Below are 115,343 nucleotides of genomic sequence, written 5' to 3'. Positions count from 1 at the left end.
ATTACGTGGCGACTGCTTTTCTAAGCCAGTATTAAAACTAGCAGCAAAACTACCTTTAGGCTGATTAAAATACTTAGAGTGACCAAGGTAGACGTGTAAGCCAGGTTCACTAACTAAAGTTTTTGGCTTGTCAGTAAATTCAGCTTTTACCAGCGCAAAATTCTCTGGCATTAAGGTATTTGGTGTTGGTAACGAAAGAGCAACATCTTCACTGGCTTTTTGCCATTGCTGATTTAACTGTGCTGTGATTTTAGATGTTGAATATTTGCCAACAAAAAAGTCCATACCTGTGTCGGTAGGCTGATCTTTATCAATGTAAAAGATGCGCGCATTGTCTAGGGTAAGTTGCGCCAGCACATCTTTAATCGCCTGACTATTAAAGCGTTGATATTCATAATCACTACTTAATACATAATTTGCAGGTAATTTTTGCAAGTCCGCAGCAATTTGCATCGCATAAGAGTAATCATCAATTTTTTCTTTAAATTGGAATGAATTGCTTAGCGATTGCTTAATTTCTTTAAAGTACTTAGTGTCTATGCCTTGTTGCTTGATTAAATCTAGGTATTTAAATACTGTGCCAACGATTAAGTCTCGTTGCTTTAAACCAGTTTCTGTTAGCTCGATATAGATAGTGAAGCTACCGGCATTACCATACTCACTTGGATTTGCACTTGCCCATAGGTTTTCTGATAAGCCCATTTCGCGTAGTGTTGATGCGAGAGTACCTGGCATTTCGCTGCCAAGTAAGTATTTTAGATAAACATTGGGTTTTACCGCAAAAGCATCACTGTTATCGTCAATAATAAACTTAACTTGCAGCTGCTTCATGTCAGTTTGTGGCTGATAATGAATTATTTGTTGTAGTTGCTCTGGTTCGGCAACGACTTGAGCAATTTGCGGCTGAGCGGTATGTTTATTGGTTATTTTGCCAAAATGCTTCTTGGCGAGCTCTGCCATCTCTGCAAGAGGTAGGTTGCTGATCATTGCCGCTTTCATCAAGTTTGATGAATAGTATTTATTGTAGAAGCTTACTAATTGCGCTTGTAATTTATCATCACCTTTATCTGCTAAAGATTCGAGATTGCCCCAGTTAAATTGTGATATAGGGTGATCTGGGTGTAAGGTGTAACCATCAAGTTGTCCCATAATAACCCAGTCATTTGGACCTTTTTGTGTCCACTCAGAATGCACGGCATTGCGCTCTTTATCGGCATATTGTTCATCCAACAAGGCTTCATAAAAGAAGCGGCTAAAGCGTGCTAAAGCTTCGTCATAAGCTTCATTATTTACCGAGACCATATAATTAGTATGATCTAATTCAGTATATGCGTTTTCAGTGCCGCCATTGTGGGCAATAAATTCGTTGTATTCATTTACGTCTGGGTAAGTTTTAGTACCTAGAAATAACATGTGCTCTAAGTAATGAGCAAGACCACCAAAGTTTTCAGGCTCTTGTAGTGAACCCGCAGCAACGCTAAGTGCTGCAGCTGATTTTTCAATACTAGGATCGGAAACTAATAATACTTCTAATTCATTATCTAGCTTGAGTGATTGATATTGTCTGTTATCTTTAGTGCTTTTAATGATACTTAATTGCACTGCCGGTGCGGTGGACTGCTTAGATGTTAACTGTAGCTCGGCTGGGGTCTTTGCGTTTTGCTGACAGGCTGACAACAAAACAACTAACAGGGAAATATGCCAATATTTCACGCTTACTCTCCAAAGATAATAAATAAGGTATTATTGTATATTATCTTCTATGTTAATAAGATGTAAATCTGTTAGTTGTAAATAATTCTTTCGGTCAGCGAACTATTGGTATTCTTTGCTAATTCTCTGCCAAATATCATTGGCTTCCTTATGCATGCCATCATTTGCTAGTGCAATGGCTAGGGCCTGTAAATCAATTTTGTCATACTGCTTGCCGTCTAGTTTAAGCAAGCTGCCAAACGCTCTTTCTGCCATTGACCATTGCTCGGAATTAACAGCTAAGTGACCAAGACAGCTTAACCATTTAGCGCTATGCATATTGTTATGCAATTGCTTTTGTACCAAAGCAATCAGCTCATCTGCTTGTTTAATCGGTAATGAGCGAATACTTTGTAAAAATTCAGTGCTAGGTGACTTTTTCAATATGGGTATCAAGAGCGCTGATAATGGCGCTAGGATATTGTGCTGCGCTAAAACTTGAATGTAGGCTAGTCTTACCTTTTCTCTGTGCTTAATTTTACGTGCGAGGCTTTGCCAGTAGGCTTCTAGCTCTTGTGGCGCTTTATTTTGTGCTATATCGGCAAATACGCCATAGAAAGCCTGACTTTCCCAGTGTTGAATTTTTTCATCACTGATAGTTTTATCTTTGCGGGCAAAGGCAATGTTTTCGATAGCGGTTTGAAAACGCTCTTCAATAATACACAGCTCTATTTCTAAAGCGAGTAAGCGGTTGTCATGACCAATTTGTTTATGGTGATCGTCGATCAAAACTCTGGCTTGCTGGTAGGCTTGCTCTTCTTTTTGATTCATTAACAGCTTCACTTTAATGATCACACTTTCTAAATCTAAGCCTTTGACTTTAGTGGTTTCTTTTTCAAGTAAGCTCAGATAATGATTGGTGTTATCTTTTAAGTTAAGCTTGGCAGAGGCTGAGGCTGCCATTAAATAAGCACTTTGTTTACGCTTTGATGGAATAGCGCTTTTGGCAAATAACTGCTCGGCTTTGTCATAATCTTCTAACATATACGCCGCTAAGGCGCGATTGAAATTGGCAATACCACGACGTCTGCTGGCAAACGCTATGGTGTTCCAGGCTGAAAAGCTGAACTTGAAGCCTGTTTTGATTAGCGCACGCAGCATTAAAATAGCAATACATGCTGTAGTGAACCAAAATATAGCGGCATACACTGATAATTCGTAAATGTAACCCCAAATAGAAATTAATATATAACCTTTATCTTCCGATAATAGTGGGCCAATGGCTAAAGAGGCTAGTAGAATTAGAATGATAATGAGTAAACGAATCATAATTGTCCCTCTGTCACTCCAACATCTTCTGACGGCTCAGTAGCGTCTATAGGTGCCTCACTACTTTCCTGGATAAGAGATTTTATAGCGGTTAAAGATGGTAAGTCACTTGGATAGTTATAATTAATTAAGTACGTTTTTAACTTTTCAATACTTTGATAAAACTCGGTATTACGAGGTGATTGCATATCAAAATAATCGCTAGTCCACTTTTGAACATCAGATAAGGCTTGCTGATAAACTTCGGTATTACCTTCTCTAACAGCCCATATCGCTAGTTGTACTTTCAAACTGAGGTTATGTTTAAGGTTTTGCTGTTGTTTAGGTGATATTAGAGGTTCTACGCTGCCTTCTCTAGGTCTAATCCTTATAAAATCATCAAGAAAGTTTTGCCATGATTTACTTAAATTAGACTTCCAATCACTTATATCGCTGCTTAGTTCTAACTCTTTTACATTCGTAGACAAGTTTCCTAAGTCATCGCCAATCAATGGCAAAGTACTAATTTGTTTGTCTAGCGCCATTAACGATAAAACTGCTTCTTGGCTTTGCAGTGTTGGCATTAGCTCAAGTGCTTTGATGTCTTCATGAATAGTCGCTCTAACGGGTAAATATTTAGGCTCAGACAATTCTGCCAAGCGACTATCAGCATCTTTTAATAAGCCAATGGCAGCTTTGGTGTCTTTTTCCTGCCACATGGTACGCGCGGCAACTCTGATGAGATATTCAGCTTCATGTACTAACCAATCACTTGGTTGGCGCTGAGTTATGCGTGTTTCTAATTGCGCGACTTGCTGGCTAAGTTGAGCAATTTTATCTTCACTGGCGCTATTTATTTGCTGGCTTACTTGCTGGAGTTCAGCAGCAAAAGCTTGCTGTTGCTGACGTAATTCTTGTTTAAACTCAGTAATAAGTTGCTGTTTGGTTTGTGCGCGACTTTTTTCGATAGCGGCGTTATTTTGTTGCTTAATATTATCAATTAATGCGGCATTTTGCTTTTGTTGTTCAAGGTAATGAAAACCACTAGCTAGCACACTGATACAGGCAATCGCTATGGCGGTAATTGCTAACTTATTGCTAGGTTTTGCTGCTGATGCTGCTGAGGTTGCCGATTTGTTATTGCGAGCTTGTTTTGTTGTCACAGTGCTCGATGCCTTTTTATCGGCGGTGCTGTTGTTATTGTCAGCTTTCTCGCTCTGCTTGGCTTTGCTTGTTTCTTGCGTGCTATCTTTGCTATCGTTGGCTTTAGCAGCAGTAGCAGAGGTTTCCTGCTTATTTTTTGAAGATGAAGCTTTTTCTGGGGAAGATTTATCAGACATAGTATTTTTTGACATTGCGTTGTTCCATTACTATAGCAAGTATTATAGCTGTCGCAGTTGCTGACAAATTAGCGTATCGCTTGCACCTTGCATATTGATAACTTTAGTTAAGCCGAGTTTTTTTGCATTATCAGCAATACGCTCACTGGCGACCAGCCAAATGCAATCGGTTAACCAGTATTGTTCGTTTTGCTGTGACTCACCACTGGTTTTATTGACATTAATTAGCGCTACTAGTTTGTTTAATATAGCGTTACTGGTAACGACAATACAGTTTATTTGTTGTTGTTGCCATTGCTGGGCAATATTTTTTGCAAATGTTCGCCATACACGCTGATAACTTTCGATATAGCTAAGGTTAGCACCGCGTGCTTTAAGGGTGTCGGCGATTAACTCTCTGCCACCATCACCGCGAAAGATAACAATATTTTTGCCTTTAACATCGGCTAATGTTTCAAGAGCCAATAAGCCTTCGCTATTTTCCAGTGTTGGTGAGCTAGCATGGCTTAAGCCTAAGTTATGCAAGGCGTTTTTAGTGGCATTACCAACCGCTAATATCGTTTTATCATTTTGCTGCGCTAAAGAATATTGTTTATTGGCAAATGCTACTGCAGGCACGCTGACAAAAATAAGGATATCGGCATGTTCAACAGCCGCTTCTATTGTTTGTTGGTCGGTATATGCTTGGTAGTCAAATAAAGGTTGGCCGATAGCGTGAATGTTTTGCGTTGCCAGAAGTTCGACTAAGGCCTGAGATTTATGCTCAGGCCTAGTGATTAGTACATTCAGTGTTTGCTGACGACAAGGTGGGGTATTCATTAATCGTTGTTTGAGTCGCTATAAACTTGCGCTAAGATTTTATCAGCACCTCGGCTTAGTAGTTCTTGCGCTAATTGGTTACCTAACGCTTCACCTTCGGCGATAGGGCCGGTAATTTCACTTTCGATTAACTCGCTGCCATCTACTGCGCCAACTAAGCCGCGTAAGTATACTTGGCTGTTGTCTTCGTTAATGATGGCATAGCTACCAATAGGTACCTGACAACCACCTTCAAGGGCTTTGTTCATAGCACGCTCAGCTAATACGCGAGCACGTGTTGTGGCACATTCAAGTGGTGCTAATAATGATTTGATGTTGTCATCGTCTGTACGACATTCAATACCAACAGCGCCTTGACCATTTGCAGGTAGCATTTCTTCTGGCTCAATGAATTGTGCGATGCGCTCGCTCATTTCTAAGCGAATTAAACCCGCAGACGCTAAGATGATGGCATCGTATTCGCCATCGTCTAATTTTCTTAAACGGGTATTAACGTTACCGCGTAAATCACGAATATCAAGATCAGGACGCTTTGCTTTTAATTGACACTGACGGCGTAAACTTGAGGTACCAACAATGGCGCCTTCAGGTAAATCTGCTAGTGCTTTGTAGGTATTAGAAACAAAGGCATCACGTGGGTCTTCACGTGGACAAATTACTTCTAAACCTAAACCTTCAGGAAAATCTACAGGTACATCTTTCATTGAATGCACAGCAATATCAGCGCGATTTTCTAACATGGCTACTTCTAGCTCTTTAACGAATAAACCTTTACCGCCAACTTTAGCTAATGGTGTATCGAGAATGACATCACCCTTAGTAGTCATAGGTACAAGTTCTACCGTGATGTCATCATGAAAATGTTCAAGTTGTGCTTTAACATATTCAGCTTGCCATAAGGCTAAAGCACTTTTGCGCGTTGCAATGCGTACGGTTTTGTTAGTCATTTACGGATCCAGTTTTCTTAAAAAGGTTACTCGGCACTTAGTGTTATCTCAGCTTCAGCTTGTGTACTGACGGCTTGCGATAAAAACTGCCAAAATTCATCACCAGCACGTTTATCTTTCCAGCAGTCATTTTCATAGATGAAATGATGACCGTTGAATTTAGTTGCTACCCATACTTCATGTAGTGGTGCTTGTTTATTGATAATTATTTTGCTGGCATTTTTAAAGGTAAGTGTTAATAAGCCACCTACGCCTTCGTAATCTATATCGACACCACAGTCTTCAATCGCCTCTTCTACAGCAAGTAGTAGTTCATCTGCGATCAAGTTATATTGGCTATCGTTCATTTGTCTTCCTCTAGGCATGCTCAAAAGTTGTGAGCAGATAATATCTTGCAAGTTGATTCACTTGCTTAGCTAGATGTGAGTATAATAGCAATACAGCAAAATAAATATAGACTCTAAGCGTTTAAGTTAAGCTAAAAAGCTTGATTTAAACGACTTTCATGGCAAAAACACGAATCATGCAAAAATCAACAGCACAGTTTTTTTCTTTTCCGGTAGTTTTACTTTGTTTAGTAGCTAGCCTTTGCATATCGGCTTGTGGTGCGAAAGGGCCTTTATACCAAACGCCTGAGCCAGCTGCAGAGCCGGTGCAAGAGTCTGAGCCTGCTAACGATGATAAAGCTAATCAGGCTGACAGCGTCAGTAAACCATAAGAAGCGCAATTAAATGTTAGTAAATTTTTCAAAAATGCATGGTTTAGGTAACGATTTTCTCGTCTTAGATAATGTTACTCAAAATGTATATTTATCTAATGAGCAAATTGCCAAACTTGCCGATAGAAATTTTGGTGTTGGCTTTGATCAGCTACTGGTAGTTGAACCGCCTTATGACCCCGATTTAGATTTTCATTATCGTATATTCAATGCCGACGGCAGCGAGGTAGGGCAATGTGGTAATGGTGCGCGTTGTTTTGCACGCTTTGTACGCATGAAAGGTTTATGTAACAAAAGTAAAATTAAGGTTTCAACTAGCACAGGTAAAATGACACTATTTGTTGAGCGTGATGGCAATATTTCCGTGTCTATGCCGGTGCCACAGTTTGAACCAGCAAAAATTCCTTTTACCGCACAAAAGCAAGAAGGTACCTATATATTACGTGCTGAATCTGAAACTGTGTTATGTGGTGTCGTGTCTTTAGGTAACCCGCATTGCGTAGTGACCGTAGATGATGTTGAAAACACCGATGTTGCTGGCTTAGGTAAAGAGTTATCTGAGCATGAGCGCTTTCCAAAGCAAGCAAATGTTGGCTTTATGGAAGTGGTTGCGCCTAATCAAGTGAAATTAAGAGTGTATGAACGTGGCGCAGCAGAAACGCTAGCTTGTGGCAGTGGTGCTTGTGCCGCTGTGGTTATTGGCCAAATGCAGAAGAAGCTAGCGAAACAAGTTACCGTAGAGTTACCGGGCGGTAAGTTACGTATTTTTTGGAAAGGACCGGGTCACCCTGTGAAAATGTCAGGGCCAGCAGCACACGTTTTTGATGGTCAGCTATCGGTATAATGAAAAAACAATCACGCAAAAATAAAGCGAAAACAGAATTAAACAGTATGAATGAAGTACAAGAAAGCATTAACAGTGACGAGATCCCATTAACCGATGAGTTAGTGTTGACTTATTTACAAGATAACCCAGAGTTTTTTAATCGTAATCCAGAATTAGTCACTAGCTTAAGATTAAATGATATTCAACGCGGCACTGTGTCTTTAGTAGAAAGACAGCAACAGCAATTAAGACAAAAAGTACATAACTTGGAAGATGAAATTACCCAGTTAATGTCAGTGGCTAATCACAATGAAGAGCTATTTATTTTATACAGTGACTTGTATTTGCGTTTAATTGACAGCCAATCAGCAGAAGAAATTTTAGATTGCTTACATCAAGCAACCACCGAGTTGTTGTCTCTCTCTGCTTTTAAATTATGGTTAAACCCGAGTGCAGTTAGCAGCGATGCCATTAAACATGATTGTATTTCAGCGAATGATTGTGCTGGCGTAATGCAAAACCGTTTAACTAATGAAGATTATTACTTTGGTCGCATCCAAGCGACCGAGCAAGATTTAATTTTTTCTAATCAATGCTCAGGCTCTGTTGTCTTAATTAAACTTGAGCACAATCAGCAAGACTTAGGCTTTTTAGCGATTAGCTCTAAAGATGCTCAACACTTTGACCCACGTATGGATACCTTGTTACTTAGTCAGTTTAAACGGCTAGTAGCTAAGTTATTGCATCAACATATTTGTTAGCTTAAACAGGCAAGCGTGTGAAATTTTATCGTCGTTTATCGCCAATAAAGGCGATCAGTTTTGATCTGGATGATACCTTGTATAGCAATGGACCTGTGATGGCGGCTATCGAGCAAAAGATGATAGCCTATTTTGCAAAGCTGCTACCTGAGTATAGCCAAGTATTTGATGCGGCATTTTGGTTTGCTTTTAAAAAGCAGGCGATAAAGCAGCAAAGTGATTTAGCGCATGATGTTGTTATAGTGCGCTATGAAAGTTATCGCTTAGGTTTGTTAGCGTTAGGGAAAAGTGATGTTTTTGCCAAGGCACAAGCTAAGGCGGCGCTTGATTATTTTATTGAATTACGTAGTGATTTTTCTTTGCCAGAACAAAGCATGCAATTACTGGAGTGCTTAAGCAAACGTTATCCACTCGCGGCGATTAGTAATGGTAATGTTGATACCAATACCTTAGGTATTGCTAAGTATTTTCAACAGATTTATCACGCTGGTTACCAACAACGTCAAGGTGTTGAGGTAGTTGAATCGAGCTTACTAAAGCATAAACCTGCACAAGATATGTTTGCTGTGGTTTGTCAAAACTTAGCTATTGCCCCCCATGAACTATTGCATGTCGGTGATTGTGGTAATGCTGATATTTTTGGTGCCTTAAGTGCTGGTTGCCAAACCGCTTATCTGCCTCAGTATGGTGTTGGTAAGGCACTAAAACAATTGCCTCATATTGAACTTGCCTGCCTGTCCGACTTGACCCGCCTTGTTTAACACGCCCTTATTTTACTCCGTAAATAATACTGTATATAATGCCAGTCTTGTGGCTGGCTAGCAGCATGGCTTAACTCTAACTTGTATTGCTCAATTAAGTAGCATAACTAATGCATAATTAAGGTGTACTCTCTTATGGATGTTTCCGAACTACTTGACTCTCTTAACGATAAGCAGCGTGAGGCGGTTGCAGCACCTAAGCAAAATATGTTGGTGTTGGCTGGTGCAGGCTCAGGTAAAACGCGGGTTTTGGTACATCGTATTGCCTGGCTGATGCAAGTTGAAGGTATTTCTTCACATAGTATTTTAGCGGTGACTTTTACGAATAAAGCGGCAGCTGAAATGCGTGCTAGGGTTGAGCAAACCGTAGGTGGTAATACCCATGGCATGTGGATAGGTACTTTCCATGGTTTAGCACATCGCTTATTGCGCATGCACTTTCAAGAAGCTAACTTACCGCAAAGCTTTCAGGTACTTGATAGTGACGACCAATTACGTTTAATCAAACGCATTATTCGTTCATTAGAGCTAGATGAAAAGAAATGGCCTGCTAAGCAGTTTGTTTGGTATATCAATGGTAAGAAAGATGAAGGCTTAAGGCCGCAGCATATTGATGCTCAATTTGACCCAAGTGAAGCTGTGTTTGTGAAGGTCTATAAAGCCTATCAGGAAACCTGTGATAGAGCGGGTTTGGTTGATTTTGCTGAGCTTTTACTTCGAGCACACGAGCTGTGGTTGAATAATCCTGAACTGTTAAGCCATTATCAACAGCGTTTTAGCCAAATTCTGGTGGATGAATTTCAAGATACCAATGCTATTCAATACGCTTGGTTAACCATGCTAGGTAAAGCGCGCAGTAATGTCATGATTGTCGGTGATGATGATCAATCAATTTATGGCTGGCGTGGGGCAAAAATAGAGAATATTGAACGCTTTACTCGCGAATATGATGATGCGCAAACGATACGCTTAGAGCAAAATTATCGCTCGACTGCCAATATCTTGAATGCAGCCAATAAACTGATCAGTAATAACAATAATCGCTTGGGTAAAGAGTTATGGACGCAAGATGATGCCGGCGAGAAAATTGCTATTTATACTGCTTTTAATGAAATCGATGAAGCGCGTTTTATTAGTGGTCGTATTAAACAATGGCGTGATGAAGGCAAAAAGCTTGATGAAGTAGCGATATTATATCGCTCAAATGCGCAATCACGCTTGCTAGAGGAAGCTTTGTTGCAAGGGCAGTTGCCGTATCGTATTTATGGTGGTCAGCGCTTCTTCGAGCGACAAGAAATTAAAGATGCTTTAGCCTATATGCGCCTAATTAATAATCGTGATGATGATGCCGCTTTTGAACGTATTATTAACACACCAACCCGTGGTATAGGTAACCAAACCGTAGCCTTAGTGCGAGATGCTGCCCGTAGCGGTGAAACTACCCTTTGGCAGGCATGTAAGCAGATGCTGCACAGCCAGCAACTAAAAGGGCGTAGCGCTAAAACCATAAGCGCATTTATTGAATTAATTGAGCAACTTGAGGATGACTCAACTAACTTAGATTTAGACCAACAAGCTAATTTTATTATTCAGCATTCTGGCCTTAAAGCTATGTATCAAGCAGAAAAGGGTGAGCGAGCCGCACAGCGTATTGAAAACTTAAATGAATTAGTGACCGCTTGCCAAACGTTTGAAAGTGATCCTGAGTTGGTTGAAGAACAAACCCCGCTAACGGCATTTTTAACTCATGCTGCCTTGGAGTCTGGCGAGTCTCAAGCGGATGAATATGAGCCAGCGGTGCAGTTAATGACAATGCATTCAGCTAAAGGTTTAGAATTCCCGCTAGTGTTTATTGCTGGTCTTGAAGAGGGCATGTTTCCATCACAGCAATCGGTTGAAGAAATTGGCCGTTTAGAAGAAGAAAGACGTTTGTGTTATGTCGGCATGACAAGGGCCATGCATAAACTATACTTATGTCATGCAGAAAGTCGCCGCCTATACGGACAAGAGAAGTTTCATAAGGCGAGTCGCTTTTTACGCGAGTTACCTGATGATTGCGTCGAAGAGATTCGCATGCAAAGTCAGGTCGCTAAACCCGCCACTAAAGGTAGGTTCTCATCAACAATAACCATGGAAACATTCGCAAATACAGGATTTAGCTTGGGGCAACAGGTAATGCATGCTAAGTTTGGTGAAGGTGTTGTACTAAACTATGAAGGTAGTGGTGCACAAAGCCGTATCCAAGTAAATTTTGCTGATGTTGGCACTAAGTGGTTAGTGGTTGAGTATGCAAATTTACAAGCAATTTAGCAGTTAACAGTAGGGTAGAAATATGACTAGGCGTTTATTGGTAGTTGAAGATAGTAAACCGATAGCTACGGTGATTAAGCAAATTGCGCAATCACTTAAGTATGAAGTGGTTATAGCGACTAGTTTGGCTCAGGTAGAAGAACTTCTTTCGGTTGATACCGATTTCTTCGCGGCAACTATCGATTTTGCTCTACCTGACGCTCATGATGGTGAAGCCATTGCCTGTGTGCTTTCCCATGGTATTCCAGGCGTGGTGATGACAGGTAAAATGGATGAAGATACCCGTCAAAAAATCTTAGCGCAGCCGGTTATTGATTATATTCCAAAAGAAAACAGCCAAGCTTTTTTATATTTAAAGCGCATTTTGCATTGGCAGATTACCAATAGTGATAATGCAATTTTAGTGGTCGATGATTCATCGTCAGCGCGTAATCATGTGGTTGAATTGCTTAAGCGTCGCAATTTTAGTGTCTTTACCGCCAACAATGGTGTACAAGCGCTCGAAAAGCTAGCGCAGCATAAAAACATTAAAATGGTGATTACCGATTTAGAAATGCCAGAAATGGATGGTATTGAGCTGACCAATGAAATCCGCAAAAAATATTCTCGTGAACAATTAGCAGTGATTGGTATTTCTGGAGCTTCTAATGGTATTCATTCGGCGCGCTTTATTAAGAATGGTGCCGATGACTTCTTGCGTAAGCCATTCTGTCCAGAAGAATTCTATTGTCGTATTACCCAGAATATCGAGAGTTTAAATAATATTGCTAAAATTCAACATGCGGCGAATACTGACTATTTAACCGACTTAGCGAATAGGCGGGCATTTTTCCGTAGCGCTGAACAGCGTATTAATGAGTATATTAATAAGAAAGTACCTTATTGCTTAGCCATGTTAGATATCGACTTTTTTAAGAAGATTAATGATCAATATGGTCATGATGCCGGTGATCAGGTGTTGAAAGTACTCGCGCTTTATATGCGTAAGCATTTTGGCTCAGGGTTAACTGCGCGCTTAGGCGGTGAGGAATTTGCTGTTTTACTACATGGTATAGATACCGATAACTTGTATAACCGATTAGATGATTTTAGACGTGAAATAGCGGTAGCTAATATCCCTATTGGTGAGCACCATTTATCAACGAGTGTTAGTTTAGGTGTAGTATTTAGCAGTGATGAGCCATTATCAAAGCAAATGAGTGAAGCCGATCATGCTTTGTATTTAGCGAAAGAAAATGGCCGTAATCAAATTATGATTGCTGGCGGTGAAGAACACTAGTTTACACCTTTCAGGTAAGAATATGATAAAGCGCAGCCGTTATGGTTTGCGCTTTATTTGTTTTAGCGAGTCTAAACTATAAATACATAGTGCTGACCAAATAAAAATAAAGGTGGTTAACTCAGCCATTTTTAAGGTTTCTTGATAGTAAAAGGTCGCTAACAAAAACATAATACTTGGCCCTAAATATTGGAAAAACCCTAAAGTAGTGAGCGTTAAGCGTTTGGCTGCTGCGGTAAAACAAAGTAACGGCGCAGTAGTAACAATACCCGCCATGATTAAGGTGAAATTAAGCGTGCTACTGTTATTTAGCAAGTTACTTGTGCTGCTTTCAACAAATAAAAACCAGTAGGTTAAGGCGATTGGCAACATTAATAAAGATTCAATCAAAAGCCCAATAAATGAATCCACTTGTAATTTCTTTCTCAGTAAACCGTAAATACCAAAGCTACCAGCAAGTGCTAAAGAAATGAGTGGTAAAGAGCCGATGGTGATCAGCTGCACTAAAACGCCAATAACCGCTAAGGCAACCGCTATGGCTTGATTTCTCTTAAGCTTTTCCTGAAAAAATATCATGCCTAAGGCAACGTTAAATAAAGGGTTAATGTAATAACCTAAACTAGCATCTAATAGATGATCATTATTAACTGCCCAGATAAATAAGAACCAATTTACTGCGAGAAAGCTTGCTGATAAACCTAAATTCAACATGACTTTAGGCTGCTTACATAAGGCAATAAATTGCGACCACTTTTTCATGACGATAACTAAGATCAGTAGAAACACACAGGACCAAATAACTCTGTGCATTAAAATTTCACCTGCGGCAATTTCTGTCAGCAACTTAAAGTAAATCGGTGCAAAGCCCCACAATAAATAAGCGCCTAAGGCATTAAATACGCCTGAGTGAGAGCTGGTACTATCCTTAGCTAAGTTTGTTGCTTGGCTTTGCTTGGCTGTTGAGGTCATGAAATGGTGTGAATATGAAAGCATTTGATTGTGCTAATGATAGCATGACAAATTTGTCCCGCGTTAAGAATTGCTTGTTATTGACTAAAACGAAGCGATTGCTGCTGTAAAGAAATATTGCGCTTAAATGTAAGTGATACGCTCCCAGTCATGAATTTCTAGCAGTTATTTTTACTGACTTCTACGTTACTTTGAAGTGAAATAGCTAGCTATTCCTAATTCAAAAAGCCTTGAATTCAGGAAAAAATATCTGGCTAGAAATCAAAAATATATAACTTGTTTATTTGGTGAGAGTTGGCACTATTTCTTATGCAAACCTGATGTTAAGTACTATGATAGTGTTGACTATGCTGTTTGCATTGTCGCAATAACTGATTAAATGCCGGCAAATCTCTATCTAAAGAAGAGGCTGGTAGATACAAATGAAAGCCAAAAGCATCATGGAGATTTTTACTGTGATGGAGAAAAGCCGCGATTGGCCCTTTGATTAATTCTCCAGAAGCTAATTGGTATGGCTCAAAACAAATGATGCCACGTTCAAAAGGAATAAGCTGATAACGAACAGCAAAACTGATTAAAGGCTTTTGCTCATGAATCAATTTATTGGCTAAGCGTGGTGATATTTGCTTGGCTAACATGTCAATATCAAGCAACTTTATACCAATATAGGCAAGCTCTACTTGTTCTAAGCCAATGGTTTCTTTAACTAAATCAAAGCGCTGTATTTGCTGCCAGCTAATTTGCCATTGGCCATTTCTATGTTGATAACTGAGGTAGTCTGGGCTGAGTAAAATACTAAAGGCAGGCTCTGATAATTTCGCCAAGCCAGTGATAGCAAACACCAGAGCGGTTAAGTAGCTAAACATAAGTACTAGCTTGTGTTCTTGCCAAAATAGCTGACTGAGTAACAGTGTTATACCTGCTATTAAGGCAGCTACAACCATAAGAAAACGACCATGTTTATTGGTGTGTGCTTTAATACGTATTACAGGGTTTTGCTGTGTCATCTTGCTATAGCTTTTTCGGGGAGGATACTGAACTACAACTGACTAAAGCTGAGGCTATATTGAATAAGATAAATGTTGGTTTGCTCGCTAAATAGTCTCCTTAACAAGCAAACCATAACAACTTAGTTAATCAGCATCAACGCTTGTTATATTTAAACAACAAATTTAGAGGTGGCTTGTCCTATTTGTAAAGCATTACCATCTAACTGCTGGGCAACTTCACCTATCTCTTCTACAGCCGTGGTAGTAGAAGCAAAGCTGCTATACATATCTTCGATATTATTGACAACGGTTTCTGCTACGCTAGATTGCTCCTCAGTTGCAGTGGCAATTTGCGTATTCATAGAGCTGATATGGCCTATTTGCTCTTTGATGTTGCTTAATGAAGTATCGACATTTCTAGAGATTTCCTCATTACTACTGGCTTTTGTGCTAGCAAGCTCCATTGAGTTTACCGATTGGTTTGCTGCGGAAATCAGTTTATCTAGTAGTTCACGAATTTCCGTAGTTGAAAGGGCTGTTCTTGAAGCCAAACTACGTACTTCATCAGCAACTACGGCAAAGCCCCGGCCTTGTTCGCCAGCTCTAGCAGCTTCAATCGCCGCATTAAGTGCCAGTAAATTAGTTTGCTCGGCAATGCCATTAATGACATCAAGGATCTGATTCATATTTTGTGAATCTGTCGCTAGCTGATTGATAACAGCTGAAGCATTATTAATTTCTTCTGATAACTCTCCTGATATATCTAAAGAGCGTTGTACGTTTTTCATACCTTGATTTACTTCATCTTCACCTTGCCCAGCAGCGGATGCTGCTTCAGCGGCAGATTTGGCAATATCGGTTACACTGTGTTGCATTTCAATCATAGATTGCTTAGTTACTTCAGCAATTTCAGTTTGATTTTTAACATTGTTATCCACTTCACTTACTTTAAGTGATAATTGCTCAGCACTTTGTGTTAGTGGTGTGACAACGTCAACAACCTCTTTTACTATGCCGCGTAGTAGTTGTGTAAACTTATTAAAGTGTTGTACTACTGAGCCAAGTTCATCTTGACTGACGACATCGATTTGCTTGGTTAAATCGCCTTCTCCTTCTGCTAGAACGCGAAGTGATGAAGCAAGCGAAACCACAGATTTATTAATAGATTTAGCTATTATTATGCTAAGTAGCGTCATAAAGGCTAATAAGATAATGCCTACGGTAATACTTAAGGTTTGTGAGTCATTAGAGTTTTCAACTGTTTGTTCAACTAGGCTGTTAAAGAAAGCGGCAGCCGTTTCTTTGTCTTTAGTTAGCTGTTTTTGCACATTGCTAAAAATATCTGTTTTGCTTTGAATATTTGCTTGGGCTGATTGAAAGTCTAAGGTTTCATTGATAAAACCTTGGGAGATAGCTTTAGCTAAGTCATTATACTCATTCGCTAACGTTTTTAATTCACGGGTATTGGTAAAGTCACTTTTAAGATTGTTTATTTTATCTAAGTTTGTTGACAGTGCGCTAAAAAGCGCAGCGGCATCTGCGATTAAGTCTTCATCAGCAAATGAGACACTTTGGGTATAACTTTCATCAATACGTTGCCAAGTGGTGACATTTTCACTGGTTAAGTTAACTAAGTGAATTGCCGTATCTTGCATTGATTTAAGCAAGGTTTGGTTTTTGGAAATAGCAGAGATGTTAATGGATAAATTTATAATAAAGCTAAGCAGGGCAATAGCTAAGATGGTGTATATCTTGTACAGGATTTTTAACTTTCTAAAAAATTGCATTTTCAAGCCTTACCGTTTACTTTTTGATTTAAGAAAAGTGCAGTCCTTTGCAGGTGTCTGAAATGCTCACTCCCAAGCATTTACAAGTGCTCAACTAAAAAGTCGCAATAACTTTTACATCGCCAGTTACCTTATCGCTATTGATAAAGCCAATGGCATTGCTGTTGCTTTTTACGGTGCTTATCATTTCGCTATCACTGATGCTTTTAGGTGGTGTGCCTTTGCCAGTAAAAGCAAGTTTTGCCCAATAGGATTTGTATTGGCTGTTAGATTTACTTAAGGCGTTAAGTCGAAATACTTGTGTGTCATTGCTTCCGTCAGCAAGGCTAAACACTTCAACTTTATTGCCATCAGCAAACGATTTGCTTTTACCTAGAAAGATCTTCTTAATTTGACCTGCGCTAATATCATTATTATTAGCACTATTAACGATAACAGAAACTTCGGCAGTAGAAATAAAGCTAACGAGAGAAAATGTTATTGTTATAACGTATTTAAATAGTTTCATCACAATTATTCCTTAAAAAATTAAATCAACGCCGAAAGTTAACGACTCACTATCACCAGCTACTGCTAACCAGTAAGAGTTATCTTCTACTTTGTCATATTGCACCTTAAAAGCTGCTGAAGAGTGGAAGTCCCATCTTAAACCAACAGATTGTGTGTTGTGGTTTTCACCGTCTTCACCTTCTTGTTCAAACTCTGAGTAAGCAACAAAAGGGGTGAATTCTTGAATGCGATAACCAACAGTGATCATGCGCGAATCAAATTTTAAGGTTCTCTCAAATGAATATTCATCAATGGCTAAATGGCTTAACTCAGTTAATACGAATAAGTTTTCGAAGTCAAAGTTAAATGCCGCGCCATAGAAGGTACCGTCACGGTAATCATCTTCACCCCAGTATTTACGCTCGCCATCTACGTAACGCTCGTTGGTATATTGCATAGCGGTGAAGCGTGCTTCAAACCAGTCTTTACTGATATTAACAACACCACCTAGAATATCTTTCCAGATTTCTCGTGTTTCAACGCCACCAGAAAAGTAGTCGCCTAATAGCTTGTTGTCTTTGTCGTCTTCTTTACCGCCATATAAGTTAGCTGCTAAAGACCAGTCGCCAATGTCTGTGCTGTATAGTACATTCATGCCGGTGTAGTTAAAAATTTGCCAAGTATAGTTATCTGCTGAAGGGCGCATCCATACATAGGCATAGCCAACATCATAAAAGTCAGAATAGTAAAATAGTGGTAAACGTTTTTTACCTGCTTGTAATGTCCAGTTTTCATTAAGCTCATAAGAAATATAGGCCCATTCAAACTCTGGTTTCCACTCTTCAGTACCGCGCGCTACGATTTGTGCGGTAGCTGATAATCCATCCATTAGGTCTGCATCAAACTGTATGCCAAAAAGGCTTTCTGGTTCAAAGTCCCACTCTTCATTGTAAGCTGAGACATTAGGGTAATCGGCTAAAAATGTTGGCTCAATACCATAGTGCTCAACACCTGTACCGCTAAGCACCTTGCCAACATTAATACTAGAAAAGCCCGATATATTAACTTCTGCTAAGCTACAAGTGCTAATAAGGCAAAGCGATGCAAGACTTGTTTTTGCTAAGTTGGTTAGTTTCATTATGTTACTCTCATATAGATGGCATATTTCATGCCAAGGTTAAAAACCAATACTGCTTTACATTCGAAAATAAAGCGGCGCATATTGTATACGAAAAGGTTATAAAGTGTAGTTATTCTGTATTAAATGTAGTTTAAATATTTGTTAAATCAACAAAGTTCTGACACAAATCAAATAGGTGTTATCAGGATGATTCTTGAAGGTTAAGAATAGGTAGCAATTTTGTGTTCAAATGTAACTAAAATAAACTGTTTAAAAATCAATCAGTTTAAACAGGCTGTTAATGAGTTTTTTGACAGTAGAAAATAAAAACTTTTAGATGGAATTTTTTGTTATTACCCCACCATATAGGTGCCTGTGCCAAAGGCGATATGTTCGCCTTCCTCATTGTGTAACTCCATACGGGCAACCGCGACTTTGCTGCCACTACGTATAATATGCGCGGTGGCAATAAAGTGTTCACCGCGACCGGGTCTGAGATAATCGGTGCGCAAGTCAATGGTACTGAGCTTGCCTAAGCTTGAGGCGATTGTTTGTGGCGTGATTTCATCAAGCTGCTCTATGATATTGGCAGCCGCTACTGTGCCTCCTGCTAAATCCAGTGCCGATGCGGTTACGCCACCATGTAGTATTTTATGAATAGGGTTACCAATTAATTTATCTTGCCAAGCAAAACGTATTTCAGATGATTGTGCATCAAAGCGGGTTAGCTTGAAGCCAAGCAATTGATTAAAGGGCATATTGTTATTCCAAAAATCAATGATCTGTTGGTGCACTTGGTCTTGTTGCATAGGCTTACTCTATCTGGTCAGATGTGTTGTTGATTCAGACTAGCATGAATTTATCGCAAGACAAGCATTTTAATACTGGCTGTATACCTTAAGGCTGAGGTAAAATGACAGTAACCATGTCTGAAAACCAATGATCTCTTTTGACTAATCCCGTAATCACTGAAAATAATAGCGCTGATACGCAAGCGCAGCTATTAGAAACACTTAAACATCACTTTGGTTATCAGAGCTTTCGTACTGGGCAATTTGAGATCATCTCGCAACTTTTACAAGGGCGTGACTCGTTAGTTTTAATGCCAACCGGTGGTGGTAAATCATTATGCTACCAATTGCCTGCTGTGTTATTGCCTGGGGTTACTGTGGTGGTATCGCCGTTAATTGCCTTGATGAAAGATCAGGTAGACGGGTTAACACGACAAGCTATTCCAGCGGCATTTATTAATTCGACTCTAGAGCAGTCTGAAATTACTGATATTTTTTCCCGTATGGCTAAGGGTGAAATTAAACTACTTTATGTAGCGCCTGAGCGGCTAACGAATTATTACTTTTTGCAAAATCTGTCTGAGTTACCTTTAAGCTTATTTGCCATTGATGAAGCGCATTGTATTTCGCAGTGGGGACATGACTTTAGGCCCGCCTATACTAAGCTTGCCTGCTTAAAAGAGCATTTTCCTTATGTGCCAGTTATGGCATTAACAGCAACAGCTGATGTGACCACGCGCAAAGATATTTTAAATCAATTAGCCTTGCGTGACCCTTATATTCATTTAGACAGTTTTGATCGCGCTAATATACGTTTTACCTTGGCACAAAAATACCATGGTGAAAAGCAGCTGCTTGGCTATATTGGTAAACATAAAGAAGACAGTGGCATTATTTATTGCAATAGCCGCTGGCAAGTAGAGAAGTTAGCCAAGTTTCTAGCAAGTAGTGGCGTTAACTGTGCTGCTTATCATGCTGGATTAGAAAACGATATACGCAGTTTAGTGCAAGAAGGTTTTACCAAAGATAATATTCAAGTGGTGGTGGCGACCGTTGCTTTTGGTTTAGGAATAAATAAGCCCAATGTCCGCTATGTTATTCATTATGAGCCGCCAAGAACGCTGGAGTCTTACTATCAGGAGATAGGCCGAGCAGGGCGTGATGGCTTACCCGCAGAAGCGTTGTTTTTGGTGGATGATAAAGATATAGAACGTATTAAAAAACGGATAGCAGATGGTGATAACCCGCAACGGGTCAATGTAGAACTACAGCGCTTTGCTGCCATGAGCGCTTTTGTTGACGCACAAACTTGTCGTCGTCAGGTAGTACTTAACTATTTTGCCGAATTTACTAAAAAAGGCTGTGGTAACTGTGATATTTGTTTAGATCCACCAAGTCAGTTTGATGCGACAGTAGAGGCGCAAAAAGTGTTATCTTGTGTTTATCGTATTAATCAGCAAGGTGATATTAATCATGTAATTGCGGTATTACGCGGTGAAGAAACGGCAAAAGTTAAGCAACTCGATCATCATAATGTTTCTACTTTTGGCTTAGGTAAGGGAAAAACTCCCGGTTATTGGTATGCCATTATTGGTCAGCTGATACATTTAGGTTATTTGCAGCAAGATATAGAGCAGCAGTCGAGTTTGTGTTTAACAGAAGCGTCGCGTGCAGTGTTAAAAGCGACTGAGCCATTAATGCTGGCGAGTCCTCGCTTACAAAAAGCCAGTTATTGGCAGCAAAAAGCACCACAAAAAGGCTATGATCGTACGTTATTTGTCAAACTAAGAGAGCTTAGAAAAACCATTGCCGATGCTGAAGACATTGCACCCTTTATTGTCTTTAATGACGCCACCTTATCTGAATTGGCTCGAGTAAAACCACAGACTGAAGCGCAGATGCTCAGAGTAAGCGGTATTGGTGATATTAAATTAGCCCGTTATGGTCAGCCATTTTTATCTTTGATTAAAGAACATCAATAAATAGTGTTCAATCGCAGACAGTCTGTACTTAACCCCTTGTGCTTAGCTTGCTTGTTTAGCTATGGTTATGCCTCGATACAAACCAATGAGGTTAATAGTGAAGCGGTGGAATATCTGATAAAACTTGCTGACGATAATATGTATAAAGACAAAATAGCGAAAAAGCAGCTTAATCGTTAAGCTGCTTGAGACTTGGCTAGTAATTCTTAATTGTTATTTCGTTATTTTACTGTCTGCTTGCGCAATCATATCTTTTACAAAATCTATCACAGTATAACTCACGTCGTCTTGTTGGCTGAGAATAGCTAAGGCTTTTTCAAAGCTAGTTTTGGCAAGACTAAACTGCTGGGTACGCATATAAGCAAAAGCTAAACTTTGATGGGCATAAGCCGTGTTAGGGTATTGCTCAATAAAATAGTTAAGAGTTACAAATGCTTGGTCATTTCTGTTGTGATCTAATTGTACATTAGCCAACTCTGACAATACGGAAGTGGGTATTTTTATATTGTAGTTATATCGTGTCGACAGTGTTTGATAGTAGTTAATTACGTCATCAAGCTCACCCAATTGGCCGACGGCTTGAATATCTTGATAGTAAAAATCAGCAAATAATTTACTTAGTCCTTGGTAGATCGAAGGATAAATAGTGCTTTGATGATCTTCCTCAGCAAAGTGCAGATACTGCCAGTTCAATTGTTTAGAGTGAGTGCTAGCTAGGTTAGCGGCAATTCGTTGACTATGCGCGTAAAACTTGTTGCCTTCATCGGCTATGCTTAAGTATAAATTTACCGCTGGCGAAGATTTAATTGCTTGAGTAAAAAGGCTATCTATCTGCTGATCTCCCCACCAAGGCGCAGGACTAATGGCAAGGTAGTTGGTAAATAGTTTAGGCTGCTTTAATAGGGTATCTAAGACAAAAACCCCGCCATTAGAATGACCAATAAGGGTTTTATTCGGTTGTGTTGCATAGTGCTTATCAATATACGGGAAAAGTTCTTGTTGTAAGAATTGACGGAATTTATTCGTGCCACCAAAGCGAGGGAACTTTTTCTGAATCCATTCCTGTTGCGGGCTTAAGGGTTTATCATCGATAGGCGGTAAAAAGTCTCGTACCCGTATGCTGGTTTTTATTGCTACGACAATGGCGTCTGGAATTTTCTTGGTGGCAGTTAGTGCGTTTACTATACCTAGCGTAGAGATAAAGTAATATTCACCGTCTAAAACATAGATGACTGGATAGCTATTTTGTGCAGAATAATCTTCAGGTGTGTAAATAAATAATTCTCTAGCTTCATTTAATACCTTTGATTGCAAGGTGATTTTATCTCCGACAATATAGTGCTCTTTCGTGTTTGCACTGGCAAATTGGCAATGAACTAACAGCATTATCAGTATTAATTTTAGGATTTGAATCAACATTTAACTTCCTTCAATTTGTTGGTTTAAGTGTGCTAGGATAATGAAAACCTGCCTTTGAAAACACTGAATTAGGCTGATTTTTCACTGACTTTTGCCTGATAAACGCATTTTCTGTATGAAAAAAAGACAATATCGTCTTGAAGACTATTCTATTGATATTACCCGCAATCAAATTTGTAAAGCGGGAAGCTGTATTGCTTTGCCTCCTAAAGCCATAGCGGTATTAGAAATACTAATAAAGCACCAAGGGGAAGTTGTTAGCTTTGACAATTTAATGCAAGCGGTGTGGCCTGATACTATAGTGACAGCTAATACTTTGCAGCGTTGTATTTTGCAATTGCGAAAAGCATTTGCCGACGATAGCAAGCAGCAACGAGTCATTAAAACTCATGCTAAGCAAGGCTATAGTTTAGAGCCAGCTTGTTGTGAAGTGGACTCTACTAAGAGTAAGCGCTTTATTAGCACCAAAAAAACTGTGTTCCTATCGCTCGCTTTTATTCTGTTTGCTGTCGGGCTGATCTTGTTAGCTACGTGGCAAGATGGCAATGAGCAACAAACGGATAAGTTAGTCTTTTCAACCGTGAGTGCTATTACTAGTAGCGATGCCAATGAAGCTTATGGCCGTTATTCTCCAGATGGAAATTTTGTCGCCTTCTTACGTAATATTGATGCCTGCTACAGTGAATTGTGGGCAAAAGATTTGGCTCAGCAAAAAGAGTTTAAATTGCTTGAGAAAAGTGGCGTATATGGCCAACCTAGTTGGTCGCCAGACGGTAGTAAACTGGTATTTACTGAGCGAAATGCTTGTCCAGAGAAAGAGCAAGCATCCCATCATTGCTGGTCGATTAACAGTGTAGAATTTAAAGGCGCTTTAGCTCAGCCACAGCAGACAACGCAGCTACTGGATTGTAATGATCGATATAGCGAGGCGCCGCAGTGGTTGTCTGACAGTGTTATTAGCTTTTTGCGCGCTGATGTTGATGACAATATGATCTTGTACACTTATGAGCTTGATAATGATGACTTGCAAAGGCTTTATCAAGCTAACCAAGATTATATTTATAGCTATGCTTATTCTACTGAACGTGAGCAGTTTGCCTTATTAACGATATCAGCAACGAATCGTCACAGTATTAAGCTGCTTAGTAAGCAAGGGCAAGTGCTATCTTCTTACGCGATTAACTTGCCGACAGGCGCGACTATTTATAAAAAATTGCCGATAGCATTTCATGCTTCTGGGGATTTTTTCGTGACTATTATTAACCAAAGGTTATTTCAACTATGGCCTGATGGCCGATTGCAGGCCATTACAGTTGCGCAGCGTCATGGTTTAGATCAACCAAGCTTTCACCCTTTTCAGCAAAAGATGCTTGCTACTGAAGTGATGGCAGATACAGATATTGGTTTAGTGCGCTTAACTGAACAAGCGCAGCAGGAATTGCCCATGTCAATCAGCAAGCAAGAGGTTATTGCTCGCTCAAATGTAAGTGATGAGATGGCCAGCTTCCAAGGCAATGCCAATATGATTGCTTTTAGTTCCAAACGCTCGGGTATACGCCAGTTATGGCGAATGGCTGATGGAGAAGTAACTCAACTGAGTCAATTTGAGCATGGTGTACAAACTAAAGCTGTTGTTTGGTCTCCCTCAGGGGCTAAGTTGGCCGCAATAGCGGATAATCAAGTCCAGCTTATTTCACTAGATAAGCAAGTAGAATCGATCGCAACAGAGTATTTAGTGACCGATATATTGCAGTGGCCAAGCAAGGATAAGCTATTGGTTAAGGCGATAGTACAAGGGGAAGAAACGCTTATGCTGTTAGATTTGCGTAGCTTAACTTTGCAAAAACACGATGTAGATTCGGTTGTGTGGGCAAATATATTGCCAGATGGCGATTTAGTCTATTTAGCTGCTAATGACAAAGTCTGGTTAGTAGGGCGAGATTCGCGCCAATTAACAAAATTGGCAGAGCAGCTAGAGCGGCCAATCATGACCAGACAAGATAATATGCTTTACGGTATCAATAAACAGCAGCAGCTGTGGCGATACGATCTAAAAAATCATCAATTTACTGTGTTAGCTCAACTTGCCAGCAATGCCAGATATGTTAGCTCAGTACAAGGGGATAAGGTGCTTATTACTTATATGAATCGCTTTAGTAAGGAGTTGGTCGAGTTATATTAATTTTGTTTAAGCCAGGCTAGTGCATCGTTTTTATCAGTGAATACTTCTATATCTAGCTCTGCTGAACTTGGAATAGTGGCGGCAAAGTCTGCGCTTAATTTTGCTAAGCTATTAGGCGCGAAAACGGCAATTTTGTTAATTGTTTCTAGTTGACCAAATAAAATCAGTGCGTCTAACTGAGTGGAATAAGAGTTCTTTTTATTGATGAGCAATGAAAATGATTGCGGGAATATCTCTGTCAACGCTTGATGAATTTCCCTTACCATGTCGATATCAATATCTACCCCTTGATCAACAATAATTTCGCCAAGTGTAGTCGTTAGCGCTTTTATTTGTGCGAATGAAACTCGATGAGTAGTCATATTAGTGAGGGGCTAGAGTTAAAGCGGTTAGATGCGCGCTAGGTTTCATGGTATCGAATAGTCCTTTTCTTGTTAGCTTACCTCGAGTATAGACAAAAACTAATGCTAAGATAAGGAATTATAAACAAAAAAAACCGATTAACAGGGCAAACAGTTAATCGGTTATAAAAAGCAAAACATTAAATTAGAGTTGTTAGCTAAGTAACTTTATTTACCTTATTCCCTCTGCGGACGGGAACAAAGCAAATAAAATTAACTTTAATTACTCTTTATCTGCAGATTCAGCTTGCTCAGCAGCTTTATCTTGCGCTTGTTCTTGCTCTTTTTTCTCTTCGTGGCCTTCACCGCCACAACCACCACAACATCCCATAATTGACTCCTGTTAGGTATAAGCTAGTTGGTATGTTGTTATAGTACCTGACTAATTTAGTCAGGTACTTGATCAAGATCAGCATTTTTTCTTTTAGCTGATCTCTTTGTGGTTACGCTTATTTTGGCAGGGAGGTAAAGCCCATGTTAAATAAGGTAAAGGCGTAAATATCAGCGTATTGTTCAATGGTTTTAGATACTGGTGTACCAGCACCGTGGCCAGCATTGGTTTCAATACGGATTAAAGTAGGCGCGTTGCCTGCTTGTTTCGCTTGTAGTTCAGCGGCGAATTTAAATGAATGCGCTGGTACAACGCGATCATCGTGATCACCTGTAGTTACCATAGTTGCAGGGTAGCTAACGCCCGCTTTTACATTATGTACAGGAGAATAACCTTTAAGGTAGTTAAACATTTCTTCACTTTGTTCAGCAGTACCATAGTCGTACGCCCAACCTGCACCTGCAGTAAAGGTGTGATAGCGTAGCATATCTAATACACCCACCGCTGGTAAGGCTACTTGTACTAAGTCAGGACGTTGTGTCATCACTGCGCCAACTAATAAGCCACCATTTGAGCCACCGTTAATGGCTAAGTAATCACTTGAAGTATAGTTTTGCTCGATTAAGTATTCACCTGCGGCAATAAAGTCATCAAAAACATTTTGCTTTTGTAGCTGAGTACCCGCTTTGTGCCATTCTTTACCGTATTCACCACCGCCACGTAAGTTAGCAACCGCGTAGATACCACCTTGCTCTAACCATACTGCGCGAGTAACGCTAAATCTTGGTGTTAAGCTAATGTTGAAGCCACCGTAACCATATAAAATGGTTGGGTTTTTGCCGTTAAGTTTTAAGCCCTCTTTATGGGTAATGATCATAGGTACCTTAGTACCATCTTTTGAGGTGTAGAAAACTTGCTTAGATTCAAAGGCATTACTATCGAATTTAGCGCCAGATTTGCTATAAACTTCACTCTTACCGTTTTTGGTATCGAAGCTGTAAATAGTACCTGGCGTTTTATAGTTACTGAATGAGTAATATAAGGTTTTGTCGTCTTGTTTACCTTCTAATGAGCTGGCACTACCAACACCAGGTAATTCAATTTCACGTACTTTATTACCTTGATAGTCGTACTGATAGGTTTTTGAAATAGCATCAACCATGTACTCAGTAAAGAAGTAACCACCACCAACAGAAGCCGTTAGTACATGCTCTGTTTCAGGGATAAAGTCTTGCCAGTTTTTTGCCGCAGGAGCTGAGGCATCAACAGTAACAATTTTCTTATTTGGTGCATTTAAGTTAGTAACTAAAAACAGTTTGCTACCTTTGTTTTCTAGTACATAAGTATCGGCATCGAAGTTATCAGTAATAGTAACTAACGGGCTGTTTGGCTTAGTTAAGTCTTTCAGGTATAAATCGTTGCCAGAAGTTGACACCGCGCCTGAAATTAATAAGTAGCGATCATCATGGGTCACTGTACCACCAACATAGCGACGTTTTTCTTCAGCTGTAGCACCAAAAATCACTTGGTCATCTTTTTGCGCTTGGCCTAGCTTATGGTAGTAAAGTTTGTGTTGATCTGTTTTCGCAGATAATTCACTACCTTTTGGCTTGTCATAGCTAGAGTAGTAAAAACCGTCGTTGCCATACCAAGAAATACCTGAGAATTTAACGTCTACTAATGGTGTTTCAAGCTGCTTTTTAGTTTCAACATCAATAATAATAATTTTACGCCAATCACTACCGCCTTCTGAAATTGAGTAGGCAGCAATAGAGCCGTCTTTAGAAAAACTTAATTGACCAAGTGATGTGGTACCATCTTCGCTGAAGGTATTAGGATCTAAGAAAACTTCTGCTTCGCCACCATCTTTTTGGCGATAAACAACGTATTGGTTTTGTAAACCATCATTTTTATAGAAATATGTATATTTACCTTCTTTAAAAGGTGAACCTACTTTTTCATAGTTCCATAATTCACCTAAGCGTTCTTTAAGCTGCTCACGGTATGGAATTTGTGCTAAATAATCGAAGGTCACTTTATTTTGTGTTTTTACCCAAGCACCTGTTTCTGCACTGCGATCATCTTCTAACCAGCGGTACGGGTCAGCAACTTCAGTACCAAAGTAAGTGTCGGTAACCTTACCTTTGGCAGTAGTTGGGTAGCTAATGTTGATATTTTGCTTAGCTGTAGAAAGCGCACTGTTTGCTGATTCTGTGCTGTTGCCGGTACAGCCAGCCAATATGCTAGTAACAAGCACACTGGTTAATAATATGGCATTTCTCTTCATGACAGTTCTCGTTTTTTAGATTGATATTAAAGAAAATTGCGATGTTAAAATTCACAATTATTTAACATAACGAGCCGCAGTGTAGCAGAATAGGGAAGGTGCTGACTATCACCGACACTAAATTGCTTTACTGTCGGCGGAATTTTTTTGTTACAGCATTTTTCTGATGTGATGAGCTAAACCGCTATCTGTTTTCCAGGCGATTAAAGTCTAATAAGCCTGCTGATTCCGGCTGGTTTTGTTGGTACCAAGCGTGCAGTTTATCGGCAAATTGCCAAAAGTTGTTACTGGTTCGACGAATAGCGAATTTATCTTTTACTTGTCGATAGTCTTGTTCTGTCTCTATATGTCGTAATTGTGTGACAAAATCGGCAAGTTGAGTTTCCTCTACATGGAAGAAAGCATTAGGGTAGGTACCAATAATACCACGCACCACGCTTAGGTTATCTTCGCTTGGAACGCGACGATCATCTTCTGAGAAAAGATGAGCAACATTGGTGTGCGCTGAGTTATTGATCAGGCTATAAACAAATTCGCCATGCTCACCTGAAACCATGACATAACTTACTTGTGGCAACAGGCTGACCGATAAACCGGGCATTTTTTTCAATGACATCATTTTATAATCATTGATGGTGCTTGCGCGGTTTTCTATATTACCCGCGTTGATATTAAAATCATTTACCTGTTGGTTATTGGTGTACTGGCTAATCTTATTGAGCAGTTCTTGCTTATGATCTTTGCTACTGTAACGAATATTACTCTCTGGTAATTGATAGAAATCATCAGAGAAAATGTAGTTTTTAATATCATCACTGGTATCTCTATACCAATGTTCATGCACTTTACGGCGTTCACTAGCTGGCAGTAGCGCGATAAAAGCACTTTCTGCCTCCATGCGTAAAAAGTCCATATACAAGCGGGTTTTTAATTGGTGGCCAACATTGCCGTAAACGTCAAAACCTGCCACTAATAAGTAATGAATACGCTCTAGTAGTGGATAACTGATTAGCCAAGCGGTTTTCGGCGTTTCACCAATAAAGCCTTGTACAACGGAGGCGCTATCAAAGTGTCTAAAGACAGTTAAGGTGGCATTAGGGTTATTATCGCCATCCCACAGCAGACTGAGATCGAGATCGCGCTGTTTCAGCTTAATTTTTTCAATATATGCTAATTTTTTATTTATATATTCCGCTTGGCGCTTAGCATATTGGCGCCAGTACAGTAATGATATGGTTTTATCACTGGTTGCTGCTGGCAGTTGCAGAAGGTCACTATTTTCAACGATAAAGTCATCGGTATGATAAGTTTCTATCGCTTGTGGGTCTTGGAACATTACCCAGAAGTGATCGTCAATAACATTCAGCGCTACTTGACCACGACAAACAGGCCCTTTAATAAAGTTCATGATGGAAAATTGTGCATGATCGAGTAAGAACTTATAGCGTGATTTTGCAGGAATAGCTTGAAAGGTCTTAAATGGGTTTGACGAAGTGAGCAATTGGTAATCAGGTAAGCTATCCACTTGATAATCAGGGGTAATAAAGAGTTCAGTCAGTCGCTTATACTTTGCCTGACCAAAAGGATAGGGCATATGTCGTTTAGCTATAATGGTATCTTGGTGCTTTATCAAACGATAAAACACTTGGGTGTTGCCGTTAACAAATGGTGAATCAAACGGCCTTCTGGTACTAATAATGTCAATGGCTTGCCCTGGCGGCGTAGTTGAGCGCACTAACTTAAAATAACTAGGTTTTTTAGCCTGTTGCTGTTCATCAAAATACAAATTGGCTAAATATAAGTGTTCGTATAAATAGCGGGCAACCAGTTGTTCTTTTTGGCTACTGCCATTTAAAAACTGTTCCCACTGAGCAATGAGAGTTTGCTCTTTCTTGGTGGTTGCTGGTGCATCAGCCATTATCGCGCCATCAGCAAGCCAAGTGCTTAGGGTGTTGTGTTCTTGCTCGGTCAGGCCAGGTAAACCATAAGGCATGCCAGCTAACGGTGTTTTTGCTTTATACTGCTCAAACTCTTCAATGGTAGGGCATTGTTGGTCTCTATCGAGCGCTAAGTCAAAGCTATCATCAAGTAAGGCATCTTGAGGTAAAGGGTGTTGCTTTTTCAGTTGCAACATTTGATAAAAGACACTGGCTTGGCTATTCGCTTGCTTAGTTTGCGTACGTTCATTTAATACAGGGAAGTAACCTTGCTGACGAAACTCTTGTAGTTTGCTTGCAGTTAACTTGGTAATAGTGCTTAGACTTTCTGTGTTATTAGCAGTAAGTAAGCGTTCACCATTATAAACAATGGCCTTATTGGCACCACGTTCAATGCCAGTGCTATTTTCCATTTTAAGCTGGCAAGGGGCATCATAGCAGCCATGACAAACAACACAGCGATTCTCAATAATGGGTCTCACTACCTTGCTATAATGAGCGCTCTTTTCTGGCGTAATGGCTTGGGTATTGATGCGGTTAGCTGCATCTGCGCTACCGAATTGCTTGTCGTATTCCATGACACCTAAAGTGGCACAGCCAGATAAAACCATGAATAAAAATAGGTAGCGAAAAAAGCGCATAGTTAGCCTTGTTCAGCATCACTTTTTATCTAAAGCGAGCCAATAATTTAAAAGATAAGGCAATTTTAGTTAGCTAGGCTAGGCCTGTAAACATTGGATTTTCTTTATCTAGTTACTTTTACCCTAACTCCTGTGCTGAAAATGTGAGCTATACTTGAGGTTCAACATCGAATGAATACATGAATAAATGTATTTTTGATAAGGATGATAAAATGAATATTCAATTGATTTTACTACTATCCTTGTTCTCTGTTCATCTTGTTGTTAACGCAGAATCAAGTGAAACTAAAATACAGCGTGCCATGGCCGCTGCCCCTAGCTCGATTAGCCAACATGCCACTATCATAGATAGTGACGGCACTATGCTTAAAAAAGGCTCTAATGGTTGGACATGCATGCCCGATACCATGCCTGGCGATAAAGCGCCAATGTGCAATGATGCCGTTTGGATGAAAATGATGAAAGCCGTTGCCAATAAAGCTGATTTTACCGCAACAAGTATTGGCATTTCCTACATGCTTAAAGGAGATATTGGCTCAGGTGTCAGTAACTCAACACCCTATCATCCCGATCACAAAAATGCAGATGATTACACTGAAACCGGGCCTCATATGATGATTATTGTCCCTAAGGCTATGTTAGAAGGGCTTAGTCGCGATCCAAAATCAGGTGGCCCTTATGTGATGTGGGGTGATACACCATACGCCCATATTATGGTGCCAGTTAAATAGCCTGCTAGTTATGTCTATGGCACTACCAGAGCAGGAGGAATTATGGTGAAAGTAGCCATTATTCAAGAGTCACCTTGCGTACTTGATAAGCAAAAAACCATAGCGAAAGCCGTTGAGATAATTGCACAGCTTGCTAAGCAAGGAGCTCAGCTTATTGTTTTTCCTGAAGCGTATATTCCAGGTTATCCTGCGTGGATATGGCGACTGAGGCCGGGGGGCGATTGGGGTACTTGCGAAGCGCTGCATAAGCGATTACTTAGTAATGCTGTCGATCTGTCTTCCGATGATATTGCGCCTTTATTGCAAGCGGCAAAAGACAATAATATTACTTTAGTGTGCGGCATCAATGAGCGCGATGGCGAGCATAGCCGTGCGACCTTGTTTAATACGGTTATCACTATTAATCATCAAGGGCAGCTGGTCAATCATCATCGTAAGTTAATGCCAACCAATCCAGAGCGTATGGTGTGGGGGCTAGGCGATGCACATGGTTTGAATGTTATCGATACGCAGGTAGGTCGAATTGGTCAGCTAATTTGCTGGGAAAACTATATGCCACTGGCACGCTATGCTCTGTATGCTCAAGGGATTGAAATATATATAGCGCCTACTTATGACAGTGGTGATGACTGGTTAGCAAGCATGAAACATATCGCCCGAGAAGGAAAGTGTTGGCTATTAAATTGTGGTGTCGCTCTGCAGCGGCAAGATTTGCCCAGCGACCTTCCTGAGCTAGAGAACTTATACCCTGCAGATGAAGACTGGATTAACCCAGGCGATTCAGCCGTTATTTCTCCGCAAGGTGAAGTGGTTGCCGGGCCAATGAACAAGTGCAAAGGGCACTTACTTGTTGATATTGATGTTGAGTTATCGTCGACATCAAAGCGTGCTTTAGATATTACCGGGCATTATGCTAGACCTGATGTCTTTACTCTGACTGTTGATAGGACTAGATTAGCGCCGATTAACTTTATTGATAAATCAGATTAACCTTGCTCGTTTTCTGCAAGGTTAATCGTTGCTATTATGCCAAGTGAATAGTTGTTGTGGTATGAGTAACGAGTTGATTTAAGCGTAGCGATTTCTAAGCTCAGGTACATCACTGTGATATTGAACAAATTCCACTTCATAGCCATCTGGGTCAATAAAGTAAGCGTTTTCACGGTAGTCATCTTCAGCGCCGTCTTTATCAATGTCAAAGCCGGCAGCTGCTAAGCGCTTAATGACACCTTTAATATCTGAAGTGACAAAGGCAAAGTGTGATAAACCAATTTGATGACCGGTTAAATCGCGGTTTTGACCTTCGCCATTATCATTTAAGGATAAATATTGGTAATCATCGCCAAAGTGAACCCAGTTACGCTTCTTTCCGTACCATTGGCCTTCATCACCGCCACGTACATGCCAATGAGGAAAAGCTGCTCGATAGAAGGCTAAGCTTTTTTCTATGTCGCTTACCACTAAATTTAAATGTTCTAATGTGATCATAATACTCTCCTAAGAGTTGTGAATACTGTCTAATTGCTGTGCTGATAAGTTTTATTGACACGCCATGGTGGATTCAGTCGATTATCTCCTGCCCAGTAAAGTTTTAATTTATTACCGCTGGGATCTGTTGTGATTGCTTCTCGCCATAAATAGCGCTGCTCTGTTGGCAGTTGTTGAAAGTCAATTCCTCTGCTTTGGCATTGTGCGACCCAGTTATCTAAATCTTGATGCTCAAAATATAGGATGGCGCCATTGCTAAATGGCTCTTTTTCCAAACTTAATGAGAAGCTTGCTTCGCCATCTGGGCAGATAAACCTGGCATAATGTGGCGTATCAACAATTTGAGTAAAGCCAAGCGCTAGGTAAAAGTTGTTAGCCGCTTGCATATCGCTTACTGGTAAGGTGATTTGATTCATGTTCATCGTTTTTCTCCTTTACATACCGTATTGATAGCTTTCTTCGTTAGGGAAAGGGTTGTTTGCCAATGCTATTCGCAAGCTTTTTAACGATTCTGCATAGTGGGTTAAGGTGTGCATGCTATAGGCAATCCTGTCTCGAATTTGACTATCACGATGACTTAAGGCACTGCCACCTTGAGTAAAATCATTTAAAATCTCGGTGACGTTACGAATGATCAAATGATCTGGAATAGCGACTAATTTATTATTTTTAAAGGCATTCATGCGCAGTTCTGCGATAGGGTAAGCGCCGCTAATACTATCAACCACTGAAATAAGAAGTGCAGGCTTATGGGCACAGTGTTGTGCTTCGCACATCATAAGAAAGTTTTTTAGTCGTGGTGAAGCAATGCCACTCCATTCTGGGGTAATTAATACTAAGGCATCAGCAGCGTTAACTTGTGCTTGCAAGCCACTCCAGTCACTTGCTGGCATTGCTTTACTTGCATCCTCGCCATCCCATAACGGTATGTTTAATTGGCACAGCTCTATTAGGTTGATTTTGTCAAAGCTATGAGTGGTTTCTGCAAGGTATCTGGCTACTTTTGCGCTTTGTGATGGTGAACGCTGGCTAGCACTGATGATTAATAAATTCATGTTTTCCCCTTTGCCAAAGACTAGATAACTTTACTTATATAAAGTTTTTTGTTTATTAATTGTTAAGTAAAGTAAAATGTTTATTTAATAAAGTCAAGCAATAAAATAAATAAAAAAGTTTACTTAATTACAGGATGGGTAATAATGGTGAGTAAAGTTAAAGAGATATTTGCTTCTTCTTTGAATTTAGCTGTTAGTTGTAGGTATTAGTTACGATGAAAACTCACAATAAAATTTTGCATATGCTCAAGAGCCAGGGCGCGTTAACGGCGAAAACCCTTGCTAATGAATTACAGCTCACTACTATGGCGGTGCGCCAACATATGCAGGCATTGGAACAAAGTGGTGATGTTGATTTTAAGGATGAAAAAGCACCACGTGGTAGGCCAACACGCTATTGGTCGCTAACTGAGCAAAGCAATGAGCTTTTTGATGATAGACATGATGAACTTACCGTACAGCTATTAGACTCAGTTATCGCTATTTTTGGCGATGATGGTCTGGAAAAACTGATCTCTCACCGTGAATCGACAGCACTGGTTAATTACCGTTTGGCATTAGCCGACAAGTATTCTGTTGAAGAAAAGTTAACTGCTTTAGCTAAGGTGCGTAGTGATGAAGGCTATATGGCAACAGTAGAGCAAGACGGTGATATTTATTGGTTATTAGAAAACCATTGCCCTATTTGTGCGGCAGCAAGTAAATGCCAGAATTTCTGTCGTTCAGAATTACAGATATTCCAAACGCTGTTGCAAGAAGTTGCAACTATCTCGAGAGAAGAGCATATCGTTGAAGGTTCAAGGCGCTGTGCTTATAAGGTAACACCACTGAAATAATGCAGAACGCCAGTTATATATACATATTTAACATAATGTATATACAACTAGCTGTTAGTCCATGTTTTTATTGGGTTTGCTACGCGCTTTTTCTATGGTAGTGGCGTAAGCTATGCTCTTTTTGTCGACCTTGGCTAAAGGCAGTAACACGTTTTAAGTAACCAATGACCCGAGTACCGTGATCTATGTTGTCACTACCACATGCCGGGCAGTGATGTAGTGTGCGCTTATCAATTTTTTCACACTCATTACAGATGGTAATTTTCACGTTGATGCAAAAGTAATTACAACCAGTTGCTGCGGCAACATTAAAGAGTTTTACATAAGCGTCGGCCGACAGTGCTTCATCTAAATTTAAATGTAATGCTGAGCCGCCATCAAGGTATTGAGTAATTTCTTTGCCATGTAAAACAAACTTATCTAAATGATTGGTTTCTTCGTCTTCTACTAAGTAGAAGTATGAGTTGTAACAATCGCGATTGACCTGATAGCCATCTTTACTATCCCATTTGGCATTTTTAACCCCTAGGTTTTCAGCCGGCACAAATTCAGTATTAAACATGTAACCATAGGCTTTTTTGGCATCTTGGTTTGCTTGGTAGATTACCTGCAAACGCTCGCTAACAAAGTCTTTATATGCCTGGTTATTACCGACAGTAATATTGCTAAACTCTGCCGCCTCAGCCATGCCATTGATACCAATAGTAAGGAATTGTTTATCTAAGCTGATAAAGCCAGCATCGTATACCGATAGTGCGCCTTGCGCCTTATATTCTTCCATTAACTTACGATAGGCCACTTGGTATTTTTGAATTTTTTCGATTTCTGTTTTTAGATCTCGACCATCTTGCACTAAGCGGTTCATATTTAAGGTAATAACATTGATAGAGCCTGTCGCTACACCACCAGCGCCTAAGGTATAGGAGAAGGTGTTATCGGAAATTTCATTACGCAGGCGACAGCAAGACGCAAGAGAATCAGCGCTATCAGATAAATAGATAAAGAATGAATTACCTTGGGCTTTTTCTTTGGCAAGCTGCATGGCGAATTGCTGATCTTTACACTGACCATTTTCTGTTAGCATGGCAGCGGTAACAACAGGGAAGGTAAGAACTGATTTTTCTCTTTCTTTATTTAACCAAGTTAAAAAGAATTGCTGTAATTGATCTACGGTTTGCCAGTTAGGTTTTGAAAAGTCTGGAAAAACAAAGTCACCAAACATAGAAGCAAAGTAGTGCTGATCAAACAGGGAAATATTCCAAAACACACTTTGATAACCACGTGCAGCGGCAGGCTGATTGATGGCATACACCACATGTTGTAGGTGATTTTCAATCTCAAATTTATGGGTTGTTAGATAATCTTCGCCATATTCTAGACGAGCAAAGTAATCAAAATAAGTTAAAAATTCAACCGTTGCTACCGCACCAGCAAATTGCGCTGAAATAGCAAAAATTAGGTTAACAAATGAGCCACAAAATGATTCTAAGTGCTTAGGCGCTTTAGATTCACCGCCTAGTTTAGTTAAGCCATCAAGTAGAAATGGATACATGCTAATTGAGGTGCAATACGGCTTTAAGCTGGTTTCATCATGCACGTAGATTTCATGATCTTCTATTTGACGTAAGTATTCTTTAGCCAAGTCAGCATCAAAGGTTTCGGCAATTTTATCATGGACTAAGGTGCGATTAATTTGCACGAAGCAATCTTTTAATAGCTCAGCTTCAAGGGTGGCAATATTTTTATGGCTAACATTAGCATTGGCATCCATTTTCGAGCCATCGGCGGCATTTTTGGCTGCAAAGTAATGTTTAATAAAATCTTTTTTATCATTTAATTGTTCTTGATTAAGCCGCAACATTGTCTGCTCCTTGGTTTGAGGTAAAGTTAACTGAGTCTTTAATAAATAAATGATTAAGTTTTTCGCCGGTGTTCATATCACGAAAAACTTGGTTTGAGTTTGGGCTTTCTAAGCCGCCTAATTCTGCTTGCCAAGCACCTGTTTTTAAAAAATCTAAATGTTGGCTGATGTTGATATCTATATGTTTTTCGCCAGAATAAAGGCAGGTTTTTAAACCGACGTTTTTGGCGATAAGTAGTTTTTCGATCAGGGCATTGGCTTGCCATTCACCGCCAAAAAAGACTACACAGCTAATTAAGCCCTTGTATTTTTTTAGCCAGCTTAGGTAGTTTTCTTTAGTTAACGGCATGCCATAATTTTCATTCCATAATTCTGTGCTATGACAGCCTTTGCAACCAACCTTGCAGCCGGTAATGCTAAAGCATAGGCTGATCTCATTGGGTACTTCTTGAAAAACTATGCTGGGTGCTATGCAATTAAAGTCCATTTTAAGACCTATATATAGATATTATTATTTTGTTAAACACAATATATAGTAATTGTTAGAGTCAAATAGTTGATCTTGATCACATTTTTTAGTGAAAATTAAAAACTGAGCACAATATATAGTGTATTTATGAATAACCATATACAAGATATGGTTTTGTTGCTGATTGTTTAAACTAGAGCTGGTTGAAGAATAACAAGCCCGTAAAAACAGAAATGAGATGCGTTAGATTTTTAGCCTGGTAGGAGTGGCTTAGTAATAGTGGTGCTGATAGCAAAAAAGCTATCAGCACACTAGGTCGTGCTAGCTAGTTCGCTTGCGTTATGGTTAATGCTGCATTGGCTGTCATGCCTTGATAAGTTGCAGAAATGGTCACTAAACCAGATTTGTATGTGCTAGCAACGCCGTTGCTACTAATGGTGGCTAAATTAGTTTCACTACTTTGCCAACTCGCATAACGGTTAAGCTCCCTTGAGCTGTTATCAGAATATAAGCCATAAAGTTGATATGTTTGCTGAGCGCCTGCGGCTACTGTGCTGTTGGCAGGAGTTAATGACAAACCGATAAGCGTTGCTTGCGTAACCGTTAGCTCAGTTTGTGCCGATAGTCCGTCAAAATCAGCGCTAATAATAGTTTCTCCAGCAGTGATTGTTGAGCTAAAGCCAGCCGAAATACCTTGTGGTGTAATCACTGCTATATCGGTATTGCTGCTATGCCAAGTGGCTAATTGGCTAACATCGGCACTAGTTTCATCTGAATAAGTGGCGATAGCACTAAATTGCTCTTGGCTAGCGAATGGTATGCTTGGATTTACAGGGGTAATTTGTAAACTTTCAGCAATGGCTTCTGTTACTGTTAAGGTTTCTGTTGCGGTTTTATCTAAGTAGTGCGCAGTGATTTCGGTAACACCTGGAGTAAATGTTTGAGCAACGCCCGATAGCGCGCCAGTAAACTGGATATTAGCCACTTCTGGCGCTGAGCTAGACCAAGCGGCAAGCTCGGTAATATCATAATGTGATGCATCAGAATAAATGGCATGAGCTTGATAAGCTACTTGAGTGCCCGCAGGCGTTATCCTATTTACAGGGCTAACTTGAATGTCAACTAAGGTCGCTGAGGTAACTTCAACTTGGGTAAAACCCGTAAGTTCATTAAATTCTGCGGTAATTTGTGTTGTACCGACCTCAACAGCTGTGGCATAGCCAGCTTGAGCGCCTGTTTCGACAATAGTGACAATAGCTTGATCATCAACAGACCATGTGGCTTGTTTTGAAATATCTTCAACATGACCGTCAGTAAAATAAGCCTGTGCGCTGAAATAAGCCGTGCTGTTTAAAGGCAATTTAGCATTGACTGGGCTAATAACAATTTCACTGAGCACACTGTCAATCACAGTAATATTAGCAGCAGCGGTGAATTCATTGTCTTGATAATTAAAGTTGGCTTTTAATTGGGCGCTGCCTGCTGATTTAGCCGTAATACTTGCGATATCAGATAAGCTGGCAATGTTTTGGTCATCAACTTGCCAAGTCACTTGGGTGGTGACATCGATGGTTTGCTTATTGGCAAGTAATAAGGAAGCAGTAAATTGTTGCTCTGTGCCGATTGGCATGGTTTTATCGTGTGGAATAATGATCAGCTGTTCAACAGACTCGTCCATTACATAGAGTTTTGCTGTTGCGGTAAATTCAAATAAATTTGCGCTGATTGTTGCAGTACCAGCACTGTTGCCTGTGGCTAAGCCTTGACTGTTATTATCGTTAGATATGCTAGCGATAGCTTGATCAGAGACTTGCCAGCTCACCTGCTCAGTGACATCGTCTTGACTACCGTCATCATAATAGGCTGTTGCAGTAAACTGCTGCGACATACCCACTAAAGTGTTTTGCTTGCTAGGAGATATAGTAAAGGTGACTAGTTCTTTACATGGGTTATCGGCACTGCCACAAGCTGGCGCTGGAAAGGGTGAGTCACTGCTGTCACCACAAGCAGTGATTAGTAACAGCAAGCATAACGAAATAAAAGAGCGAATGTGCTTAACTAGTTTCATTATTGTGCTCCTTGCTTAACGGCTTGATTATCATAAATGGTAAATTTTTTCGTGGTAACTTCAACGCGTCTATTTTTATCGCGGTGTTCCTGCGTTAGGTTATCGATTACAGGATTTTGCTCACCAAAGTAGTCACTGGTAATTTGTCGTTTGCTAACCCCTTGAGCTAATAAGTACTGCTCGATACCAGTAACGCGTCTTTTAGATAACTCAAGGTTGTAGGCTTCACTGCCTTTAGAGTCTGTGTAACCTTTAAGTGTTACGCTTGCTTGTGGATACTTCTTAAGTAGCGTAATAATATTATCAAGCTGATGGGGCTTATTAAGCTTATCGCTATCAAAATCAAATTGTACGCTTACCTGCTGAGCAGCGATTGGCTGTGCTCTTGCCGGAACTGGTGCAGCAACTGGTTTTGTAGGACGAGCGGGTATTTCCATGGCTTTTTGCTGAGCTTTTAATGGCTGCGAATATTGATGAGTTTTTTTAGGCTTGATTGGCTGTTTGTCAGAGCCAAAGCGATAACTAACACCTAAGCTAGTAAAATGGGCATTAGTACTACCAAGCTTTTTATTACCCAGTTCATGAAAATATTGGTATTCCAAGCGAGCTTGCCAAGCTTTAGAAAACTGATAGCTTAGGCCTGCACCAGCCGTTGGTGCCCAGCTATAAGATGTTAATGTGCCATGGTGGCTAGTGTTTTCACCATACCAGTTCATAGTACCTAATTTGGCAAAAGCGCCAAGTTGCTGATAAATATCAATGCTAGCAACCGCTGAAAAATCAAAACCTTGCATAGTACCTGCGTATTTTTGTTCAACACCGGTTTCGATATATTTACCACTGGCTTCACCAAGTTTTAAATAGGAAAACTCAAAGCCTAAGTATTTATTGACTTGGTAGCCGCCGAAGAGTCCTAGACCTAAATCATTGTGTTCACAACCGGTATGCCATGCCTCACAGGCATCTTGATAACGGTTGATACCTAGCTTGCCACCTGTATAGTAATAAGATTCAAATGTTGTTTTTTTATGCTCTTGCTCTGGCTTTGATGGTACTGGCTCAGTGGCGTGTACAAATTGGCTGAAGGTAAAACTGGTTAACAGCATAGATAGCGCTGTTATTTGATTGGGTTTTATTGCAAAAAGCATATTACACCTGTGTAGTCCATTGTCCTTGGTAAAGAAAAAGCATAAAGCTGCATTTAGTTATGCGCCATTGCTTTGTTGACAATAATTATACAGTGATATGTTGGAAAATGAACTCGACTTGCGGCTATATTTTTGTAAATACTAGCTTTTACTTTCTTTGAAGCAATAAATAAAACAGGCACCAGAATCTTTTTTGACATACTCTATGCTGCCAGCTAACTTTTGCGTGATCAGGTTAAAAATAATCGACATACCTAGGCCGACGCCACCTTGCTCTCTGGCTGTGGTATAAAAAGGTTCAAAGACGTGCTTTTGCGCTTCTTCTGTTAGGCCGTTACCATTATCTTGGTAGCAAACTTCAACAATATCTTCGCCTTTACGTTTAATGTTGAAGCTAATTTGATTATCGGACTGTTCATTTAAGTCACTAAAGCCATGACGCATACTATTGCTGATTAAGTTAGTGATAATTTGTGCATGTACGCCCGGAAAGGTAGCTAGGTTAATATCATCGTCACACTTAATGGTTAATGTTGCTTTTTTAGGTTTAAGTAAAGGTCTTAGCGTAGAAGTAATTTTTTGATAATACTGCTGAATATTGATGTTTTCTATTTCTAATTGGTGTTGATCAACCGCGGTCTTTTTAAAGTTTTCAATTAATCTTTTTGCTCTATCAAGATTATCTCCTTGCATACTCAGGGCATTTTCTGCCGCTGCGCGGTAACTATTCATTGCTTTCATGGTTAAACTTTCGCTATCAATTTGTTTATTTAGCTTTTTTAGCTCATCTGCCATGATACTGTGGGTGGTGATAGCGATACCTAAAGGTGTATTGACTTCGTGAGAGATGCCAGCAACCAAGTTACCCAGAGCGGCCATTTTTTCTGATTCAACTAATTGAGTTTGCATCAAGGTTAGCTTATCCAAGGCGGCAGATAACTCTTGAGTGCGACTGGCGACTTTTTCTTCTAAGGAGGCTTCATAGGCTCGGCGTTCCATCTCCGCGGCAATGCGGCCAGAGAACACTTGAAATAAAGTCAGCACTTGTTGCTCATCTGCTATAGGCTTTTCATATAAGGCAACAACCAGCCCCATCACTTTGTGATTAGAATCGTGCAAAGGCGTGCCTAAGTAAGCTTCAATTTTCATATCAATTAATAATTGATCGTTGGGAAAGACACTGCAAACACCTTTAGGGTAACAACACATAGAATCTTCAGCTACGTTAGCGCATGGCGTATCTTTTAAAGAGTATTCAATGTTATCGGCTAACTGGCCTTTGGCGACTAAGGCAATGGTTTTTGAGGTATAAGTATCCCTATCTAACCAGGCGATAAAGGTGTAATCAGCTTTAATGGTTTTATCTAAGCATAAGGTAATTTTATTGAAAAAATCTTCTCCGTAACTATTAGATACGCCTTCTATTATGTCGCGAACATTCTCAAGCATAGTTAAACCTATCAATGATTAAGCCAATACAGTTTAACTATGGCATATTCGCGCTGTTTTGCCATGGCTGAGCTAATAAGGCATATTTGCTAATGATTTCGCCAGCGCTTGAATTATATTATTTGTGTGAAAAATAGCCTAAATACGATAAGATGCTAAAGTTGTTCACGACAAACCTAGTTGTATATGCCTCATTATAAATACCTACATCGCTCTACCTTGCTTCGAGATGCTTTCTGGCTTGTTATTATCAATGTTATCTTTTTGTTTATATTCGCTCATTATGATGTTTTAGAGCTAATGTTTGCATTAAGTCGAGAATATGATGATTGGGAGCTAGATGAATTGCTACCGCTTTCGGCAACGTTAACCATTAGTTTAGTCATATTCTTATATCGCCGTATGAAAGAACTAGGTGAGATAACCTATGCCTTTGAGCAATTATCAAAATTAGACCCTTTAACACAAGTATTGAATCGTAGAGCGGGACAAGCACAGTTAGCTAATTATGTGCAGCGAGCAGAGCAGGGCAAACAAGGTTTTGCTTTAGTGCAACTAAATATAGATAACTTTAAACATATTAATGACTTGTATGGTTCAAGCATAGGTGATGAGGTATTAATTAAGTTAGTTGAATTACTGAGAAAAGCACTGCCAAAGGCAAGTCAATTAATACGTTGGCATGGTGATACCTTTTTGATTATTTTGCCGTCTCAACAAAGGGCTATTTTTCAGCTAGCTAATGATATTCATAGCAAGGTGAATACTGAGTTATTAGCAAGTTTAGAGAAGACTACCTGTAGTCTTGGTGTCGCTGTTTGGCAGCCAGGAATGAACAGCGAGCATATATTACACGCAGCAGAAGATGCCTTATTTGATGCAAAAAATCAGGGGAAAAATAAGCTGGTGTTTGCCTAAAATCAATCAGCGTAATTTGAGCGATGAAACACAGTAAAGAACACATTGTTATTTTATCTGGCGCTGGTACCAGTGCCGAAAGTGGCTTAAGTACATTTAGAGATGCCGACGGCTTATGGGAAGGCCATGAAATTACTGAGGTTGCTTCACCTCAAGGCTTTGCCTCTAACCCTAATTTGGTTTTAGACTTTTATAACCAACGGCGTAGGCAGCTATTAACTGTGCAACCTAATAAAGCGCATCAGTTAATTGCACAGCTTGAAGCTTATTTTAATGTTACTGTGGTAACGCAAAATGTTGATGACTTGCATGAAAGGGCAGGCAGCAGTGAGGTTATTCATTTACACGGTGAATTATTAAAATCTCAAAGTACGGCTAACCCTGAACTTGTTTATGATTGCCAACACGATATTGTTTTAGGTGATTTGTGTGAAATAGGTAGTCAATTACGGCCGTTTATTGTCTGGTTTGGTGAGCAAGTTCCTATGTTAGAGTCAGCCGCCATAGCTGTGGCTGAGGCAGATAAAATTATTATTATCGGCACATCAATGCAAGTATACCCTGCTGCTAGCTTAGTAGAATTTGCTCAAAGCCATGTGCCAGTGTTTTATATTGACCCTAAACCCGCCATTAATTACTCCTTAGAGCAATCAAGGCAGTTAGAAGTTATCGAAGCAGCGGCCACTATTGGTATGAGCCAGTTATTTAAGCAGCTAGTTAAATAACTGACTATTCAAGTAAGCGGGTTAAATGTGCTATTTTGTCATTTAGCTGGGCAATTTGTGCTTCTAACTCAGTAACACGCTGTGTGAGTGAGTCAGTGTCGTCATTAGTGTTTATATCACTGTTATGATCAACATCACTGAACTGGCTTTCATCGCTATCAGATAACAACTGCAAGTACCTTGATTCGCGCTTACCCGGCTCTCGCGCTAATTTTTTCACAAGTGTTTGATTATTTAAATCTTGTAACTCAACTAGTACTTGTTCCACTTCGCTGACATCAGCAAATTCGGCTAAGCGATTAGTTCTACTTCTTAGCTCTCCCGGTGTTTGCGGCCCCCTTAACAATAGTACGCAGATAATCGCGCGTTGTTGTTGGCTAAATTGCAGCTTGCCAAATTCGGTATTGCAAAAGCGATGATAATATTTATTTACCCGACTAGAGGCTTTGTGATCAACCATAAGCTGGTTCATTTGTACTAGTTCATCAACAATATTTTGCACCTCGGCTTCCGAGAGTGACATAACAGGTTCTCGATTACTTTTTTGATTACAACCATTGGTTAGTGCATTGATAGATAAAGGATATTGCTCAGGTGTAGTGGTTTCTTTTTCTAGCATTACACCAATAACGCGCGCTTGTTCAGGAGAGAGAGAAATCATATAAAGGCATTCTTTAGTTATTTGTAGAGGTGTTATAACAAGCAAAATCACAGATTACTATGTTTGTACCTGAAAAAAATTTTGCTGCTGTTTTAAACGCTAAAGCTCTGTTATTTGATTTACCCCGCTATTGCTTCCTTGTTATTAGAGTTTCTGCTTAATACACCTGCCCACAATCACTATTATTTTTGCTTAAAAAAACACCGTTTTTTGTTTGCTTTTTAATTATCTTTAGTGTTAAAAAATTGTAAACCTTCTGGTAGGAGGTTCGACCTTTTAGATAAAAATAATTACAAAAAGGAAATTAAAATGGTTAAAAAAATATTAGCAATATTGCTCGTCAGTGTTGTAATTCCTTGCAGTGTCAATGCTACGCAAGGGCTGGCATTTATTCACGGCACAGGAAAGCAAACAGATGCCTATAACGATTACTGGACAGGTGATTTTGTCAACTCTGTACGACAAGGTTTAGCAAACCCCGCTTTATTTGTAGTGATCAACTGTGACTTTGATCAGTTTATGTGGGAAAACGAAGCCGCAGGTTGTTTGGCAGAGCAGTTGACTACCTTCGTTGCACAGAAAAATATCACAGATCTTGTACTTTTAACGCACTCTAATGGCGGTAATATTGTCCGTTGGATCATGTCAAATCCAACTTATGACAATCGTTACCCTGACATTATCAATAAAACCAGTAAAGTTATTGCGTTAGCGCCATCTAGCTTAGGTACACCATTGGCAGATACCGTTAAGCAAGGTAATACATTTGAAACCTCGTTAGGCTGGTTACTAGGCTATGACTCTGATGCCGTAAGCCAGCAGCAAACAAGCTGGATGGCATACTATAACCAACATTGGTTATTAGGCACGGCGAACAGGCCTAGCCTGCCAAAATTATTTAAATCGGTAGTTGGCTCAGATGTTGATTCTGCTATTTGGGATGGAGATAGCTATTGTGCCGGTTACCACTATCAAGTTGCCTTAGAAACCACACAAAACTGGCTAGACTCATGCTCAGATGGCTTTTTAAATTGTAGCTCTCAACGAGGCGCAGGTGTTGAATGGTTTACGGATAAACAGCGAACCAAAGGGCGCGAACCATTAAGTCATCAGCAAAGTCGCAGAGACTGCTTTAATCTAGACACCATTATTAGAGACGACATTTAGGGGCACATCATGAAAAATAATAACAATATGCTATTGAGCGCGAGTGTTTCTTTGTTGTTTGCATTTTCAGCTAATAGCGAAACCATGCCGGTGCTGGTAAAAGATAATGGCATAAAACAGCCAACCATAACTAAGATTGTGGAGGCAGACTACGATTTAGTAAACCTTGATGCGCTAGATATACCAATAGAGCAACAGCCAGTTCACTTTAGCCAAGCGATTTCAACAGCAGATAAGGCATCATTTAATAATAAGGGTTATACCGACGTAAGTGATGAATATTGGTTTGAAGCAACAGGTCGAGAGTTGATGCTAGGGGTTGCTATTAATATTAGCCAGCCTGGTGCTTTAATTCGTTTATCAGGTAAACATGGCAAAAATCAAACAAAGGAAGGATGGCAACACTCAATCGATCCAGAGGCTGTGTCATTATTAAAGGCAGGACATAAGCTAGGCGCGGCATTTACGCAAAAAGTATCGGCAGAGCAATTTGCAACAGCCAATATATTCCCTAATAGTAGTGCTTTGCAAGTTAACAAAACATTAGGGACAGGTAAATTTACCCTGAAAGTTGAACAAGCACTGCAAGCAAGTCAACGCTATATGGTGAATGTCAAAGAGAAAAATGCCGAACATAAACTGCATCTTGCTATTGATAAACAAAGTTATAGGCAAGGGCAAGATATCTATTTTAATGCAGATGTATTTAACAGCCATGGCGAGGCATTGCCTGCACACCAGAAAGTCAGTGTGAAGTTACCCAATGGCGAAGTGCAACCATTGCAAGTATCTCAAGTTAATAAGCAGTTTAAAGTCGCTTTGCCACAAGTTCATCATGAGCAAGAAAGAGGTCAGCTTTATGAACTTATGATTGATACTGCAGCTCAGCATAATGGCATAAAGGTAAGGCGTAACGGTAAAGTAGCTTTTGCAGTTAGTAAAGCAACCGCTAGATTGGAAGGTAAGGTTAATCATCACGCAGACGCAATAGAGTTTAACTTAAATGTAGCAAGTGAAGGTCGCTATGAAATTAGCGGTATTGTTTATGGAATGAACTCGCAGGGTAAATCAGTAGCTTTTATGCTGAGCCGCTCTGCTTATCATTTATCAGCTGGCTTACATAAAAAGTCGTTGCAGTTAGATAAAGCAATAATTAACAAGTCTGGTTTACAGGCTCCTTATACGGTTAAGAGTGTGCAGCTTTTAGATCAGAGCCGTTTGGCCTTACTACAACAGCTGTAATATTGATTCCATATTAACGCTGATAACTCTGTTGAACATGGCGCGCATAGCACGCCATGATCTACTATATCCCAGAGTTATTTAACTTGTATAATTAATTGCTTCTCTATCGGATTTTTAGTCACTTGAATTAAAAAATCTTGTAACCCCGCTTTGCCTGGCAAGTGGCACAAAGCTTCTTTTCCGTCTTTACTTTTATTAATGCCATTCAGAATTCGTTGACAATTTGAACGATTAAAATCAAGCCAGCTAGACATGCCTGAAATTGTTTGTGCATTTGCGGGAAAGTTTTGCACTAAGTGACGTAGAACACTTCTTAAGTTTTCGCCTGTACGATTTAGGGCTATCAGATCTTCTTTTTCTAATGATGTCGGCATGTTGTTCTTTCTAAATTAATGATCAGGAAAACGACCAAGATTGAACAAAAAATACAGTAAATCGGCAGGAAAATCTATGTTAACTTGCTGGGTTTGCTATCGATTTAGATAAAATAAGCCGCTCATGTTAGCGGCTTGGATGATGTGAGAAAACTGTGAGATGGGGGGTGTTTTATATTCTGGAATTGAACATTCTATTGTACATTAAGCTATAAAAATCAGAGTATTATCGACATTTAATGTCGTAATATCGAGTGAAGCCTAACAATTTACTCACCACTGTGATTTAAAGCGACTGTGGTTAACTACTTTTTCTGAGTTAGTTGTTTTTCTTTATTAATTAACTCATCAAAATCGCTTACTTCATTTGTTAGTTCATTCCTGCGTATTTCGACAAATTTATCATATTCACTTTCAGCCAGTTGTTGGGCTACCTTATGTGAAATTTTTCCCGCATTAGTTAATATATTTTGATCGTTAAATTCTAGAAAGGCGTCAAGTTTAGTAGCCCATTGCGCCATTGTCATTGGGGCTTTCTTTTTAGCTTGCAGTTCAGCAAAGTCTAAATACATGGTGACTATTTGGTTTAACTCATTTAGCTCTTCTTCCGTTAAGTAATTTTTAGCTACTGATACATCTTTTTTGGTAACCTGTTTACCGCTCCAAGACTTAAGCCCCATATTTGCTAAGTCGCTATTAGCACGTTCCTTAACTAGTTCAGCAGCTGTATGTCCATGAATTGCCCAATGAAGTTTATTCTGAACTGTGGCGAAGAAGCTTTGACTTTCAGGCGCATTTTTATTGTAGTCACTTGCTGTAGCGTAAATATCCGTGATTTTTTGGTAAAATCTACGCTCAGAAGCACGTATATCACGGATACGTTCGAGTAACTCATCGAAATAATCAGCACTTAAATCTTTATCTGGGTTTTTAAGGCGCTCATCATCCATAGCGAAGCCTTTAATCAAATATTCTTTTAATACTTGATTAGCCCATTGTCTAAATTGAGTGCCTCGTGATGAACGGACTCTGTAACCGACAGAAAGTACGACCTCCAAATTGTAATGATCGAGTAGCCTTTCCACTTCCCTTGCGCCCTCCAGAGCAACTATTCGGAATTTCCTAATAGTTGAATCTGGCTCTAATTCACCTTCTTCATAAATGTTCTTGAGGTGTTCATTAATCGTAGGAGTTGAACGCTCAAAAAGATCTGCAATTTGCTTCTGCGTTAACCAAAGGGAATCATCTTGCAAACGAATTTGAAGGCGAGTTTTACCGTCATTAGACGTAAACATTGCAAGAGGTGGATGCTGAGTCATTTGACTTCCTTTAGTTAACAAGTAAAGTGAACTTTTAAAAATAAATATTTTACAGAAAAAGGTACTGCTATCCTATTTTAAAATATCAGCTTTCTTTAGCCGTTAGGCTAACCGTAGTATTTATAGAGCTCCCCAAGCCTTATATCTATCAGGACTAAGGTGATCTATAACTGTTAATACAATAATATATAGGCTTTTCTATCAGGATTGAGCAGGAATAATCCCTTTTAACCTTTCAATGTCACTGCCTGACACACCTTGCTTGCTGAAGTATGGTACCCACTCACAAGTTACCTCTTGAACGTTAGAAATGATTGCCTTGGCTTTTGTTTGGGAAAGCCCAAACCTCTTAGATTGAGACAGTGCATTTTCAATTGTCCCCTCTCTTCCTTGAGCACCAATACCAATACCATGTTGACGAGAATTGTTTATCGGTAACACGTCGTAAGCAGGTGAGAGACGCCAAGTTTTGTCTGAGAAAGCGTATATAAATGCATGGTTTCTAGAATGGTCGTCGGTATTACCCATTAAAATATTAAACACCATACGTGCATAAAGTTCATGGGAATCTCTCGGCTGTGCGCCGTACTTCATGATGAACTCAGCCAAAGCGCCATAGCTATATGCTTGTGTTAATGCCTGCGCGGTAATTTTGGCCTGATTGATTAATGAATTTGCACTCAAAAAATGGTGAGTAGGCTTGTATTTAGCGCAGTCAAATCGCTTTACCAATAAAATGTCTTCTTGCTCGCTGCTTACTATAGAAGTATTTGCTACTCTAACGCCTAGCTCTTTCAGCATTGTCATTGTTGCATGTTCTACCAAGCAAACGTTAAATAAATCATCAGGACGATTGAACTTTGCTAAGTAGCTAACTCCTTTGTCTTCAATAAGCGTTTTGGGTCTTGCGCCCCCCATGCTGGATCCATATTCAAATGCTTTCTTTGCTTCCTTAGGTATCTCTTCATTCTTGAGAATTGCCTCTTTGCCTTTTAGTAGCATGGGAATGTCACCAAGCGTATTCTTATTTCTCTTTGGTTTACTTGCATGTCTAGATAAACTAAAACTAAGTGCGCCAACCCCCATACCTGCACCTGCTAAAATTAGCTCTAAATCATTTTGGGGCTTGGTTGAATGCAGAGACAAAATCAACTTTTTGCCCCAGCTATCGGCACCTGCATCTAAAATTGCGCCAAACATTCCTTTATTTACTCTAGTGACAAATTGATCACTGAGCAGGGGTAAGTGAAGTGGATCTAGAGGAAAAGCATCTTCTCTTTGCAAATAGCTTTGTCCGTATCGAAATTTCCCTATGTTTGTTTTTGGATCTAGTTCAATAACACCACATATTATTGGCGTATCTTCAATTCCATCGATAAAGACATAAGCTCTAGAAGTCATTAGGCAATTCCTTATCTAAATGAGATCCTTTCCTCATTGGGTTATTGCTTACTAGCTGGTATTCCTTTTCAATTGTTTCAATAAGCGGATCAAGAATTTCGAGTTGATTTAATACTGCTAGCAGCGTATCAGAATTAATACCTTTCCCTCGCTCTAACCTGCTAATAGTGTTTTTGCTCGTACCAGTTCTAAGCGCTAACTCCTCTTGATCCATAGAGGAAGTCCTAGTTTTCTTCACTAGGTTACCAAGAAGCTCTTTCGTGTACTCGATCTTACTCATAAAACACCAAATTTGATAAATAACTAGCCAATTCATCAATTATGGCTTCTTAATGCCAAATGTCAAATAAATAGCCACAAATGATGTTTTAACGGTTAAATAGCCAATTATGATGATTTGGTTGGGTTGGTTTGTAATTAATTGCTAATTGGCAAAACGCGTGTCAACTTTGACAATATTGATGCCGAATTTGGCAAAAGTCGTATCAAATAACCACTCCCACCGAGAGTGGATTAGCATTAAAGCGATAGTTCGTACAATATTAATTCCGAGCTATTGTTGGTTCGATAAAGCTAGTTAACGTAAATATTCTTATTAACTTCATCAAAAAGTTGTACCCTTTTACCTATATGAAATTTCATAACCCAATGCTTTATATCCCTTTTCACGTTTCGAAAACATTCGTTTAAGTGTTGGGAAGTTATCAAGGTAATCATAAACTTGAACCGAATTTTTGTTACTCCATTCTCGTCCTATTCGTCCAGCATATTGAGCTAATATACCCTTCCACGCTATAGGTAAAGTGATAAATAACGTATCCAAGTACGGTAAATCAAATCCCTCGCCAACGTATTTACCCGTTGCAAGAATTACCTGTTTATTGTTACTTAGATCTTTGTTTTCTTCGAGCATAGCGATTCGCTCTTGCCGCTGCTTAGCAGATATACCACCATGCAGCTCCACAACCAGTAGGCCTTTTTGCGTTAATAAAGCTGACAGATGTTCGATGTGCTCTTTTCTTTCGGTTAACACCATTACCGCACATTTGTCATCAATACAACTGAGAATATCGTCGACGATCTTTTTGTTTCTGCTATCACTGTTTACTAGGTGCTTATAAACTTGTGAAATATGAGGCTTAGTGTCGGGCTCTAGCCACTCCTTTGGAAACTCTGTATCAGTTTCATGTGCTATCACTTGCTGATTAAGTATTGAACCTGATTTAACGCCTTTATAAACAATATCACCAAGTTGAAGCATCATCAGCTTTTCTAAGCCATCTTGGCGTTTTGGTGTTGCAGTAAACCCATGAATGAATTTGGCGTGACTGGACTTGATCAAGCTTTCATAGTTTGATGCTGGTAAATGGTGACATTCATCAACAATAATTTGCCCATATTTTTCAATGTACGGCTTTATATCCATGCCATTTCGACTAACTAAACTTTGATATGTGGCTACATCAACCTGATACGACAGCTTTTCCTTACCACCAAGTAATGAACCAACTTCAGTATCTTTTAGAAAAACATTAATACGTTCTAACCACTGCTGTGCCAGTTGCCGACTGTGAACTAATATCAATGTGTTTACTTTACGTTTAGCAACCAATGCTAGAGCCGTGACAGTTTTACCAAAGCCAGTAGAAGCTTCCAGTATGCCAACCGATGATTCTAATAACGCATTAACAGCCTTATTCTGCTGACTTTTCAGCTTTCCAGTAAACTTAACTTTGGAAAGGCTGTCACCTGAAAAACGCTTATCATCGAAATTTATTTCAATTTTTTGTTCAGTTAATTGAGTTTCTACAGGTGATAAACACCCTCTGGGTAAGATTAAAAATCTACCTTCAATATGAGCGGCGCAAATATACCTTGGAATGCCAATAGTAGATAAGCGAAGGCCTTGTCGTTTATAAAACTCAGGATTAGAAAATACTGCTAACTGTTTAAGTCTTGAAGTTAATTTGCCGGGAAGCTTATCGATAGGAATATAAATTTGATCAGCAATAACTAAGGTTATTTCTTCAGGGCAATTGGCGATCACATCATTATCAATAGTAGATAGTTTCTTCCAGGGTTTATCTGCCAAGTCATTATTAGCTTTTTCATCGATTAACGTTATTTCGGACAGCAACTCATCAAGTGCTGTATTATCAACTTTTTGAATGGAAGCCAGCTTAGCCCACTGGTCTTTATAAGGTATCCCTTTTGAGTCTATGAATACACTATTGCCTTGTTTTCTTGGCTCTAGTTGAAGAGGTAATGCTATCAAGTTACCCAAGCCACCTTCTGGCATAACATCCTGATTCGGAAACAAACGATCAAAGCACGTAAATGATAGCGCAGGGTACATTTCCATCGCTTTCGTTAATAGCCCATTGCCCAACTTTCTGGCTTTGGCGGCTTCAATAGCTTGCGAAAAGAAGATCCATACATGTCCACCATTGCCGCTTCTAGAGCGTTCGATAACGTGAGGTACTTGATAAAAACCACAGGCTTGTGAAAAAGCTTTAACTGAGAGAATCCAATCGTCTTTATCAAAATCAGCAGCAAGAATGTGGGTTGTATTGTTCTCTAGAAGTGGGTAAATCCCAATCGTTTGATTGCCTTTTAGGTGATCAAATACCGCCTGACCATCATAATGCTTGAATTGTTGATTTGAGCATTCCGTGCAACTAATCCGTGGTTTATTGCAGATTTTAGGTTTCCATTCATTCCAACACGCTGGCGAATAACCACTTCGCCCACTTTTCGATTCCCAACGAAACGGATAAACGTCATTTCGACCTTTAAAATAAGAAATGAATAAATCGACTTTAGCTTCAGGTGAAACGTGTTGGTTAAAGTGTTTGGCTAGCTCGACTTCTTGCTGTGCAAGAATACTATTACGTTCATTTAACAATGACTCTTTTTCTTCAGCGAGTTGCTGAAGCCGATTATCAATTTCTAAGAGCCTATCTGATAATGAACTATTACTCATTCTAACTTATTAGAAACTCGCTAAAGGTTAAGTTGAGCATCTTGCCTACCTAACACTCGCATGATTTTAATACTATCACCATGAATACGATAGTAGATATTATCGACACCACAAACAGCTCTGCGATAGCCCTGCCTGATATCATCAACGGCAGGTGCAATATAAGGTTGTTCAGCTAGCTGTTCGAATCTCTCTATAAATCGATAATAATATGCGTCCGCTTGCGTTTCACCAAATTCATCAAGGCCACGAAACCAAATACGTTTTAAATCAGATTCCGCTGCTGAACTGAGTTTATAACTTGCCATTATTTCGTGCTTCTTCCCTAAAGCTAGCTAGCATTTCACTCGGTGACTTTTCAACAAAACCACTTTGTTCAGCTTCGATTAACTTGATACGTATAGCTTCAATTTCTGCTGCGCGTGTTTGCTCTTTTCTAATTAAATCACGTAATAACTCGCTGTCACTAGCATAATTACCAGTTGCAAGTTGAGCTTGCATCCATTGTTCTTGTTGATCAGTTACTGTGATACTTTTCTTTACCATTGCCATAATTTACCTCCAATGAAAGAAACCTTATAAGGATATAATCCTACTTTATACTACCATTTCTATTCTAGTACAGATCTCTTAAAAATTCATACATAAAGTTATGTGCAGCCTTGCACTTAAAGGCTTAAGTCTGTAAGCATAGAAATGCAGAGACCATTGCTTATTCGCTCAATTTCGGGGACATTTTGATAGATCGGAACAACTGAAATAGTTCTGATTTATTGCGATGTCTTATTTGTGCTTTATTCGAATAACAACATGTAACTATAATTGATACAAATTCAACTCATTAATTTGAGCTTAACTAGAATACGTATTAGCAAAGTGAAAAGGTTCTGACCCACCAAATGACTTGTATTTTTTTTGGTGTATATGAAGGAGAGTGAAGCTTTATAATGGGTTGTGAAGGTATAGTATTACCGTCATAGCACCTTGGTTATTGCTTATGACGGTAATTGAATATTTGTAACGTGTTGTAAACGTTGATAAATATCTATTCTATGTTTTGGATCTGCTCCCGCATTTGTTCAATTAACACTTTAAGTTCAACAGCACTGGCGGTGATGTCAGTGTTGATTGATTTTGAGCCTAAGGTGTTTGCTTCGCGGTTAAACTCTTGCATCATAAAGTCGAGGCGACGGCCTTGTGGGCCACCTTTTTTCAAGATTTTTTGTGTTTCGCTAACGTGACTATTTAACCTGTCTAGTTCTTCGGCAACATCCATTTTTTGTGCGAGTAATACTAGCTCTTGCTCAACTCGGCTAGAGTCTAAATCAACTTTTGCTTCTGCGAATTTTTCAGTGATGCGGTTGCGCTGCCATTCGATGATTTCAGGCATTTGCTTATTCACCTTATCCGCTTGCTCGGTAATGGCATCTAAGCGTTGCTCTATCATGGCTTTTAGGTTTTCGCCTTCGCTCGCGCGCGCTTTGATAAAGTCTTTTAATGCACTATCAAAACCGGCTAAAAGTTCGGCTTGAATGGCTGAAATATCGGTTTCTGCTGCTTCCATTACGCCAGGCCAGCGCATGACTTCGAGTGGATTCACTTGGCTATTGAGTGTTTGCTCGTTAACCCAATTAGCATGCTGAATAAGTTGTTTAGCAAGCTTTTCGTTTAAGGTTAACTCACCCTTTGCGGCAGGGTTGGCGTTAAAACGTAAGTGACATTCTACTTTACCGCGATTTAGCTGTTTGCGAAAACGCTCTCGTAGTAGTGGCTCTATACCGCGAAATTGCTCAGGTAGGCGAAAATAGGTTTCAAGAAACCTCTGATTAACTGAGCGTATTTCCCATACTGCGTTGCCCCAGTCACCTTTTACTTCAAATCGGGCAAATGCCGTCATGCTATGAATCATAATCTTTCCTATTATTACTCTATATAAGTTTGTTTTATAAGAATGAACAGGGGCGATTATGCCTGAGCAGTTATAATCTCGCTATAAAAACCTGGTAATAATATTGCGTTGCTATGGCGTAAATTCCATATGGCCAAAGTCAGCGCTAAAATCAATACACCAAACACTTAAGCCAGTTAAGTCATCTAGGCTTTTATTAATGGGTAGCTTTATGGTGAAGTTAGCATTGTCAAACACCTGACCATTTAGCCTATTGCCTACAGGAAAAGCACTTGCACTTTTATAGTTGTGATCTTTTGCCGCAAAGAAATAAACATCAGGGCCGCCGCCATCATAGCTAAATTGACTAATTTCTATGGTGCAATCATCAATAATAGTCGCTTTGCCAGCTACGTTATGGTGGAAGGTTTCAAAGTAGCCGCTGTAACCAACTTTTTCATGGCTTTGAGCACAGTTAGAGTTATCACTGTTGCCTAAGGCACTTAAGGTTTGTTGAAAATAATATATGGCTTCGTCGGCAGAAATAAGCGCTTGATATACTCCTTCACTTGAGGCGATTAAGTTACTGACTTGCTGTTCAAAGTCTGCAGAGCTAAAGTCAACTGATAATCCTGAAGCCAGTTCATGGGCATCATCCGGAATTTGGATGTTATTAGTGGCATCGCCATCTATATCTAATGATTGCAGTAAACGTAGCAAATTTACTACCTCTATATCATTCACCTCATCGGTATTAAAAATATTTAAGGGCGTGAGTAGTAATTCGGCTTTAACAGCCGGCAGCTGAATATCACCAATAGCAAAGGTAATATTTTCATCTGTTTGGAACAAAAAGGTGCCATCAGCATCAGTTTTTCCTGTTTGAGAAGGGGTACTGTAAGCCAAACCTTCAACTGCAGAATCAAGAAATATTCCTGAATAGGTAACTGCGCTAACTACATCAGGTGTTGAGTTTTGCTCATCATTAGCGCTACTGCCACCGCCACCACAACCCGTGAGTGATAATAGTAATATTGAGCTAATCAAGGTGTTTTTAAGCATCATCATTATTCCCTAAAGTCAGTTGCTTCTAAATATTGACCGTGCAAAGACAATAAACTTTTCGGCTTTAGGGAAATAATTTAAAACTTTTCGGCTTTAGGGAAATAATTTAACTATTAAGTGCTTGCCAGTGCGCCGTTATTTTTTCTGCTACGCGAAAGGCGTTGGCATAAATCGTAAAGGTATAAGGTACGCTGCCGCCTGTGGGCATAAATGAGCCATCGGTTACGTACAGGTTGTCTACTTCATGTGCTCGACAATTTTTGTTGAGCACCGACCTTGCTGGGTCATTGCCAAAGCGACAGCCACCAGCCATTAAGTTAGTAGATGGATATCCGCTGACTGACGATGATACATGCTTAGCGCCCATCGCTTTTAACAGTTGTTCGCCTTTTTCAGCTAAGTAAGCACCTACTTCTAAATCGTGCTGGTGGTAGCCAATACGTACCTTAGCAACAGGGTCACCCCATTGATCTGTTACTTCTTCATCTAAACTGACAAAGCAATCATCGGTGGGAAGCCAATCGTTAAACACTTCAAAACGTAAGGTTTTGTAGGTGGTAAATTCTTGTTTTAATGCTTTTTTAAGGTCTTCGCCCCAAATAAGCTGCTCATCACCATTATCATCGTATTGCCATTGATGACCTCGTGCTCTGGCAATTGGGTTTTGATGAAAAAGAAAGTCTATGGTGCCGCCTTTAGCTTTACCAAGTTTATTAATACCTGCGTTGTTTTCGGCAAAGGCTTTATCATTTATTTGATACCAATCTTGCAAGGCGCGGTTAATAAAAGGGCCCACTTGCTTTAACTCAGCTACTTGCTGGTCTGAAAGCTCATCAAAAATAAAATCACCGCTACCTGTGCCGCCGCCACTAAACAGCAGGTTTTTCCCCACTTGGCCGTTATTGTTTGCCAAGCCATTAGGGAATTTTTCTCCGGTTGAGGCAAGTAATAATCGTGATGTTTCCACTGCTTGGCAAGCAACCACATAGATTTTCGCGGTCGCAACTTGGCGTCTGCCCATGTGATCATAATAATGAATACCAGAGATTTTTCCCTGTTCATCCGTGGCAATTTTATAGACTTTGCTATTGGCTTTAATGGTACAATTGCCTGAAGCAACCGCTTGATTTAAAAGTGCAGCTCTACCACTGCCTTTCGCGCCTGATGAACAGCCATAGCTGCTGCAATAACCTGAGTATTCACAGCTGCGTCTGCCTTTATCGGGCTGCGATAAAATGGCTCTAGGTACTGGAATCGCATGAAAGCCAATGTCTTGAGCAGTTTTATCTATCCAAGTAGCAACGGGTAATTCTGCAACAGGCGGGTAGGGAAAGTCGGTTGATCTTGGCTCTTGGTGAGGGTGCTTAACAACACGCCCAGACACACCCACTTCGCGTTCAACCATAGCGTAGTAAGGTTCAAGCTCTTCATAGCTTATCGGCCAGTCGGCAACATTAGCGCCTTCGATGTCGCCAAATTCAGACTTTAAACGAAAATCTATCGGCTTTAAGCGATGAAAATAGCCACTCATAAAGTTAGATGAGCCACCAACAACAGTGCCATTCCACCAACTCCAGCCAGACTCACTAGTTGCTTGCCCTTGCCAAACACTATTGCCTGCTTCGTCTTGGTATTCTTCTTCAACTACATGCTGTTCGTTTTCAAGTTTTGGATTGTAGGCATCATGTAAGCTAATGGTAAGCTCGTCTTTAAAAAATTCTTTTTCTGTTAGCCAGGGGCCTTTCTCGAGTACCAGTACTTTCGCACCGGCTTGAGACAAACGGTAAGCAATGGGTGATGCACCTGCGCCACTGCCAACAATGCAAATATCGTAATTCATTAGGCTTTTTCCTGATCTGCTAAAGGAACTAACTTGATGATGTTAGCGCGCGGTGGTAATTCAAAATAACGCTGGCCTTTTTCGGGTAATGGAAAGCCTGCCTTGTGTTCGAGCCACTGCCAGCCAACACCTTTTGGGTTGCCGCCATAGGCAGGTGGCGCTAGCATGGCTTGCAGAATATAGCCGAGCAAAGTGTCTAACCAATTGCTACCTGCGCGAGATTTACTGATAGCTTTTAATATGTGCTCTTTATCGGCAAAACTTAATTGAGCAAAGTTTTGTTGCTTTTCATTTTGTGTATAACCATTTAGCCAGCCAACACCTTTTAGAATAAAGTCTTTTTCAGCTTGCTCGGTAGGCTGAACTGTCATTACTTGATGTAAATAAGCTAGCGCCTTGATATCTTCGGCGCTAGGGCCAGTTTCAGATGCTGGTAATAGTTGGTTAAGGGTTGCAGATAATGTTAGCCAAGGGTCTGATTGAGTTAACTCAGTAATATTGGCCTGTTGTTTGGCGGATAAAGTAAATGCTGGCATTGCTGCAATGGCTGTGACACCTGCTGCTGATTTTAATAACTGGCGGCGCTGCTGTTGTTTTGTCTTAATAAAGTCGGGCGATTGATAGTGTTTATCAAAAAAAGAGCTAATAGCTTTCACGGGTTATTCCTCAGTACTTTGCTGAGTATTATTACTCAGCTGTTTTGAGGTGTTCTGCTGTTTTAGCGACCACTTGTCTAAAAATGCCAGCCAATTGCTACGAGAATAATTATCGCCTGAGAGCAGTTCAGCAGTATCTTTAGATAACAGCATTTTGCCTTGTGCGGTACTGATATACATATGCGGATAGCCTAAAACTGGCGGTAGACCACTCATAAAGGCTTCATTTTCATTGCTGTCGCTAACATTTACTTTAAGTAATACGTAGTTTTCATGTAGCGTTTGGTAAATGTCAGGATTGTTTGCTAAAAAGTTATCCACTTTGTGGCACCAAGTGCACCAGTTACCGCCAATTTCAATTAATACCTGACGATTGGTTTGTTGTGCTAATGCTAAGGCATCACGAGCATCTTGAAAGGGATCGCGCGTATCATCATAAACCTTACTGTACTCAGGCAGATCAGCTAAGGGTAATTTATCTATCGATGTGCTTGTGGCGCTATTTGCTTGCTGGCTCAGTAACAAAAGTATGCTGAGTAAACCAGCAATAAGAAACTTCATAATCTACTCTTTACGGTTTTTGGTCATTGCTAACAAGGAGACCTTAGTTAACTTAACTATATTTCAAAATAGTTAGCTTGTCTTTATGTCATATTTGTTAACTTGCTATTATAATGTCGGCAATTTAGTTACCAGAGGAATTCTTCATGCGTCCAAGCGGCAGAACATTAGGGCAAATTCGTCCCGTTACCATTACTCGTCAATTTACTAGCCACGCAGAAGGCTCAGTGCTTATTGAATTTGGTGAGACAAAAGTTATTTGTACTGCATCAGTTGAAGAAGGTGTACCTCGCTTTTTAAAAGGCCAAGGTAAAGGTTGGGTTACGGCCGAATACGGTATGTTACCTCGCTCTACGCATACTCGCATGCGCCGTGAAGCGGCTTCTGGCAAGCAAAGTGGTCGCACATTAGAAATTTCTCGTTTAATTGCCCGTGCACTTCGTGGTGCGGTTGATTTAAAAGCCTTAGGTGAAAATACTATTTCTGTTGATTGTGATGTTATTCAAGCAGATGGTGGTACACGTACGGCGTCAATTACGGGTGCTTGTGTTGCTTTAGTTGATGCCCTTAACTATATGCGCGCAAAAGATATCATTAAAACCAATCCGTTAAAATATATGATTGCTGCGGTATCGGTTGGTGTCTATCAAGGTGAGCCAGTAGCTGATCTAGACTATGATGAAGACTCATGTGCTGAAACTGATATGAACGTAGTAATGACAGATACAGGTAAGCTGATTGAAGTACAAGGTACTGCTGAAGAAGAGCCGTTTAGCTTTGAAGAAATGACTGCCATGATGCAATTAGCAAAAGATGGCATTAACGAATTATTTGATTTACAAAAAGCGGCATTAAGCTAGTTTAGGAAATTTAACATGAAAGATTATCAACGCGAATTTATTGAGTTTGCTTTAGAAAAGCAAGTACTTCGTTTTGGCGAATTTACCTTAAAATCTGGCCGTACTAGTCCTTATTTCTTCAATGCGGGTTTATTTAAAACCGGTGGTGACTTAGCCCGTTTAGGTCGTTTTTATGCGGCAGCATTAGTTGATGCCAACATTGATTTTGATTTGGTTTTTGGTCCAGCTTATAAGGGGATTCCAATTGCCACGACGACAACGGTTGCCTTATTTGATCAACATAACTTAGATGTACCTTATTGCTTTAACCGTAAAGAAGCGAAAACTCACGGTGAAGGTGGTTCATTAGTGGGTGCTGAGCTAAATGGCAAAGTCATGTTAGTTGATGATGTGATCACCGCAGGTACAGCGATTCGTGAATCAATGGAAATCATTAAAGCCCATGACGCTGAATTATCAGGCGTATTAATTGCGCTTGATCGCCAAGAAAAAGGTCAAGGTGAATTGTCTGCCATTCAAGAAGTAGAGCGTGACTTTGGTACACAAGTGGTTTCTATTGTAAAACTTGCTGATGTGGTGACTTACTTAGAAGAAAAGTTAGCAGCTAACCCTGATAACGCAGCAGAGTTAACTAAGAGCTTAGCCAGCATTAAGCAATACCGTCAAGATTACGGTATCTAGTTAAGCTTTAATTTAATTACTGAAGACGCCTTTAAAGATGTTATCTTTAAAGGCGTTTTTTATTGAGTACGAGTTAATAGCTTATGATGACAGGGACACACATGCGAACTTTGCTGCAATGCTATTTGGTGATTTCGTTAACATTATTTTCTGCTCTTGGTTACACAAAGGCATCTGAGAATTGTTTATCGATAAATGCTGATTTTGCTAAATTGCAGGCGTTATCAGCACAAGGTAAATATCGGTTTGTTAATCAGCTAAGTAGTAAAGATATACCTACATTTAGCTATGAACTGCAGCAGAGCTATCAAAGTTATTTAGACTTCGCTATGCAAAAAGTTATTGCCTTGAACCCTAGAGCTAAGCAGCCTTGCCCAGTAAATACAGAGACTTATCAACAGCTGGCAAAACAACATGGTTGGCAAACTCAAGCAAATATTGCGCAGTTAGTTGCGCCTTTTGAATTGAAACAAGCGAATAACGATAAGGCAATATTGCTTATCCATGGTTTAACCGACTCGCCATTTATTTTTCACGATATTGCTCAGTTTTTTTATCAGCAAGGTTTTAATGTGCGCACCTTGCTTTTGCCTGGTCATGGTACTGCGCCGTCTGACTTGCTCAATGTGCATCGACAAGCGTGGCTACAAGCCGCTAGTTATGCGATTGAGCGCACCTTATTAGATTATCAGCAAGTGTATTTGGGCGGTTTGTCTACCGGTGGTACACTTATTTTTGACCACCTTATGCATCAGCAACAAGTAGATAGTAAAATTAAAGGCTTGTTTATGTGGTCGCCTGCGTCAAAAGCGAAAAGTGATTTAGCTTGGCTAGCAAAATATGTTGATTACATTCCCTTTATCGACTGGATTGATTTAGAGGCTGATGCGGATTTTGCAAAATATGAGTCTTTCCCATATAACGCTGCGGCACAAGTGCATGAATTAATGTCGAGCGTGGTTGCTAACCAAGATATGGCGGGTAGAAGCATGCATGATATACCTGTATTTGCTGTGGTCAGTGAGCATGATCAAACCATAGATACTGAGCATACTTTGTCATTTATTTCGCGCTGGCAGCAAGGCTCTAGTCAGCAGCAAAATAAGCACAGCACCTTAATTTATTATGGTGATAAGGAAAATATTCCCGCGCAGTTGCCCAAGTTACTTAAAGTGATTAATCCTAAGTGTCAGCAGGAAGACTGGTGTGCAGATGTTTTTGATGTTTCACATATTTCAACAACGAATGCACCTGATAATCCTCACTATGGCGTGACAGGCGCATATCGAAATTGTGGCCATTATTTAAAGGATGACGCCCGCTATCAGGCTTGTAAAACCCAAGATAAGGTCATTAAGGGTGAAGTAACACAAGCTAATATTACTAAGGCGATACCGCTTAAGCGTTTAACTTATAATCCTTATTATCAGGAAATGCTTAGCGAAATCTTGGTATTTTTAGCTGCGACACAATAAGGTGTAGCAGCGAGATATTAACGCGCGTATTTAAGCCAGAGCTTATAAAATACGGCGTTACAGGTTGGGTTGTCATCCATTTTACCATCGCGATCACAATCCGAGCCTGTTAATGAGGTAACAAAAGGGCGACCTTGTTCATCAATATCATCTTTTGATGGCGGTTTCATTACCGTTACTTTAGGTGATTTATCGATAAAATCGGCAACATCTTTGTAGCTTAAAAACTCTTCTTTACTGATCAGGTGGCTAATGTCACGGGTTTTACGTTTTTCAGCATAAGCTAAATGAGATAACAGCATTGTGCTTACAATAATCGCGGTAATAACTTTCATCTTTGCTCCTTTGCTGTTACTAAGAGACTTTAGCCATTAAGTGACTATCAACGTATTTACCATGTCGAAAGGCGTAGGCTTTTGCTGTGCCTTCAATTGCAAAACCTTTTGATTGATAAAGTTTAATGGCCGCTGGATTATCGGTATAAACTTCAAGCTCAATACGCGTAATAGCGAGCCAGTTGTTAGCTAAATCTAACATGGCACTAAGTAGTTTACCGCCTACACCTTGTCCTTGATGATGCTCTGAAACAGCCATGCCAAGATTAGCAACATGCCGCCTTCTTGGGTTACTGAAGTGTTCTAGGCCTATTTGTCCGATAATTTCACCATCGATTTCGGCAACTAGGCTGTAAAAATTATTATCAGCTTGCTCAAAGCGCTTTTGCCATTTATCGACACTGGGATAGGGTAGTTGTAATGTACCTGAGTAACAGCTTTCTTGCTGATAGATTGCTTTGATGGCTGGGATATCAGACATTTCACTATGTCGAATTACTATGCTCATTGATTATTTCTCCTGATAGCCATGAAGCAATTGTTGCCAATTTTGCTCGTTGTAATGAAATTGCTCGAGCTGGTTGAGTTCTTTTTCAAAAGAGCGCTTTAAGCGCGCCATATTGGCTTGTTGCCAAGTCGCTTGCACTGGGCGCTGTTCACCCCGATCAAAGTCGATAATAAATACCCGTGCTTTATCATTAAGCAAAATATTGTGGGCGTTTAAATCGTGATGATAAATACCATTATCATGAAAGCGTTTAATGGTCGCGCCGATTTGCTGCCAAAGTGCTTCATTAAGCGTTTGTTTTGATAAAATCGCGACCAGATCTTGCGCATTTTCAATACGGGTTGAGAGCAAATCAGCTTGATAAAATAGTCCTGTGCGGGTAACGCGACATGCCACCGGCTTAGGTGCAGGTAAGTTAAGGGTTTGCATATGTTCAAGCAATGCGTATTCTTTGGCTGCTCGGGTGTTTTCAATCCCCGTAAACAGGTAACTATCTTTAATTAACTTGCCAATTAAACCACCTCGATAATAGTGGCGTAACACCCAGTTATGCTCAACACCTTGCGCTTGTGGGGCAACATAGCGGATAAACCAGGTTGTTCCTCGCCCTTGTGCTGAGCCTGTTATGCTGTCGCGTTGTTGCCAATAGTCAGCACTGAGCATATCTGCGGAGAAATCTGCGATTAAATTCTCATCATACTGGCAGGTAATATTACCTTGAGTAAAGTAGGTACTAGCACTTGGCATCATAGTTTCAATAGGGTGATTAGATAAAAGAGCTTATTGTTATCGTTATCTTGATAACTTGCAATAATTCGTAGAGAAAAGCACCTCAGCTTATTGCATTAATTCTTGTACTTTTTCAATACTGCGTTGGCTTGCACCTTGATTAGTCAGTACAACTTGATAGGCACTTTCGCCTAGTACTGTTTGTTTATGTTTATCATTTAAAAGCGCAGAGAGTGTTTTGCTTAGCTCTTCACTTTGCTCTGATGTTTGGTGAGACTCAGTGTTTAGCTGAATTAAAGCAGAGCTCTCTAATAACTGTTGAGTTATTTCTTTAAAATTACTCATATCGCTGCCAACAATAATGGGCTTTTTAAAGAGTGCTGGCTCTAAAGGGTTGTGACCGCCAATTTGGCTAAAGCTGCCGCCCATAGTAATAATATCTGCGTGGCTACATGCCGCCATAAGTTCACCTAAGCTATCGAGTAACCACACCTGCTCATTGTTAACAACACTGTTTTCACTGCGCCTTGCTAATGATAACCCTTGAGCTAAGCAAAGCTTGGCAACTGCATCAAAGCGCTCAGGGTGTCTTGGTACGATAACAAGCAGTAAATCAGCTTGCTCGGCTATAACTTTTTGATAACTGGCGAGTGCTAAGGCTTCATCCCCTTCATGGGTACTGGCGATTAGCCAAATAGGGCGTTGGTTTTGCTTGGCAGGTTTAAGCAAGTTGGCTAATTCAGTTTGCTTGGCTTGAATATCGTTATTCAGACTAATATCGAACTTTAAATTGCCGCTATTGCTGATACTTTGCGGTTTAGCGCCAAGTTGCAAGTAATGCTCTAAATTTTCTTGGCTTTGGCAGAGAATATGGTCAAAACGTTGAATGCAGGGGGTGATTAATGGCGTTAATTTTTTATAGCTTTTTAATGATTTCGCCGATAATCGACCATTTACCAGCAATAACTTAACCTTGTTATCGGCACATTGGCTGATTAAATTCGGCCAAAGCTCGGTTTCCATAAAAATCATCATTTTCGGTTTGAGTCGATGTAGAAAAAGTTTACTGGCAAAGAAAACATCAAGAGGTAAATAGCCGTGCTGCACTTTATTGCCAAATAGCTTGTTAACTTGTGCTGAGCCGGTAGGCGTAAAGGTGGTGACTGTTATGGGTAACTCAGGGTATGTATCAAGTAATTGTTCGATAAAGCTTTTTAAGGCAATGACTTCGCCGACACTGGCAGCATGTACTATGATGCCGCCTTGCTTAAATGGCTTTGGAAACAGACCAAAACGCTCTGTTAATCTGGCACGGTAAGCGGGATTGTTTTTCGATCTTATTACTAAGGCTAGCAATAGAAAAGGTAATAAAATCAATAAAAGTAGTCGATACAATAGCAGGGCAAACATAAATTGCTCTATAGTGATAATATCGGTAGATTATACATATTATTAGTTGTAAGTGTCTTTACTATGGCGAATCAGTTTGTAAATAAAGTAACTTTATCTGTTATCTCCTTATTTTTATCTGCATCTATTTTTACAGCTTATGCTAACAGTGAGCAGCAGGCATATAGTGAGGTGGTAAAGATTAAAGCCAGTGAAGACTACGATTTTTTGTTAACGGCAGATTATCTTTTTCAAACTGCTCCCATGCGACAACAAACGGCTGAACAAGCTGCGCGTGCTGGCGTAATTATATTGCATGACTGTCAAGCTGATAGAAGTCGCTATAAAGATTTAGCAAATGAAATTGCGCTACAAGAATTACACACCCTGTCATTAGACTTTCGTGGCTTTGGTAAAAGCGTGGCTATGGGCTTTTCTGAGTTGGAAATTAAAAAACAAGCGAAAGATATTGTCAGCTATCAAAGTGAAGTGGCACTGTTAACCTCATATTGGCCGCAAGATATACTTGCAGCTTATCAATGGCTGCGAACGAAAGTGCATAAAAATAAGGGCGTTGCCGTTGTTGCTAGTGGTTGTGCTGCGCCTTATGCCGTGGCGTTAGCTGAGCAAATTCATGTCAGCGCTTTAGTGCTTATTACCCCAGAAATGACTTTTGCTGATATTGAGCGCTATAAAAATTTAATTGATATTCCAACGTATTTTATTGGCTCGGCTCAGCATATGGCGACTATTAAAGTGACACAAGAGCTATTCAACTGGAATGGCGCTAAGCAGTCAAAAATGCAAACCTTTAAAGGTGATAGAACCAATCGGCAACTACTCTTTGCTAATGAGTCATTAACCCAAGATATTGCCCAGTGGTTAAAGTTTGCCTTGCGCTAAAGCTGTATCTCAATAAGGGCTAGTTAACGAGCAAAGATAGTATCGAGAATAATAGATGAATTGGTACGCTCTACACCTTCGGTTGAACAAACCAAATTAAGCACATCGCTCAGCTTTTCTAAGGTACTTGCTTGAATTGTCACCAGCAAATCGTACTCGCCACTAATAGAATGTATATGCGTTATTTGATCTACTTTTCTTAAGGAGATGCAAATCGGTTTACGCAAATTAGGCTTCACTTTTAAAGAAACATTGGCGCTGACTAAACCGCTGGTATAGGCACTATCCAGTACTACGCTATAGCCTTTAATGACATTGTTATTTTCAAGCTTATTGAGTCGATTTTGTATTGCCGTTCTTGAAACACCTGTTGCTCTGGCAATATCAGAGATACTTGCTCTAGCATTTAATCGTAATATCGATAGCAATTCTTCATCTTTTTCGGTTAACACACTACACTCCTAATCAGTGCTTATTTTCATAATATAAGCAGTAACTTTTATTTCGACAGGTTTATATGTCAATTTAACTATAAAAAAGGTCATATTATCAAGTAATGTCACTTTTTCATCGATTAAAGTGAGTTGATAATAGAGGCATTAAAGTACGCTAACTATTTAAGGAATTCATATGACTAGTCCGGCAGCAACGAAAGGTTTTTACTCACATTTAACTGAGCAAATCGAACAAGTAAAAGCTGATGGTTTATACAAAGCAGAGCGTGTAATCACTACCGCACAGCAAGCACAAATCGCGGTAAACACAGGCGAGCAAGTGGTTAACTTTTGTGCCAATAACTACTTAGGTTTGGCTAATCACCCATCACTTATTGAAGCAGCAAAAGCTGGCTTAGATGAGCATGGCTTTGGTATGGCTTCAGTACGTTTTATTTGTGGTACGCAAGATATTCATAAAGCGTTAGAGAAGGGCATTAGTGATTTCTTAGGTATGGAAGATACCATTTTGTATTCTTCTTGTTTTGATGCCAATGCTGGCTTATTTGAAACATTATTAGGCCCTGAAGATGCCATTATTAGCGATGCTTTAAACCATGCATCAATTATTGACGGCGTACGTTTATGTAAAGCTAAGCGTTTTCGCTATGCCAATAATGATATGGCAGCATTAGAGCAGTGCTTAAAAGAAGCAGATGAAGCGGGCGCTCGCTTTAAGCTGATTGCTACGGATGGTGTTTTCTCAATGGACGGTGTTATCGCAAACTTACAAGGTGTCTGTGATTTAGCTGACAAATACAATGCCTTGGTTATGGTTGATGATTCACATGCCGTTGGTTTTGTTGGTGAAGAAGGTCGTGGTAGCCATGAGTATTGCCAAGTAATGGATAGAGTCGACATTATTACTGGTACGCTCGGTAAAGCCATGGGCGGTGCATCAGGTGGTTATACTTCAGGTAAAAAAGAAGTGATTGAATGGTTACGTCAGCGTTCTCGTCCGTATTTATTCTCAAACTCTTTAGCGCCAGCGATTGTTAATGCATCATTAAAAGTACTTGAGTTATTGGCTCAAGGTGGCGAATTACGCGCGACATTAAAAGAAAATGCTGCCTATTTTAGAAACAATATGGAAGCGGCAGGTTTTACTTGTGCCGGTGCTGATCACGCTATTGTGCCAGTAATGTTAGGTGATGCAAAAGTGGCGAGTAATATGGCTGATCGTTTATTAGCTGAAGGCATCTACGTAATCGGATTCTCATTCCCGGTAGTACCAAAAGGGCAGGCGCGCATTCGTACGCAAATATCAGCAGCTCATAGTAAAGCGCAGTTAGATAAAGCGATTGAAGCTTTTACCCGCATCGGTAAAGAAATGGGCGTTATTTAAGCTAATCAGCTAAATTGAACTATACAGCTTAAAAGGCACTGATTAGAAGTGAAAGAAGAAACAAGATGAAATCATTAGTTAAATTAAAGCCAGAGCCGGGAATTTGGTTACAGCGCACGGAAAAGCCAAAAGTAGGTCACAATGACTTACTGATAAAAATTAATAAAACTGCTATTTGTGGTACCGATATTCATATTTATAACTGGGATGAGTGGTCACAAAAGACGATTCCTGTGCCTATGGTGGTTGGTCATGAATATGCCGGTGAAGTGGTTGGCATTGGCCAAGAAGTAAAAGGCTTTGAGATTGGCGATCGCGTATCGGGTGAAGGTCATATTACTTGTGGTCATTGTCGTAACTGTCGTGGTGGCAGAACGCACTTGTGTCGCAATACCGTAGGTGTTGGGGTTAATCGCCCCGGCTCTTTCGCTGAATACTTAGTGATTCCAGCTTACAATGCCTTTAAATTACCTGATGAAATCTCTGATGATTTAGCAGCTATTTTTGACCCGTTTGGTAATGCAGTACATACGGCATTATCATTCGATTTAGTCGGTGAAGATGTACTTATTACGGGTGCTGGTCCTATTGGTATTATGGCGGCTGCGGTTGCTAAACACGTTGGCGCCCGCCATGTAGTGATTACTGATGTCAATGAATATCGCCTTGATTTAGCAAGAAAAATGGGCGCGACACGTGCAGTTGATGTCAGTAAGGAAAACTTAGCTGATGTCATGTCTGAGCTGGGGATGACAGAAGGTTTTGATGTTGGCCTAGAAATGTCAGGCGTACCGGCGGCCTTTACTAGCATGCTAGAGAATATGAATAATGGCGGAAAAATCGCTATGTTAGGTATTCCTGGTAGCGATATGGCCATTGATTGGAGCCAAGTAATTTTCAAAGGATTAACGATTAAGGGAATTTATGGTCGCGAAATGTTTGAAACTTGGTATAAAATGGCGAGCTTAATTCAATCAGGTTTGGATTTAACACCAATTATTACTCATCATTACTCCATTGATGATTTCCAAGAGGGCTTTGATGTAATGCGCTCTGGTCAATCGGGTAAGGTGATTTTAGATTGGACTAAATAGTCTAGACGAACAATAGATAAGAGGTTACTCGAGTGTCTGAAGCTCAACCAGTAGTTAAACATATGTCAGTGGCAGAATTACATGAAATTCTGCCAAATAAAAGCCACTGCGTTGTGGACATTCGAGATGCTAATGCCTTTAGTAGTGGTCATATCGCATCAGCGATTCATTTATCTAATGAATCAATTGGCGACTTTATGCGCGAAGCGGATTTAGATCAGCCAGTGGTGGTGTGTTGCTATCACGGTATTTCTAGCATACAAGCAGCTCAGTTCTTATTAGGGCAAGACTTTACTGAGGTGTATTCACTTGACGGTGGTTTTACCCAGTGGCAAAGTGAATTTCCTGATAGTGTAGAGCGTTAATATTTTAATGAGCGAACAACCAATAACGATAGAAGAAAACGGCAAGTGCTTACAGGCACTGGTGCAGCTTCAAGATCATAATATTGCCTTGTTGTTCGCTAATTATATTGCTACTCAAGGTATTGCTAGTAAGGTAGTGGCAACGCAAGACCACAGCTTTGTTGTTTTTTGTCAGCAAGACAGTTTAGCGCAAGCCAAGGCTGAATTTGATGCCTTTATTCAGCACCCTTACGATGGTAAATATCAACAGGCAGCCTGGCAACATGGTGATACTGTTGAGGTGCGAGCTAACGATTTAACCTTACTGAAAAGTTTTAAAGAAAATTTCTTATCGCACGCAGGCATGATGACTTTAACGGTTTTCGCCTTGTGCTGGCTTGTTTTCTTAGCAAGCATATTAGGCTGGGCTCAGCCTATTTTCTCTAGCGTAAAATTTTATCATCAACTGTCTGTTGATGCTTTTTTACATGAACCTTTACGACTGCTAGGTCCGGCAATATTTCATTTTTCATGGCTGCATATCGTGTTTAATACTATGTGGTGGTGGCAAATTGGCGGCAGTATTGAAAAGCTATTAGGTAAAGGGGTGTTAATTAATTTAACCCTGATATCGGCTATAGGCTCTAATGTCGGCCAGTTTATTGTGTCAGGGCCGAATTTTGGCGGCTTATCTGGCGTAGTGTATGCGTTAGTGGGCTTTGTTTGGTGGTATGGTTACTTAAAACCAGACAGCGGCTTAACCTTATCTAAACCTATTATTGGCTTTTTACTTTTCTGGTTATTGCTCGGCTTTGCTGAACTTTTACCTGTGAATATGGCAAATACCGCGCATTTAATCGGGCTAATATCTGGCTGTCTCTACGCTATTTTTACCGTAAAAGTTGCTAATAAGTAACTACTCCTTACCCTAGCTGAGCTGATGATTTTCGTGATTAGCTCAGACTACATTATGTAACAGCTTCGCTGCTATTTATTACAACATTTTGTTTTTTAACACTCTACTATAAAAGCTCAACAACGAAGTGGAGAAATATTATGTTAAAACTAAGTACCATGTTACCTATTGGTTTATTAGTGTTTTCTAGCGCGAGTTTTGCCCAGTTTGTTGATCCAGGATCAGAGCCAATAGAGCTTAATGTTGCCGAAGTGAGTGAATTAGTTGGTGATGACACTATCATGCTAAAAGGCAATATTATTCAACAAACCAGTGATGATGATTATATTTTCCAGGATAGTAGCGGTGCGATGGCGATAGAAATAGCTCGAGAAAAGTTTGCTGATATCACGGTAACACCAGAAGATGAAGTGCTTATTATTGCTGAGGCCGATGTAGATGTATTTGAAGTGACTGTGGAAGCAGAAGAGTTGCAGTTAGTAAGCAAGTAAAGTTTAGCTGGTTTTAGGTGAGCTAAGTTAAAGAGTCCCTTTTGAATTAAGGAGTGTTGTATGTTTTCTAATTCCGTTGTCACTAATAAACTGAAATTAAAAGATGGTATTATCGCGCTTTTGGCAGTGCCTTTAATGCTAGTGTTATTACCTGTCACTTTTATCGTATTAACGTCTATGGCTTTATGCACTATTGCTATTGTTAAGCTATATCAAGCTAAGCTAAAGACACAGCCGAGTAGCAATGTGGTTTTACATGCGGTGAAAGGTAAAGACTATACCGTAACACGATAGCGGTTAATGTGATTGCCATAAAGTGATTGCCATAAAAAAGCCCAAGACATTCAGTGTTGGGCTTGTTGCTATTTAATGATTGTATTTGTATTTAGTTATCTAACCACTGGGTAAATAATAATTTTTTGATCAGTGGTTGACCTGTTTCCTTAACCAACAACTCTTTTACTTGTTCTTCACATTGCAGTTGAATTTCAGCTCGTCCCTTCATTGATTTAACTTTAGCTTCAGGTTGCTGGCCGATAATATTAATAATGGCATCACGTAGCAGTGGCGCATGATGTTCAACAATGGCTAGGTTGTCGCCTTTTTCTACCATAAGCTCAACGGTTAAACGAACATAGCCCATTTTCTTTTTTACGGCTACGTAGTTGGTGACTATGTCTGGCTCAAAACCAAAATAGGCGTAGTTGCTGGCTTTAAGTGGTGCTGTAAATAAAAAGCACATGAATACAATGAGATATTTGTTCATAAAAATAAAGCGATACAGATTAAATACAATAGCTATCTCTTATCATAACCTTATTTATCCATTTTGCTTCACTATTTTTTACAAAATAATGAAAAGTTTTTATTTGTTATGGTTATCTGCGATGAGAATGCTAAATAAGCGTGCTATGATAGCGGCGATTTTAGTTAGATAATTTTTTTATGAGCAAGCAGCACCCTCTTTTTCCTATTACGCTTTCAGGCTCGTGGCAGTCACCATCTTATGCCAAGCAGCGTAATGAGATATCAACAACACTATTAAATTGGCTACTGGATAGCGGCTCGCTAACTATGCGTCTTAGGGCTAATTGTCAGCAGTTTCGTGTTGAGTTGTTGGGTCAAAGAGTTCAAGCGTGCCCTGACGTTGAAGCCAATGACACCATTAAAGCGGGTGAGCAAGTGCTGGTTAGAGAAGTATTGCTTTATTGTGATGAAAAGCCGCAAGTATTTGCACGTAGCTTATTACCCTTATCTAGCTTAACGGGTGAAGAACAAAAGTTGGCTGATTTAGGCACACAATCGTTAGGGCAGGTACTTTTTAATAACCCGTCATTGCAACGACAAAATATTGAAATAGCCAACTTTGCTGTAGATTCATCTGTTAGCTTATTAGTTGAAAAGTTAGCCTTACCCAAGCAAGAGCAGCTGTGGGGGCGACGTTCAATCTTTGTGTTAGAGGATAAACCTTTGATGGTGGCTGAGGTCTTTTTGCCTAACGCATTCGCGTATCAAGAGGACATCTAAGAGAAACACTATGTTAAATAAACTCTCACACAAGTGGCAGGCGGTTAAGCAAATTACCCGTATGGATAAACCCATAGGCACCTACTTATTGCTGTGGCCAACATATTGGGCGTTGTGGATTGCAAGTGATGGTTGGCCTAGTTTTCACTTATTGATTGTTTTTAGCTTAGGTGTATTTGTTATGCGCAGCGCTGGCTGCGTCATTAATGATTTTGCTGATAGAAAAATTGATGGCAAAGTAAAGCGCACGCAAAATCGCCCGCTTGTCTCTGGCATGATGACGACCACGGAAGCCATTAATTTATTTGGTTTGCTTATAGGTATTGCTTTAGGTTTAGTGTTAACGCTTAGTTGGCCAACTATTTACTTGTCTGTGGTTGCGCTGGTACTAGCTTCATTGTATCCGTTTATGAAACGTTATACGCAAATGCCACAACTGGTATTGGGTGCAGCATTTAGCTGGGGCATGATCATGGCGTTTTCAGAAGCGCAGGGTGAAGTGCCTGTTATTGCTTGGCTATTATTTGCGGCTAACCTGATGTGGACTGTTGCTTACGATACCATGTATGCCATGGTTGATCGCGATGATGACCTGCAAATAGGCGTTAAATCGACCGCCATATTATTTAATAGTTACGATAAACGTATTATTGGTTTGTTGCAGGTAATGGTAATCGCAACCTTGTGGACAGTAGGTGACATGCTGGCATTTGGTTGGCCATATCAATTAAGCCTAGTGGTTGCGGCGGGTTTGTTTAGTTATCAGCAACTACTTATTAGCAATAGAGAGCGAGAAGCCTGCTTCCAAGCGTTTTTGCATAACCACTGGGTTGGTATGGTGATCTTTTGCGGTATCTTGGTTGAGTATTTATAGAAGCCACTCACTTATTTATTCAATGAATCTGCTTGCTGTACCTTGTTAGCAAGCGCTAATTCAATTGCTATAACACCTTTCTTTGCGTGTTTTTTCATATAGCTGATTCTTTTTTAATTCTTGTGAAATCTTCGCAGCTATTTTAGGGTAGTGGCGCAGATTAAAAATAATAACAGCATACAATAAGATAAAAGGAAGCCGGTATGAGCACATCATTTTTGATTAAGGCGGTGACGGTTGTTGCCATTGGCCTATCAAGTCTAGGATTTTCTGGTTTAACTCAAGCTGATGATGGTAAAAAGTATCGTTGGCGTTTAGCTGAAACTTGGGGCCCTAACTTCCCCATTTTTGGCGAAGCAACAAAGAACATGGCGAAAATGGTTAAGGAAATGTCTAATGGCCGTTTAACTATTCGCATTGATTCATCTAATAAACATAAGTCGCCTTTAGGTATTTTTGATTTCGTTAAAACGGGTCAATACCAAATGGGCCATTCAGGCTCTTATTACTGGAAAGGTAAGAACTTTAATACCCTATTCTTCACCACCGTACCTTTTGGTATGACAGCACCAGAGCAATATGCTTGGTTTTACCATGGTGGTGGTATGGAATTAATGCAGAAAGTGTATAGTCAATACGGTATTTTATCTTTCCCGGGGGGCAATACCGGTAACCAAATGGGTGGTTGGTTTAAGAAAGAAATCAACAGCGTGGAAGATTTAAAAGGCTTGAAAATGCGTATCCCAGGCTTTGCTGGTGAAGTATTGGCAAGGTTAGGTGCTAAGCCGACTAACATTCCTGCTGGTGAGTTATACACAGCGTTAGAGCGTAACACCATTGACGCGTTAGAGTGGGTTGGCCCGTCGTTAGATTTACGCATGGGCTTTCACAAAATAGCACCATATTATTATACCGGTTGGCATGAGCCAGCAGCTGAGTTGCAGTTTATGGTTAATGAAAAAGCCTATAATTCATTACCAAAAGATTTACAAAAAATCTTAACGGTAGCAATGAAAGCGGCCGCTTATGATATGTATGCTCAGTCGTATCACGAAAGTGCCATGAACTTAGCAACACTAGCAAAAGATTACCCTAATGTGAAAATGCGCTCATTCCCTAAGCCGGTAATGAATGCCATTTTAGCAACCAATGAAACGTTATTGAAAGAGTTTGCCGCTAAAGATAAGATGACGGCAGAAATCTTAAAGTCATTAAGTGATTATCAGCAAAAAGCTCGCGCTTGGACAAACTTGTCTGATCGCGCTTACCTTGATAACTTTGATAGCAAAGTGAGTGTTGCGGCGCAATAAGTTCGTAATACTACCTTAATAAAAGCAATGCTTTATAACAGGGCATTGCTTTTTTATTACAGCTGAGAAAATACATGCAAAGTACCATAAAAATAATAGAAAAAGTGCTTAATGCCTTGGGCAATCTTTGTAGCATTTTACTGCTCTTGATGATCGCCAATGTCTTTTACGATGTCATTATGCGCTACTTTTTTAATGACGTTAGTATTGCAATGCAGGAGCTAGAGTGGCATTTGTTTGCTGCCATGTTTATGTTTGGTATTGCTTACACCTTAAAAGAAGATGCGCATGTGCGTGTAGATATATTTTACGATGCTATGAGCAAACGCAAGCAAGCCTTAGTGAATATTTTTGGTTCGGTTTGTTTTGCTTTACCTATCACCTTACTTATTTTGTATTTTAGCTGGGATTACACCTTAGAGGCCTATCAAATGGGGGAGGGCAGTGCTGATCCTGGTGGCTTGCCGCATCGCTGGATAGTGCGCAGTGTTATTCCCGTTTCAGCGCTATTTTTAACCTTAGCCATACTGCATGTGGTGTTAAGTCAATTGCAGGTGCTTGTTTTACAAGATGAACAAGAGGCTGAAAAATGACCGGTATTGTTTTATTTGTCATTGCGCTAATTTGCCTATTTTTAGGTTATTCTGTGGCGTTCACCTTTGCCGGTGTCTCCCTTATTGTCGGTGTGTTTGTTCTGGGTGTTGATCTGTTTGCTTTTATGCCTTATCGCATTATGAGCATTATGGAAAATACCATTTTAATGGCAGTGCCTATGTTTATCTTTATGGGTATTGTTTTGCAAAAAACAGGCTTAGCTGAACGCTTATTAGAGTCAGCAGCTAAGCTTTTTGGTGGTATCGCTGGTGGTGTCGCTATATCCACCATAGTGGTGGGGGCTTTGCTTGCCGCCTCTACGGGTGTTGTTGGTGCTAGTGTTGTGGCTATGGGGGTGATTTCACTGCCGGTGATGCTGAAAAATAATTACCACCAACCGACAGCAACGGGGGTTATTTGTGCCTCAGGTACCCTAGGACAGATTATTCCACCTTCAATCATCTTAATTATTTTAGGTGATGTCATGGGCGTGCCTGTCGGTGATTTATTCCGCGCGGCGGTATTACCGGGTATTTTGCTGATTGTCGCATACAGCGTTTATATTTTAATGCTTGGCAAGTTTAAACCTGAATTTTGCCCTCCCATTGAAGTACTTGAAGATAAATCGGTTATTTTAAAACAAGCCCTTAAGGACATAGTACCGCCGCTTGTGCTTATTTTGGCTGTGCTGGGTTCAATTTTTTCAGGTATTGCTACCCCAACAGAATCATCGGCTATTGGCGCGGTAGGTGCAGTGATTTTATCTGTTTTTTATCGTAGTTTTTCTATGAAAAAAATGCATGAAATCTCGAAAGAAACGGTAAAAGTAACCTCTATGGTATTTGCCGTGCTGATTGGTGCTACAGCATTTGCCATGGTGTTTAGTTATTCAGGTAGTGAATATATTATTGAAGATTTCTTTATGGAGTTGCCCGGCGGTAAATGGACCTTTATTGCTATATCTATGTTGGCTATTTTGATTTTGGGTTTCTTCATTGATTTTATCGAAATTGCCTTTTTGGTGGTGCCGATTTTGTTGCCAGTGGCTATGGCATTAGATCTTAATTTAGTCTGGTTTGCTATTTTAATTTCAATGAACTTGCAAACCTCGTTCTTAACGCCGCCTTTTGGTTTTAGCTTGTTTTATTTGAAAGGGGTTGCGCCTAAGTCACTTAAAACCAGTACCATATATAAAGGGGTCATTCCTTTTATTTTGATGCAAATAGCGGTATTGCTTTTAGTGATATTCTTCCCTGAGCAGTTAATTATTTCTTAGCCGGAGAGTGAATAAGAGCTTTCGTATTCTTATTCACTCAAAAAGACATTTTTTAGACCTGGGTTATTTTAAGCTAGAGCATATTCGATGTAATAGGTTGTAGTTTTAAGTGGATGTGAGCATGAGTCATCAAGTAGAGTCAGTTGTTATTCCTGTTGCCGGTTTAGGTACACGTATGTTGCCTGCCACTAAGGCAATTCCAAAAGAAATGTTAACTGTGGTTGATAAGCCCTTAATCCAATATGTGGTTGAAGAAGCCGCCGCTGCTGGCATCAAAAATATCGTATTAGTGACGCATGCCAGTAAAAATTCGATAGAGAATCATTTTGATACCAGCTTTGAATTAGAAGCGCAGCTTGAAAAACGAGTGAAGCGTTCTTTATTGGCTGAAGTGCGCTCTATCACTCCTGAAGGCACTAATATTATTTCTATACGTCAATCTAATGCACTAGGTTTAGGGCACGCTATTTTATGCGCTAAGCCTATTATTGGTGACAAACCCTTTGCGGTGTTATTACCTGATGTGCTTATTGATAAATATCAGTCAGATTTAACGACCGATAATTTAGCTGGTATGAAACGCAGGTTTGAGCAAACCAATATTAGCCAGGTATTGGTAGAGGAAGTTGATGCTGATGATGTTGAAAATTTTGGCGTAGTTGATGTAGAAAACACAGATCTTAAAGCCGCTGAATTTTCCGCTATTAAGGCACTTATTGAAAAGCCTTCCAAATTCGATGCGCCTTCAAATCTCGCGATTACTGGACGCTATGTGTTAGCAAGCAGTGTTTGGGAAGCGCTGGAATTTACCTTACCTAGTGTTAATGATGAAATTCAATTAACTGATGCCTTACAGTTATTGCTGCAAAGCGAGCCGATGGAAGCCTATAAAATTGTCGGTAGAAGTCACGACTGCGGTAATAAACTGGGTTTTTTGCAGGCTAATATCGAGTATTCTTTATTAGAGCCAAATTTGGGTAAGCATTTACGTAGTTTTTTACAAACGCTAAGCTTGTAAGTTGCAACAAACCGCTCGGTTGGTTATTATTTGTCTGCTAGTTGTAGAGTGAGAGTTGTTGATATGAGTGATGCTGAAAAAACCCGTTTAAATATATTAACGGTTGCTGCCGATGAAATTCACCAGCATGGCTTTAAAGCGACCAGTTTGTCAGTGATTCTCGAACGCTGTGCTATTTCTAAAGGCGCACTTTACTATCACTTTACCAGTAAATTAGAGCTTGGTTACGCTGTCTTTGAAGAAATATATGTTCCTATGTTTTTAGAGACTTGGCAGCCAGCACTAGCACATGATGATCCTATCGAAGGTTTGTGTGAGTTTTTTACTGCCATGGCAAGTGAAATGAATTGTAGCGAAGTTGTTTGTGGTTGCCCGCTAAACAACTTGTGTGAAGAAATGGCTAACGTTGATGAAGGCTTTCGCTTACGCATTTTAGCTATGCAAGAAAAACTCAACGCATTAATTGTTGCCAGCCTTGCACGTATTCAAAGTCAACTACGCGCAGATATAGAGCTGAGCCAAGTGGCATATTTTATTGTCGCCACATTCCATGGCTCTACCACCTTAAGTAAAAGTGCCAGAAATAAAGAGCTATTCCAGAAAGTTATTATCGAACTGTGTCGATATATTCGAGCACTCAAAAAGTAACCCCCTCATAAATATTAAATAATTTCGATAATATCAATAGTATAGATTTTATTACTACGTTATTCCCTGTGAAGGTCAGCGCCGTAATGCTGACTTTGCTCACACCTTTTTTAAACTTTGAAACAAATTTGTAGTAGAAATTTATTCACAAACCGCTCGGTCGGTGGTAGTATGCGCACAATATATACCGACCACTCGGTTTGTTGATTTTTTAGCAGTGTTTAAAGTTTAATTATTGGGGGTTTGAAATGGGGAATTTGTTGAAGAATATCGCGCTTGTTGGGCTATTAGTGCTTACCTCAGCCACGGCTTTGGCTTCACAAAACAATCAAGTTGAAAGCTCACCGTATCTGGTATTGAAAGAGGTGGGCAATAAGCTTTTTACCCGAATTTCAGCTAATCAACAGGAGATTAAAAAATTTCCTTATTTAATGCGCGATATTGTTGAACAAGAATTGATGCCATCAATTGATTATCGTTATGCCTCATATCGCATTTTAGGTAAGCACTTGAAAAAGATCTCAAAAGAGCAGCGTGCTGATTTTGTTGAGGCAATGCGTCATTATTTAGTGAGAACCTATGCCACGGCATTAACGAAATACAAAAACCAGCAAGTGATTTTTGAAGCGGATAAGCCCACTCAAGGTAAAAAAATTGTTTCGGTAAAAACGCAAATAATTGATATGAACGCACCGACAATCGATGTGATTTTTAAAATGCGTAAGGACAAGAAAACAGGGCAGTGGAAAGCATTTGATATGGTGGTAGAAGGCATTTCATTACTGAGCAGTAAACAAGCTGAGTTAAGTAATAAAATTGCTAAACAAGGTGTTGAACAGGTTACCTTGGAGCTGGCAGCATTAACTAAATAATTTCATTTCAGCTTAGGTGTAGGGGATCATATTTTGACTTTCAGCTTTGAATAATCGTTTTTTCGTTAACTATGAGTCTAAAATAGTCATTACTTACTAGAAAATACCCTTGTTAAGCAACAATGAAGAGTTGTAAATTTAAGAAAAATTTTATTTTCTCGTATAATAAATCTTTAGAAGTTGTATAAGTAGTTGAAATTTAATTTGGATTTAGTTCTGGTTATCTTCTTTTAATCGACAAGATAGTTTACCTAAATATATAGGATAGCCATTTCCATAAGGTGACATCATTTCGTCAACTACATATTCTCCTAGATCATAACTTGCAGTGTATTTAGGTGTATAGTTTATCGGAAATCTGTTCTGCCCTTTATTAACATCGAAAAAGTTTACTTCGTTAAATATATTAGCGGCTGTAAGCGCTATATTATTTGAATGAAAGAAGTAAATTATATCTTCACGATTTATCGTCAGAAAGTGAAACTGATAGGCGTTACCTTCAGGTGTAATCACTTTACAAACATTTGTTTTTTTATCTTTAAAGACACTTACTAGTTTATTTTTCCTAGCCTCTGTCTTGTATGTTAACCAAGCCTGAAGGTAAGAATAAATAAAAGGTTTATTACAATAATATTGACCGTTATAGTTGAGGTAGCCTCGTTTTCCAGACAAAGTGTACTGCTCACAAGCTAAGCCTTGGTTAAACCAACCATTAGCTTGATTTTTTTTATTGATTGACTTTTCAATTAACTTTTCACTCGCTGCTAATGATTCACCTAAGCGATTTAATTTAAGAGATACTAAGGCCATATTACTTAAAGTCCTTTCGTTATCAGGTTCAATCGCGAGTGCCTTTAGCAATAACTCATATGATTTTTTAATTCTACCTTGTTGATATAACTTCTCAGCGTCAATAATACTTTTTTTAGCTTCCATGAGTAATTGCTTATCACTTGGTACTTTCAACCACTGTTCAACTTTTTGTAATTCATCTGTGTCAATATTAGGATTTATTTCAGATGAAGTTTCTAAGGTATAACGATAGAACCAATCTAATGCTGTTTCTAACGTTGTAGGGTGGTTATGACCATTTTCAGCAGTCATAAATGGTTCAGCGCCATTATCAAGCAACAATCGAATAAACTCAGAAGAAGCATAACGAACGGCATAATGCAGGGCTGTCATTTTTGTTGTTTTAAGTGTGTAATAGCATGTATCTGCTGGCTTCGTAGTGGCAGCTATTGTATTCGCACCATGTTCAATTAATAATTTAGCTGATTCAAGTTGATTGTATTGTGCTGCATACATTAATGGTGTTTTACCAAATTGATTAACACTATTGGGATCAATTGATTTATCCAACAATAGTTTTAGTTTTTCAGGGTCTCTGATAGCAATATTTAAAATGCTCTCTTTGCCTTCAGGACTAGCCCAACTTGTTAGTTGAGAATCAATTTTAGATGCATCAAACTTCAGAGAGTTTATTGATTTACTATCATCATCTAAAATATTATTTCTTAATTCATATTCTCCTTTCGAGAAACTTGGTTCGTACATATAAAAACCAAAACCTTTACTCACTGCCGATGTTAAAGCAAACTCAGCCATCCATTTAGCTTTACTTTCAGACCAGCCAAAGCTTTTTTGATAGAACTTTGAAAGGTCAATAACTGTCAGAGTTAACTGTGTAGAATAAGCTTTTAAAGCTGCGTGTTCTGATAAACCTGTGAGTGACCACCTTTTTAAACTGTCTATAATCCTTTTATAATCACCATAACTATTTACACTACCTTCAGCTGAATTATTCATAGCCCAAGGTCTAAACATTGTTTGATTAAGAGCCGATGTTGTGCGATTTCTCCACCGATATTCAGTATTCATACTTCCACATCGACCAGCGCCACGAGTTAAGCCTTGGATCGATTGATTAAGGGCAGAGATAGACAGTTTGGCTTTATTATATTCTTTACTACTATTGCTTTCGCTACCTTTGGGTACTACAGATATTTCGCAAGCACTTTCCCATTTAGCATCAGCGTTAAGCTTATATAATAAAATTTTTCCTTTATACTCAAAATAGCTACCAACAATAAATAAGTAAGGAGTTTTGTCATTATTCTCAAAAATTGAATAATTATAGCTTGCGGCTGGATGAGTATTTTCTGCTAACTCTCTCAGGTATGAATAATTTTGTTTTTCTGGAAAGGCTTCTGTTGATGCAAGTGATTGATTAGTTTCACAAGCTCCACCACAACCTGCGTTTTGTTTATATGTAAGATAAAAAGTTTTATTGTAAGCTTGTAATTCTTTAAGTTGGCTATCTCCTAAATAACGCCAATCTAACAATTTATTTGTATCTATATTATTTCTACCACTAAATTTATAAGCTTTATAGAAGCTAACATTAGATAAAAACTTAGTTTGTACATCCTCTAATAAGCTATCGCATGCCACGTCATTATTTTTAACTAAATATGGTTTAAACCAAAGCTTACTTAAGTCCATATCTTCCTTAAAAGTTTTCGCGTTAATAGTGAATGTAAAGGCGAGTAATAGTAGTGATAGTAAAGCCTTGTTCATGATAAATATTATCCGTAATATCAATATGTAATGAAGGTGAGTATATAAAAGACACATAATTAACAATAGCTTTAATTGACTTTTTAAAGAATAATAATTATTAGACTAATTTATACGAAAAACTTAACAAATAATTCATTCCAAGTCAGTTGAGTAAATGACAGCTCTGGTGGCATAGCAGACCATCAGATTATCTTTATCGTGTTTATATCTTCCACCGTTGTTGGCACAGAGGCGACTGTCAGATTTGATTAAGTTTCAATAATGGAATCTGATAGTTCAAGACAAGTTAAGCCTTATTGAGCTGAAGCAATGAACTTATTGTTTAGGCTTCACAGGCGTTAGTTTTTCTTGAACCTTTTTCATATGTTCGCGAAAACTAGCGTCAAATTTACTCTCGCCACAATTAAAGGCTGAAGTCGACGCTTCGACTGGGCTGCCAATAAATTGCTCCCGCTCAATAATACATAGGCCATTGTCTAACTTGGTAATAGTACCGCCGCCATAGTTACTGGTGTTCTTTTCTTTAATTTGCTCAGGTGTTAACTGAACTTCTGAATGTGGCACCGGAAACGGCTGGGCATGCATTTTAGAATGTGATCTAACTGCTTGGTATTCTTGAAAATCCTTTTCCAGCATTTGCTGGTTTATCGAATTACGTAACTTATTGAGTTGTCCGTAGGCGGAAAATGATTTGGTTTTCGGCTGTGCTGCTTTAAGCTCTTGAGCTGTTTGCGGCGTGCTTTGGGCGGGTGATTGCGGTGTCACTTTAGCTGCTTGTTCAGTTTGCTTAGCTTTTGGCTGTGGCTCTACAGGTTTTGGCTCTGGTGGTTTTGTTTCTAGCGGTTTTGCTGCTTTTGTCTGGGCTGTAGGCTGTGATTCTGTAGCTTTTTCAGTAGGTGCTTGCACAGGCTGTACTTTCTTAACAGGCTTTTTATACAAATAACTTTTGATGGCTTTAACTTCAGCTACTTTAGCGGGCATTGTTAACTGTGATGTTTTTGCAAGTAATATCAGGGCAGCCAACAATGCTAAGTGAATGAATATAGAGATTAAAAATGTTTTAGCTTGTTTATCGCCAGTGTTAACTGGTTCACCTAGCAATTGAATATCTTTTTCTATAAAGGTTTTAGGGATGTCACTTGGCGTAACTTCTTGCGAGGTTAGCGAAATGGTTTGCTTATTACTAGCTGTCTGTTTTTCGGTGTCTGAGCTAGAAAATGCATTAATACCTAGGGCAAAGGGCATGCTTTCAGTATGCTCACTAGTGCGTTTAGGGGCAAATAAGCTAATGTCGCTGAGATCTGAAGAAGTAATGGTTGCAATCCCTTGCACGTATCGCGCGTGTGTTTACAGAGAATTATTATTGTCTGTATAGATAGCAAAAACCCCGATTGGTTCCCTAAAACAATCGGGGTTTTTAATTATGATATTTAATCTATCCCTTAAGCAAAGCTTAGGTTACTTCGCGATATTAACGCGCAATACTTTGCAGTACTTCAATATCGACTAGGTTAATTACGGTTGCTTTTATTGCTGGCATGGTCTCGCTTGCCACTAATAAGCCGTCATCGTTGATAACTAGGTAGCCAAGTTCACGCATGCTGGCAATTAAGGTGGCTTGCGCTTTTTTATCGACAAACTCAGGCGCATTGATGTTATTCAACACCGACAGGCGCTTGGCAATGGCAACAACTTTCTCTTCTAAATCACGCTTGCTTATTGGTGCTAAACGGGTGCTTAATGAAGTAATAATGGCTAAACGCTGTAAGCTTTCATCAATGCACTCAGCCATAACATGTACATGGGTAAGTAAGTTGGTATCTTCAGTCAGTGACCAAAAACCTGCTTTACTCTGTTTGGCAATGTCTGATGCTTGCAGGCTTGCTAGCACCTGCTGAGTCTGCGTTGCTACTTGTTCACTGTCTTGCCACAAGAATAAATCATCTTTAAGTAAGGCAACTATGCTTTTTACATTGTCAATTAATTGCTCTTCACTAATTTTGTTATGTTTTTCTAGTAAACGGCAGGTTAAAGCAGGCACGACATAGGTATGAAGAATGTTGTTACGGTAATAGCGCATTTCTAAGCTGGCTGTCGCACTTAGCGAAACAATGCTGCCAAAGGTGTCTTCACTAATGGTGACTTTATTTAACGAAATGACATGCTCAAGAATTTGTGCGCCAGTTTCCTCTGGTATAGTTAAGGAATCACTATAAGGTGCTTGGCGTTGTAAGGTTAAGAAGAAGTCTAATTGTGCTTCAAGTTCCGCTTTAGCTAAGGCTTTGTTTTCACTCGCATGTAGAATAAGCGCAACTAAAGCGACACCGTTAAGTGCAGCACTTTTGTTAATATTAGTCATTACGTTTTCGGCAAGCACATTCACCGTTGGTGTTAACCAATTTGGTTTTTGCGGCTCGATAGGATCGATTGCGTCTTTCCAATCGGGTACATGGTTATTTAAAAACTCATTAACGTTCATTGGCTCGCCAAAGTTAACATAACCGTTTCCGTAGTTACGTAAGTTCTTAATCGCCTTTAATACGCCAAACATAGATTCGTTTTTCTTTTGGCTGCCGCTCAATTCTTTATGATAAGTACCCACTTCCATCACGTGTTCGTAACCTAAATAAACCGGTACTAAGGTTAATGGGCGGTCAATACCACGCAATAAACTTTGAATAGTCATAGCTAGCATGCCAGTTTTCGGCTCAAGTACACGACCAGTTCGGCTTCTGCCACCTTCGGTGTAATATTTTACTGAGTAGCCTTTTTCAAATAATAAGCCTAAGTATTCGCGGAAAATTGTCGAATATAAGCGGTTACCGCCAAAGCTGCGACGAATAAAGAAGGCGCCGCCTTTTCTAAAAATACCGCCAGCAGGCCAGAAGTTTAGGTTAATACCTGCGGCAATACGCGGCATCATCACACCTTCTTGCATGATCACATACGATAACAACAGATAGTCCATATGGCTGCGATGACAAGGCACATAAATGATTTCATGACCATCTTGTGCAAGTTCACGCAGCACTTTAGCATTGTCTACTTTAATATCGCTAAATAAGCGACCCCAAAGCCATTTTAAAATTCTCTCGCCTAACAGAATCCAAGAAAAGTTAAAGTCGCCAGCAATTTCGTCCATTATGGCTAGCGCTTGCTTCTTCACTTTTTCTTCGCTAATTTTCTTACTTTTGACTTCATCAGCAATAATGCGTTTTACTGATGGGTTCGCCATTAATGCAGTAAACATTTGCTGGCGATGAATTAATTTAGGGCCACGAGCTGCCATGGTTTGACGGTGAAAGTGAAAGCGAGCAACGCGCAGTAATTTATGTGCCGTGGCTTTATCGCTACCGTGGTTGTCGGTCATTACGCGAATAGAAAGTGCCTCACTAAAGCGAACTAAGGTATCGCGTCCGGAAAATAACACAATAAAGAATTTACGCAACCAGCTTGGCGAGGGTTGATCAGCAATTAATGAGCTTAATGTCGCCTGTTTATCTTTACTTGGGTTTCTGCCCCAAATCATATTGGCTGGGATCAGTTGTGCATCTAAGTTTTTATCAAGCGCATGTTGATTAAGTAATTCTAAGCCTTGTCTTAATGCTTGGGTTTTGCCGACCTTGCCCCATGAGAAAAGTCGGCTGGGCTTGGCTAAACATAGGGTGCGTTGGAATGTTTTACCGTTAATTTCTACTTGCTCTAACGGATCAGGTAAATTTTGCTGTTTACAAGCAGATTGTAATGCGAGTAAGTCACTGGCTGATTGCTGGCGAACAACATAAAAAATTGGCTGCGTTTGGTTATTGGCAGGAGTGTTAGTATCGGCAACTATTCTGGTACGCACTAATAGGCGCACAGGTAGTTTTAATAAAAGGTAAAAAAGAGAACGCAAAGCCGACATAATGTTTCGCTCAAAAAGTTAGGACAAAATAAAAGCGCAATTTTAACATCGTTAAAAAAAATTGTCTTGGTTTGTCGGCAAAGAAATAGCACACTAGTTGCGTGCTAAAGTTGGCTAAATGTAATGAAATTAGGACTTTTATAGATGAAAATTGCAGTATTTGTTGATGTACAGAATATTTACTACACCACGCGAGATTGTTATCAACGGCAATTTAATTATCGTCAGTTTTGGCAAATGCTTACGGCGCAAGGTGATATTGTTATCGCCAATGCTTATGCCATTCAGCGTAGCGATGATCAGCAACATAAATTTCAAACGGCACTTAAACACATAGGTTTTAACGTCAAACTTAAACCCTTTATTCAACGCAGTGATGGCTCAGCTAAAGGCGATTGGGATGTTGGTATTACTATCGATGTCATGGAGGCAGCAGCTCAGGTAGATAAAGTGGTGCTGCTCTCAGGTGATGGTGATTTTGATTTGTTATTACAACATATAAAGCAGAAACATAAAGTGAAAACGCAAGTTTTTGGTGTGGAAAAGTTAACAGCAAATTCATTGATTAACACTGCTGATTGCTTTGTTGCTATTGATAGCAGCTTATTAAAGTAACTATTGCTTAGGCCGTTTCTACCGATGATTGCTTATGCTGACGGTAAAGATAAGCACTGAGTATTAACGCGATTAAAAACAGTATGCCGCTGGCGAGCATTTCTGTTTGTGCTCCTAATCTAATGCCGCTACCTGCTAAAGAAAATATCACCATTTGTGGAATAAAGCCGATAAATGAGCCACTAACATAAGATTTCATTGATACCTTACTTACCCCGGCAACTATATTGGTTAAAAAGTTACTGCCAGCAGGTAAAAGCCGAATAATGACGGTTTTAATAAAGGTTTGTTGGCACAAAAATGCTGATAGTTTGGCAAGCTGTGTTGGGTAACGCGCTGTTATACGTTCGCTTAATAAAAATCGCGATACTGAAAAGGTGATAATACAGCCAATGGTTGCAGCACTTAGTGCGGTAATTGCCCCTATGGTTGCACCAAAGTTAATACCTGCAATAAGCGCGGCAATTTGCCTAGGTAGCGCGCAAGCCGTAGCTAAACTTAAAATAACCAGTAGTAAAGCGATGTTAGCGAATAAATGGCTTTCAGGGTTCGTTAAGGTTAATGCTGTGATTATTTGTTCTGAGAGTTGGCTAAAGCTGAAATTACTTTGTTGCGAAAACCAATATAGCGCCACGGTAATGATGACAATAGTGGCGCTAATAAGAATATTTCGTTTGTTGGCTAAACGATTAATGATCATAAATTGCTGCTTTGAGTAATGCTGGAGCTTTACTAATCAATTAAGTTTTTCAATAGTTTGGCTTTTGCTTGGGCAAATTCATCAGCACTTAAAAAGCCTTGTTGCTGCAATTTTACCAGTTTTTCTAGGGCAATGACCAATTCTGTATCTTCTTTACTTGAGTGTTGCTTGCTGCTTGGCTCTGCTTCAGTGCTTGCAGCCGTTGCTGCTTCTGTTGCATTTTCCTGTATTGTATTTTCTTGCACTGCTGGTTTTACCCTAGGCTCTGGATGCGTTGCTGGCCTTATGGCCGCAGCTTGCTTATGCAATGGTGTTTCATCGTGAGTTCTATGCTGATATAAAGCGACTTCTTCGGCACTAATTTTTGGTTTTTTATCTCGCTTGCCAGTTTGCTCAGGGGTAATGTTTTGCGCAATTAGCCAGCACCATTCAACTAAATCATCAACAACTTCAAAGTAACTTTTCTTGGTAATACGATTATTGCCTTTGCGTAAGTAGAGGCAGGTAATGTAGTTCTGCTTATTATGATCCGTTAAAACCAAAGATAATCGGCGTACTTTGCCTTCAATCATTTTGTCGGCATGCTCTTTTTTTAGCGTATCTCTTAATTGGTGCTCTAGTTCATTATCAAAACCAAAGGCGAGTTCGCTATTTACTTCAACTAGGCAGTTATCACCCAGCAATACTTGGCAAGCTCGTATGTTAGATAATTTAATGTCAACACCATTAGTTTTTTCATGTCGCCTATACAAGGTCAGGGCATGATTCTTGTCATCATAGCTAATTGTGGCGTACTGTTTTCTCACTAAGGTTTTAGCAGAATGCTTTTTCTTGATGGCTTTGGCTGCGAAATACCAAAATATTAAGACAAGAACTGCCAATACAATACTAACCATAAGGCTAGTATTTGCTTGCTGGTCAGTTGTGTTATTGTTTAGCTTGTTATGCTGATGTAATTGATAAATAGCACTGTCATTACCATTAAAAAACAGCAATTCACCGTTAGCATCGGCATGTAAAGTCAGTGAGCTTTCTTTAGGTATGTGTTGACTAAATTGCCACTCTAGTTGCGGAGGTAGCAGTTTATTAGATGGCTGGTTATCTAAACTTGCTAACGAGAAAAGCTGCCAACCATTGTTAGTATTTTGTACGAGTAATAACTTGTTTAATAGGCTTGGGGTATTTCTGCCTCGATAAACCAGCATACTTTGTTCATTAAGTGTGCGCATGCTTTTATAGAGGCTTTTTGCCGGCGCTCGGTTGCGCCAATCATCCCCTGCTGAGCTAAGAGAGAGTCGCTGCTGCAAAGTATCATTTTCTTGATATCGGTGTGAAATTAATAACTGTTCACTATTTTTATTAGGCCAAACAAATTGCTGAATATCTTGGTTGCCTAAGGTGTAAATAGCATCATTAATATTGTTATGACGTAGAAACGGATTAGTGTTTGGAATGCTGTAGTTACGCAGACCGTATTTTTTCGGGTTAATTCTTAAAATAGCGCCAGAATATAAAGGGTACGCTTGTAAGTCTTTTGTCGCGCTTAATGCGAGATATAAAAGACCAAAATTTTCATTCCAAGACTTAATATACGGATTAAATGCTAGCTGATTAATACCTTTGCTCTGGCTTGTCAGGGCTATGCGCAATACTTCTCTTTTATTTGCGCTATCTAGCTTTTTTAAATTGGCGAGACTAAGTTGCCATTGTGTTAAGACCGCATCATAGTCAAAGTCTGCTTTGGCACTGCGCTCGCTTAGTCTTGCTTGGTTACGGTTTTTTTTGGCCTGCTCCACATGAGCGGTATAAAAGGTAGCAAAGCCTTTTTGGTCTTTTAAATTAAAGTTGGGGTGTAGTGTGAAGGCAGTAAAGCGCTTTACTTGCGCTGTATTTGCCTTGCTGTTTAAATCTATCAGTAAGTGTTCACTATTGCTTTCTTGAGAGGTAATTAAATGCAACTGTCCTTGATTATTAAAAGCAAAATAATCACCTTGACGGCTAGGGTGAGGGAAGATTTGTTGCCACTGTGATTGCTGAGCATTGCTTAGCTGGCTTATTTGTCCTAAGGAAAAATCGTTGCTTTGAGCGAAAACGATTGAATGAATAAAAATAAGGCTGATAGCAAGTAAATAGCTTAGTCGTTTTCTTGTTTGAGTTGCTGCGTTGTGTTTATTGTTATTGGCACTCATTCGGTTCTGTTTTTCCATGTAATTGAGGTAAATACCTTTTTTAGTCAAGGTATGGGTATCAACAAGGTGTGCTGCTCACTAGTGTCTATCCCTGTGTAAACTCTGAACATTATAGTGAAAATGAAAAAAAATTAAACAGTTTGCGTAGAAGGCTCATTACTTGCTTATTATTTGCTTATATCCGTTTAGTTGCTGAATTATGAGACAAATCTTAATAACCCCTAGCACTAGAATAAGTGCAATTTATTGACATCAATATATTGAGACTTGTTGCTGGCGTAACTAAGTTTACCTTCTACCATCAGCTCTTGATTAGCTTGACCATGCTCAGCTAAATATTGTGCTAACTTGCCCCAGACATGAATTGAGCGCTCTATTAATGAGTTTTGCCAACATTGTTTTTCATGGGAGTAATTATGTTGATGAATAACAATGTCTGCTTGGCACAGTTGTTTGCCATGCTCTGTTAACATCAATTTAGGCTGGCTAGTGAGTTTAGCGCTACAGTGAATTTGATTAATTGACTGAGTGTAACCCTTAGCAAAACGCTGAATAAAGTTGGCATGAACTATATCGTGATGCTCGGTTTGGTTGGTTTTTAATTTACTTAAATGACCATGCACTAAAATGATATCGCCTTTTTGTGCTTGCAATAGTGCTTGTTCAACTAACTCACCTTCAACCTTAATGTGATGATAACTCGTCCACTCTTTGTATTGGTTCGTGTTTTTGTCTAACCATTTACTATGAGTTGCTAAGGTGATTTCTGTAATCGCACAAACCGGGTTAGCGCGATAGCGAATATCAGGCGTAGATACTAAATTACCTAGCAAGGTTACTGCACATAATTGTGGTGCTTGTGTGGTCGCAGTGGTTGATTGTTGCACGATAATTTTCCAAATTCAGTTAAAGCTTAATTAATTCAATTGGTACAAGGCATAGCTATGAAAAGCTTGCTTAAGTTTATATACTTAAGCGGGCAAAGTATATATGGCATACGGCTATATGTTGAAGGCTTTGTATCGAATTTATTAGATGAAAAATATGAAGACAGAATTAGCGGTTGCCGTTGCATACACCGATTCAATAGATAGTGAGCAAGCCAAGAAAATTGCCAAAAAATGGCAGTTTGAATATATAGGTGATGTTGCTGCTATTGCTAAACGAGCCGATCTTGCTTATGTACTGCAAGTACACGAACAAGCGTTAGAGCTACGCAAATTAGATGAGCCAAAGCTTGGCGCGATAAAGGTTGATTTAGTTGCCGGCGCAGCAGCCCATCGACGTAAATTTGGTGGCGGCAGAGGGCAAGATATAGCGAAAGCGGTTGGTTTAAAGCATGGCTTTACTCCGCATGTGCTTGATGCCACTGCGGGTTTAGGTAGAGATGCATTTGTTTTGGCTAGCTTGGGCTGTCAATTAACCTTAATGGAGCGTATGCCCGTGGTTGCTGCCTTGTTAGATGATGGCTTAGCAAGGGCGCAATTAAACGTCGATGTTCAAGATATTGCCAATAATATGGCACTCATTCATGCATCTTCAATTGATAATATGTCGTTAGCCAACCAGCCAGATGTGGTTTATCTTGACCCTATGTATCCGCATCGAGAAAAATCTGCCGCGGTTAAAAAAGAGATGCGTATTTTTCAGTCTTTAGTCGGTGAAGATTTAGATGCGGATGCCTTGTTAGCGCCGGCATTGGCGTTAGCGAAATATCGTGTCGTGGTAAAGCGACCAAGTTATGCGCCGCCATTGGCAGATAAAAAACCATCTATGTCGATAAAAATGAAGAAAAATCGTTTTGATGTTTATGTTAATCAAGCAATACCTAAAGTCTAATAGTAATAATTACTATTTATAATTCATTGTATTTATTGCTTTTATTAGAAACTGGTTACATTTTTTAGCTTGAAACTTGCTTGGCTTCAAGGCAAGATCGCTGCACTTTAATTTATATAGGCTTTTGTCATGTTAAAAACGGAAATGGTAAAGAAGTTAAACCAACAACTTAACTTAGAATTTTACTCAGCTAACTTGTATTTACAAATGAGCGCTTGGTGTGAAGAAAAGGGCTTTGCGGGCGCAGCGAAATTCTTAAGTGAGCATGCAAAAGAAGAAATGGATCACATGCACAGATTATTCACTTACGTCAGTGAAACGGGTGCATTACCTATTATTGGTGCTATTGATGCACCACCGCATGATTTTGAGACTTTAGGTCAATTATTTGAACTTACTTATGAGCACGAGTGTTTGATCACTGAGCGCATTAATGACTTAGCGCATGAAGCTTTTTCTAATAAAGATTACTCTACCTTTAATTTCTTACAGTGGTATGTTGCTGAGCAGCACGAAGAAGAAACCTTATTTAAAGGCATTTTAGATAAAATTAACTTAGTGGGCGATGACGGCCACGCGTTATTCTTTGTTGATAAAGATTTAGCTGAAATGGCTCAAGGCGGTAACACTAGCATAATGACAGATGCTAACGCCTAGTAAAACTAATCTATGCTTCCTAACACGCTGTTAGGAAGCAAGCTTCCTAGCACTGCAATAAACAAACATAACCTAAGCCACGTACCGTTTTTATCGGTTGACTGCTATCAATGGCTAATAGTTTCCTACGTATATTGGCGATATGGCTATTAATACTCTTATCACATTGATGAATTTTTCGGCGAAAGACTTTTTCAGCAATGGTTTCGCGTGAGACAATATCACCCGCATTTTGCAGCAATTCAATAAGTAAATTAAACTCCAAGCCTGTTAGGGTAACTTCTTGTTGATGAAAGAATACCTTTCGATTACCCGGGTTAAGCTCAAGTTGATTTAACACGAGTTTCGCTAATGCTGTCTTTTCAATGATATGGCTAGTATCAGATGTGCTAGTCGTCATTATCACTTTCCTGCGCTAACACTTGCTCAATTAAACTTGCTTTATAGCCAGTTGCTGAGGCTTCACTTACCTCAAGTACTAAAAATTGCTCGCTACTTTGCTCATCTAGTAGCAGCTCAAAAGAATTGAGGATAATGCGACTACCGTTTTCTTGCGCAATAACAAACACTTGATAGCTATTGTTTTGTAAGCTGATCTCATTGGTTTCTTTATAGTTAATGGTGCGATGATAGAGGGCAGTATCTATGGTTTCATCGTTTCTAACAAAGTACACCTGAACTTGGTCAAATTCATCAGACTGTACTAAGTTGACGATTTCAATCTCATGCTCATAAATACTGGTGCTTAGGCTATTGTTCACAACGAGTGAGTATAGGTTGATATCGATTTCATCAATAATGCCATCACCATTTTCGTCAATGTTTCCGTCGCCGTCACTATCAACGTACTCTTCTTCAGCGTAGAAAAACACGGTTTTATTGCTGTTTTCATTGAGTGAAATTAGGTGGTTACTTAGTAGTGGTTGCTCATCTTGAGTGTTCACTAAATCTAAGCTGTAATCGCCGCTGGCTAACTGTAATTCATCACTTATTTCACCAAAGTTTAATAGCGGAATTTCAGGCGTTTCATCAATACCGTTAACGTATAATGATAAGTTGCCTTGATAGTTGCTTAATTCGGCATGTGGTGCTACCGCGTTATAGGCTCTAATGGTGGTTTCGGCGTTATCATCAACATATTCAGTAATAGAAGAGTTGGATAGTTTATCGATAACAAAGGGAGATGAACCTGCGCCTAAGTTTTCCCGTAAGGCAATCACATACTGTGAACTATAGGCAAAGTTAATGCTGTGTGACTGAAATAATACTTCATCACTGCCAGCAGCGGTAATGTAAAAAATATAGCTTTGCTGCGCTATTTTTTGGTTCTCGGTAAGCTCTTGATAATTCACTTGAGAAAATAGCTGCGCTTGCGCGAAAGTTTCATCTTCAGTTGAATAATAGAAATCAACTTGCGGTTGCTCAGCATGCATATTAAGTACACGCATATTAAATAAGTCATCATCGTCATCTGAATCATCATCAATTACAGGAATGTCATAGATGATAACCTCAGGCGATAAAATACTGTTAGCAAGCACTATCATTTGAATATTATCGTCTGTAACTGTTAATTGCCCTTGATGAATTAAGTTGAGGTTTTCACTCGATGAGTTATCGCCATCTTGCCAAGCTAATTGATAGTCATAATTATTTGTTTCTAAAGAAAAGTTGCTATTAGCTTTGGTATAGGCAATACCTGAGTAAGTGTTTTCATAATGATCGTTATCGCTGTCGGCATCGACATTGATATCTTCATCTAGGGTAAGGTAAATATTGGGAGCATCTTTTGATAGGTTATAGAGTTTAACAAAGCCTTCTGTGCTACTTTCATCGCTGGAATTACACGCCATTAATGTAAGCAACGTAGTGGCTAATATGCTGGTTCGACCGTAAGATTTTATGTGTTGTGTATTTATCATTTTTCTACCATTTTTGCTGTGACTGACTGTGGTGCAGCCGTGTTATACAAACAATAGAGGACGAGATAAATAAAGCGTTCATGGCTTTACATAACCTTTGCACTTCTTTATTTTTCTTCACAGAAATGTGCAAACAATAAGGAAATTTACACCTGAAAATACCCTTGGCGACTAGCTGTTCACTAGGTGACTCTTTATAATAGCGCGGTAATTTAAAACGCTAGGAATTTACGTGATTAAAACAGATGTTGTCATTATTGGTGCTGGCGCGGCGGGCTTAATGTGTGCCGCACAAGCAGGGTATCGAGGCCGAAGTGTTGTCGTTGTCGATATGGGCAAGAAACCTGCGCGTAAAGTGTTAATTAGCGGTGGCGGCCGCTGTAATTTCACTAATGAAAATGCTAACCCTGACAACTATTTATGTAAAAACCCTCATTTTGTTAAATCTTGTTTAAGTCGCTACAGCGCGCAAGACTTTATCGAGCTTGTTGAACGCCACGGTTTAAATTACCACCATAAAACCTTAGGTCAGCTGTTTTGTGATAATAACGCTCAAGATATTGTTGATATTTTGATGACCGAATGTGAATGGGCTGGTGTAGAAGTAAAACTGAGAAGCGAAGTACTTTCGGTAGAAAAGTCAGAATCTGGCTACTTAGTAAAAACCACTGATGCTAGCTATACGTGCGAGTCTTTAGTGGTTGCATCTGGCGGCTTAACTATGCCAAAACTTGGTGCAACACCCATAGGTTATCAAATTGCTGAGCAGTTTGGCCTAAATATTATTGAAACCATGCCAGCCTTAGTGCCCTTTACTTTACATGATCATGACAAAGCACGCTTTGAAGGCTTATCAGGCATTTCCATTGATTGTTTAGTGTCATCTGAAAACGGTAAAAGCTTTCGCGAAAACATCTTGTTCACTCATCGTGGTTTATCAGGACCTGCTATTTTACAAATATCATCATTTTGGCGAGCAGGGCAGGAGGTCACCATTAACTTGTTACCAGACAGCAATCTTGTTGAAACTATTGCACAGTGGCGCGCTGAGCAAGGGCAAAAATCACTGAAAAATCTAATGGCAACCGTGCTACCTAAACGCTTTGTTGAGGTATTGGTAAAAGAGCAAGTCATTGCTGAAAAAGCGGTAAATCAACTAAGTCATAGTGAAATTGAACAATTAGCCAATACCATTCACGGCTGGCAAATAAAGCCCAATGGCACTGAAGGCTATAGAACCGCAGAAGTAACCTTAGGTGGTGTTGATACCGATGAATTATCAAGTAAAACCTTTGAAAGTAAAAAACAGCCGGGCTTGTTCTTTATTGGCGAAGTAATTGACGTTACTGGTTGGCTGGGGGGCTATAACTTCCAATTTTGCTGGGCAGCTGGTTTTGCCTGTGGGCAGGTGGTTTAGTGCTTAGTTAGTTTTGGCTTCATTGACTCAACTTAACAAGAAATACACAGAATAATCAGTTAGAGTGTTCAAATAGAATTTTAACGATTGAAATTTAATTAGGTAGATTTAAATGCGTTCTAAATACGGCCTTTCTTTTATATCAGATGATGATTTGTACAAACATGTTCAAGAAACGATAAAAAAATATCGCTTCTCTATTAATTTGACACAATTCAATAAAAACTTAGTTGATCCGATCAAACTAACATTTGATTCAAAAGTGTATGGTAAATCAATAGAAGAAATAATTGAGTCCGAATCACTCAGGCAAATAGATAAGTCAAATACAAACCACATTGGTTATTTTCATCAAAATATTTTTCAGTATTTTGATGGGTGGGAAGTTCCACCCAAAGGGTTTGATGTTGTACATAAAACATCACACATCTTCGCTGAAATGAAAAATAAGCACAATACAATGAATTCAGCATCATCTCAAAAAACTTATATAAAAATGCAGCAAAGCATTTTAAGAAATGATGAAGCTACATGCTATTTGGTTGAAGTAATAGCAAGAAACAGTCAAGACATTCCTTGGGTTATCAGTTTAGATAGCGAGCAAATGTCAAATAAAAATATTAGACGAATTTCTATTGATCTTTTTTACGAAAAAGCCACTGGCGAAAAGTTTGCATTTAAACAGCTTTGTGAAGTATTGCCTAAAGTTATTGATGATGTAATTGCCGAAGAAAAACTTGGCAAAATAGAAAATTCAGTCTTCAGTGAATTAAAAGGTATTTCACCAGACATCGTAAAAAGTATTTATTTACTTTCATTTAAAAAATATGAAGGTTTTGATGGGCTTGCGTTTAAATAGATTTTAATAGAATAAAAAAAAGTATATTTTACTGGCCCAGATTCAAAATTAACTGTATACTTAAACAGTAATTAAAGTTGGAGATATTGGAAGCGTCGAATGAATGATGTCCATGCAAAATTAGATAGCCACTTTAGCTTAGAGGTATTGGCTGACATATTATCACTACCTAAAAAGTCAATAGAGTCGAGAATAAATAAAGGAGAGTTAGCTCCTTGCCCTGAATCTGGATTGATAGATAAAGCTCAAGTTCTTCACTTCCCACAAGTTAAAAGTATTCACGAATCAAGATGGGATGAAGAATTAAAAATAAAGCCTATCCGACCTTATAAATTAATTGAATTATTTGCAGGAGGAGGTGGGCTTGCATTGGGGATGGAGCAGGCTGGATTTGAAAGTGTGTTGTTAAATGAATGGGATAAACATGCATGCTCTACTCTTCGTCATAACAGACCTGAGTGGAATGTAGTAGAAGGCGATATATCGAATATTGATTTCACGAGTATAAATGAAGAAATCGATGTATTAACAGGGGGGTTCCCTTGCCAAGCATTCTCATATGCAGGTAAGAGTTTAGGGTTTGAAGATACTAGAGGTACATTGTTTTTTGAGATGGCAAGAGCTATCAAAGAAACACAGCCTAAAGTCTTTTTGGCTGAAAATGTAAGAGCTCTTTTGACTCATGAAAATGGAAAAACACTTGAGATAATAAAAAGTGTCATAGATGAATTAGGTTATATTTTGGTTGAGCCGAAGGTCGTGAAGGCTATTTTCTATAAAGTACCGCAGAAACGTGAAAGGTTAATTCTAGTAGGTATTAGAAAGGATATATTTGAAAATTCAAAGGCAAAATTTGAATGGCCATCTCCTTACAAAAGAATTATGACTTTAACTGATGCTTTTAAGAAAGGTGAGTTATACGAAACAGATGTTGCAGAATCTGCCGGTCAGATCTATCCCAAAAGGAAAGCTGAGATAATGGAAAATGTCCCTCAAGGAGGATATTGGCGAAACTTAAGTGATGACCTTCAAAGAGAATATATGCAAGGTAGCTACTTTCTTGGTGGGGGAAAAACAGGTATGGCGAGACGACTCTCAATGGACGAACCTAGTCTAACCTTGACTACATCGCCCGCACAAAAGCAGACTGAACGCTGTCATCCAACAGAAACTAGACCTTTACAATCAAGAGAATATGCAAGGATTCAAACATTTCCAGATAATTGGGAATTTCAAGGTCCTTTATCTGCCGTGTACAAACAAATAGGTAATGCGGTTCCTGTTAATATGGCTGCTGCCTTAGGGCGCTCCGTAGTTAGACTGCTAAATGAACTAGAAGCCTAGCTAGGTCAGATCTAAGTACTCTACACAATAAACGATTAGTTTTTTACTGGAATAAACAAAAGGTACAGTTATGGAAATGGATGAATCACTTAATGTTTTTGGTGAAGAATTAGAAATATGCTGTGTAAATCCCGTTACGGGAATTTATCGCGATGGTAAATGTAATACCAATAAAGAGGATGTTGGCTCACATACGGTTTGTGTTAATGTCACAAAAGAATTTTTGGAGTACTCAAGGTTTAGAGGAAATGATTTATCTACGCCAATCCCAGAGTATAATTTTAAAGGTTTAAAGCCAGGTGATAGCTGGTGTTTATGTGCTACTCGATGGCTTGAAGCACAGCAGAGTAATATGGCGCCTCGAGTGCACCTAAAAAGAACACATATTAAAGCGTTGGATATTATTCCCATGGCATTACTTAAACAATACGCAGTTGATTTGAATTAGCCGCTTATTTTTGTGGAATAAAGTGTTGTGAAATAAAGCGAAAAAGGAGTTTAGCTAAATGTTCGATATGTTTAAGAACAATCCAATTTCTTCAATTGCTTGTGTGTTACCACCCGCACTGGTTAATGCCTTTGCAAAGCAAAACTTCTATTCACCTGAGCAAGTCAGGCATGTTTTTACTAATGAGCTAAAAACTGAGCACAATATTGAATATGCTTTGGCAATGTTTTGCTCACAACTTGACTTTGATGCATTGCAATTAGCAGTAACTTATAAGGAGCTGCGTGCAAATGTTGCTAAAGAATGCTTTGGCGGTTGGCCTCGCTTTAACTTCGATTCACTATTAGATTATTCTCGCCAGTCAGCGGGAGCGGGTGGTGGCTTTGCTGGTGATGGCGGCTGTGGCGATGGTGCTTGCGGCGGAGGTGGCGAATAGCCATTTAACAGCTTATTAAAATGTCGAATCCGAAAAGTTTAGCTTAAGCGCGGTTTAAGGCTTTCAGTAGATTTATTAATAATATGAATGGTAATGTAATTATACTTAATGGCGCTTCAAGTGCTGGAAAAACCACTCTATCTAGGTGCCTGCAATCTACATTTTCAGAGGTTTATTTAGTTTGTTCTTTAGACGCCTTTTGGAACATGACCCCTTATGATATCCCCGCAGGCTCAAAGAATTTTCCTAACATGAAACTTGCGCTAGCTAAATCAGTGAAAGCATTGGCAGAAACTGGCCACAATGTAATTGTTGATATTGTTTTTTGTGGAGAAAAAACCTATCGAGAAATGACAAGTGAGCTGAGTCAGCTTAACTTAACCTTAGTTAAAGTAGAGTGCTCATTGGAAGAGCTGGAAAAGCGCGAACTTGCTCGAGGAAATCGCAAAGTTGGCTTGGCGAGTTCACAATATGAAAGCGTTCATCGCGGTGTACTATATGACTTAACCGTGAATACGGAAAAATACTCGCCAGAGCAATGCGCACAAGCGATACTAGATAGTATGGATTAGATTGGCTCTAGTTGAAGGAAATCAAATTTAAAGCCATCAGGTTAAGTATTGTATTGTTCAAATAGGCAATCTATAAAATCTATGCTTTTAGAACTAGACAGCTAGTGTTTGTAATTAAGCAGGCATCTGTTAAATCAATTATTTTAGTAACCACCAAGCATTTATTTATGCGTTCGTATAAATAAAGGTTTGGTAGCTCTTTTGTTATTGTATTTTTATGCGTTCGTATAAAAATATAATAATTAGAGGCTTTTTATGTTAGAGTTTATGTGTACGCATAAATAAGGTGGCTCTAATGAAAATTAAAGTGAAAAATATACAGCAGCTAGGATCCGTATCAAAACTGGTAAGAAAAAGTCAGTCACTTGATCAAGAGACAGCAGGTTTACTATCTGGAAATGGTTTAACTTTCATTAGTCAATTTGAAAATGGGAAAGAGACCGTTGAAATTGGTCGAGTACTAAATTTATTGGAACAGTTAGGTATAGAGCTTGAAATTAACTTACCACCCAATTTATCCGACAAAACAATTGATAAGCTTAAAGAAATACACGACAAGTATGTAGGGTAAGTCAATGCGAAAGCTGAATGTATTTATTAATCACTTAAAAGTAGGTTCTTTATTTGAAGAAGATGATATATGGGCTTTTCAATATTCTGAGGATTGGCTTCACTTTGTGGATAGATACCCTATTTGTCCTCAAATCCCACTGCAAACAGAAAAACAGCTAGATGGTTCAACAAAACGATATATCCAATGGTTTTTTGATAATTTATTACCTGAAGAAGGGGCTAGAACTTTACTAGCAGGAGACATAAAGATAGATGAAGCTGACTCTTTTGGTATTTTATCAATAACTGGAGCTGAGTCTGCAGGGGCAATGACCCTATTACCTTCAGAAGCAGATGATGTTAAAGCAGGGGTTATTGAATTGTCTTATGCGGAATTAAACTCTCGCATCAAAAATTTGCCAGATATTCCATTAAATAATAAGGAAAGTAAGCGAATGTCTATCGCAGGGGCTCAACATAAAATGTTGATCATTAAGCATGGCGATCAATTTTTAGAGCCTGTAGGTGCTACTCCATCTTCACATATACTAAAACCAGAACATTCAAAACCAGAGTTTTATTGGCAAACCGTTAGGAATGAGTGGTTTGTGATGAATTTGGCGAAGGCTGTTGGGTTAGATGTACCTCATACAGAGGTTTGTTACCTTCCTGAACCCGTATATATTATTGAAAGGTTTGATAGAGTCGCTCTATTTCCTAATCAGCTTAGGGTGCATGCTTTGGATGGATGTCAATTACTGGGCTTAAGTCGATCACTTAAATATGCTCAAAGTAATGTAAAACAACTCTATCAATTTACAGAAACTTTGAGAGCAAAAGGTAAGGCAAAAATTACAGTTTTTAATTGGGCTATTTTTAATGCCATCGTAGGAAACACGGATGCTCATTTAAAAAATTTATCTTGCCTAGTAACCCCTAATGGAGTGGTATTATCACCAATGTACGATTTGATAAGTACAGCTATATATGATGGGCGTCATTTAAATGCTGAATTATCTCAGCCCATGGGAAAAGCAAAAGCACTGGGAGAGTTAACCCGAGCTGATGTCTTAGATTTTGGTGAAGGACTTGGTTTAAATAAAACTTTATCTCAACGTGAGCTTGATAAAATGCTCAAAATAATTGAAATCGAAGCCGATAAAATCATCGAAAATGTCTCTACTTTTAAAGGTATACCTAATAAAGCTGGTGAACTTCGTATGCTAAGAGAGATTCGTTATAAAATGATCCAAGAAATGGTGGCAAGGTTACATACTTAAATTTCTTTTTTCGCAGAAAATGGTTTTTTTATGTTGATGCGCGGTAATACAAAGTCATTTGATTTAGTGGTGCAATATCCGCAAAAGCAAACAGAAAAGGGTCATGGCTGGCTTTACTAATATATAAAGGGAAATTAACATGTTCAAGGAAGATGAAAAAGTTCATACGTTAACTTCTTCTGGGGCGACAAACTTTAGAAGCAGTAAATTAGATTTTACCAGAAACAAAATTAGAGTAATTTCGACCTGGCAGAGGTTTTTATTTGAAGCTTGGTTTCACTTATTAAACTGTATTTTTTTTGTTTTTATCTCGTCAATTATTTTAGAGGATACAAGTAACTATAATCCGTATGAAGAAATATTTTGGATTTTTGTTTTTTGTTTATTCTTTAGTACCTTAGTTAGGCTCGGTTTGGGCTTAAGAAGCAAAGTAAAATATTTTGATTTAGAGAAAGGCACTTTTTGTGTGGCTAACTCATTTAAAAAATACCCGACTGTGCCTATAGCTGACATAGATAGGCTATATATGATTCGCTTTTATCATAGTACTTCTAACAACAGCTATAACGGCTATGAATTTACCCTAAAGACTAAATCTGGCGATATATATTTGCTTATGTGTCATTCAGATGGTTACGCTATGAAAAACGAAATTAAAAAACTAGCGAGCGTTTTAGCGGTACCTTATGAAATTTTACGGGCTGATGAGATTTACCAAGAAGCTATTAAAGATTAAGCCTTTTAACTCTCGCTGAATGAGCAAATAGTTAATTCTATTGCTATTAGTTCAGTAATCATCAGAAGTTTACCTTTGGTATTTTTAAGAGTATTGCTTTTACAGACAAACTTTATCGCCATGGCACATTGATTGTTGTTTATGATTAATGTTATAGAATAACAATTAACCCCATAAAGTTAACGTTAATCTGAAAAACCACGTGATTACTGACAATAAAAAATATAATTTAGTTAACAACTTTACCCTGACATTATGCTTACTTGCCTGCATGCTGCTTAGCGGTTATGTACAGGCAAAAAATAGCATAGATGGCGTGCGTATATGGCCTACACCTGATAGCACGCGCGTAGTGTTTGACCTGAAAAAAAAGCCTAAATACAAGTACTTTACTCTAAACTCACCAAGACGTTTAGTGATAGATATTGCTGATACTAGCGCCAGCCTTGCTTTGCAAAATCTAGCTAACAATGACAAACGAATTAAGAAGATAAGAAAAAGTAAACCCAAAGATAAAAATTCTACTCGCTTAGTGCTTGAGCTAGCAGATGAGTATCAATTATCACTTTTTCCATTAGCACCAACGGGCAGTTACGGTAATCGCTTGGTGGTTGATTTACATGATTTGAATAAGCGCAGTGCGAAGAAAAAATCTGTTACTCGGCCGCAAGAAGTAATCGTAGCCATAGTGGCAGGTCATGGTGGCGATGACCCTGGCTCTATCGGTTATAAAGGCACTTATGAGAAAAAGGTGACTTTAGCTATCGCAAAAAAACTGGCTAAATTAATTGATAAAGATGTGCATATGAAATCGGTGATGATTCGCGAGGGTGACTATTATGTTACTCATGCGAGAAAGCCAAAACTTGCTCGAGGAAATCAAGCAGATTTATTAATTTCAATTCATGCCGATGCCTTTACTTCACCTAAGCCTCGTGGCGCTTCGGTATTAATTCAATCAACACGCAGAGCAAATTCAGAATTTGCTCGTATGATTGAAAACCGAGAAAAAGAGTCAGAATTACTTGGTGGTGCTGGCGATACCATTAAGCATACACACGATTCCAATCTTGCCGTAGCTTTGGCAGATATGACCAAAGAGCACACCATGAAAAGTAGCTATGAATACGCTGAAGATGTGCTTAAACAATTAAAGAAAATTACTAAATTGCATAAGAAAAAGCCAGAAGGTTTGAGTTTGGCTGTGCTTAAAGCGCCAGATATACCCTCGGTATTAATTGAAACCGGTTTTATGTCCAATCCGCATGATGAAAAGAACCTGACTAATCCAAAACACCAAGAGAAGTTAGCGAGAGCGATATATAACGCAACTAGCACCTTCTTTAATCGCAATCCGCCGCGCGGTACTTTGTTGGCGTCTACGCAAAGCATTAAGCATAAAGTGAGGCGAGGTGATTCTTTATCTGTGCTGGCAAATCGCTATAAAACCTCGGTAGCTCATATCAAAAAGACCAATAACCTTAACTCTAATGCGATAAAAGTAGGGCAGGTTTTAACCATAACTAGGCTCAACTAAGCGCGATTAAATTTGCGCTTAGCTGGCCTGTAGAGTCGATATTTAAATAACCTCAGATTAAATTGCTTTATTATTGATAAATGCCGGTAAGATGCTGTTAGTAAGCTGATCAAATATGGTGTCTTCGCGATCATGACCGGTAAGAACTATCACTAAATTAAGCTCATCGACAACAATAATACGGTTGCCACCAGCACCCCAAGTTAAGGTTAGGTCATAGCTTTTATCAGCGATCGTAATATCTGTTTGATACCATAAGTAGCCATAGAAAAAGCTTTTTGGTTGCCAGTCTTCATTAGTTTGGCTTAGCGCGCTGGTCGCTTTAGTTAAAAAATCGCTTGAAAGTAGCTGTTCGCCTTGCCACTTGCCGTCATTTAGTACCAAAGAGCCGAGTTTTAGCATATCACGAGAGGTGAGGCTGGCACGAGCATCGCCAACTGGCAGGCCGCTATGATCGTTTCTCCACGTGTAGTTATTGATGCTTAACTTATCAAGCAGCTCTTTTTTAATAAAGTCTTCTGCGCTACCAGGTACTATTGCATCGATTACTTGCATCACCATAATTGGGTCTGTGCCTTGATACTTAATGGTTTGTGATTTTTCAGTAATGGGTTCACTTAGCGATAAAAATGCCTGTACTTGTGCTAAACCACTGTATTTCTCTCGGTTTTCTCGAAACTCAGTTAATTGGTCATCAGTAAAGCGTAGTCCTGAACTCATGTTTAGCGCATGATGTAGTGTGATTTTTTCAGCGCCTTCAACAAACTTTTCTGGCTGCAAATCTTTTAAAAAACTAACCAGTGGTTTGTTTAAATCTTCCATGGTTAGGTAGCCCAGTTGCATCGCACGAGCCAGTACTAAACCTGTATAGCCTTTGGTCGCAGAGGCTTGAAAGTGAGGTAGGTTTATTCGGCCGCGTTTATAATATGATTCAAAAATAAGCTCACCGTTATGTTGAATCAACAGGCTGTCGTAGTCGCCTAATTCATTATTCGCCAGTTGTTTCGCTAGCGCTAGAATGTTTTCGTTGTTTTTATGATTAGCGTTTAAGTGACCAACCGTAAGGCCATCGTTTTTATTTGTTGGCGTGCTATCAATAAAGGGCTTTTTAAGCGCAGGCAAATCCCAAAATGATATTTTGCTTTCTGCTACGCTTGCTTCTGGTGCTTGGTTTGAATGAGCAAAGCTGCTCAGACTAACCATAAGTGTTAAGGCTGCCAACTGTTTGATTTTAGATTTCACTACCATTTACCTTCCTTTTAGTAAGTCGTATTTTCTTTTAATGATGCGTATTGAGCGTTAGTGTTACTTGTGTTGTTAGTGGTTTCACTAGTACACATATTGCGCTCTTGCTAGCTAGGCTGAAAACTACTGTGGAGCTTGTTTTAACACAACTTAAATCTTCTTAAATGTTCTTAAGTTATTGTTTTAAAATTTGAATTTTTGCTGTTTTTAAAGGGTGTTTAAGCTGGTTTTTGCTGAAATGTTTGCTTTTTTTACTCTGAATTATTAAACAAAGCTCAACTCGCCCTATGGTAAAGTGGCTTAGAATGCGTTTAACTGACCAGTGTAAAGGTTAAACGGCGTACTTCGTTGTATGTATCACGCTATAATTTATCTGCGTTAGTTTTTAGCAAACATTTGGATGTGTTTTTGGAACAAAATCAGCAATATCAATTAGGCTCGTGGGTTATTTGCCCAAGGAGCAACACCATATCAAACCCTGTTGATAGTCACAGTATCGATAATAAAACCATGCAGGTGCTGTTGTTTTTGATGCAACATGCTGGCGAAGAGGTTAGCAAAAACCAAATTATTGAGCATGTTTGGAAAGGTACTGTTGTTGCCGAAGATATTCTCTCCGTAGCTGTCAGTAAAATACGCAAAGTCTTAGGTGATAATGCCCGAAATCCAACCTTTATTAAAACCCTGCCGGGTGTGGGTTATCGACTTATTGCTCAAGTAGATTTGATAGACGGACAAACACAGCAGCAAAGCAAACAAGCTTCATTTCCTTACCTTTATTTACTTATTACGCTTTTCTTTATACTGGCTGTGGTGGGGTATTTTATTGCTGGGGATAAAAAAATAGTTAATGAACAAATTAACACTCGCTCAATAGCGGTATTGCCTTTTGATGATTTGAGTTCAGCGCAAGATAAGCAATATTTTAGTGAAGGTTTGTCTGAGGCCATTATTAACCAACTGTCAGCCTTGAAGCCTTTAAAGGTCATTTCGCAATTTTCTTCATTTACCTATCAGGGCAACTACAATGCAATTGATGTTGGCAAAGCATTACAGGTAGATACCTTACTGGATGGCAGTGTGCAAGCCATGGGCGAGCATGTTCGTATCAATGTTAGGATAGTAAGCACTCAAAATGGCCAACAGCTTTGGTCTAAAACGTTTGATAGTGATAACGCCGATATATTTAAACTGCAAGATGATATTAGCGCGGCTGTACAGGCGGTAATTCAACCGGGTTTTATAGCCAGCACTCAAAAGATAAAAGAAACAACAGCCGTTAGCGCACAAGCCTATGAATGGTATTTGATGGGACAATATCATTGGCGACAACGAAACCCTGAGTCTTTATTAAAAGCAGTGACTTACTTTAAGCATTGTATGGAGTTGGCGCCAGATTATGCCGATGCCCATGTGGGCTTAGCAATTAGCTATGCTAATCTTCATCACTTTGCTAATTGGAGTGAAAGAAAGTCGGTAGAACACGCATTGCCCCATATAAATAAAGCATTAGCGTTAGAGCCGAATTCGCCAACAGCTCTTGCAGCTAAGGGCATGATTTTGACCCTGCAAGCAGGCTATCAAACTGGTTTTGTTATGACCGAGGGTAGTCTTGCTCAGCAAGCTCAAAGTGCTTTTTTACAATCACTAGCGTTAGACGATAATGCGACAACTCATCATTGGTACAGCGCCTTGCTGAAAAAGCTTAGGGATGAAGCGCAAGTTATTGTGCATATGAATAAAGCGCTTGAGCTTAATCCGTTATCAGCGCCATTAAAGCGCTCATTTAGCACTTACCTTAGAGCTATCGGTAAACTTGATTCTGCACAGAAAATGTATCAACGTGCTTTGATTCTAGAGCCGAATCACTTCTCACAGTTGCTTGATGTCACTCATATTTTTAGGCATACGCAAGCATCTATTACTGCAATTGCTAAATGGCAGGCTGAAAATTCCGAGCTTTTTACTCATTGCTCAAGTGATGAGTACTGTGAACAGTTGGTATTGGTATATTTAAGTATTGGCGCACAGCGAGCAGCGAATAGCATTTTAGAGAATATGCAGGGAAAGCACGGACACTTCTTAAACTCATTAGGCTTGATTAACTATGGCTTAGCAGGTGAAGAAGAGAAGGTATTAGCCATTATGGAGCGTTTAGCATTAGCGCGACCAAATAACGCGAGGGTTTTGTTCAATCTAGCGACATCGCAATATCGTTTAGGGAAATTCCAACAGGCTAAAGCGAGTTTGTTGCGAGCATATCCTAAGTGGCAGAATGCTGCAGAAATTGCCTTAACGGATATTACTGCTGATAACTACTTAGCGATGGTGTTATATGGTGCAACCTTATCGCACTTGCAAGAAAAGGACTCAGCTCAGGCGTTACTTTCGCAGCTAGTGTTATTTGTTGAACAGGCAGATATAACCGATAAGGTTCAGGCCAAATTTACCTTGGCTGAAATCAATGCGCAGCTAAATCAGCCTAAAGCGGCACTCAAGCACTTAAGTGCTGCGCTAGCTATGGGTTGGGTAACCTCGTTTGATAGATTTGACAGAGAGTGGTGGTCATTAGCAAGCAACCATCTATTGCAGCCTTTACAGCAGGAACAAGAGTTTAGCGCTTTACTTAAACAGCATCAGCAAGAATTAAGTGAATTACGTAAGCAACTTAGTGATAGCCTGAATCTTTAATTTAGCCCAGAAACTCGAATTGCTTAATAATAAATTGATTTGGTTGGTTTTTTAGTGCGTTTAAACTGTGTATATTAAGAAGGTACAAGCATATAAAGCTTGTTAGTTAAACAAGGAAGTTATTATGTTAAAAATCACCCGTACAGTTACGATGCTAGCTTTGTTTATTTGTTTGAACAGTTATGCTGAGAATACAAATGTCTTAAAAATATATAATCAATTTACCGCGGTTAGTGCTGCCGCTGGCAAATGTATGACACCGAGCAAAGAAGATTTAACAGCCTTTTTGGCAAATTATCAGATGGTTACGACGCTAATGTATCAAGAAGTAAGGAAAAGGAAGCCTAATTTTACTGAACAGCAGGCTAAATCAGCGATAAAAATCGGCAGTGATAAAGTGACTAAAGCTGTATACAAAGTTATTGAGTCAGAAAGTTGCGATAGCCCTAAAATACAAGATCTAATTAAACGATTTTCAGTTCAAGCGAAGTGGCAGCCGTCATCATAAATTCTAGCAATTAATAAAATGTAACAGGATAAATAATAGTGCTTATGCCTGATTTGGCATGAGCATAAAGGGAATTATGTAATGAATAAATCTGATTTTGATTATGGCCCAATTGCAATAGGTATTTTTAAGGCGCTGCTTTGGCTTACCCTGGTAGTTGTTGCCATTAATGTTTACTTGTTGGTTATTTATGTGCCTTTTTTGCTCTTTTTAGCTTTTGGTCTTAAACCTTTTTTGATTAAAACGGGTTTAGCGGCAACATACCAAGGCTACTCAGCTCAGCGCGCCGACAAGGCAAATGAAAAGCTAAGAAAGGCATATTATGCAAGGAATGCAGAAACTCTAGATAAGCGTAATAAGCATTTAGAGGATATGAGAAAGAAGATGGCACCTAAGGTGAAGTAAGTGTTAACTTGAACTGCCTGATGAGATTAATGGGGTTCAATTAAATTGACAGTTGTATATGTGACGAGTAATTATCTCAGTTGTTGTTAGGCGCTCATTAAGTTTTGGTAATTACGCCAACACTTTAAGTTGCGAAAGTGCCTTGGCACTACGATACATTTTTTGAAATTAATATGACTTAAAATTTCAGTAAAATTATCAGGAACACATAAAATTAATAAAGCATCAGAACTATTTATTTTTTTAGCTGTTGTAGTGCTATAAAATTTTAATTTTACACCTTGATATATAAATTCTCTTTTCTTTTGAAGTGTCTGCCATACTTTAACATCTAAAAAATTTAATAAACCACCATGTTCCAAAGTTGGAACAATAATATCAATGCGCTTAGAATGATTTTTAGCAAAGGATAACTCATATTCAAATGCTTCTTTAATTGAAGGAGCATAAGAGTCATATGGTTCTTTAATTAATATTTGATTCATGATTACTTTATTGGAACGCTTAACAATTTAATAGTGCGCAGTTTGCGCGTTTTGCTACTACGCAATTGCTCAATTTCCTGAATCTAACCTTTTAGCTCTACCAAATCAACAACCCTAGGCTCTAGGCGATTCCCCCAGCTGACAGTTACTGAATAGCGCGGTGGGTTTGCATCGCGTCCATCAGGCCTTGCTAATGTTGATAATATGTCTGTATATTCAAGCGGAATCATTATATTGCGCACTGATAAGTGCTGTAATCGCAGGTGGTAGCTTTTATCGCTGCTATTGTAATAGGGCTTTGCTAAACCTGCGACAATCAATATATTACTTTGCTTGGCATATTCACGGGCTAAGGAGTCATAATCAGCTGATGCTTTGATAAAAAACAGGCGACTATTACTGTTTTTCTCTCTTGCTAAACTTGCCTTACTTTCTTTTTTTCTACGCTTAGTAGTATCGTCAGCTTGTTCATTAAAGGCTGCCACAGCTTTTTGGTAGTGCGCTTCTGCTTTGGCAATCTCCGCTTTATGCAAGTCACCATCAAATTCAAATACCCAATACAGCTCTTTTGACTCGCGCCAGTAGTTATCTTCATTGTTGTCTAAATCAAAGCCAAGCGTTGATAATTCTTCCTTGCTTATATCGATTGTTCTCGCGTTATAAGGCAGGTAGTCTGCGCCTTCTTTGCTTGGAATTCGCCAGTTGATGGACAGCGATATGCCAGAGTTTTCTTGGTATTCGCCTCTAGTGTAGGGCAGAGAAAGCTCGCGCTCGGTTAGCGTTAGTTGTGCTGTTGGTGTGCCCATTCGGTTGTATGCAACTCCGCCTAACACCACTAAATTTGTGCCAAGCAGAATGGTTAAGCCAATGATTAAGTACTTTTTCATGATGCTGCTCCTTCACTAGCAAGGCTTATATTGCTTTGGCGAATGCGTTTAAACACCATTAAAGCCAGTAATGCTGATAACCCTAAAACAAAAAAGAAGATGTATTTCGGCATCCAATCCCACCACCAGTCAAAGAATTTGGTATAGAGAAATAAAATGAAAAATACGTTTGCGGTATTGGTTACCTCATACCAATTACGTTTGATACCCAGCCAAATTGCAGAGGTTGACAATACAAAGCCAAGCACTTGATAAAAACCTTCTATAGTATCGCTTGACCAGCTCAAGTAGCTTATTCGTCCCCAGTTCGACAAGATTAAAATAGGGAAAAACATCATCAGCATAGCCATAACGCGATAAATAACTTCAAAGCCAGTAAAACCTCGGTGATTTATAAATTGCGGTAGCATAAAAATAATGATGCTAGGAAGGAAGAAGTTTTCTGGTCTCTCGCCAAAACTTATCCAGTACATGCCACTCCAAGTACCTAATTTCATGGCGATAAAGCTACTGATGCTGGCAATAGCAAAAAATAACAATAACCGAGCGTTGCAGGCATAAGCCAATAAAAAAAGCAAAGGCAGCCCATACTAAAAAGGCATTAGGGGAGGGAGAAATATTAAAGATTTGTCCGAGCATACCAAGGTTTAAAACAAAGCAGGACAAACTAACCAAGGCCGCAATTTTAGAGAAATAGGCGCTTTTTTCTTTCTGAGCAAGGTGTAATGACAGTAAAAACAATGAAACGGGCGCTGTGATTAAAATGGCCACTTGTATGGCGGTACTTAAATATCCCCAAAACTGATAAAACAAAAAGAACAAGCTTATTGCCATGGCTAATGCACCTAGCAGTGAGGCTATTTTCATGCCTAGCGTTAATTGTTTAGCGCGCAGATTGGTATCAATATCGTAAATGGAGGAAAACTTGTCTAATAAGCTGTGATGATAGCTTTGCACTGCATCTCGTTGCTCGGGCGCAATGGCGACAATTCCCTCTTGCTCTAGCGTCATCACTTCTTGCTGAAAGGCATGAATTTGCTCAACACGCTGTTGTGCTTCGGCTTGAGAAAGTTGTTTTTCTTCCATGGCAAAATATTCCTTTGTAGAGCTACACTTTGAGGTTTTGCTGATAAAACTAAATAAAATACAAAGCGATAGTTTTTATTTATTTGCATCATACATTATGATGCCCGACAAACAATAGCAAGTTAGGGGCATGAATGTCTGAGAAGAAAATAAAGTTTGAATTTGAGAAAGAAAATAAAAACAGTGTACGTTACAAAGAAGTGCCAGAAGATGGTATGCCACCCGTTATTGGCAGCATATACATACAAAAATGGTATGCGGGCAGCAGCAAAACAATAGAAGTGGTTATTAATAAACTGGATTAATAGAGAACGCTAGGTTATAGCGTACGTAAAGGCTCATTTGGGTTATTTTTCTAGAAATATAACCTCTTGATTAATTGCCACAAATTGCTCTAATAACAATTTATTTTCGTTTAAGTCAGTCACTTTCCATGCCGTAGGTTCAAGGCGTGTGATTGCTGTAATGAAGTGTCCGTTAAGGTTGTATTTATTAAGCATATGAGTTTCGAGATCAGCGCTATAAATGAAGTTATCTTTGATGAAAAAAGCCTTGCCGTTGATTAAAGGTAACGGCATGGTATTCGTGTTATTGGCTTTATTCAATGTTCGTTTAAATACCTGACCTTCGGACACACTATAAAAAAGCATGTTGTTTTTTAACCAAGCAGATTCAACAGGACGAATATTTAACGGTGTAAGGGTATTTAGTTGAATATCTAGCTGATATAAGGCATTGGGGTGAGGGTCATTAACTAATACTAATAATTGATTTTCTTTATGCCAAGAGATTACAGAACTTAGAGGTTTAGCGGTGTTAACTGCTGTGGTCTTGCCATGTAAATCAGTAACCTTAAGACTATCACCAGACACCCAAGCTAATTGTTGACCACTTGGGGACCAACTAAATTGGCTGATTGTCGTTTTCGATGCATTATGGCTAAGTTGAGTTGCTTGCCCATTGTGCCAAAGCCAAAGTTGATCGATGCCATTGCGATTTGAAATAAAGGCAATTTTATCGCCATTAGGTTGGAATTTTGCGTGTCGCTCCTGCGCTTTAGTTCGAGCGAAACTGTTAAATGCCGTGCGGCGTTGGTTTAAGTCGATTTCATTTTGGCTTTGCTCATGTTTGGTAATATCTATATTAACGATATCAATGTCCTTGCTACCATTGACAGCCAAAAGACGTGTTGAGTTAGGCTGCTTTGTCACAGAAACAAAATTGTGCAGTGGAGTTTGAATCGCGGTAATTTCTCCCTCTAATGAGATTTGGTAGAGTGCTTTATTGCTTAGTGCCAATAAAAACTTACCTTGGGGTTCAAAACGAGCGATAAAATGAGCGTTGCTATTTAATCCCTCAATAGGCTCAATTATGTTTTGAGAGGTTATTGTGCCGTGCTTATTTAATATCACCAACACATTGTTTAGCTGCCTATCCTTGCTTAATACAGCAAAAGTTTCTTGCTCGGCACTATAGTCAAAATCATAAATATACTGCTCTGGCGCGCTATAAAATATCGTGTTCTTTTTGCTTAAATCATCATAGAGCACAATACTATTTTGGCCATCTTGATGTTGTAAATAAACGTATTGATGATTAGTTAATGCCTTTGGATTTGTTAATTTATCTGCCTGGCATTGATGGCGTAATCTTGCTGTTTGTGGTGTTGATAAAGCTAAAGAAAAATCTATTGTTGCAATATGCCAACATGAGCTCCGGTTTTCTGGTGTATCCCCGCTGTAGTTTGTTGTGTTGCAGTGGCTTTTTTGTGAAAAAACTAACTCTCTACCATCTGGAGTAAAGCTAATGCCATCAAAAGAGCCAGCATTGGCTGTGAGCTGAATCTCTTTATTCGTTTCAATATGTTTTGCCCAAAGGTGACTTTTACATGAACCAGCGTAGCGATTTAACACTATGTATTGGCTATTAGGGCTAAAGATTGCTTGAGTTTCATGGGCATCAGTTTGAGTTACTTGACGAAGGTCTGTGTATTTAGCTGCTATACCGTTATGCGCAACGGGCGCTTTGCTTGACCAATAAAATAAACTCAGTAGCGCTACTATGATAAGTAAGGCGACAGCATAGTGTTGTTTAGATAACTTTTTTACATTTCTTTGCGCGTTAATATCAGGTTCTTCTGTATCAGATTTTTTAGGCGGCGTATGCCAACTTACCTGTGCTATTAATCGATAACCTATGCGGGGGTGGGTGGCAATGATTTTGGGATTTTTAGCATCGTCTTCAAGTACTTTGCGCAATATAGCAATGCAGCGCTGTAATGCATTGGGAACAACTTCAGTTCCTTGCCAAACGCGTTCCATTAATTCTTGGTGTGTTACAACCTGATTTTGCTGTTTAGCTAACACAAAAAGCACTTTGAGTACTTTGGGTTCAATATGAGTCTGTTGTTTGCCTTTGATTATCACAGAACGAGACATATCAATTTCAACATCGGCTATAGAAAATATGCTCACGTCTGTTTTGCACCTTTAATGGTTATTTTAAAAATTAAGAGTTTACGGACTATCAATTTTGCTGTTGAGTTATCAGTCATCAAAACGTGTCAAATGACCCATTTTTCAAGGCCATCAGCATTTCATCAGGGTTTCATAAGCCTTGCATTGTTGCCATCAGGGCTATTTCAATTACTTAATATCTACCATTGAAATTAAGCTAATTAGAAGGATGTGTAATGAATAGACACGACACTTTAGATCAACGATTAATCCGACATTTTGTTGTTTTGAATTTGGCACTTTGCAGTATGATTACATTCGCTGGTGAAAAGGAGGATGCCGTTATTGATAGGGCGCTTAATGCTTATGGCGGTGACAAGCTGCAGCAATTAAAAAATTTAACGTACTCGGATCATGTTAGTCATTTTTTTGAGATGCAAAGTGGTCATGCTTTGCAAGGTGCTAAGACGACACATTTAAATAATTATCAAATTGAGCTGAGTATCGATTTAGTTAATCAGCGTAAAGTATTTAAACGTGCAACAACCCGACTCGTAGGAAATCATGGCAAAAATAACCTCACCACTACGCATCGTATTTTTTCTGATAATCAAGGTTACGCTGTAGATCATTGCACCCAGCAATATCAGCTTGTTAAAGGCATACAGTATGATAATGCTGATGCTGGTTATGCGCTGATGCTTGAGCCGCTCATCATAAGGGAGTTAGCGCAAACCAGAGAAAATAGCCGTTGGCTCGACACTGCTTATATTCAAGGAAAAGCTCACGATGTTTTACGGGTGAATACTGGCACCAAGAGTGAGTATACCCTTTATATAGCGCGTGATACTGGTTACTTGTCTCGTATGTTAAAAGAGCGTGCAGGCGCAATACGAAGTTATGATTTTTTGCAGCAGCAAAAACAGCAAGGGATAACTTGGGCAAAGCAGTTACTTGTTAGTACTGCTGATAAACCGCTTTATCATAGTCAATCTAGGGAGCTTTTTTTTAATCAGGTAAGCGAACAAGTTTTTAGATTACCTCCAGCATATCAAATGAATGATAATACCCCGGTGCCTGTCGATGTTTCAAAGATGACTATGAGAGAGCTGGCAAAAGACGTGTATTTTATTGGCAAAGGATGGGGTTATAGCTTGTTTGTTGATGTTGGTGATTATTATGTTTCAGCAGGCGCTTGGCACTATGAAGATAACTCAGATGTTTGGCAACAAGCGCTTGAGTTATTGCAACAAACAACCAAAACGAAAAAATATGTTAAACAGCATATTGTAAGCCATCATCATACCGACCATATGTCGAGTTTAAATGATGTGATAAAGCATGGTGCAAATTTGGTTTTGCAAGCTGCCGATATTAATAGTGTCAATAATCATTTAGATAAAGCGCTACCTGATGAGAAATACACTGCAGTGGTAGATAAGCAGTTTATTGCCGATAGTAAAATTCAGCTTATTGATGTGCCAACCAGTCATGCTAGCCATAATTTAGTTATGTATTTGCCAAAGCAGAAGCTGATTTTTAGTGAAGATATTTTTGGTAGCAGCTATCAAGGTGGATTTGATACCTTGAATCGTTGGCCAAACCTAGATACTTATCAGCGGTTGGCAGCATTAACCGATAAGATTCAAACTATGGGCTTAGAGGTAAATCACTATGTGTCCTCTCATCACGCACGAGTTTTAAGTCAAGCTGACATTGATAAAGCAATGACACTAACTTGCCCAACCAGCAATGAACTGCGTGAGCGCTTGTTATTCTCTTCAGAGATGTAATTAAACGAACTGTAGTGCCGAATAATCATGTAAATAATTTTTCAATTGAACATGATTATTCGAGCCCTTTCATTAAGGTTTAGCGAAAGTGATTGCTGGTTATTGAAACTTAACTAGTTCGCTGTTCTAATTATCCAAACTATAGCCTTTTCATTTAATTATGCCGCTACAACACCTAAAAGCTACATTAGAGAAATATCACCCTTTATCCGATGAAGCTTGGCTGGCTTACAAAGCTTGCTGTAAGGTGACGTCTGTGAAAAAAGGTGAGGTGATTTATGCTATTGGCGCCGTGCCTACTAGCTTTGCTTTTTTGCACCAAGGGCTAGTTAGGGCTTATGTGTTGGATGAGCAAGGCAATGAGTACAATAAGAACTTTTTTGCCCAAGGGCGTTTTCCTGGTTGTATGACCGCATTGCTAAAGAATGAGCCAAGTTGGTTGGCTGTGCAGGCGCTTGAAGATTGCCAGTTGGTTGAAATTGATCATCGGGCTTATCGTCAGGCGATGTTAAATAATGCTGATTTAATGCAGTTTCATATCAATTATTTAGAAACCCATTGGCTATTAGAGAAAGAACCGAAGGAAATAGGTTTCTTACAGTTTGAAGCAAAAGAGCGTTATTTGAAGTTTTTAGCCGACTTTGCTGATATTTTGCCTCGGCTTGCTCAATATCATGTTGCCAGTTATCTAGGCATTACTGCAACACAACTCAGCAGGATCAAGAAAGAACTAAAAACTGAGTAATTAATTTAATTTATCAACATATGTAAATGAATGGGCTAAATGCTTTCCCTAAACTAGTGTTATCAAAACTTAGCGGGAGCAACATTATGTCGATCATTGAAGCATTAAACTGGCGTTACGCAGTAAAGAAATTTTCAAACGAACAATTAACCAATCAGCAATTAGCAGGTTTAGTGGAAAGTGTTCGTTTAGCACCTTCAGCTTATGGTATTCAGCCATACCAACTTATTGTGGTTAGTAGTGATGCTATGAAACAGGCTTGCTTACCTCATAGTTACGGGCAGGACAAGGTAGCAAACTGCTCTCATTTGTTGCTACTTGCTCATAAAACTAAGTTAACTCAATCTGATACCGAAAGCTTCATTACATCATTAGCACAAAGTCAAAATGCGCAAGCAAGTGATTTGGCTGCCTATCAAACACAGCTTGAGGCTGACTTGCTATCGCGTGATAGCACAGGGCAAAGCCAATTTGCTCAGCAGCAATGTTATATTGCTTTAGGTACCTTGCTTACCTTTGCTGCCGCCAATGGCATTGATGCTTGCCCTATGACAGGCTTTGATGTCAATGGCATTAATCAGGCATTAGGGCTAAATGATATAGGCTTAAGCGCGGCCATTTTATGTCCTGTTGGTGTTAGAGCGCACGATGATCATGCAGCCTCTCGAGCTAAGCATAGATTAACCACAGATGAGTTGGTGGTAAGTTTATGAATTACTTGATGGTGTTAGCTTTAGTTGCAGGAGCTAGCATTGCTATTCAAGCGGCGATGAATGCTAGGTTAGGTCAGTTGCTTAATAACAGCTTGTTAGCCACTAGCTATGCCTTTTTTACCAGTTTTTTACTTGTTGGTGCAATTACCTTATTTATCGCTTTATATAAACCCATTGCTGTAGATTCGACGACAATGATTCCAGCGCAGGTGAGTCAATTAAGACCGCTAACAAATATCCCTTGGTATTTATGGTTTTCATTTGTTTTTAGCGTTATTGGTGTGGCGAGCTTTTATTTTTTGATCCCTAAAATGGGGGTTGGCAATATGATGAGCTACGCATTAACAGGTCAGCTAGTACTGGCTATGGTTATCAGTCATTTTGGCTTGTTTAATAGCCCAACGAGCACAATATCTATGACTAAGCTTATCGGCACAGTTTTACTGATTATTGGCATTATTTTGATTAATAGGGAGTAAAATGAAAGCTATGGAATTACAAAAGAATTTAGAGAATTTACATGGTTATTGGCACGCTTTAGGTGCTGAGAAAATAGGTGGTGTTTTTACCCACGGCTCTTGGCCTAATAAACAATGGCAGGCTGACTTTGCTTTTGCGCCGCAGCTCAATAATCAAGTGATTGAACAAGATAAAGTATTTGCGACAGTGGCTGATACCTCGAAGGTATTGAGCGAAAAGTTTAATCAGCTTAAAAGTCAATTGGTTATTATGAGCCTTAATCTTAATGACGTGCAGTTACCAAGCAAGACGATGGCAAGTGCAAATATTGAAGTGCTAACGGGGAATACTAAATCGTGGACGCAGGCCTGTAGTGAGGCGTTTGCTTATGATATTGATGATGCTGTTATTCAGCAGCTAACGAGTAACCCTAATGCCAGTATCATCGCGTATTACCTTGAAGGTGAAATTGCTGGCACTGCGATTGCTTTTCAAACCGGCGATACCTTAGGTATTCATCAACTAGGTACTGCGCCTAACTATCGTAAACGTGGTGTTGCTGATGCCTTGATGCAGTTTCTGTTACAGCAAGCCAAAGACAAA

Annotated in this window: 113 protein-coding genes (2 of these 113 cut by a window edge); 56 read left to right on the top strand and 57 right to left on the bottom strand. The window is 39.3% G+C overall.

From position 1 onward, the window contains the following. The 6 genes from ptrA to cyaY all read right to left on the bottom strand — a co-directional run. Nucleotides 1–1,713, bottom strand: partial view of a pitrilysin gene (gene ptrA / locus EMK97_RS11080; RefSeq protein WP_246028767.1) — the 5' portion only. The gene continues 1,176 nt to the left of window position 1, outside the view; only the first 1,713 of its 2,889 coding nucleotides appear in the window; the start codon lies at nt 1,711–1,713; the stop codon falls past the left edge of the window. A gap of 102 nt (nt 1,714–1,815) precedes the next feature. Next, on the bottom strand, nt 1,816–3,021 hold the full coding sequence (locus tag EMK97_RS11075; protein ID WP_130602158.1) for a heme biosynthesis HemY N-terminal domain-containing protein: 1,206 nt from the start codon (nt 3,019–3,021) through the stop codon (nt 1,816–1,818). Further along, nucleotides 3,018–4,355, bottom strand: coding sequence for a uroporphyrinogen-III C-methyltransferase (locus tag EMK97_RS11070; RefSeq protein WP_130602156.1), 1,338 nt, complete (start codon nt 4,353–4,355; stop codon nt 3,018–3,020). The genes EMK97_RS11075 and EMK97_RS11070 overlap by 4 nt, the downstream gene beginning before the upstream one ends. 27 nt (nt 4,356–4,382) lie before the next feature. Next, entirely contained in the window at nt 4,383–5,159 is a 777-nt protein-coding gene (locus tag EMK97_RS11065; RefSeq protein ID WP_130602154.1) for a uroporphyrinogen-III synthase, read from the bottom strand. Then, entirely contained in the window at nt 5,159–6,106 is a 948-nt protein-coding gene (gene hemC, locus EMK97_RS11060; protein ID WP_130602152.1) for a hydroxymethylbilane synthase, read from the bottom strand. Before hemC ends, EMK97_RS11065 begins: the two co-directional genes overlap by 1 nt. A gap of 26 nt (nt 6,107–6,132) precedes the next feature. Then, nucleotides 6,133–6,453, bottom strand: coding sequence for an iron donor protein CyaY (gene cyaY, locus EMK97_RS11055; protein ID WP_130602150.1), 321 nt, complete (start codon nt 6,451–6,453; stop codon nt 6,133–6,135). Nucleotides 6,454–6,611: 158 nt separating this feature from the next. On the opposite strand from cyaY, the gene lptM reads away from it, so the two are divergent. The 6 genes from lptM to EMK97_RS11025 all read left to right on the top strand — a co-directional run bounded on the left by lptM (nt 6,612) and on the right by EMK97_RS11025 (nt 12,761). Further along, nucleotides 6,612–6,824, top strand: coding sequence for an LPS translocon maturation chaperone LptM (lptM, locus tag EMK97_RS11050; protein ID WP_130602148.1), 213 nt, complete (start codon nt 6,612–6,614; stop codon nt 6,822–6,824). Between the two features lie 13 nt (nt 6,825–6,837). Further along, the gene (gene dapF / locus EMK97_RS11045; protein ID WP_130602146.1) at nt 6,838–7,668 is read left to right on the top strand and encodes a diaminopimelate epimerase; all 831 of its coding nucleotides are present in this window, start codon (nt 6,838–6,840) and stop codon (nt 7,666–7,668) included. Continuing rightward, nucleotides 7,668–8,411 carry a DUF484 family protein gene (locus EMK97_RS11040; RefSeq protein WP_246028766.1) on the top strand — a complete coding sequence of 248 codons (744 nt, stop codon included), beginning with the start codon at nt 7,668–7,670 and terminating at the stop codon, nt 8,409–8,411. The genes dapF and EMK97_RS11040 overlap by 1 nt, the downstream gene beginning before the upstream one ends. 17 nt (nt 8,412–8,428) lie before the next feature. Beyond that, nucleotides 8,429–9,172: an HAD family hydrolase gene (locus EMK97_RS11035; protein ID WP_130602144.1), complete on the top strand. Its 744-nt coding sequence runs from the start codon at nt 8,429–8,431 to the stop codon at nt 9,170–9,172. 135 nt (nt 9,173–9,307) lie between these two features. Then, complete coding sequence (uvrD, locus tag EMK97_RS11030; RefSeq protein WP_130602142.1) at nt 9,308–11,482, top strand: DNA helicase II; 2,175 nt, start codon at nt 9,308–9,310, stop codon at nt 11,480–11,482. Between the two features lie 22 nt (nt 11,483–11,504). Beyond that, a complete protein-coding gene (locus tag EMK97_RS11025) occupies nt 11,505–12,761 on the top strand; it encodes a diguanylate cyclase (protein WP_130602140.1) in 1,257 nt (418 codons plus the stop codon). Between the two features lie 39 nt (nt 12,762–12,800). Here the strand turns inward: EMK97_RS11025 and rarD are convergent, their stop codons facing one another. From rarD to EMK97_RS10995, 6 genes are all read right to left on the bottom strand, one after another. Then, nucleotides 12,801–13,730: an EamA family transporter RarD gene (rarD, locus tag EMK97_RS11020; protein WP_130604464.1), complete on the bottom strand. Its 930-nt coding sequence runs from the start codon at nt 13,728–13,730 to the stop codon at nt 12,801–12,803. A gap of 323 nt (nt 13,731–14,053) precedes the next feature. Next, nucleotides 14,054–14,737: a DUF2982 domain-containing protein gene (locus EMK97_RS11015; protein WP_130602138.1), complete on the bottom strand. Its 684-nt coding sequence runs from the start codon at nt 14,735–14,737 to the stop codon at nt 14,054–14,056. A gap of 152 nt (nt 14,738–14,889) precedes the next feature. Continuing rightward, on the bottom strand, nt 14,890–16,506 hold the full coding sequence (locus tag EMK97_RS11010) for a methyl-accepting chemotaxis protein (protein ID WP_130602136.1): 1,617 nt from the start codon (nt 16,504–16,506) through the stop codon (nt 14,890–14,892). Nucleotides 16,507–16,600: 94 nt separating this feature from the next. After that, entirely contained in the window at nt 16,601–17,014 is a 414-nt protein-coding gene (locus EMK97_RS11005; RefSeq protein WP_130604463.1) for a type 2 periplasmic-binding domain-containing protein, read from the bottom strand. Nucleotides 17,015–17,026: 12 nt separating this feature from the next. Then, entirely contained in the window at nt 17,027–18,133 is a 1,107-nt protein-coding gene (locus tag EMK97_RS11000) for a porin (RefSeq protein ID WP_130602134.1), read from the bottom strand. Between the two features lie 335 nt (nt 18,134–18,468). Next, entirely contained in the window at nt 18,469–18,924 is a 456-nt protein-coding gene (locus EMK97_RS10995) for a thioesterase family protein (RefSeq protein ID WP_130602132.1), read from the bottom strand. A 140-nt stretch (nt 18,925–19,064) separates the two neighbouring features. Between EMK97_RS10995 and recQ the strand changes: the two genes are divergently transcribed. Together recQ and EMK97_RS19050 are read left to right on the top strand one after the other, a co-directional pair. Beyond that, the gene (gene recQ / locus EMK97_RS10990) at nt 19,065–20,888 is read left to right on the top strand and encodes a DNA helicase RecQ (RefSeq protein WP_246028764.1); all 1,824 of its coding nucleotides are present in this window, start codon (nt 19,065–19,067) and stop codon (nt 20,886–20,888) included. Between the two features lie 3 nt (nt 20,889–20,891). After that, complete coding sequence (locus EMK97_RS19050) at nt 20,892–21,068, top strand: hypothetical protein (RefSeq protein WP_170176748.1); 177 nt, start codon at nt 20,892–20,894, stop codon at nt 21,066–21,068. A gap of 33 nt (nt 21,069–21,101) precedes the next feature. Here the strand turns inward: EMK97_RS19050 and EMK97_RS10985 are convergent, their stop codons facing one another. Next, nucleotides 21,102–22,307, bottom strand: coding sequence for an alpha/beta hydrolase-fold protein (locus EMK97_RS10985; RefSeq protein WP_130602130.1), 1,206 nt, complete (start codon nt 22,305–22,307; stop codon nt 21,102–21,104). Between the two features lie 115 nt (nt 22,308–22,422). On the opposite strand from EMK97_RS10985, the gene EMK97_RS10980 reads away from it, so the two are divergent. Then, the gene (locus EMK97_RS10980; protein WP_130602128.1) at nt 22,423–24,489 is read left to right on the top strand and encodes a winged helix-turn-helix domain-containing protein; all 2,067 of its coding nucleotides are present in this window, start codon (nt 22,423–22,425) and stop codon (nt 24,487–24,489) included. Here EMK97_RS10980 and EMK97_RS10975 read toward each other — a convergent pair. The 3 genes from EMK97_RS10975 to EMK97_RS10965 form a co-directional block, all read right to left on the bottom strand. Next, nucleotides 24,486–24,851 (bottom strand): SpoIIAA family protein, encoded by a 366-nt coding sequence (locus EMK97_RS10975; RefSeq protein WP_130602126.1) that lies wholly within the window; start codon nt 24,849–24,851, stop codon nt 24,486–24,488. The two genes, EMK97_RS10980 and EMK97_RS10975, sit on opposite strands and share 4 nt — an antisense overlap. A gap of 488 nt (nt 24,852–25,339) precedes the next feature. After that, nucleotides 25,340–27,508: a prolyl oligopeptidase family serine peptidase gene (locus EMK97_RS10970; protein ID WP_130602124.1), complete on the bottom strand. Its 2,169-nt coding sequence runs from the start codon at nt 27,506–27,508 to the stop codon at nt 25,340–25,342. A gap of 184 nt (nt 27,509–27,692) precedes the next feature. Further along, complete coding sequence (locus EMK97_RS10965; protein ID WP_130602122.1) at nt 27,693–30,086, bottom strand: fatty acid cis/trans isomerase; 2,394 nt, start codon at nt 30,084–30,086, stop codon at nt 27,693–27,695. A gap of 212 nt (nt 30,087–30,298) precedes the next feature. Here EMK97_RS10965 and EMK97_RS10960 point away from each other — a divergent pair, with 212 nt between their 5' ends. After that, nucleotides 30,299–30,817, top strand: a complete 519-nt coding sequence (locus EMK97_RS10960) for a hypothetical protein (RefSeq protein ID WP_130602120.1) — start codon at nt 30,299–30,301, stop codon at nt 30,815–30,817. Between the two features lie 42 nt (nt 30,818–30,859). Further along, complete coding sequence (locus EMK97_RS10955) at nt 30,860–31,807, top strand: carbon-nitrogen hydrolase family protein (protein ID WP_130602118.1); 948 nt, start codon at nt 30,860–30,862, stop codon at nt 31,805–31,807. A gap of 78 nt (nt 31,808–31,885) precedes the next feature. Here EMK97_RS10955 and EMK97_RS10950 read toward each other — a convergent pair whose 3' ends face one another. The 3 genes from EMK97_RS10950 to EMK97_RS10940 are packed head-to-tail and all read right to left on the bottom strand — an operon-like array spanning nt 31,886 to nt 33,360. Then, nucleotides 31,886–32,305: a VOC family protein gene (locus EMK97_RS10950; protein ID WP_130602116.1), complete on the bottom strand. Its 420-nt coding sequence runs from the start codon at nt 32,303–32,305 to the stop codon at nt 31,886–31,888. Between the two features lie 29 nt (nt 32,306–32,334). Continuing rightward, on the bottom strand, nt 32,335–32,727 hold the full coding sequence (locus tag EMK97_RS10945; protein WP_130602114.1) for a VOC family protein: 393 nt from the start codon (nt 32,725–32,727) through the stop codon (nt 32,335–32,337). Nucleotides 32,728–32,739: 12 nt separating this feature from the next. Continuing rightward, nucleotides 32,740–33,360: an NADPH-dependent FMN reductase gene (locus EMK97_RS10940; protein ID WP_130602112.1), complete on the bottom strand. Its 621-nt coding sequence runs from the start codon at nt 33,358–33,360 to the stop codon at nt 32,740–32,742. A gap of 215 nt (nt 33,361–33,575) precedes the next feature. Between EMK97_RS10940 and EMK97_RS10935 the strand changes: the two genes are divergently transcribed. Further along, nucleotides 33,576–34,196 carry a helix-turn-helix transcriptional regulator gene (locus tag EMK97_RS10935; protein WP_130602110.1) on the top strand — a complete coding sequence of 207 codons (621 nt, stop codon included), beginning with the start codon at nt 33,576–33,578 and terminating at the stop codon, nt 34,194–34,196. A 79-nt stretch (nt 34,197–34,275) separates the two neighbouring features. Here EMK97_RS10935 and nrdD read toward each other — a convergent pair whose 3' ends face one another. The 5 genes from nrdD to EMK97_RS10910 all read right to left on the bottom strand — a co-directional run bounded on the left by nrdD (nt 34,276) and on the right by EMK97_RS10910 (nt 41,191). Further along, nucleotides 34,276–36,057: an anaerobic ribonucleoside-triphosphate reductase gene (nrdD, locus tag EMK97_RS10930; protein ID WP_130602108.1), complete on the bottom strand. Its 1,782-nt coding sequence runs from the start codon at nt 36,055–36,057 to the stop codon at nt 34,276–34,278. Further along, nucleotides 36,044–36,544: an anaerobic ribonucleoside-triphosphate reductase activating protein gene (gene nrdG / locus EMK97_RS10925; protein ID WP_130602106.1), complete on the bottom strand. Its 501-nt coding sequence runs from the start codon at nt 36,542–36,544 to the stop codon at nt 36,044–36,046. The genes nrdD and nrdG overlap by 14 nt, the downstream gene beginning before the upstream one ends. Nucleotides 36,545–36,851: 307 nt before the next feature. Beyond that, on the bottom strand, nt 36,852–38,594 hold the full coding sequence (locus tag EMK97_RS10920) for an Ig-like domain-containing protein (RefSeq protein WP_130602104.1): 1,743 nt from the start codon (nt 38,592–38,594) through the stop codon (nt 36,852–36,854). Then, a complete protein-coding gene (locus EMK97_RS10915; protein ID WP_130602102.1) occupies nt 38,594–39,742 on the bottom strand; it encodes an OmpA family protein in 1,149 nt (382 codons plus the stop codon). Before EMK97_RS10915 ends, EMK97_RS10920 begins: the two co-directional genes overlap by 1 nt. 141 nt (nt 39,743–39,883) lie before the next feature. After that, a complete protein-coding gene (locus EMK97_RS10910; protein WP_130602100.1) occupies nt 39,884–41,191 on the bottom strand; it encodes a sensor histidine kinase in 1,308 nt (435 codons plus the stop codon). Nucleotides 41,192–41,377: 186 nt separating this feature from the next. Between EMK97_RS10910 and EMK97_RS10905 the strand changes: the two genes are divergently transcribed. Beyond that, complete coding sequence (locus EMK97_RS10905; RefSeq protein ID WP_130602098.1) at nt 41,378–42,109, top strand: GGDEF domain-containing protein; 732 nt, start codon at nt 41,378–41,380, stop codon at nt 42,107–42,109. 23 nt (nt 42,110–42,132) lie between these two features. Beyond that, a complete protein-coding gene (locus tag EMK97_RS10900; protein WP_130602096.1) occupies nt 42,133–42,834 on the top strand; it encodes an SIR2 family NAD-dependent protein deacylase in 702 nt (233 codons plus the stop codon). A gap of 4 nt (nt 42,835–42,838) precedes the next feature. On the opposite strand, the gene EMK97_RS10895 is transcribed toward EMK97_RS10900, so the two are convergent. Further along, nucleotides 42,839–43,495 (bottom strand): YceH family protein, encoded by a 657-nt coding sequence (locus EMK97_RS10895; protein ID WP_130602094.1) that lies wholly within the window; start codon nt 43,493–43,495, stop codon nt 42,839–42,841. A 309-nt stretch (nt 43,496–43,804) separates the two neighbouring features. Here EMK97_RS10895 and EMK97_RS10890 point away from each other — a divergent pair, with 309 nt between their 5' ends. Next, the gene (locus tag EMK97_RS10890) at nt 43,805–44,662 is read left to right on the top strand and encodes an alpha/beta hydrolase family protein (RefSeq protein WP_130602092.1); all 858 of its coding nucleotides are present in this window, start codon (nt 43,805–43,807) and stop codon (nt 44,660–44,662) included. A gap of 9 nt (nt 44,663–44,671) precedes the next feature. Further along, on the top strand, nt 44,672–45,904 hold the full coding sequence (locus EMK97_RS10885) for a DUF4785 domain-containing protein (RefSeq protein ID WP_130602090.1): 1,233 nt from the start codon (nt 44,672–44,674) through the stop codon (nt 45,902–45,904). 77 nt (nt 45,905–45,981) lie between these two features. Here EMK97_RS10885 and EMK97_RS10880 read toward each other — a convergent pair whose 3' ends face one another. The 12 genes from EMK97_RS10880 to EMK97_RS10825 all read right to left on the bottom strand — a co-directional run bounded on the left by EMK97_RS10880 (nt 45,982) and on the right by EMK97_RS10825 (nt 57,994). Further along, nucleotides 45,982–46,281, bottom strand: coding sequence for a hypothetical protein (locus tag EMK97_RS10880; RefSeq protein WP_130602088.1), 300 nt, complete (start codon nt 46,279–46,281; stop codon nt 45,982–45,984). Between the two features lie 305 nt (nt 46,282–46,586). Continuing rightward, nucleotides 46,587–47,600 carry a virulence RhuM family protein gene (locus EMK97_RS10875; protein ID WP_130602086.1) on the bottom strand — a complete coding sequence of 338 codons (1,014 nt, stop codon included), beginning with the start codon at nt 47,598–47,600 and terminating at the stop codon, nt 46,587–46,589. Nucleotides 47,601–47,801: 201 nt separating this feature from the next. Next, a complete protein-coding gene (locus tag EMK97_RS10870) occupies nt 47,802–49,001 on the bottom strand; it encodes a type II toxin-antitoxin system HipA family toxin (RefSeq protein WP_130602084.1) in 1,200 nt (399 codons plus the stop codon). Continuing rightward, on the bottom strand, nt 48,991–49,281 hold the full coding sequence (locus EMK97_RS10865; RefSeq protein ID WP_130602082.1) for a helix-turn-helix domain-containing protein: 291 nt from the start codon (nt 49,279–49,281) through the stop codon (nt 48,991–48,993). Before EMK97_RS10865 ends, EMK97_RS10870 begins: the two co-directional genes overlap by 11 nt. Before the next feature lie 342 nt (nt 49,282–49,623). After that, nucleotides 49,624–51,984, bottom strand: coding sequence for a TOTE conflict system archaeo-eukaryotic primase domain-containing protein (locus EMK97_RS10860; RefSeq protein WP_130602080.1), 2,361 nt, complete (start codon nt 51,982–51,984; stop codon nt 49,624–49,626). 20 nt (nt 51,985–52,004) lie between these two features. After that, nucleotides 52,005–52,292, bottom strand: a complete 288-nt coding sequence (locus tag EMK97_RS10855; RefSeq protein ID WP_130602078.1) for a type II toxin-antitoxin system RelE/ParE family toxin — start codon at nt 52,290–52,292, stop codon at nt 52,005–52,007. Beyond that, entirely contained in the window at nt 52,279–52,536 is a 258-nt protein-coding gene (locus tag EMK97_RS10850) for a ribbon-helix-helix domain-containing protein (RefSeq protein WP_130602076.1), read from the bottom strand. Before EMK97_RS10850 ends, EMK97_RS10855 begins: the two co-directional genes overlap by 14 nt. 493 nt (nt 52,537–53,029) lie before the next feature. After that, nucleotides 53,030–53,893 carry a YicC/YloC family endoribonuclease gene (locus EMK97_RS10845; protein ID WP_130602074.1) on the bottom strand — a complete coding sequence of 288 codons (864 nt, stop codon included), beginning with the start codon at nt 53,891–53,893 and terminating at the stop codon, nt 53,030–53,032. 111 nt (nt 53,894–54,004) lie between these two features. Further along, a complete protein-coding gene (locus EMK97_RS10840; protein WP_130602072.1) occupies nt 54,005–54,940 on the bottom strand; it encodes a DM13 domain-containing protein in 936 nt (311 codons plus the stop codon). A 103-nt stretch (nt 54,941–55,043) separates the two neighbouring features. Continuing rightward, nucleotides 55,044–56,777, bottom strand: coding sequence for a GMC family oxidoreductase (locus EMK97_RS10835; RefSeq protein WP_130602070.1), 1,734 nt, complete (start codon nt 56,775–56,777; stop codon nt 55,044–55,046). Further along, a complete protein-coding gene (locus EMK97_RS10830) occupies nt 56,777–57,433 on the bottom strand; it encodes a gluconate 2-dehydrogenase subunit 3 family protein (RefSeq protein WP_130602068.1) in 657 nt (218 codons plus the stop codon). Before EMK97_RS10830 ends, EMK97_RS10835 begins: the two co-directional genes overlap by 1 nt. Nucleotides 57,434–57,436: 3 nt before the next feature. Further along, nucleotides 57,437–57,994, bottom strand: coding sequence for a thioredoxin family protein (locus EMK97_RS10825; protein ID WP_130602066.1), 558 nt, complete (start codon nt 57,992–57,994; stop codon nt 57,437–57,439). A gap of 146 nt (nt 57,995–58,140) precedes the next feature. Between EMK97_RS10825 and rph the strand changes: the two genes are divergently transcribed. From rph to EMK97_RS10810, 3 genes are all read left to right on the top strand, one after another. Then, nucleotides 58,141–58,854 carry a ribonuclease PH gene (gene rph / locus EMK97_RS10820; protein ID WP_130602064.1) on the top strand — a complete coding sequence of 238 codons (714 nt, stop codon included), beginning with the start codon at nt 58,141–58,143 and terminating at the stop codon, nt 58,852–58,854. A gap of 15 nt (nt 58,855–58,869) precedes the next feature. Next, complete coding sequence (gene pyrE / locus EMK97_RS10815; RefSeq protein WP_130602062.1) at nt 58,870–59,535, top strand: orotate phosphoribosyltransferase; 666 nt, start codon at nt 58,870–58,872, stop codon at nt 59,533–59,535. A gap of 101 nt (nt 59,536–59,636) precedes the next feature. After that, nucleotides 59,637–61,010: an alpha/beta hydrolase gene (locus EMK97_RS10810; RefSeq protein ID WP_130602060.1), complete on the top strand. Its 1,374-nt coding sequence runs from the start codon at nt 59,637–59,639 to the stop codon at nt 61,008–61,010. 17 nt (nt 61,011–61,027) lie between these two features. On the opposite strand, the gene EMK97_RS10805 is transcribed toward EMK97_RS10810, so the two are convergent. The 4 genes from EMK97_RS10805 to waaA all read right to left on the bottom strand — a co-directional run bounded on the left by EMK97_RS10805 (nt 61,028) and on the right by waaA (nt 63,992). Continuing rightward, nucleotides 61,028–61,345, bottom strand: a complete 318-nt coding sequence (locus tag EMK97_RS10805; protein WP_130602058.1) for a hypothetical protein — start codon at nt 61,343–61,345, stop codon at nt 61,028–61,030. Between the two features lie 19 nt (nt 61,346–61,364). After that, the gene (locus EMK97_RS10800; protein WP_130602056.1) at nt 61,365–61,853 is read right to left on the bottom strand and encodes a GNAT family N-acetyltransferase; all 489 of its coding nucleotides are present in this window, start codon (nt 61,851–61,853) and stop codon (nt 61,365–61,367) included. Nucleotides 61,854–61,856: 3 nt separating this feature from the next. Then, a complete protein-coding gene (locus EMK97_RS10795; RefSeq protein WP_130602054.1) occupies nt 61,857–62,603 on the bottom strand; it encodes a 3-deoxy-D-manno-octulosonic acid kinase in 747 nt (248 codons plus the stop codon). 87 nt (nt 62,604–62,690) lie between these two features. Then, nucleotides 62,691–63,992, bottom strand: a complete 1,302-nt coding sequence (gene waaA, locus EMK97_RS10790) for a lipid IV(A) 3-deoxy-D-manno-octulosonic acid transferase (RefSeq protein ID WP_130602052.1) — start codon at nt 63,990–63,992, stop codon at nt 62,691–62,693. Nucleotides 63,993–64,055: 63 nt separating this feature from the next. On the opposite strand from waaA, the gene EMK97_RS10785 reads away from it, so the two are divergent. Beyond that, nucleotides 64,056–64,874: an alpha/beta hydrolase gene (locus EMK97_RS10785; RefSeq protein WP_130602050.1), complete on the top strand. Its 819-nt coding sequence runs from the start codon at nt 64,056–64,058 to the stop codon at nt 64,872–64,874. A gap of 23 nt (nt 64,875–64,897) precedes the next feature. Here the strand turns inward: EMK97_RS10785 and EMK97_RS10780 are convergent, their stop codons facing one another. Further along, nucleotides 64,898–65,326: an Lrp/AsnC family transcriptional regulator gene (locus EMK97_RS10780; RefSeq protein ID WP_130602048.1), complete on the bottom strand. Its 429-nt coding sequence runs from the start codon at nt 65,324–65,326 to the stop codon at nt 64,898–64,900. 178 nt (nt 65,327–65,504) lie between these two features. Between EMK97_RS10780 and EMK97_RS10775 the strand changes: the two genes are divergently transcribed. The 6 genes from EMK97_RS10775 (at nt 65,505) to EMK97_RS10750 (ending at nt 69,852) form a co-directional block, all read left to right on the top strand. Then, nucleotides 65,505–66,713: a glycine C-acetyltransferase gene (locus EMK97_RS10775; RefSeq protein ID WP_130602046.1), complete on the top strand. Its 1,209-nt coding sequence runs from the start codon at nt 65,505–65,507 to the stop codon at nt 66,711–66,713. 65 nt (nt 66,714–66,778) lie between these two features. Then, nucleotides 66,779–67,807 (top strand): L-threonine 3-dehydrogenase, encoded by a 1,029-nt coding sequence (tdh, locus tag EMK97_RS10770; protein WP_130602044.1) that lies wholly within the window; start codon nt 66,779–66,781, stop codon nt 67,805–67,807. A gap of 62 nt (nt 67,808–67,869) precedes the next feature. Next, nucleotides 67,870–68,172, top strand: a complete 303-nt coding sequence (gene glpE, locus EMK97_RS10765) for a thiosulfate sulfurtransferase GlpE (RefSeq protein ID WP_130604461.1) — start codon at nt 67,870–67,872, stop codon at nt 68,170–68,172. A gap of 7 nt (nt 68,173–68,179) precedes the next feature. Further along, the gene (gene glpG / locus EMK97_RS10760) at nt 68,180–69,067 is read left to right on the top strand and encodes a rhomboid family intramembrane serine protease GlpG (RefSeq protein ID WP_130602042.1); all 888 of its coding nucleotides are present in this window, start codon (nt 68,180–68,182) and stop codon (nt 69,065–69,067) included. Nucleotides 69,068–69,207: 140 nt separating this feature from the next. Beyond that, a complete protein-coding gene (locus EMK97_RS10755) occupies nt 69,208–69,558 on the top strand; it encodes a YgiW/YdeI family stress tolerance OB fold protein (protein ID WP_130602040.1) in 351 nt (116 codons plus the stop codon). 60 nt (nt 69,559–69,618) lie between these two features. Beyond that, on the top strand, nt 69,619–69,852 hold the full coding sequence (locus tag EMK97_RS10750; protein ID WP_130602038.1) for a hypothetical protein: 234 nt from the start codon (nt 69,619–69,621) through the stop codon (nt 69,850–69,852). A gap of 91 nt (nt 69,853–69,943) precedes the next feature. Here the strand turns inward: EMK97_RS10750 and EMK97_RS10745 are convergent, their stop codons facing one another. Next, nucleotides 69,944–70,300 (bottom strand): flagellar basal body-associated protein FliL, encoded by a 357-nt coding sequence (locus EMK97_RS10745; RefSeq protein WP_246028763.1) that lies wholly within the window; start codon nt 70,298–70,300, stop codon nt 69,944–69,946. Nucleotides 70,301–70,503: 203 nt separating this feature from the next. Here EMK97_RS10745 and EMK97_RS10740 point away from each other — a divergent pair, with 203 nt between their 5' ends. The 8 genes from EMK97_RS10740 to EMK97_RS10705 all read left to right on the top strand — a co-directional run bounded on the left by EMK97_RS10740 (nt 70,504) and on the right by EMK97_RS10705 (nt 77,677). Then, nucleotides 70,504–71,085, top strand: a complete 582-nt coding sequence (locus tag EMK97_RS10740) for a chorismate--pyruvate lyase family protein (protein ID WP_130602034.1) — start codon at nt 70,504–70,506, stop codon at nt 71,083–71,085. A 10-nt stretch (nt 71,086–71,095) separates the two neighbouring features. Next, nucleotides 71,096–71,959, top strand: coding sequence for a 4-hydroxybenzoate octaprenyltransferase (ubiA, locus tag EMK97_RS10735; protein ID WP_130602032.1), 864 nt, complete (start codon nt 71,096–71,098; stop codon nt 71,957–71,959). Between the two features lie 203 nt (nt 71,960–72,162). Beyond that, a complete protein-coding gene (locus tag EMK97_RS10730; protein WP_130602030.1) occupies nt 72,163–73,269 on the top strand; it encodes a TRAP transporter substrate-binding protein in 1,107 nt (368 codons plus the stop codon). Between the two features lie 74 nt (nt 73,270–73,343). Further along, nucleotides 73,344–73,862 (top strand): TRAP transporter small permease subunit, encoded by a 519-nt coding sequence (locus tag EMK97_RS10725; protein WP_130602028.1) that lies wholly within the window; start codon nt 73,344–73,346, stop codon nt 73,860–73,862. Continuing rightward, a complete protein-coding gene (locus tag EMK97_RS10720) occupies nt 73,859–75,139 on the top strand; it encodes a TRAP transporter large permease (protein ID WP_130602026.1) in 1,281 nt (426 codons plus the stop codon). Before EMK97_RS10725 ends, EMK97_RS10720 begins: the two co-directional genes overlap by 4 nt. Nucleotides 75,140–75,260: 121 nt before the next feature. After that, nucleotides 75,261–76,157: a UTP--glucose-1-phosphate uridylyltransferase GalU gene (galU, locus tag EMK97_RS10715; protein ID WP_130602024.1), complete on the top strand. Its 897-nt coding sequence runs from the start codon at nt 75,261–75,263 to the stop codon at nt 76,155–76,157. A 63-nt stretch (nt 76,158–76,220) separates the two neighbouring features. Further along, on the top strand, nt 76,221–76,805 hold the full coding sequence (locus EMK97_RS10710; protein ID WP_130602022.1) for a TetR/AcrR family transcriptional regulator: 585 nt from the start codon (nt 76,221–76,223) through the stop codon (nt 76,803–76,805). Between the two features lie 248 nt (nt 76,806–77,053). Further along, a complete protein-coding gene (locus tag EMK97_RS10705; protein WP_130602020.1) occupies nt 77,054–77,677 on the top strand; it encodes an MlaC/ttg2D family ABC transporter substrate-binding protein in 624 nt (207 codons plus the stop codon). Nucleotides 77,678–77,887: 210 nt separating this feature from the next. Here the strand turns inward: EMK97_RS10705 and EMK97_RS10700 are convergent, their stop codons facing one another. The 3 genes from EMK97_RS10700 to plsB form a co-directional block, all read right to left on the bottom strand. Beyond that, entirely contained in the window at nt 77,888–80,182 is a 2,295-nt protein-coding gene (locus tag EMK97_RS10700) for an ankyrin repeat domain-containing protein (RefSeq protein WP_170176747.1), read from the bottom strand. A 393-nt stretch (nt 80,183–80,575) separates the two neighbouring features. Beyond that, nucleotides 80,576–81,592, bottom strand: coding sequence for a hypothetical protein (locus EMK97_RS10695; RefSeq protein ID WP_130602016.1), 1,017 nt, complete (start codon nt 81,590–81,592; stop codon nt 80,576–80,578). A gap of 139 nt (nt 81,593–81,731) precedes the next feature. Continuing rightward, nucleotides 81,732–84,164: a glycerol-3-phosphate 1-O-acyltransferase PlsB gene (gene plsB / locus EMK97_RS10690; protein ID WP_130602014.1), complete on the bottom strand. Its 2,433-nt coding sequence runs from the start codon at nt 84,162–84,164 to the stop codon at nt 81,732–81,734. 144 nt (nt 84,165–84,308) lie between these two features. On the opposite strand from plsB, the gene EMK97_RS10685 reads away from it, so the two are divergent. Continuing rightward, entirely contained in the window at nt 84,309–84,779 is a 471-nt protein-coding gene (locus EMK97_RS10685; protein ID WP_130602012.1) for a LabA-like NYN domain-containing protein, read from the top strand. 7 nt (nt 84,780–84,786) lie between these two features. Here EMK97_RS10685 and EMK97_RS10680 read toward each other — a convergent pair whose 3' ends face one another. The 3 genes from EMK97_RS10680 to EMK97_RS10670 form a co-directional block, all read right to left on the bottom strand. Continuing rightward, entirely contained in the window at nt 84,787–85,479 is a 693-nt protein-coding gene (locus EMK97_RS10680; RefSeq protein ID WP_130602010.1) for a TVP38/TMEM64 family protein, read from the bottom strand. Nucleotides 85,480–85,511: 32 nt separating this feature from the next. Continuing rightward, a complete protein-coding gene (locus tag EMK97_RS10675) occupies nt 85,512–87,686 on the bottom strand; it encodes an SHOCT domain-containing protein (RefSeq protein ID WP_130602008.1) in 2,175 nt (724 codons plus the stop codon). 209 nt (nt 87,687–87,895) lie between these two features. Beyond that, a complete protein-coding gene (locus tag EMK97_RS10670; protein ID WP_246028762.1) occupies nt 87,896–88,555 on the bottom strand; it encodes a single-stranded DNA-binding protein in 660 nt (219 codons plus the stop codon). A gap of 157 nt (nt 88,556–88,712) precedes the next feature. Between EMK97_RS10670 and EMK97_RS10665 the strand changes: the two genes are divergently transcribed. Continuing rightward, nucleotides 88,713–89,507 (top strand): class I SAM-dependent methyltransferase, encoded by a 795-nt coding sequence (locus tag EMK97_RS10665; RefSeq protein ID WP_130602004.1) that lies wholly within the window; start codon nt 88,713–88,715, stop codon nt 89,505–89,507. Between the two features lie 129 nt (nt 89,508–89,636). Continuing rightward, nucleotides 89,637–90,164 (top strand): non-heme ferritin, encoded by a 528-nt coding sequence (ftnA, locus tag EMK97_RS10660; RefSeq protein ID WP_130602002.1) that lies wholly within the window; start codon nt 89,637–89,639, stop codon nt 90,162–90,164. 46 nt (nt 90,165–90,210) lie between these two features. On the opposite strand, the gene EMK97_RS10655 is transcribed toward ftnA, so the two are convergent. Next, the gene (locus tag EMK97_RS10655) at nt 90,211–90,564 is read right to left on the bottom strand and encodes a winged helix-turn-helix domain-containing protein (protein WP_130602000.1); all 354 of its coding nucleotides are present in this window, start codon (nt 90,562–90,564) and stop codon (nt 90,211–90,213) included. Further along, complete coding sequence (locus EMK97_RS10650; RefSeq protein WP_130601998.1) at nt 90,554–92,086, bottom strand: hypothetical protein; 1,533 nt, start codon at nt 92,084–92,086, stop codon at nt 90,554–90,556. The genes EMK97_RS10655 and EMK97_RS10650 overlap by 11 nt, the downstream gene beginning before the upstream one ends. A 280-nt stretch (nt 92,087–92,366) precedes the next feature. Between EMK97_RS10650 and EMK97_RS10645 the strand changes: the two genes are divergently transcribed. The 10 genes from EMK97_RS10645 (at nt 92,367) to EMK97_RS10600 (ending at nt 101,267) form a co-directional block, all read left to right on the top strand. Further along, nucleotides 92,367–93,503, top strand: a complete 1,137-nt coding sequence (locus EMK97_RS10645) for a BaiN/RdsA family NAD(P)/FAD-dependent oxidoreductase (protein ID WP_425462195.1) — start codon at nt 92,367–92,369, stop codon at nt 93,501–93,503. Nucleotides 93,504–93,615: 112 nt separating this feature from the next. Then, the gene (locus EMK97_RS10640) at nt 93,616–94,362 is read left to right on the top strand and encodes an Eco47II family restriction endonuclease (protein WP_130601994.1); all 747 of its coding nucleotides are present in this window, start codon (nt 93,616–93,618) and stop codon (nt 94,360–94,362) included. Nucleotides 94,363–94,461: 99 nt separating this feature from the next. After that, nucleotides 94,462–95,706: a DNA cytosine methyltransferase gene (locus EMK97_RS10635; RefSeq protein WP_130601992.1), complete on the top strand. Its 1,245-nt coding sequence runs from the start codon at nt 94,462–94,464 to the stop codon at nt 95,704–95,706. A 70-nt stretch (nt 95,707–95,776) separates the two neighbouring features. Beyond that, nucleotides 95,777–96,154: a DUF2237 family protein gene (locus tag EMK97_RS10630; RefSeq protein WP_130601990.1), complete on the top strand. Its 378-nt coding sequence runs from the start codon at nt 95,777–95,779 to the stop codon at nt 96,152–96,154. A 58-nt stretch (nt 96,155–96,212) separates the two neighbouring features. Further along, nucleotides 96,213–96,590 carry a DUF6559 family protein gene (locus EMK97_RS10625; RefSeq protein WP_130601988.1) on the top strand — a complete coding sequence of 126 codons (378 nt, stop codon included), beginning with the start codon at nt 96,213–96,215 and terminating at the stop codon, nt 96,588–96,590. A gap of 83 nt (nt 96,591–96,673) precedes the next feature. After that, the gene (locus tag EMK97_RS10620) at nt 96,674–97,162 is read left to right on the top strand and encodes a chloramphenicol phosphotransferase CPT family protein (RefSeq protein WP_130601986.1); all 489 of its coding nucleotides are present in this window, start codon (nt 96,674–96,676) and stop codon (nt 97,160–97,162) included. A gap of 295 nt (nt 97,163–97,457) precedes the next feature. Beyond that, nucleotides 97,458–97,733: a helix-turn-helix domain-containing protein gene (locus tag EMK97_RS10615; RefSeq protein WP_211342238.1), complete on the top strand. Its 276-nt coding sequence runs from the start codon at nt 97,458–97,460 to the stop codon at nt 97,731–97,733. A gap of 4 nt (nt 97,734–97,737) precedes the next feature. Then, nucleotides 97,738–98,994 carry a HipA domain-containing protein gene (locus tag EMK97_RS10610; protein ID WP_130601984.1) on the top strand — a complete coding sequence of 419 codons (1,257 nt, stop codon included), beginning with the start codon at nt 97,738–97,740 and terminating at the stop codon, nt 98,992–98,994. A gap of 139 nt (nt 98,995–99,133) precedes the next feature. After that, nucleotides 99,134–99,730, top strand: a complete 597-nt coding sequence (locus EMK97_RS10605; RefSeq protein ID WP_130601982.1) for a hypothetical protein — start codon at nt 99,134–99,136, stop codon at nt 99,728–99,730. A 202-nt stretch (nt 99,731–99,932) separates the two neighbouring features. Continuing rightward, nucleotides 99,933–101,267, top strand: coding sequence for an N-acetylmuramoyl-L-alanine amidase (locus EMK97_RS10600; protein WP_246028761.1), 1,335 nt, complete (start codon nt 99,933–99,935; stop codon nt 101,265–101,267). Between the two features lie 57 nt (nt 101,268–101,324). On the opposite strand, the gene EMK97_RS10595 is transcribed toward EMK97_RS10600, so the two are convergent. After that, the gene (locus tag EMK97_RS10595) at nt 101,325–102,515 is read right to left on the bottom strand and encodes a serine hydrolase domain-containing protein (protein WP_130601980.1); all 1,191 of its coding nucleotides are present in this window, start codon (nt 102,513–102,515) and stop codon (nt 101,325–101,327) included. 405 nt (nt 102,516–102,920) lie between these two features. Here EMK97_RS10595 and EMK97_RS10590 point away from each other — a divergent pair, with 405 nt between their 5' ends. From EMK97_RS10590 to EMK97_RS10580, 3 genes are all read left to right on the top strand, one after another. Continuing rightward, nucleotides 102,921–105,203 carry a winged helix-turn-helix domain-containing protein gene (locus EMK97_RS10590; protein WP_130601978.1) on the top strand — a complete coding sequence of 761 codons (2,283 nt, stop codon included), beginning with the start codon at nt 102,921–102,923 and terminating at the stop codon, nt 105,201–105,203. 124 nt (nt 105,204–105,327) lie between these two features. Next, on the top strand, nt 105,328–105,711 hold the full coding sequence (locus tag EMK97_RS10585; RefSeq protein ID WP_130601976.1) for a hypothetical protein: 384 nt from the start codon (nt 105,328–105,330) through the stop codon (nt 105,709–105,711). Nucleotides 105,712–105,792: 81 nt separating this feature from the next. After that, on the top strand, nt 105,793–106,116 hold the full coding sequence (locus EMK97_RS10580; RefSeq protein WP_130601974.1) for a hypothetical protein: 324 nt from the start codon (nt 105,793–105,795) through the stop codon (nt 106,114–106,116). A gap of 86 nt (nt 106,117–106,202) precedes the next feature. Here EMK97_RS10580 and EMK97_RS10575 read toward each other — a convergent pair whose 3' ends face one another. The 4 genes from EMK97_RS10575 to EMK97_RS19200 all read right to left on the bottom strand — a co-directional run bounded on the left by EMK97_RS10575 (nt 106,203) and on the right by EMK97_RS19200 (nt 108,574). Next, nucleotides 106,203–106,601 carry a hypothetical protein gene (locus EMK97_RS10575; protein WP_130601972.1) on the bottom strand — a complete coding sequence of 133 codons (399 nt, stop codon included), beginning with the start codon at nt 106,599–106,601 and terminating at the stop codon, nt 106,203–106,205. 83 nt (nt 106,602–106,684) lie between these two features. Beyond that, the gene (locus EMK97_RS10570) at nt 106,685–107,488 is read right to left on the bottom strand and encodes a DUF4824 family protein (RefSeq protein WP_130601970.1); all 804 of its coding nucleotides are present in this window, start codon (nt 107,486–107,488) and stop codon (nt 106,685–106,687) included. Beyond that, the gene (locus tag EMK97_RS19205; RefSeq protein ID WP_246028760.1) at nt 107,485–107,985 is read right to left on the bottom strand and encodes a hypothetical protein; all 501 of its coding nucleotides are present in this window, start codon (nt 107,983–107,985) and stop codon (nt 107,485–107,487) included. Before EMK97_RS19205 ends, EMK97_RS10570 begins: the two co-directional genes overlap by 4 nt. 10 nt (nt 107,986–107,995) lie before the next feature. After that, nucleotides 107,996–108,574, bottom strand: a complete 579-nt coding sequence (locus tag EMK97_RS19200; protein WP_246028759.1) for a DUF2157 domain-containing protein — start codon at nt 108,572–108,574, stop codon at nt 107,996–107,998. Between the two features lie 134 nt (nt 108,575–108,708). Between EMK97_RS19200 and EMK97_RS19045 the strand changes: the two genes are divergently transcribed. Next, entirely contained in the window at nt 108,709–108,879 is a 171-nt protein-coding gene (locus EMK97_RS19045) for a hypothetical protein (protein WP_170176746.1), read from the top strand. Nucleotides 108,880–108,921: 42 nt separating this feature from the next. On the opposite strand, the gene EMK97_RS10560 is transcribed toward EMK97_RS19045, so the two are convergent. Beyond that, nucleotides 108,922–111,048 (bottom strand): winged helix-turn-helix domain-containing protein, encoded by a 2,127-nt coding sequence (locus EMK97_RS10560; protein ID WP_130601968.1) that lies wholly within the window; start codon nt 111,046–111,048, stop codon nt 108,922–108,924. A 218-nt stretch (nt 111,049–111,266) separates the two neighbouring features. On the opposite strand from EMK97_RS10560, the gene EMK97_RS10555 reads away from it, so the two are divergent. From EMK97_RS10555 to EMK97_RS10535, 5 genes are all read left to right on the top strand, one after another. After that, entirely contained in the window at nt 111,267–112,823 is a 1,557-nt protein-coding gene (locus EMK97_RS10555) for an MBL fold metallo-hydrolase (protein WP_130601966.1), read from the top strand. A 256-nt stretch (nt 112,824–113,079) separates the two neighbouring features. Continuing rightward, the gene (locus EMK97_RS10550) at nt 113,080–113,568 is read left to right on the top strand and encodes a Crp/Fnr family transcriptional regulator (protein ID WP_246028758.1); all 489 of its coding nucleotides are present in this window, start codon (nt 113,080–113,082) and stop codon (nt 113,566–113,568) included. Nucleotides 113,569–113,654: 86 nt separating this feature from the next. After that, on the top strand, nt 113,655–114,281 hold the full coding sequence (locus EMK97_RS10545; RefSeq protein WP_130601962.1) for a nitroreductase family protein: 627 nt from the start codon (nt 113,655–113,657) through the stop codon (nt 114,279–114,281). Continuing rightward, the gene (locus EMK97_RS10540) at nt 114,278–114,760 is read left to right on the top strand and encodes a DMT family transporter (RefSeq protein ID WP_130601960.1); all 483 of its coding nucleotides are present in this window, start codon (nt 114,278–114,280) and stop codon (nt 114,758–114,760) included. Before EMK97_RS10545 ends, EMK97_RS10540 begins: the two co-directional genes overlap by 4 nt. A 1-nt stretch (nt 114,761) precedes the next feature. After that, nucleotides 114,762–115,343, top strand: the 5' portion of a protein-coding gene (locus EMK97_RS10535; protein ID WP_130601958.1) for a GNAT family N-acetyltransferase. The gene runs 105 nt beyond the window's last position; 582 of the gene's 687 nt are visible here — the first part of the coding sequence; the start codon lies at nt 114,762–114,764; the stop codon falls past the right edge of the window.

Origin of the sequence: Litorilituus sediminis, from assembly GCF_004295665.1 — a bacterium.
Classification (GTDB): Bacteria; Pseudomonadota; Gammaproteobacteria; order Enterobacterales; family Alteromonadaceae; genus Colwellia; species Colwellia sediminis.
Note: the sequence above shows the minus strand (reverse complement) of the source record. Positions and strands in the feature narration are given on the sequence as shown.

Bases quoted from the DNA above. Each gene is read 5' to 3' on its own strand.
- EMK97_RS11075 (WP_130602158.1), bottom strand. From the start codon at position 3,021: ATGATTCGTTTACTCATTATCATTCTAATTCTACTAGCCTCTTTAGCC.
- EMK97_RS11070 (WP_130602156.1), bottom strand. From the start codon at position 4,355: ATGTCAAAAAATACTATGTCTGATAAATCTTCCCCAGAAAAAGCTTCA.
- EMK97_RS11065 (WP_130602154.1), bottom strand. From the start codon at position 5,159: ATGAATACCCCACCTTGTCGTCAGCAAACACTGAATGTACTAATCACT.
- hemC (WP_130602152.1), bottom strand. From the start codon at position 6,106: ATGACTAACAAAACCGTACGCATTGCAACGCGCAAAAGTGCTTTAGCC.
- cyaY (WP_130602150.1), bottom strand. From the start codon at position 6,453: ATGAACGATAGCCAATATAACTTGATCGCAGATGAACTACTACTTGCT.
- lptM (WP_130602148.1), top strand. From the start codon at position 6,612: ATGGCAAAAACACGAATCATGCAAAAATCAACAGCACAGTTTTTTTCT.
- dapF (WP_130602146.1), top strand. From the start codon at position 6,838: ATGTTAGTAAATTTTTCAAAAATGCATGGTTTAGGTAACGATTTTCTC.
- EMK97_RS11040 (WP_246028766.1), top strand. From the start codon at position 7,668: ATGAAAAAACAATCACGCAAAAATAAAGCGAAAACAGAATTAAACAGT.
- uvrD (WP_130602142.1), top strand. From the start codon at position 9,308: ATGGATGTTTCCGAACTACTTGACTCTCTTAACGATAAGCAGCGTGAG.
- EMK97_RS11025 (WP_130602140.1), top strand. From the start codon at position 11,505: ATGACTAGGCGTTTATTGGTAGTTGAAGATAGTAAACCGATAGCTACG.
- rarD (WP_130604464.1), bottom strand. From the start codon at position 13,730: ATGACCTCAACAGCCAAGCAAAGCCAAGCAACAAACTTAGCTAAGGAT.
- EMK97_RS11015 (WP_130602138.1), bottom strand. From the start codon at position 14,737: ATGACACAGCAAAACCCTGTAATACGTATTAAAGCACACACCAATAAA.
- EMK97_RS11010 (WP_130602136.1), bottom strand. From the start codon at position 16,506: ATGCAATTTTTTAGAAAGTTAAAAATCCTGTACAAGATATACACCATC.
- EMK97_RS11005 (WP_130604463.1), bottom strand. From the start codon at position 17,014: ATGAAACTATTTAAATACGTTATAACAATAACATTTTCTCTCGTTAGC.
- EMK97_RS11000 (WP_130602134.1), bottom strand. From the start codon at position 18,133: ATGAAACTAACCAACTTAGCAAAAACAAGTCTTGCATCGCTTTGCCTT.
- EMK97_RS10995 (WP_130602132.1), bottom strand. From the start codon at position 18,924: ATGCAACAAGACCAAGTGCACCAACAGATCATTGATTTTTGGAATAAC.
- EMK97_RS10985 (WP_130602130.1), bottom strand. From the start codon at position 22,307: ATGTTGATTCAAATCCTAAAATTAATACTGATAATGCTGTTAGTTCAT.
- EMK97_RS10980 (WP_130602128.1), top strand. From the start codon at position 22,423: ATGAAAAAAAGACAATATCGTCTTGAAGACTATTCTATTGATATTACC.
- EMK97_RS10975 (WP_130602126.1), bottom strand. From the start codon at position 24,851: ATGACTACTCATCGAGTTTCATTCGCACAAATAAAAGCGCTAACGACT.
- EMK97_RS10970 (WP_130602124.1), bottom strand. From the start codon at position 27,508: ATGAAGAGAAATGCCATATTATTAACCAGTGTGCTTGTTACTAGCATA.
- EMK97_RS10965 (WP_130602122.1), bottom strand. From the start codon at position 30,086: ATGCGCTTTTTTCGCTACCTATTTTTATTCATGGTTTTATCTGGCTGT.
- EMK97_RS10960 (WP_130602120.1), top strand. From the start codon at position 30,299: ATGAATATTCAATTGATTTTACTACTATCCTTGTTCTCTGTTCATCTT.
- EMK97_RS10955 (WP_130602118.1), top strand. From the start codon at position 30,860: ATGGTGAAAGTAGCCATTATTCAAGAGTCACCTTGCGTACTTGATAAG.
- EMK97_RS10950 (WP_130602116.1), bottom strand. From the start codon at position 32,305: ATGATCACATTAGAACATTTAAATTTAGTGGTAAGCGACATAGAAAAA.
- EMK97_RS10945 (WP_130602114.1), bottom strand. From the start codon at position 32,727: ATGAACATGAATCAAATCACCTTACCAGTAAGCGATATGCAAGCGGCT.
- EMK97_RS10940 (WP_130602112.1), bottom strand. From the start codon at position 33,360: ATGAATTTATTAATCATCAGTGCTAGCCAGCGTTCACCATCACAAAGC.
- EMK97_RS10935 (WP_130602110.1), top strand. From the start codon at position 33,576: ATGAAAACTCACAATAAAATTTTGCATATGCTCAAGAGCCAGGGCGCG.
- nrdD (WP_130602108.1), bottom strand. From the start codon at position 36,057: ATGTTGCGGCTTAATCAAGAACAATTAAATGATAAAAAAGATTTTATT.
- nrdG (WP_130602106.1), bottom strand. From the start codon at position 36,544: ATGGACTTTAATTGCATAGCACCCAGCATAGTTTTTCAAGAAGTACCC.
- EMK97_RS10920 (WP_130602104.1), bottom strand. From the start codon at position 38,594: ATGAAACTAGTTAAGCACATTCGCTCTTTTATTTCGTTATGCTTGCTG.
- EMK97_RS10915 (WP_130602102.1), bottom strand. From the start codon at position 39,742: ATGCTTTTTGCAATAAAACCCAATCAAATAACAGCGCTATCTATGCTG.
- EMK97_RS10910 (WP_130602100.1), bottom strand. From the start codon at position 41,191: ATGCTTGAGAATGTTCGCGACATAATAGAAGGCGTATCTAATAGTTAC.
- EMK97_RS10905 (WP_130602098.1), top strand. From the start codon at position 41,378: ATGCCTCATTATAAATACCTACATCGCTCTACCTTGCTTCGAGATGCT.
- EMK97_RS10900 (WP_130602096.1), top strand. From the start codon at position 42,133: ATGAAACACAGTAAAGAACACATTGTTATTTTATCTGGCGCTGGTACC.
- EMK97_RS10895 (WP_130602094.1), bottom strand. From the start codon at position 43,495: ATGATTTCTCTCTCTCCTGAACAAGCGCGCGTTATTGGTGTAATGCTA.
- EMK97_RS10890 (WP_130602092.1), top strand. From the start codon at position 43,805: ATGGTTAAAAAAATATTAGCAATATTGCTCGTCAGTGTTGTAATTCCT.
- EMK97_RS10885 (WP_130602090.1), top strand. From the start codon at position 44,672: ATGAAAAATAATAACAATATGCTATTGAGCGCGAGTGTTTCTTTGTTG.
- EMK97_RS10880 (WP_130602088.1), bottom strand. From the start codon at position 46,281: ATGCCGACATCATTAGAAAAAGAAGATCTGATAGCCCTAAATCGTACA.
- EMK97_RS10875 (WP_130602086.1), bottom strand. From the start codon at position 47,600: ATGACTCAGCATCCACCTCTTGCAATGTTTACGTCTAATGACGGTAAA.
- EMK97_RS10870 (WP_130602084.1), bottom strand. From the start codon at position 49,001: ATGACTTCTAGAGCTTATGTCTTTATCGATGGAATTGAAGATACGCCA.
- EMK97_RS10865 (WP_130602082.1), bottom strand. From the start codon at position 49,281: ATGAGTAAGATCGAGTACACGAAAGAGCTTCTTGGTAACCTAGTGAAG.
- EMK97_RS10860 (WP_130602080.1), bottom strand. From the start codon at position 51,984: ATGAGTAATAGTTCATTATCAGATAGGCTCTTAGAAATTGATAATCGG.
- EMK97_RS10855 (WP_130602078.1), bottom strand. From the start codon at position 52,292: ATGGCAAGTTATAAACTCAGTTCAGCAGCGGAATCTGATTTAAAACGT.
- EMK97_RS10850 (WP_130602076.1), bottom strand. From the start codon at position 52,536: ATGGCAATGGTAAAGAAAAGTATCACAGTAACTGATCAACAAGAACAA.
- EMK97_RS10845 (WP_130602074.1), bottom strand. From the start codon at position 53,893: ATGATTCATAGCATGACGGCATTTGCCCGATTTGAAGTAAAAGGTGAC.
- EMK97_RS10840 (WP_130602072.1), bottom strand. From the start codon at position 54,940: ATGATGATGCTTAAAAACACCTTGATTAGCTCAATATTACTATTATCA.
- EMK97_RS10835 (WP_130602070.1), bottom strand. From the start codon at position 56,777: ATGAATTACGATATTTGCATTGTTGGCAGTGGCGCAGGTGCATCACCC.
- EMK97_RS10825 (WP_130602066.1), bottom strand. From the start codon at position 57,994: ATGAAGTTTCTTATTGCTGGTTTACTCAGCATACTTTTGTTACTGAGC.
- rph (WP_130602064.1), top strand. From the start codon at position 58,141: ATGCGTCCAAGCGGCAGAACATTAGGGCAAATTCGTCCCGTTACCATT.
- pyrE (WP_130602062.1), top strand. From the start codon at position 58,870: ATGAAAGATTATCAACGCGAATTTATTGAGTTTGCTTTAGAAAAGCAA.
- EMK97_RS10810 (WP_130602060.1), top strand. From the start codon at position 59,637: ATGCGAACTTTGCTGCAATGCTATTTGGTGATTTCGTTAACATTATTT.
- EMK97_RS10805 (WP_130602058.1), bottom strand. From the start codon at position 61,345: ATGAAAGTTATTACCGCGATTATTGTAAGCACAATGCTGTTATCTCAT.
- EMK97_RS10800 (WP_130602056.1), bottom strand. From the start codon at position 61,853: ATGAGCATAGTAATTCGACATAGTGAAATGTCTGATATCCCAGCCATC.
- EMK97_RS10795 (WP_130602054.1), bottom strand. From the start codon at position 62,603: ATGATGCCAAGTGCTAGTACCTACTTTACTCAAGGTAATATTACCTGC.
- waaA (WP_130602052.1), bottom strand. From the start codon at position 63,992: ATGTTTGCCCTGCTATTGTATCGACTACTTTTATTGATTTTATTACCT.
- EMK97_RS10785 (WP_130602050.1), top strand. From the start codon at position 64,056: ATGGCGAATCAGTTTGTAAATAAAGTAACTTTATCTGTTATCTCCTTA.
- EMK97_RS10775 (WP_130602046.1), top strand. From the start codon at position 65,505: ATGACTAGTCCGGCAGCAACGAAAGGTTTTTACTCACATTTAACTGAG.
- tdh (WP_130602044.1), top strand. From the start codon at position 66,779: ATGAAATCATTAGTTAAATTAAAGCCAGAGCCGGGAATTTGGTTACAG.
- glpE (WP_130604461.1), top strand. From the start codon at position 67,870: ATGTCAGTGGCAGAATTACATGAAATTCTGCCAAATAAAAGCCACTGC.
- glpG (WP_130602042.1), top strand. From the start codon at position 68,180: ATGAGCGAACAACCAATAACGATAGAAGAAAACGGCAAGTGCTTACAG.
- EMK97_RS10755 (WP_130602040.1), top strand. From the start codon at position 69,208: ATGTTAAAACTAAGTACCATGTTACCTATTGGTTTATTAGTGTTTTCT.
- EMK97_RS10750 (WP_130602038.1), top strand. From the start codon at position 69,619: ATGTTTTCTAATTCCGTTGTCACTAATAAACTGAAATTAAAAGATGGT.
- EMK97_RS10745 (WP_246028763.1), bottom strand. From the start codon at position 70,300: ATGTGCTTTTTATTTACAGCACCACTTAAAGCCAGCAACTACGCCTAT.
- EMK97_RS10740 (WP_130602034.1), top strand. From the start codon at position 70,504: ATGAGCAAGCAGCACCCTCTTTTTCCTATTACGCTTTCAGGCTCGTGG.
- ubiA (WP_130602032.1), top strand. From the start codon at position 71,096: ATGTTAAATAAACTCTCACACAAGTGGCAGGCGGTTAAGCAAATTACC.
- EMK97_RS10730 (WP_130602030.1), top strand. From the start codon at position 72,163: ATGAGCACATCATTTTTGATTAAGGCGGTGACGGTTGTTGCCATTGGC.
- EMK97_RS10725 (WP_130602028.1), top strand. From the start codon at position 73,344: ATGCAAAGTACCATAAAAATAATAGAAAAAGTGCTTAATGCCTTGGGC.
- EMK97_RS10720 (WP_130602026.1), top strand. From the start codon at position 73,859: ATGACCGGTATTGTTTTATTTGTCATTGCGCTAATTTGCCTATTTTTA.
- galU (WP_130602024.1), top strand. From the start codon at position 75,261: ATGAGTCATCAAGTAGAGTCAGTTGTTATTCCTGTTGCCGGTTTAGGT.
- EMK97_RS10710 (WP_130602022.1), top strand. From the start codon at position 76,221: ATGAGTGATGCTGAAAAAACCCGTTTAAATATATTAACGGTTGCTGCC.
- EMK97_RS10705 (WP_130602020.1), top strand. From the start codon at position 77,054: ATGGGGAATTTGTTGAAGAATATCGCGCTTGTTGGGCTATTAGTGCTT.
- EMK97_RS10700 (WP_170176747.1), bottom strand. From the start codon at position 80,182: ATGGACTTAAGTAAGCTTTGGTTTAAACCATATTTAGTTAAAAATAAT.
- plsB (WP_130602014.1), bottom strand. From the start codon at position 84,164: ATGTCGGCTTTGCGTTCTCTTTTTTACCTTTTATTAAAACTACCTGTG.
- EMK97_RS10685 (WP_130602012.1), top strand. From the start codon at position 84,309: ATGAAAATTGCAGTATTTGTTGATGTACAGAATATTTACTACACCACG.
- EMK97_RS10680 (WP_130602010.1), bottom strand. From the start codon at position 85,479: ATGATCATTAATCGTTTAGCCAACAAACGAAATATTCTTATTAGCGCC.
- EMK97_RS10675 (WP_130602008.1), bottom strand. From the start codon at position 87,686: ATGGAAAAACAGAACCGAATGAGTGCCAATAACAATAAACACAACGCA.
- EMK97_RS10665 (WP_130602004.1), top strand. From the start codon at position 88,713: ATGAAGACAGAATTAGCGGTTGCCGTTGCATACACCGATTCAATAGAT.
- ftnA (WP_130602002.1), top strand. From the start codon at position 89,637: ATGTTAAAAACGGAAATGGTAAAGAAGTTAAACCAACAACTTAACTTA.
- EMK97_RS10655 (WP_130602000.1), bottom strand. From the start codon at position 90,564: ATGACGACTAGCACATCTGATACTAGCCATATCATTGAAAAGACAGCA.
- EMK97_RS10650 (WP_130601998.1), bottom strand. From the start codon at position 92,086: ATGATAAATACACAACACATAAAATCTTACGGTCGAACCAGCATATTA.
- EMK97_RS10645 (WP_425462195.1), top strand. From the start codon at position 92,367: ATGTGTGCCGCACAAGCAGGGTATCGAGGCCGAAGTGTTGTCGTTGTC.
- EMK97_RS10640 (WP_130601994.1), top strand. From the start codon at position 93,616: ATGCGTTCTAAATACGGCCTTTCTTTTATATCAGATGATGATTTGTAC.
- EMK97_RS10635 (WP_130601992.1), top strand. From the start codon at position 94,462: ATGAATGATGTCCATGCAAAATTAGATAGCCACTTTAGCTTAGAGGTA.
- EMK97_RS10630 (WP_130601990.1), top strand. From the start codon at position 95,777: ATGGAAATGGATGAATCACTTAATGTTTTTGGTGAAGAATTAGAAATA.
- EMK97_RS10625 (WP_130601988.1), top strand. From the start codon at position 96,213: ATGTTCGATATGTTTAAGAACAATCCAATTTCTTCAATTGCTTGTGTG.
- EMK97_RS10620 (WP_130601986.1), top strand. From the start codon at position 96,674: ATGAATGGTAATGTAATTATACTTAATGGCGCTTCAAGTGCTGGAAAA.
- EMK97_RS10615 (WP_211342238.1), top strand. From the start codon at position 97,458: ATGAAAATTAAAGTGAAAAATATACAGCAGCTAGGATCCGTATCAAAA.
- EMK97_RS10610 (WP_130601984.1), top strand. From the start codon at position 97,738: ATGCGAAAGCTGAATGTATTTATTAATCACTTAAAAGTAGGTTCTTTA.
- EMK97_RS10605 (WP_130601982.1), top strand. From the start codon at position 99,134: ATGTTCAAGGAAGATGAAAAAGTTCATACGTTAACTTCTTCTGGGGCG.
- EMK97_RS10595 (WP_130601980.1), bottom strand. From the start codon at position 102,515: ATGGTAGTGAAATCTAAAATCAAACAGTTGGCAGCCTTAACACTTATG.
- EMK97_RS10585 (WP_130601976.1), top strand. From the start codon at position 105,328: ATGTTAAAAATCACCCGTACAGTTACGATGCTAGCTTTGTTTATTTGT.
- EMK97_RS10580 (WP_130601974.1), top strand. From the start codon at position 105,793: ATGAATAAATCTGATTTTGATTATGGCCCAATTGCAATAGGTATTTTT.
- EMK97_RS10575 (WP_130601972.1), bottom strand. From the start codon at position 106,601: ATGAATCAAATATTAATTAAAGAACCATATGACTCTTATGCTCCTTCA.
- EMK97_RS10570 (WP_130601970.1), bottom strand. From the start codon at position 107,488: ATGAAAAAGTACTTAATCATTGGCTTAACCATTCTGCTTGGCACAAAT.
- EMK97_RS19205 (WP_246028760.1), bottom strand. From the start codon at position 107,985: ATGAAATTAGGTACTTGGAGTGGCATGTACTGGATAAGTTTTGGCGAG.
- EMK97_RS19200 (WP_246028759.1), bottom strand. From the start codon at position 108,574: ATGGAAGAAAAACAACTTTCTCAAGCCGAAGCACAACAGCGTGTTGAG.
- EMK97_RS19045 (WP_170176746.1), top strand. From the start codon at position 108,709: ATGTCTGAGAAGAAAATAAAGTTTGAATTTGAGAAAGAAAATAAAAAC.
- EMK97_RS10555 (WP_130601966.1), top strand. From the start codon at position 111,267: ATGAATAGACACGACACTTTAGATCAACGATTAATCCGACATTTTGTT.
- EMK97_RS10545 (WP_130601962.1), top strand. From the start codon at position 113,655: ATGTCGATCATTGAAGCATTAAACTGGCGTTACGCAGTAAAGAAATTT.
- EMK97_RS10540 (WP_130601960.1), top strand. From the start codon at position 114,278: ATGAATTACTTGATGGTGTTAGCTTTAGTTGCAGGAGCTAGCATTGCT.